Here is a 115,343-nt window from a genome sequence, read left to right as displayed (position 1 = left end):
TCGGATCAGGCCGACGTGTCCGGCGTCGCGGGTGCCCAGGTGGACGGAGGCGAGGAGCGATTCGGCGGCGGCGAGTGCCTGCCCGGTCGAGCGGACGTCGCGAGCCCGGCCGTGGGCGCGGGCCTCGGCGGGTACGGCAGAGGCCGGGATGCAGGGAACGGCATCGTGTTTGCCCTGCTCGTGAGAGCCTTCGGCCTGGATTCGGACGGCATCGGCAGGGCTGCATGAAGAAGGGCCGGTACCTGGCCTATGGGCGGTCATGCCCGTCGTATTCCAAGTGAAGGGCTGTCAGCAATGTGCTGCCGCTGCCCAGTACAACGCGGTCATGGCCGGCTACGAAATGGGCCAGGGCCACGCCGAACTCGCCCAGGCCTACGCCCGGGCAACCGCAGGCCGATGTCACCGGTTCCGGAGGTTTCCAGGACATCGCGTGCAGCGAGCGGGCCCTGGCGTGCCGCCGGTGTGCGCGAGCAGCGGACACCGCGGCGCATCCGCCGTAGGGGGCCCCAGCGGCGGACGGGTGCTGGAGATGGACAGACAGAGCGGGAACGTCGGCGACCTCGCTTTTTACCGGAAGCACGACGGCAACGGGTGAGCGGCCCACGGTCCGGGACGGGCCGCCCCGGCCCCGCGATGGACGCTTTCGAGGATCCGGTATGCCCCGGCAAGGGGTCGTCGGCCTCTGTGATACTCGTCCCGCGTGGCTGCAGCGCCGCGCCGTTCCCCGGCGACCAGTCCATGGCCGGGGGTCCCTGCAGATGACCGGAGCCGGACGATGAGCACCGACCCCGAGCGGGTACCGCCCCTCGATGCCAGGCCCCGCCACGAGGCGTACCCTGCCGCGGCGCTGGAGGCTTTGTGTGAAGCGGGGTGGACGCCCGGCCGAAGCGTCGGACCGGGCCCCACGCCGGACATGGTGGTGCAGTACGGGCCGCCGCCGCGCGCGGCGAGGGAGTTCCTGGCTGAGTACGGCGGACTGCATCTGGTGTTCGCCGATCCGCGGGACGGTTCCGGCGAGAGTCAGACCGACATCGACATCCGCGGCGGCGCGGATGTGCTGGGCTGGGTGGGCACCTGGAGCCGGGCGGCGGGGGAGCCCGTGTTCCCGGTGGGGGAGTTCGCGCATCGGAACTGTGTACTCCTGGTCGGCGACGGCGGCAGCCTGTACGGGGCCTGCGACGCGGTTCTGGGCCGGCTTGGGGCGGACGCGCTGACCGGGCTGGGCAGGCTCGTGCTGGACCGAAGCCCGCTGGAGCCCTGTCTGCCAGTCCCGCCGGAAGCCCTGTACCGCCCCGAGCGCCCGCCGACGCGAGCCCGTCGGCGTGGACGCCGCTGACGCATCCCCCCACCGGCGGTACGCGGCACCCTGCGCAGCGGTCACCAGACCACTGCCGCCGAAGCCGACGGCAAATCCACGGCCCCTCCTCTGGACGGCCGCGCCCAACGACGTGCAGGGACGTGTTCTCCGTCGGCGGTGGGGGCTGCGCCGGAGCTCGAGGCCTCATGGGATGCGACTGTCCCGGACTCCGGGAGGGATTCGGCGCAGGCCTCCACCAGCATGCCGATCCTGTCCAGGCCGAACGCCCACGACCACGCGATGTCCGGTCCCTCCCGCCGACATCGCGCGGCGGGCCGCCGAGGCCGACGTGCCTCGGCGTCCCGGCCGCGGTGGTCAGGAAGGTGCGTCGGAGCGCGCGGCCCTCCAGGACGTCCCAAGGCCCATCGAGCTCGCGGCCTGTCCGTACCGCCGACCTCGTTCGCGCAGTCGGCGATTGCGCGCCGCTCGCCGTCGGGTATCCTCTTCCGCTCGGCAAGGCCCTCCCGGGCGGCGACGAAGTGCCCGCCACGGGTTGCGGTGGGGTACACAGCGGCATGGAGGAGGGATATACACCAGGGGGAAGGACAGTCCCCCCAGATACCCACCCGTGCGGAGAGCAGATGCCTGAGATACCGCCGAGCACCGGTCCCTCGAGACCGCGCCCGTCCCGTCTCGTCCTCGCGTCCTGGTTTCTTCTCGTGGTCGGGCTGCTTGCGGTGAGCCGCTGGTTCCACAGCCGGGGCTTGCTGGGTAGCGAATTGGCCCTTTGGTGGCTCAGCCTGCTACTCGGGGTTTCGGTGGTTGTCACCATGTTCGGACGGGTCGGCATGCGGCGCGAGGGTACGGGTGGCGGGAACGCCGCACTGGCGCGTCTGCCGTCCGGGTCGAACGGATGGGTGTGGCTGGTGCTGATGGTGGTGCTGGTGCCGGTCGCGGTGGTGGCGGACCGCCCGTGGAACGCACCGTGGTGGCCGGGTCGTCACGAGGCCTCCCGGCTGCCCGATCCGTGCCTGGCCGGGACTGCTGCCGCCTCGCGTCTGACCCCGCATGCCCGCGGCGACGGCGACCAGCCCCTCAACGCCGGCTACGGGCTCGGATCTCGCTGCGTCTGGCGGGATGCCGAGAACGGCACGACGCTCTGGATCGAGTACGACCTCGCCGAATGGCGGGGGACCATGGGCGGGAGCGCGACCGACGCCGCGCGCGAACAGCAGGCCCTGAACCGGCGCTTCGCCGGGGGACAAGGATCACGCACCACAACGGTGGGCGGCCTGGGCGACGAGGCCAGCAGCGTTTCGGTGCCTGGCCGCGAGGCGGCTGTTCTGGTTCGCGTCGCCAACGTGACCGTCAGCGTCCGGTATCTGCTGGCGCCCGTCCCCGGCGGGGATCCGGACCGCGACGAGACCGCAGCCCGCTCCGCGGTCGAGCAGGCCGCTCGCGAGGCCGTCGTACCCGTACGTCTCGACTGACCACACGTACGGTGAGCCTGGAGTGCCGCCGCATGCCGTCCTTGCGCGGGGCGCGTTCCAGCACGGTGGGGCTCCTGGCGGGCGAATCGAGTGGTGCGGGATACGGGCCCGTGCTCGACGTCTGGCACGGGCTGGGCCGCTGACGCCGCCCTACCAGTGGGCGGGTCACCCACCCGCAACGCCCGGCGCGACCCAGGGCATCCCCGCAGGTGCCAGTCCAGATGCGAAGACCGGACTGCGGGTTGCCAACGACGTGGGGGCCGGCCGGAGCCCGGTAGCCACACCGGCCGCGCACTGCGCCACATGCGGGCACACGAACGGAGGCCCCGGGAGTCACGATGCCCCGGGGCCTTCACTTCGCTGACCTCCCGGCTCAACGACGGGCGCGTCACGCTGCCGGCAGCACGAGAGGGGACCCTCGCGCGTCGTGAGGCGGGCGTTCACCCGTCAACGTTCGCGGGCGTCGCCTGAGAGGAGGAAGCCGCTGTAGCCGTTTCGGGCCGAGGCGTCGCACGCGATCCGGTACCGGTCCAGCCCGCCGGTGTAGGCCAGGAACACCCGCGGCTTTCCGGGGACGTTGGATCCCCTGTACCAGGACTCCGCCGCCGGGTAGAGCGTCCGGTCCGCGAGCTCCGCGACGTGGGCGCTCCACGCCTCCTCCGCCTCCGGTGCGGCATCGATTTCCGTGAGGCCGTTCCGGACCAGATGGGCGATGCAGTCGGTGATCCACTCCACCTGCTGCTCCAGCGACACCGCGATGTTGCTGAGGACGGACGGGCTGAGCGGGCCGAGCACGGTGAAGAGGTTGGGGAAGCCCGCCGACACGAGCCCGAGGTGGCTGCGGGGGCCGTCCGCCCACTTCTCCCTCAGGCTCACGTCGGCCCTGCCCACGATGTCGATGGCGAGCTGGGAACCGGTCAGCGCGTCGAAGCCCGTGGCGAAGACGATCGTGTCGAGAACGTGTTCCCCCTCCGTGGTCCGGATTCCCCGGGGCGTGATCGTCTCGATCGGGGTCGCGCGGAGGTCCACCAGCGTCACGTGCGCCAGGTTGTAGGTCGCGTAGTAGCCGGTGTCCAGGCAGGGGCGCTTCGTCGCGAACGGGAACGTCCGGGGGGAGAGCGCCTCGGCCGTCTCCGGGTCGTCGACGGTCGAGCGGATCTTGGACCGGACGAACTCGGCCACCGTCGCGTTGGCCTTCTCGTCGGTCAGGATGTCGGTGTACGTGCGGAGCAGCCCGCTGAGCAGTCCCGACTCCCAGGCGGCCTCGTAGGCGGCCGTCCGCTCCGCCTCGTCGGCCGCGAGGGCGGAACCGGTCGGCGGTTCGAAGACGGTACCGCCCCGGGAGAGCCGCTGTGCCTGGCGGAACTGCGGGTACCGGGACTTGAGCTCGGCGGTCTCGGCGTCGAGCAGCGGCCGGTTGTGGGCGGGCAGCGCGTAGGCCGGGGTGCGCTGGAAGACGGTGAGTGCGGCCGCCTGCTCGGCGATCACGGGGACGGCCTGGACCCCGGAGCACCCGGTCCCGATGACGGCGACCCGCTTGCCGGTGAAGGAGACCTCCTCCCGCGGCCAGCGGGCGGTGTGCAGGACCTCGCCCGTGAAGCGGTCCTGCCCGGGAATCCCGGGGTCCTTGGGTGCCGACATGCAGCCCGAGGCCAGGATGAGGAAACGGGTGGTGACGGTGCGTCCGGTGTCCGTGGAGACGCGCCAGGTGTGGGCGGTGCCGTCGTACGCCGCGCCCGTGACGCGGGTGTGCAGGGTGACGTCCCCGCGCAGGCCGAAGCGGTCGGCGACGTGGTGGATGTAGCGGAGGATCTCCGGCTGGGACGCGTACCGCTCGCTCCACTCCCACTCCTGGTCCAGTTCGGGGGAGAAGGAGTACGAGTACGACATGCTCTCGATGTCACAGCGTGCGCCGGGATAGCGGTTCCAGTACCAGGTGCCGCCGATGTCCCCACCGGCCTCGAAGACCGCTACGCGTAAGCCGAGTTCACGCAGCCGGTACAGCTGGTAGAGACCCGAGAGCCCGGCGCCGACGACGACGGCGTCGACCCGGTCGGCTCCGGTGGTGGTGGTTCCCATCGGTTGCTCCATGTCTCCGCACGCGGCACGCGGCCCGTCCCGGGGGCGTCGGCGGTGGCGGGTGCGGTGGTGGGTGCGGTGGTGGTCGTGGTCGCCGCGCGTGGAGCCGGCGGGTGCACGGGGCGCGGCGGCACGGGAGCGACATCCTGGTGCATGTCCGGTCTCACGGGAAGTGGGGGTGGCTCGCCGGCCGCTTTCGTCCCGGGGGGCCCGCACCCGAACGGATGGCCGTTGGAAATCCGCCAACTACCCCGGTGGCATGCGGTGATTGGCCGTTATTGCACCGTGACGGGCCCCCGCGGGCGAGGTAATCTTCAGGCAAAGATGTGGTCGCTAGGTGGTCAAACGGATCACCGAGTGTCGCCCCGCCTCGTTCCGTCCCGCGTCGGCTCGTGGCATGGGCGGTGACACGCGAACACCGGCGTCAGGCCCCTGGGGCGCGCCGATCCACCCATCGACTGATGACCTGAACACACCGCGCCCGCATACCGCCGTGAGCGCAGGAGAAAGGCCACCATGAAGTCCCTGGTCGACAACGCACGGTCCTTCACAGCCCACGTGGCGGAACGTGCCCAGGAGTTCCACGCCCTCGAGGCCGGGCAGAGCCCCGAAGTCCTCTTCATCACCTGTTCCGACTCCCGAGTCGTGCCGTCCCTGATCACCGGCGCCCGTCCGGGTGAGCTGTTCGAGCTGCGGACGGCGGGCAACATCGTCCCCGCGTACAACGGCAGCCGTCCCTCTGCCGAAACGGCCACCATCGAGTACGCGGTACGGGTGCTGGGGGTCCGCGACGTCATCGTGTGCGGCCATTCGCACTGCGGGGCGGTCGACGCCCTGGTGAGCGGTGGCGACCTCTCCGGCCTGCCCGCCGTTCGGGGCTGGCTGGAGCACGCGGCCGGCCGGCCGGAGACGACGGCGCCCCTCTCTGCGGACCTCGCCGAGCCCGTCCAGCGCCACGCCGTCGCCCAGCTGGAGCGGCTGTACGAGCACCCCTGTGTGGCGGAACGGGTGCGGGCCGGGACCTTGGCGGTGCACGCCTGGTACTACGAGGTCCACACCGGGGCCGTGCAGGCGTACCAGCCGGCCGCCACCTCCTTCCGGCCGCTGTGACCCGCATCCGCCCTCCCCACGGGCCGCCTTCCCCCCTTCCCCTTCCGCTTCCGCCGTGCGAGGAAGTCCACTGATGCTCTCCACCCTCAAGAAGCCCGCCCATCTGCGACGAGACCTCCTGGCCTCGCTCGTCGTCTTCCTGGTCGCCCTGCCCCTGTGCGTCGGAGTCGCCGTGGCCTCCGGGGTACCCGCCGAACTCGGACTGGTCACCGGGATCGTCGGCGGTCTCGTCGTCGGCTGCCTGCCCGGCAGCAGCCTCCAGGTCAGCGGCCCGGCCGCGGGTCTGACCGTCCTGGTCTTCGAAGCCGTGCAGGAGTTCGGCCTCGGCGCCCTGGGGGCCGTCGTCCTCATCTCCGGACTGGCCCAACTCGTGATGGGGGCACTCCGGTTCGGCCGGTTCTTCCGTGCGATCACGGTGGCGGTCGTCCAGGGCATGCTCGCGGGGATCGGACTCGTCCTGATCTTCGGGCAGCTGTACACCATGGCCGGCGTCGAGCAGCCCCGCTCCGGACTCGGCAAGATCGCGGGGATTCCCCGGCTGGCCGCCGAGATCGCCTCGACCGGCGCAGCCTCGGCCTCCTTCGCCGTCGGTGCGGCCACCATCGCCGTCCTCGTCCTGTGGAAGAGGCTCCCGGCCAAGGCCCGGGCGGTGCCCGCCCCGCTGGCGGCGGTCGCCCTCGCCACCGCGGTCACCGCCGCGGCGGGCTGGTCGGTCCCCCGTGTCGACGTACAGGGGCTCCTGGCCGCCGTCCAGCCGCCGGGACTGTCGGACTTCGCCTCGCTGGGCAGCCTCGCGGCCGTCGGCACGATCATCGCCTTCGCCCTGATCGCCTCGGCCGAAAGCCTCTTCAGCGCCGCCGCCGTCGACCGGATGCACGACGGGCCGCGGACCGACTTCGACAAGGAGCTGATGGCGCAGGGTGCGGGCAACGCCATCTGCGGGGTGCTCGGCGCCCTGCCCCTCACCGCCGTCATCGTGCGCAGCGCGGCCAACGTCCAGGCCGGAGCCAGGACCAAGCTCTCCCGCGTCCTGCACGGGCTGTGGCTCGTGCTCTTCGCCGCCCTCCTGCCGGCCGCGATCGGCGTCATCCCCCTGGCCGCCCTCGCCGGCGTCCTCGTCCACGCGGGCTGCAAGCTCATCCCCGTCAAGGACCTGCTCCCCCTGTGGCGCTCCCACCGCGGCGAGGCCCTCGTCCTGGCCGCCACCGCGATCGCCATCATCGTCACGAACATGTTCGAGGGCGTCCTGCTCGGCATCGCCCTGGCCGTGGCCAAGAGCGCCTGGGAGACCTCCCACGTCCACCTCGACGTGCACGAGACGACGGACGGCCGGTTCCTCGTCACCCTCAGCGGTTCCGCCACCTTCCTGCGGCTGCCCCGGATGCTCGGGACCCTCGAAGCCCTTCCCTGCGGCCACCCCGTGGAGCTCGACCTCTCCGGGCTTCGCCACCTGGACCACGCCTGCCGCACCTCCCTGGAGGGCTGGGCGCAGCAGCGCGGGGCCACCATCGGGGTTCCGGTGGAGCCCTGAGCGCCGCTGCGGCCCTCCGGGCGCGCTGCGGCGGCCGGGCCGGTTTCGGCCCTCCTCCCGCGATTACCCGCCATCCCTTGGTTTTTCATTGACCCTCCCTTGGTGTTCTCTTTACCTTTGTGGGGCGGTGGAAAACACCGATGCCGTGCTGTTCCCCTCACTGGAGGTATCGCCGTGGAGAAGCTCATCCGCACCATGACGCAGGACGACGTCTGGCGCCGCTGGGTCGAGGCCAACTCGGTGCAGGCCGCGAAGGACGGCTGCATCAGCGCCTCGCCCAAGGAGGGCTGCATCAGCCTCGCCGGCAAGACCGGCTGCATCTCCTGACGCACCGGTCCGGCCCGACCGCCCGGGGTGCGGGGCCTTCGGGGGCGCGGCGCGGACGGGACCACGTTCCCGTCCGCCGGCCCCGGAGGCGCCGCCCCGGGCGGACCCATCCCCCAGCCCCGCTACGGAAAGTGGCCATGGACGGCACAACCACCCCGACCGGCATCCCCCAGTCGGACGGCCTGCGGGTCGCCGACGTCCTCGACTGCATCCGGGACATCCCCGTCTACCGCCCCGCGCTCGACCGGGACGCGTTCCCCATCCTGGAGAAGCCCGAGATAGCACGGGGTTTTCCGGACAACTGGATGACCCCGCGCCTGGCCGCCGCGCTGGCCGCCGGCGAAGCCGAGTACGTCTGGTCGACCGGCACCCACCACGCCCGGATGCAGCTCATCCGGCCCCCGTACTTCCTGCTGCGCTCCTACTACCGGCTGTGGAGCGAGCACCCGGACCTGGCGAAGACCTGGGCGGCCGGCTGCCGGCGGGTCTCGCTGACGACCGTGCTCGCCACCGAGCACGTGGCGCGCGTCAACGCCCGCCGCGACGGCACCGAACCGGCCGCCGCCCCGACGCCGGAGGACCGCCGACTCGACGAGCGCACGCTGTACCTCAACTTGCGCCTGGACCCGGGGCGGTGGGACCGGGCCGACATCGAGCGCATGCTGGCCGAGATCCGCGAGGTCTCCGCCGCGCACCCCGACGGCGCCTACCACCTGGACTGCTCCGGCTACCACCTCGCCCACCTGGTCCGCCGGGCCGAGGAGTTCGGCCTGTGGGGCTCCGAGGCGTTCCCGCAGCCCGCCAGCATCGTCACCGCGTACGAGTACACCCCGGCCAACGTCCGCCGCTACCTCACCCGGCGGTTCGGCGTCCCGGTGATCGACCTCTTCGGCAGCACCGAGCTGGGGTACCTCTACTACGGCGACCGGGACGGCCGCTACCACCCGTACCTGGACCGCATGGGCATCGAGCTCGTCCCCGTGGCCCCCGGCAGCGGCATCCACAGCCTGATCGTCACCAGCATCCGCAACCCGTACATGCCTCTGGTGCGCTACCGCTCGGGCGACTGCGTGCGCACCTCGGACGGCAGCCCCGACCCGGCGAAGGTCGTCGCGTTCTGCGGGCGTGAGAAGGAGCTGCTGGAGACCCCGCACGGGCCCGTCGCCCAGGCCGACCTCGACGACCGTGTGGCCGCCGCCGCGCCGGAGGTGTTCCTCTACCGCCTGGAAACACACGCCGGCCCCGGCTCGGCGGCGCGGCTGCGCTACACCACCTTCGACGGCCGCCCGCCCGCCGAAGGCCGGGACGCCGCGCTCGCCGCCGCGGTCACCGCCCTCACCGGGCGGCCCTGCACCACCGAGCACACCGCCCACCTGCCGATCGGCGCGTCAGGCAAGTACGCCTGGCTCGCCGTCGCGGACGACCGGGAACCGCCGGCCGCGGACCTCCGAGGAGGAGGCGCATGAGTCCCTGTACGACGCCCGACGCGCTGCGCGCCCTGCTCGGCGAGCCGCTCCACGAGGAAGCGGTCCGCCACGCGCAGCGCCGCACCGGCGTACCGCGCCCGTACGCCGAACGCCAGGTGCTGGAATGCATGCGCTACCTCTACCTGGTCTCCGCGCACCCGGACCGCCTGGGCGGGCTCTTCCTCCCGGTCGAGCAGGACATCGACGAGATCTGGCACTTCCTCATCCTGCAGACCCGCGAGTACCGGGCGCTGTGCGAGGAACGCCTCCCGGGGGGCTTCTTCGTCCACCACCGCAGCATCGGGTACGAGGACTACCAGGCCGACCCCGGCCGGGAGCGGGCCGTCGAGGAGGCGTTGCGCTGGATTCCGTTGTACTGCGAGGAATTCGGCCCGATGGACGAGGGGATCCTGCCGCACTGGACGATCGTCCGCTTCCTGCACGAGGCCCTGCACCTGTCCCTCGCGGAGATCTCGCACCTCGAACCATTCCAGGAACCGGCCGCGACCGGTGCGGGCGGCAACTGACGCACCCCGAGGCCCGTCGACCCGTGCGGCCGTCCACGACGTCCTCGACCCGGCCGGTCGAGGACGTCCGGGCGCGGCCGGCACGGCGGCCCGTGCGGGTCAGCCGAGTCGGCGGCCGAAGAAGTCCAGCATGCGTTCCGCCGCGACGCTCCAGTAGGGCCAGTTGTGGCCGCCCGGTCGCACGACCGTCTCGGTGTCCGCCCCGCGGGCCGCGAAGGCGGTGCTCAGGTCCTCGGTCCCCGGCAGGTGGTTGGCGTCCTCGGTCCCGCAGCCGAGGTGGTAGCGGGCGCTGCGGATGCGGTCGGGGGCGGTGCGGCGGATGATGTCGGCCAGGTCGTACTCCCGGAAGCGGTCCGTCAGGCGGGCCGGCCCCTCCAGGCCACGGCCGAAGGCATGGCCGAAGAAGCGGTTCCACTCCTTCATCGGGATCGCGCGGTAACCCTCGTCGGTGAAGTGCGCCGTGCTCAGTCCGGCGGCGGCGCCGAACAGGCCCGGGTAGCGCAGGGCGTACATCAGTGCGCCGTAGCCGCCCATGGAGAGCCCGGCGATGGCCCTCCTCTCCAGCCGGCCGCCCAGTCCGTGGGCCTTTTCGACGGCTGGGACGAACTCCTGGATGAACATGTCCTCGTAGCGCAGGGTGCCGCCGCCGGATCCGGCGGCGTCCATGTCGTTGATGTAGAACGTCTCGTCCTGGCCGCCGCCCGGCCGGCCGGGGTCGCGCCGGGCGTCGGGCATCGCGAGGGCGCACGCCGGGATCCGGCCCGCCGCGACGGCCCGCTCCAGGGTCGGCACGATGCCGCCCTTGACGGCCCAGTCGGTATGGCTTCCGCTCGTGCCGTGCAGGAGGAAGAGGACCGGGATCCCGGCGTCCGGCCCGCCCTCCCGGGGTGTGGAGCCCGCCCGGGCGGGCAGGTAGAGGCTGTACGGAACGTCCCGCCCGAGCAGCCTGCTGCGCACGGTCAGGTCCGTGCGGAGCGAGCCGGCTCCGGAGGCGGACGGACCCGGTGTCGCGGGGGAGGCCGGCGGGCCCGGTGCCCCGGGGCCGCCCCGCAGCAGGAAGGCCGCGGAGACGACGGCCGCGACCGATCCGCCGACTCCGGCCGTGAGCAGGGAACGGCGCGCGGGACGTTTCACCATGGCTCCCTCGGCGTCGACACCGGACGTTCGTCTCGACCGGGCGGGCGGCGGCGTTCCCCGCCGGTCCCGCCCGCTCGTTCCGACGCGCACGGGCGCCCACTGGCCCGCACCCATGACACCCCCGGCATCCGCGTCGGGGCGAGCAGCCACGCCGCCGGGGCGGCGGAACGGGGGACCCCTGCCCTGCTCGGTCGGCCGCACCGTCAGACGTGCTGCAAGCCCGTACGGGCCACGTTCACGCCATGCCGTCGCGCCGCAGGTCGTGCAGCACCTCGCGGGCGGCTCGTGCACCGGAGGCCAGCGCACCCTGGGTGGAACCGGTGGCGCGGTGGTCACCGCACACGTAACGGCCCGGCGCCACCCGCGTGGTGCGGGTCAGCGGCTGCGGCGGAGCCATGGCGGGCAGCGCGTCCTCGATGGTGCGGACGGTGAGGAGGTCCCAGCCGTCCGTGCCCGTGCCGTACGCCTCCGCGAGTGCCGATCGGAGCTCGTGCTCACGGCCCGGCCCGTCCCGGCCGGTGACCGAGGTGGCGACGAGGGCGTGGCCGGGTGGGGCGTAGCCGGGCACGACGTCGCTCAGGACACAGGTGTTGAGGAAGCGGCGGCGGGTGTCCACGAGCAGGGTCGGCTCGCCGAGGGGGGACCGCGGAGCGGTGTGGTAGTAGGTCGTCACCCTGCGGTAGGGAGGCAGGACCACCTCGGGGAGCAGGGTCGGGACGGCCCCGGGGCCGGTGGCGACCACGACGGCGAGCGCCGGGATCTCCCGTCCCTCGGCGGTCAGCACACCGTCGGCCGTGAGCCCGGCCACCGGGGTCTCGAGCAGCACGGCACCCGCCGGCAGGCCGGCGGCGAGGGCCCGTGGCACCGCCCCGATGCCCTCGGCCGGCAGGCAGATGGTTCCGCGCAGCATGCTCCGCCACACCATGTGGAACACCCGGGCGGAAGTCTCCAGTTCGTCCTCCAGGAAGACCCCCGCCACGAAGGGGCGGAAGAAGCTCTCGACGAACGCTTCGGAGATCCCGGCGTCGGCGAACGCGGTGCGGACGGTGGTGTCCGGCCGCCGTTTGAGCCGCGCCGGAGGCAGCAGCACGTCACGAGCGGACAGCAGGGCGAGGGCGGCCAGGTCGCGGCGGCCGGCGAGGCGACCCGAGAGCAACTCGGGCAGCGTGCGCGGACGGCGGACGGGATCGACGAAGCCGAGCCTGCCGGTCGGAGTGTGCACGATGAACCCCGGCGTGAAGGGCCGAAGCCGGAGTCCCTTCAGGTCGAACCTGCGCCGGACCTGGGGGTAGGCGGAGTTGAACACCTGGAACCCGCGGTCCACGACGAAGCCCGCGACCCGGTCCGAACGCATCCGTCCCCCGACCGCGTCGCCGGCCTCCAGCACCCGCACGCGCACGCCGGCCGCCAGCAGGTCCCGGGCGCACGCCAACCCGGAGACTCCGGCACCGACGACCAGCACGTCCGCCGCGTCGAGGCCCGAGGACATACGACCACCTCACTCACGTGTCGCTTCGATGCAGCCCGCGCCGCTCGTTCACTCTGTGCCGCGCCTGCCCCCGACACGTACGCGACACCGCCGGCAGCCTCGACGGCCGCCCATCCGGGTGTGTCCAGGTGCGCCTGCGGGCGGCCTGGTGGGCGCTGCCGCGTCTCCGCGCCCGTCGGGGCACGCCACGACGGCGGCCGGGACCGTGTGCACGGACGCGGTCGTGGCACTGGACGGGTGCCGGCCATGACGGAGGGCCGTCCCCGTTCACGCTGCGCAGCGGGTGCGGACGCGTGGCCGGAGCGGCGACTTCGTGCGGGCACGGGCAGGTGGGGGAAACCGGCGCCCTTGTCGCAGCGGTACGGGCTCCCGGGGCCGGGAGGGACGGTCGGCTGCATCCCGGCCGATCAGGTCCGGTCGATCAGGGCGTGGGCCGGCGCGGTACGGGCGTAGAGGACTTCCTTGCCCAGGCGGTGCGCGGTGAGGAGTCCGGCGTCGCGCATCGCGGTGAGGTGCTGGGAGACCGCGCCGGAGGTGAGGCCGGTGCGGGCGGCCAGTGCGGTGGTCGTCGCCGGCTGGTCGAGCAGGGACAGCAGGAGGGCGCGGGAGCGGCCGAGCACCTTCGCCAGCGCCGCGTCGGGCGGCGCCGGCTCCCTGCTTTCCCACAGGGTCGCGATGCCTCGGACGGGGTAGCGCAGGAGGGGCTGCCATCCGGGGGCGGTCAGCGAGAACACGCGCGGATGCGCGAACACCGACGGTATGAGCAGCATCCCCTGCCCCTCCAGGTGTGCGTCCGCGGTGCGTTGGCGGCGTCGGCGGACGTGCAGGGTGTCGTTCTGCCAGGTGATGCCGGGATCCAGGTCTTCGAAGAGGCCGCGGGCACCGGCGGTGGCCATGAGCCGGGCCCGGTGCAGGACGTCTCCGTCGAGCAGGGCCCGGATGCGGGGCCAGTAGGGGGCGATGGCCGTTTCCCAGTAGGTGAGGACGAGCCCGGCCAGTTCGTCGAGGCGGGCGGCAGGGTCGGGATACTGCAGGCCGAAGGCGTCCAGACCGGCCTGGACGCGGTCGTGGGGCTGGGCGCGCAGGGCCGCCAGTTCCAGTTCCAGGTCGGGCGCGTGACTCACCGGGGGCGGGCAGACGAACGCGGCGATGAGCTGCGGCGTGATCAGTTCGGTCAGCGGGCGCAGGTCCAGTCCGGTGAGCCGGGGGCGTACGGCCCGTACCCAGGGATGGTGCCGCGGGTGCTCGGCCGGGAAGGAGAGCACCCGCAGGCTCGCGATCGCCTCCCACAGGGGAGAGAGGGCGAACCGCGTGTGCGCGAGGTCCGCAGCGGAGTACTCCAGTCTCAGCTCCATTCAGCCAAGGCTAAATCGTTCACGGCGGGCACGGGGCCGGCGCGAGAGTCCGGGGCATGCTCCTCTCCACCGACCGGGACTTCCGCCGGATCTTCGCCGCAGACGCCACGAGCAAGTTCGGGACCCAGGTCAGCGCGCTCGCGCTGCCGTTCCTGGCCCAGTCCGCCCTGCACGCCGACCCGGCGCACGTCGGTCTGCTGGCCATGCTCACCACCCTCTCCTTCCTCCTCGTCGGCCTGCCCGCAGGCGCCTGGATCGACCGGCTCCGCAAACGCCCCGTCATGATCGGCGCCGATCTGATCCGTGCGGTCCTGCTCGCCTCGGTCCCGCTGGCCTGGGCCTGCGGGGCGCTGACCCTCGCCCACCTGTACGCGGTGGTCGGGCTGATGGGCGTCGCCACGGTCCTCTTCGACGTGGCCCACCTCAGCTACGTGCCCCACGTCGTCGGCCGGGACCGGCTGCTCGCGGCGAACACGGCCCTCGTCAGCCTCAACTCCGTCGCCGACGTCTCGGGCCGCGGCCTCGGAGGCCTGATCGTCCAGGCGGCCGGAGCACCGCAGGCCCTCCTGCTCGACGTGACCAGCTACCTGGCCTCGGCCCTGCTGACCGCACGCGTCGGCGGCCCCGAACCCATCCTCCGCAAGCCCGAACGGGCGTCGCTGTTGCGGGACGTCGGCGAGGGCCTGCGGTTCGTGTTCCGCCATCCCCGGCTGCGACCGATCGCGCTCGAAGGCGCGCTCACGAACCTCGGAATCCAACTGGCCGTCGTGTCCCTGCTGATCACCCTCGCCGACAGCCCCGGTACGGCCGGCCTGTTCCTCGCCGCCGGCGGCCTCGGCACGCTCGCGGGCTCGCTGGCCGCTCCGCGCCTGCGCCGCTCCCTCGGCACGGTCCGCTCCCTGTGGCTGCCGGGCCCGTTCCTCGCACCGTTCGCCCTCGCCATCGGCCTGGACGACCTCCGGATCGCAGGCGCAGCCTGGGCGATCACCCTCGCCAAGACCGGCCTGGACAACGTGCTGCGCGTCTCCTTCCGTCAACGGGCCACCCCACCGGAGCTCCTCGGCCGCATGAACGCCACCTTCCGCTTCCTGCTCGCCAGCGCCCTTGCCGTCGGTGCCGCCCTCGCCGGCCTGATCGCGCAGACGGCCGGCCCCCGCGCCGCCCTGTGGGCGGCCGCGGGAATCCTCTCGGTCCGCTGGGTCCTCACGCTGCCCCTCAAAGGTGCCGCCGCTGATGCGGCTCCCACCCCACGAGCTACCCCGGACGCCGATCCTCGACCGGATCCGACATCGCCGCGCTGACGCCCGGAAGCCTGTGGCCGCGTACCGGACCATCAGCGCCCTCGCGCACACGAACGAAAGCCCGGGGAGGCAGACGGCCCGGAGCCCGCACTTCGCTGGGGGAGGCCCGTACGCCGAGCTTCACGACGGCCACGCCGCTGTGAGGGCCGCTCCCCTCAGCAGCCGCCGGAGGAAGCGGGAGCGGCGCCGATGGTGAGGGTGGCCGGGGCCGCGCAGCAGCCGCCGCCGGTGTCCTCCGTGGCTGCGGGCTCGTCGAAGAGGCCCGCCCCGCCGCACACGCCGGTCTCGGGAAGGGTGAGTTCGACGCGCTCGGCGGCCTCGTGGTCGCCGGCGAGGTGGGCGGCGATGGAGCGGACCTGCTCGTAGCCGGTCATCGCCAGGAAGGTCGGGGCGCGCCCGTAGGACTTCATGCCGACGAGGTAGGCGCCCTTCTCCGGGTGGGAGAGCTCGTTCACGCCGTGCGGGTACACGGTGCCGCAGGAGTGCTGGTTCGGGTCGATCAGCGGCGCCAGCGCGGCCGGCGCCTGCAGGCGCTCGTCCAGGCCGAGACGGAGTTCGCCGAGGAAGGACAGGTCGGGGCGGAAGCCGGTGAGGACGATGACCTCGTCGACCGGGTCCAGGCGGCGGCCGTCCTCCCCGACGAGGATCACACGGCCGTCGGCGGACCTCTCCATGGTGTCGGTACGGAAGCCGGTGACCGCGTCCGCGTACCCGCCGTCGACCGCGGCCTTCGCCGTCAGGCCGAGGGCGCCACGGGCGGGCAGCTGGTCGGACTCGCCGCCGCCGAAGGTCGAGCCGGAGATCCCGCGGCGCAGGACCCACACCGCGTGCGTGCCCGAACCGTCCTCGGACCTGGCGAGGTCGGCGAGGTGGGCGAGGGCGGTGAAGGCGGAGGCGCCGGAGCCGATGACCGCGGTGCGCCTGCCCGCGTACCGGGCACGGACGACGGGGTCCTTCAGATCGGGTACCCGGTAGGTGAGGCGGTCCGCGGCGGCCTTCTCGCCGAGGGCGGCCAGTCCGCTGCCGCCGGCGGGGCTGGGGGTGGACCATGTGCCGGAGGCGTCGATGACCGCGAGGGCCGGGACCCGCTGCTCGCGGCCGTCGGGGTTCTCGTAGTGGACGACGAAGGGCTGGGCCTCGCGGTCGGCGTCGACCGTGCGGTCGCGGCCGGTGCGCGAGACCCCGGTGACGGTGGCGTTGTAGCGGACGCGGTCGCCGAGGACGTCGGCCAGGGGCTGGAGGTAGAGCTCCGCCCAGTCGCCGCCGGAGGGGTAGGCGGAACCGTCCGGCTTCACCCAGCCGGTGGGGGCGAGGAGCTTTTCGGCGGCGGGGTCGGTGACCTCGGACCAGGTGGAGAAGAGGCGTACGTGCGACCAGTCGCGTACGGCGGTCGCGGCGGCCGGTCCGGCCTCCAGGACCAGGGGCTCGAGGTCCCGCTCGATGAGGCGGGCGGCTGCGGCGAGTCCGATCGGGCCGGCGCCGATCACGACGACGGGCAGGGCTTCGGTGGATGCGTTCACGGTGTGCTCCCCCATTGATTCGATATCTGTCGATGTCCTGGCCCTTCAAGGCTGGACCTTGAATCGACGTTCGTCAACATAGACATGCGTCGAATTTCATCGGATGATGGCGGCATGACTACGAAGGTGTTGCCGCTGCTGGAACCGGAGGCCGTGGCGGCGTGCTGCCCGCCCTTGACGGAGCGCGCCCTGACGGCCGAGGAGGCCGAGCGGACCGCCGTCATGTTCAAGGCGCTCGGTGACCCGGTGCGCCTGCGCCTGTTCTCCGCCATCGCCTCCCACGAGGGCGGCGAGGCCTGTGTCTGCGACATCTCCGACGTCGGCGTCTCCCAGCCGACGGTCTCCCACCACCTGAAGAAGCTGAAGGACGCCGGCCTGCTCTCCTCCGAGCGGCGCGGCACCTGGGTCTACTACCGGGTCGAGCCGGCCGTGCTCGCGGCGATGGGGCAGCTGCTGACCAAGGCGGCGGGCGCGTGAGCTCCGCCCCTGTGCTGGTCCCGCTGACCGGCGCACACGCGTCCGAGGCCCTGGCGATCTACCAGGCCGGGATCGACGAGGGCAACGCCACGTTCGAGACCACCGCCCCCACCTGGGAGGAGTTCGACGCCGCGAAGCTGCCCGAGCACCGCTTCGCCGCCGTCGACACCGACGGGAAGCTGCTGGGCTGGATCGCGGCCACCCGCGTCTCCGACCGGTGCGCGTACGCGGGAGTCGTCGAGCACTCCGTCTACGTCCACCCCGACGCCCGTGGTCGCGGTGTCGCCTCCGCGCTGTTGAAGGCGCTGGTGGAGTCGACCGAGGCGGCGGGGATCTGGACGATCCAGTCAGGGATCTTCCCCGAGAACGCCGCGAGCCTCGCGGTCCACGCGCGGGCCGGCTTCCGGGTGATCGGCACCCGTGAGCGCATCGGCCGCCACCTCGGGGTGTGGCGCGACGTCGTCATGCTGGAACGCCGCAGCCCACAGATCGACTAGAGCACGGCCCCCACCCGCGAGGGCAGGGTCTTCTCCCACGGCACGGCACCCCGGCTGGGGGCGCCGAGCCGAACGGACGGGCATGCCCGATGCCGGTGAGGCCGTACCGTCGACCGGCCGCAGGGCTGGCACCCGCGCCCGCCCTGCGGCAGGTCAGGGGCTGAGGAGGGCGGAGATTTCGCGGGCGGCGTCGCGGGCGGGGCGGCCCACGCCGATGAGCGTGGCCGAAGCCGGGCCGGTCCAGTCGCCGTAGCCGAGCAGGTGCAGGCGCGGCTCGTCCACGGCACGGGTCCCGACGGTGGCGATGTGCCCGCGGGTGCCGCGCAGGCGCAGGGCGGAGAAGGGGGCGAGTGCGGGACGGAACCCGGTGCACCAGATCACCGCGTCCGCCTCGGCCGTCGTGCCGTCGGCCCATGCGACACCGGTGGGGGTGAGTCTGCTGAACATCGGCTTCGGGTTCAGGAGTCCGGCGTCGCGGGCGGTGCGTACGGGCGGGACGGCGACGATGTCGCCGAGGGAGGCGACACCGCCGGTGTCGGCGCGTCCGGCGTCCAGGGCGCGGCGGCGGGCGGTCGCCACGTCGAACAGGGCGCGGCCGTCGATGTCGTCGGCGAGGTAGCGGGGCGGGCGCTGGGTGACCCAGACCAGGTCGATTCCGGCGTGGGCGAGGTCGGCGGCGATCTGCGCGCCCGAGTTCCCGCCTCCCACCACGACCACCCGCTGTCCGGAGAACTCGGCGGGAGCCTGGTACTGGACGGTGTGGAGCCGGCGGCCGGTGTACTCGCGGCGGCCGGGAACCGCCGGGAGGAAAGGGCGGTTCCAGGTTCCGGTGGCGCTCACGACCGCGCGGGCCTGCCAGTCGCCGCCGTCCGTCTCGACCCGCAGGAAGGCGCCGTCCCGGTGGACCGCGGAGACCCGTGCCCCGCGCTGCACGGGCAGTTCGTACCGCTTCTCGTAGTCGGTGAGGTAGTCGACGACATGCTGCGCGTCGGGGTAGGTCTGGCCGGGCTGGACGGGCATGCGGCGCCCGGGCAGGGAGGAGTGCTCCGCAGGGGAGAACAGGCGCAGGGAGTCCCACGTGTGCTGCCAGGCCCCGCCGGGTGCCGTCCGGGCGTCGAGGATGACGTGATCGATGCCCAGACGGCGCAGGTGGTAGCCGGCGGCGAGCCCGGACTGCCCGCCGCCGACCACCACCACGTCCGTGCGCCGCGTCATGCCGAAGGCACCCCGGCGCCGGTCCTGCCACGCATGAAGATGAGCGCCACCAGGGCCAGACCCACGGCGGCGCCGACCAGCTGCATGCCGATGAACGCCGGCACCGAGCCCGGGGCGATGCCCGCGAAGGTATCGGTGAACGCGCGGCCGATCGTCACCGCCGGGTTGGCGAAGGACGTGGAGGAGGTGAACCAGTAGGCGGCGCCGATGTACGAGGCGACGGCGACGGGCGCGAACCGCAGCCGGTCCGACTTCGCCAGTCCGAAGACCAGCAGGATCAGCCCGGCGGTCGCGACGACCTCGCCGAGCAGGAGGTTGCCCGCGGAGCGGTCGTGCGTGGACCACTTCACCAGCGGCTCCCCGAACATCGCGTCCGCCAGGATCGCACCGGCGATCGCGCCGGCGGTTTGGGACGGGACGTAGACGGCGAGCTCCCGCCCACTCACGCCGGCGCCGCCGCGGCGGGCGGTCCACCACTCCGCGAGGCTGACGGCCGGGTTGAAGTGGGCGCCGGAGACGGGGCCGAGGAGGGCGATCAGGACGCCGAGGCCGAAGACGGTGGCGGTCGAGTTCGCCAGCAGCTGCAGCGCGATGTCGTCGGTGAGCTCCGTGGCCTGGATGCCCGAGCCGACCACGATCGCGACGAGGGCGGCAGAGCCGACGAGCTCGGCCGCGGCCCGGGCGATCAGCGGGGTACGGGGCGGGGTGGCGCCGGGCGCGGGCCGAGACGACGCGTCGGGGGCTGTGGCGTCGCTCGTGGCGGGCTCGGTGGCGGTCACGGGCTGGATCTCCTCGGCAGGTGCGGCAAGGACGCAGGGGGTCAGGGGCAGGAACGCTTGAAGTTCGCCTCGGCGGTCAGGCGCGCGCTCTGTGCGAGGGCGGCGAACTGGCCGGCGAGCTGCTCGATGGCGTCGGGGCGCAGGCGGTAGTAGGTGAACCGCCCGCAGGGCTCGGTGTCCACCAGCCCGGCCTCGCGCAGCACTCGCAGGTGGTTGGAGAGGTTGGTCTGCTTGGCTCCGGTCTCTTCCACGAGGTGGGTGGTGCACAGGGTCTCGCGGGCGAGGAGGGTGACGATCCGGAGCCGGAGGGGGTCTGCCAGCACCCGGATCAGATCAGTGTCGGCTGACGTCATCATGGACTGATACTCTCACATCATCCTACGCTGATATCAGCCAAGGCTGATTCATTCGGAGCCGTCGAGGGCGGACGCCGGGCGAGGCTCTCCGCGGCCGCCCGGCACCGCACGCGCGGCTTCACCCCTGCCGCTCCTGCCACGAGGAAGAACCGATGCCCGCACCGCTCGCCTCCGTGCTGTTCGTCTGCATCCACAACGCCGGCCGCTCGCAGATGGCCGCCGGATTCCTGCGCCACCTCGCCGGCGACCGCGTCGAGGTCCGCTCCGCCGGCTCCGTGCCCGGCGACCGGATCAACCCCTCCGCCGTCGCCGCGATGGCCGAGCTGGGAATCGACATCTCCGACCAGAAGCCCAAGGTCCTCACCCCCGAGGCCGCCCAGGCATCCGACTACATCATCACCATGGGCTGCGGCGACGCCTGCCCGTACTTCCCCGGCAAGACCTACCTCGACTGGCAGCTCGAGGACCCGGCCGGCCAGGGCGTCGAGGCCGTCCGCCCCATCCGCGACGAGATCAAGACCCTCGTCGAGGGCCTCATCGCCGGGATCGACGCGAAGCGGACGGCGTAGCCGCCCGCAGCGGTTCAAGCGGCGCCCGTCCTGTCGTTGATCCGGAAGGTGATGACGTCGACCTCGTCGGTTCCCGCCAGACCCGGGTAGTGGCCCTTGAGGCCTTCCCGGAGTTGGGCTGCGGTCGTCAGCCCCTCGGCCTGGGCGTCCTGGTCGGTGAGGTCGCCGACCAGGCAGTGCCTGATGCCGGTCACCTCTGCCGGCAGGACGACTTCGGGGTCGCTCGCGAACACCAGCCGTGCCGGCCCGAGCCGGGCCGGGTCCCGGAAGCGGGTGGTCCTGGTCTTGGCGCCGGAGCGGACGGCTTCGAGGTAGCGGGGGTTGAACCGGATGATGGGGGGACCGGCCGTCTCGGGGTCCTGGTAGAGCGACGGGTCGAGACCGTTCATGCCTTCGGGAGTCCATCGCTGAGTCAGCGGCATCAGGTCGGCGGCGAGAACGGACCTGGGCCCCGCGGGCGTGGGCACGATGACGCGCATGGCGGGGTAGTAGTCCGCGAAGACCTGCCGGTCACGCCCGCACGGGCCGATGACCCCGCGCCCGTGGTTTCCCACGGCGACGATGCAGCGCATCTGGCGGGCGCCCTGGGCTCGTGCGGCTCCCAGAGCCACGAGTTCGGCGCAGGGGCCGCCGGTGAAGTGGTAGAGGTTCACGCCGGCGAACATCCGGTAGTCCGCGGCCATGACCGCGGCGCCCATCGTGTGGATCCCGTCTTCGCCGGGCCCTGCGTCGGTATGCGCGTCTATGGTGCGGCGTGCCAGCTCCACGAGCTCACGCTCGTCATCATCGAGGGCTCGCGCAGATGACGGTACGTACACGTTGTCAGCCTTCTCTTCATTCAGCAGTCGCCGAAGAGCATTCCACGCCACGCAGGTGGGCTCCACGGGATTTCGGCTGCCTTGACCGGCCCCTGCGGCGGTCCCGCGCGCAGGGCTTGAGCGCCCCGACTGAGGCCGCTCGTGGCCAGGGGCGACGATCCGGCCGCGGCTCTGCCGTGGTCGTGGTGGCCCATGGAGGCCGACGGTGGAGCCGGCGGCGGTGTTGTGGGCGCACGCAGCAGCGCGGGACGTGAGGTCCGGCAACTGCAGACCTCGATCCGCCGCCCGGCCGGTGTGCGGCTGCGCTCGGGTCCGTCGGGCCGGTTCCGAGCATCGAAGTTGCCCGTCCGGGCCGGGCGGCGCTCCGTCACACGTGCCCGGCCGGGCTGCCCCGGGCGGATCCGGAACCAGAACTACGCCGGCATCCCCCCAGCAGCCGGCCGCCCGAGTGCGCGCGGGCGCGGGCCGCGCAGGCTCAGCACGACCTGCCCGCCCGCGACGCCCGACCGGGGAAACACCATGGGGTCCACCGCACCCACCCCCCACCCCACCCCGCCGCAGCCGTCACCGCCCGCAGTCGATCGGCGGCCGCGGCGTCTTCCTCATCGACCTCCCCGCCCACCACTGGGACACCACCCCACCCCACACCGGCAAGACCATCTGGGCCGGCCTGCTCCTCGCCTCCCGGCCGGACGCCTGGCCGCCGCTGGCCTTGGCGTCGATGACACACCGACTGCTGTGGGAGGGCGGAATGAGAGATTAAATCCGTTCTGTCGTCGCCTGAACGTGTGGCCTTGCCGCCTCCGGCAGTTCGCGGGGCTGGCGGCGTGCTGAGGTGACTGCGTGAGTGACCGCAAGCCCTACAAGAGCGACTTATCCGACGAACGCTGGGCGCTGATCGAGCCGGTGATCACCTCGGACTCGCCGTGGACGTGCTGGGCCTGGTGATCGCCGTGGTCGTGCTCGCCGCCTCCGTCCACGACAACGCCTTCCGCACCGCTCTGCTCGCCAAGGTCGCAGCAGGAGGCGGCGGCACCGTGACGAAGGCTCTGGTGGACCAGGGGTTCAAGAGCGGCCGGCCGCAGGACTGCCGGACCATCCGGACTACCAGCACATCATGGCGGTCTTCGCCGAGGCCGATGCCCCACTGCGTGCGCGGGTGGTGCATCAGCTCGTGCACCGCTCTTTGAGTAGGTCCTGGAACCACTTGGACTGGAGCTGCAGGGGTGGAGCCATGTCGCCGAAGGACTTGCCGAACGCTTTCGGCGACCGCGCCAACTCCACGAGCACCTGCTCCGCCGTGTCGTCGCCGGCAAGGTCGGGCGCCAGGGCCGCGCAGACCCGAACGCCTCCATGCGGATCACTGAGCCAGGGTCGCGTGTCCCCGCCGAGGCTGCCAATGGCAATCAAGATCGTCGCCAGATCGTGCGAGGACTCGGAGGCTCGGGCCATCGTCAGCAACTGCTTCAGCAGCTCCGGACGCTGAGCGGCGGCTGCGGGATGCCGCGCCAGTGACCCGACAGCCGCGGCGGCGCATGTCCGGCGCCGGACGCGTTCCGACGCGAGGTACGGCAGCGTCCGCCGCAGGAGCACGGGAACCAGGTCGAAGCAGGCAAGCGCCGCCTGGTCGAGGACAAGGTCACCCGGCGCCTTGCCGTCCTGCCACATCTGGGCCCTGCCGTCCGCATCGGCCGACACGTACTCGGCAGTCCAGCCACGCAGCTCCGACACGCGGTCCTGGACCCGGGCACGAATCTCCCCTGCCCGGTCCCCGAGGTCGGCGGCGACGCCCACCTCGTACAGATAGGCGAGCATGGCATCGGGCAGCGAGGGATCGTCGGGCCCCAGCAGCGGATTGTCCAGGAGTTCGACGACAAGCATCGCGGTGGGCGCCGTCGCAGGCCAGGCCTTGCCCTCGCGGCGAAGCGTTGCCGACCACAGGTGCGTGTACCCGTCGACGAGAGCCTCTGCATCGTCGCCGAGGAGAGCCGCCACATGCCCTGGGGTATCGCTGGCGCGTCCCCGGGCATGGAACAAGCCGGACCAGTCCACGTCATGCGCACGGTCATCCACAACGGGGATCGTGTCACAACACTTCGACAGGCTCACTGCCCGGGCACCGTCCGGATCGGCAGGCTGGCTCGCTCGGCCTGGCCCCGGACCCCCGACACGAACACCCGACCTGCCGATCTCGGTCAACCCGTGGGCATGAAGCGAACATCAACTCGCATATCACCCTCTGAAACCCACGTGCCTCGACGGGCACCGGTCGGGTACCGTGCGGGCCATGTCGAGTCCTGAGTCAGACACGGTGGGGGCTTTCGGTCACGCCGTCAGCCCCCTGCACCACTGAGTTCGTAGCCCTGCCGTCCCGCCGCCCGCTGCGGCCGGACGAGTGCGCCCCTGGGGGCTGACCGCGGTGACGAGATGACCTTCTCGTGCTTCTCCTCACCCCGGAGCCACTCGATGCCTCTCCCGCTGTATCTGCTCGCCGTGGCGGTCTTCGCCATGGGCACCTCGGAATTCATGCTCGCCGGCCTCCTGCCGGACATCGCCTCGGACCTCGACGTGACGGTTGGGACAGCAGGCATGCTCACCTCGGCGTTCGCGATCGGAATGATCGTCGGTGCCCCGCTCATGGCCGGGCTCGCCCGCAACCGGCCCGGACGGTCCAGCCTCCTCGGGTTCGTCCTCGTCTTCCTGGCAGCCCACGTCGTGGGCGCTGCCACCTCGCACTTCCCGGTCCTGGTGGTGACGCGCGTGGCCGCAGCACTCGCCTACGCGGGGTTCCTCGCCGTAGCACTGACGACCGCCACCACGCTGGTCTCACCCGACAAGAAGGGGCGCGCGCTCGCCGTACTGCTGTCGGGCACCACGGCGGCCACGGTCGCCGGCGTCCCGGGGGGATCGGTGCTCGGCACGCTGCTCGGCTGGCGGGCCACCTTCTGGGCCGTCGCCGCACTCTGCCTGCCCGCAGCCATCGGCATCGTCAAAGGGATCCCAGCGCGACGTGAGCAGCCGGCCGCTGCCGACGGGCCGGCCTTGCGATCGGAACTCGCGCAGCTCAAAAGGCCGCGGCTGCTCCTGATCATGCTGCTGGCCGCCACGGTGAACGCGGCGACCTTCGCCGGCTTCACCTTCCTCGCCCCGGTCGTGACGGGCACTGCCGGACTGGGCGAGCTGTGGATCTCCGTCGCGCTGGTGCTCTTCGGCGCCGGTTCCTTCGCCGGGGTCACCGTCGCCGGCCGGTTGTCCGACCGGCACCCCGGCCCGGTCGTTGCGGTCGCCGGTCCGCTGCTGCTCATGGGCTGGCCGGCCCTGGCCGTCCTGGCCGACAGGCCGGCTGCACTGCTCGCCCTCGTGTTCGTCCAGGGCGCGCTGTCGTTCGCGCTGGGCAGCACGCTGATCACGCGGGTCCTCTACGAGGCTGCGGCAGCGCCCACCATGGCCGGCTCCTACGCGACCGCCGCGCTCAACGTCGGCGCCGCCGTCGGACCCCTCATCGCCGCGGCGGCCCTCGGCACGGCAGCCGGGGACCTCGGGCCGCTCTGGGCGAGCGCGCTCCTCGTCCTGGTCGCGCTACTCGCCGCGTTCCCCTTGCGCGGGATGATCGCAGCCGGTCGCAGCAGCGAGGTGCTCCGGTGACGCACACGAACGCCGCCTCGACCATCGAGGGACGTCGAAGGATCGTCGAAGGCTGCCGCAGCACCCGACCGATCGCCCATGTCGCCGCCGAGGCCGGCATCTCGGGCGTTTGCCAGTCCAAGTGGAAGGACCTCAGGGGAATGGATGAACTGGTGGAGCGTGTCGACGATCGCGATCGTGTGCTGGGGACGGTGGTCAGCCGCCGGCAGGCCATCCGGGAGGGTTGGCTGCACCGAGTCGCGGTGACGGTGTGCCGTGATGAGCGTGGACGGATCCTCGTCCACCGGCGGTCGGAGCAGGCATCGCGCTTCCCCGGGCTCCATGAGGTCGAGGTCGGTGGCGCCGCACACGTCGGCGAGTCCTATGAACAGGCCGCCGCGAGGGAGCTGGCCGAAGAGCTGGGCATTCGTGCGCTGCCGCGCCTGCTGTTCACGTTCGTCAACCGCAGCGGCCTGAGCCCTCACTGGCTCGGCGTGCACGAAGCCGTGGTGCCGGATGCCGTGGTCCCCGATCCCGACGAGGTCGCCTGGCACGGCTGGCTGACCGAGCCGGAGCTGCGGTCAGCCCTGCAGGAGTGGCGTTTCACTCCCGACAGCCACGAAGCCTTCAGCCGGTACCTGGCGTTCCGGGCCGCGCGGTCCTGAGGGTGCCGCAGTAAGGCTGGTGGTCAGTTGTGCGGAGCCAGTGGAGGACGCCCAGTCGCTCCCGGGCCCAGACGGCGCGACTCGCCCTCCTCGGCGAGCTGGGACGCCGTCGTCTACGAGGGCGAGCAGCCGTACGGGGGTCCTCCGCTGTATCGCGCTGTCCGGTCAGTGGCGGGGCGCCAGGGGGGACATGCCTTCGGGCCGGAATCAGAAGGCGGGCAGCCGCGGTACGCAGGGAGCTGCTGGGGCTGAGGGGTCCAGGGCCCGTTCGACCAGTCCGATCGCACGGGGGCTGTACGACATGCTCAGATGGGCGGAGAGGTCGGCGAAGCAGCCCTCCTGCAAGGGGATGTTCTGCACCGTTGCTCCGGGTCCCGCTGTCATGAACGTGCTCTGCCAGGGGGTGGTGATCTCGTCGTACTTCGTGGCGATCACGGTGTAGTCGACCCCGGGAACGGTGTCGCCGTCGGCGTTGAGCTCCTTGATGAAGTCGGATTTCTCGTACTGCTGGACGCCTGCCACCCCGAGGGTCTTCTCCCCGAGCCCCAGCATGTGGAGCTTGTCGGCGAGCGTCTCGATGCCGCTCATGGTGGTGCCGTGGTTCGTCGCGCCGAGTTGGACGACCTTCCTGACCTTGTTCTTCGACGGGTCGGTCGGGTTGGCGCCTCCGTCGGCCTTGAGATACCAGCGGCTCAGGGTTCCGCCCTGGGAGTGGCCGACCAGGTCCACCTGCCCGGAGCCGCTGGCAGCGAGCACCTTGTCCACGAAGGCGGCCAGCTCCTTCGAGGACTTCCTGATGTCTCCGTAACCCTTGACGGTGGGGGCGAGGGCCACCCCGGCGTCGTCGGTGTCACCGAAGTCGAGGGCGTAGACGCAGTAGCCCTGGGCCTTCAACTCGGGGGACATCCGGGCCCAGTTGTTGTAGCGGTTCTCGTAGGTCCCGTGGACCAGGACGACCGGCCGCGGGTGGGCGGCGCCGGGACGGCAGTTCCAGTCGTTGGCACCCGGCGGATCGATGTCCAGGTGGAGGATGGAATGGACCATGGCGGGAAAGAAGTCGTCCTGCTCGGGTCCGGTCTCCGCCGCCGCGGACGTGGCGGTGGCCAAGACCGTCGCCACGGCGGCGGCGCAGACGGCGCTGACGTATCTGGGTGTGTGCAAGACGGCTCGCCTCACGAGTCCCCCTGGGAGAAGCATCTCGTCGATTGGATAGTGGCAGTCTCCAACAGGAGGGATGGGTTGGACAGTGGCAGGAGCGAGATGGCCGAATCGGACTCCTCGCAAGAACGGGAGCGCCAGAACCGGGTACTGCACGGCGGTGCTCCCGATCAGCTCGTCCGGGTCGAGCGCGGCCGACAAAAGTCCGGCCTCGCCGTCGTACCCGCGCCCCGGCGAGGTGACGTGCACCATCCGCACGCGCCGGTTCGCGGCTTCACGGGCTGCGGCCCGGGTGAAGTCCAGGTAGTGGTCCCTGGCGGGGCCGGCGTCCCCGAAGCCGGCCGGGGGCACGAGCCGGAACAGGCGGTCGGCGCCCTGTCCATGACTTCCTCGCAGCGGGTGCACTCGGCGGTGTTGCCGCCGGTGAGGACGAAGCCGGGCCTTGTAGAGCTGTTTGTCGAAGGCGGATGGTCAGCCTCCGTTGCTGCCGCGGCGGGATCGGTGGGCCCGCTGGTCACGGTGTTCGGGGATGGTGTGCCCGATTCCTGCCCTGCCCCCCTTTGCGGGCGCCCCGTCCATGCGGCTTGTGTCCGGTGACCAGGCCTCCGATTCTTGGCGCGTACATGCTCTTGCGACGCGTTCCTGCCCCTGAGTGGGTGCGGGCGCGATCGGATGCGGGGGCCCGGCTCACCCGTGCGGGTCCCCTGCCTTCACGGAGGAGGGCACCATGCTCAAGAAGCCCGGGAAGCGCCTCGCAGGAGCAACCGCTTCACTCGCGGTCGCCATCGGCGTCGGTATGACCGGCGCCACCACTGCCCATGCCGACGGCGGCATCGCCTACAGCTGGCAGGTCGGACACGACTGCATCATCGGCTCGCACTGGACGGGCGGCTGCCTCGTCCTGGTGGGTCGACAACGCCTGCTGAGGGCTGTCCCGTAAATGATCTCCGAGTCGTCTCTGCATGGTTGATCGTGGTGAAGTCCGTAGATATCCGGCGAGGGCGAGATTGTGCATCCGGGCGATGCCGAGCATGACGTGGTGGACGCCGTCGCCTGTGAGGCGGCAGTCCCGGAGGGTCTTCGAGGTCTTCATGTGGGCGAAGACGTGCTCGACGCGGGCGCGGACCTGCTTGTGGGACTGTTGTGGTCTTCTTTCCAGTCCGCGAGTTCGGTCTGGCCGCGCTCGCGGCGGTGCGGGACGACGAGTCCGGTTCCCGGATAGCCGCCGTCGCGCGAACATCGGCCCGAGGTGGTCGATGATGCGGTCCACCGCCGGCTTGGACACCCCGAACAGCAGGGCGAGCTGCCGCATCGTAAGGTTCGTGCGCCAGTACGCCGCGACCAGCAGGGCCCGGTCCTCCAGCGGAGACTCCACCGCCGGCCATGGTGAATCGCGTCCGCACCCTCGCGTCGCAGCACCCTCACCAGCTTGCCGAACTGCCGAAGGCCGAGCCCGGTGCACGGAGCCATCCAGGACGACTCGGACGCCGTGATCACTGCTGCCGTGCGGAGATCATCCCGCACGGCGGGAACGCCTACATGGACTGCAGCTCGCGAACTCGGGCACGGAAGATGCGCCAGCGCCGCTCGTTGCCGTGCACCAGCGTTGCCGACTCCGTCATCAGATCAGCTGCCCGGTCCAGCAGCTCGGAAGCCGAATACAGGTAGGCGGGGGCCGTCCGCTCGCCCCCCAGATCGACCCGCAGCGCCGCCGGAGCGAAGTCGACGCAGGCCAGCAGGTCAAGAGCGCGCCGCAACAGCCGCGCGACCAGGGTCTGGAGGCCCGCCGACTGCCAGTCGTTGGCGATGATCCGGTGCCGCTCCCCGAGCAGGTCGACCAGCGCGGGATAGGCAGCCAGGCCCCCCGCGATCTCCCACGCTTGCTCCATCGCACCGGCCAGCCAGGCACCCGTCTGCTCGACGTCATCCGCCAGGAGCCCGACCTCACGTTTCAGCCGCTGCAGTTCGACCGGCTCGCCCTCCCCTTCCATGAAGAGGATCCCCGACGCCGCGGCAAGCCCGGGGGCATTAAGGTCCTCCGTGCCGGCGAACGCGGCCGCCGACGTCTGCTCACCCACGACCACCACGCTCCACCGGTCGGCCAGCGTCTTCAGCGCCCGAGACCGCGCCTGCAGCTCGCCGGCCTGCCGCAACGGAGCCTGCGAGTAGTACTCCTCATGCTCGCGATGGAACCGCGCGAGATTGTCGATCAACTGCAACAGCGACTCAGGAGGGCTGAGCTGCGCCTCGTCCTCGGCCATGTCAGCAGTGTGCACCAGGTCCCACGCGCGCAGACGTCCAGCCACGCGCCCGTACGCGTCGGAGGCGAGCCCCGCGGCCCTCACGGATCTTTACGGGACGGCTTGGCGTTTCAGGCACCGGAAGGCCGCCAAGCTCACCGGCCCCGAGGAGTGAGGGCGTGAACCCCGCTCCGCTTCAGCCGACTGTGCCCGGGCCCGGCCCGCACGGCACGAGAAGCCCCGTCCGGAACCGGTCGCGCACCGGCCGCAGGCGCGCAGCCGATGAACCTCCCCAGCCGTGTCGGGTGCGGGAGCAGGGCCGAGTCAGCCCCTGACGATGCAGAAGGGATGACCGGCTGGATCGGTGAGGACCCGCCACCTGTCCTCGTGCGGCTGGTGATCTGCCTTACCCGCGCCCAGCTCCAGCAGCCGGGCCTCCGCCTCGTCCAAGTCCACGACGTCGAAGCAGAGGTGAAGCTGCTGAGGAACGTCCTGATCAGGCCAGCTCGGCGCCCGGTAGTCGTCGACCCGTTGGAAGCCGATGAGGAGTCCGTCCTCACGGTGGACAGCGGCAAAGTCGGCGTCCGACTTCGGGTGGGGTTCAAGACCGGTGGCCTGCTGATAGAACGCTGCCAGAGCCGGCGGATCAGGGCAATCGAGTGTTATCGCACTCAACTTCATCTGCAAGGGAATGACACCTCCAAGCCGATCGACAGACCTTCCTGATCACACCCCAAGAGGCGCCGCCTGTCCCCGATGATCGAGCCCTTCACCGGCTGGGAGCCGCAAGAGATGGTGGGTGGATCAGTCGAGACAGAACTCGTTGCCCTCGATGTCCTGCATGGGGATGCACGCGTCGATACCGTCATACAGCGTCTGCACGTGTACCGCGCCCAGCGGGACCAGTCGCGCACATTCGGCTTCAAGTGCGGCGAGGCGTTCTTCCCCCACGAGTCCGGTACCGACCCGCACATCGAGGTGCAGACGGTTCTTGGCGGCCTTCCCTTCGGGGACGCGTTGGAAGTACAGCCGCGGGCCCACCCCTGAAGGGTCGCTACAGGCGAACCAGGCATCCCGCTGCTCAGGGGGCTGTGAGCGCTTGAAGTCGTCCCAAGTGGCGAACCCCTCGGGCGGCGCCGGTATGACGTAACCCAGCACCTCGCACCAGAATCGAGCGAGACGCTCAGGTTCTGCACAGTCGAAGGTGACTTGGAACTGCTTGATCGCTGGCATCGGCGCACCGTACCAGTGAGGAGACTGCCGCTCCACCGACTTCCCCAGCCGAAGCCCACCAGTGGTCCGAGCGCCCGCCGGGGTCACCGCCTTGGCCGCGGACGGACGAGGCGGCCGGTCCGTCTCCGGCCGGTCAGGCCGGCTCGGGAAGCCGGGCCCGGCCGGGGTGCGGGCCGGGGTGGCCTGCGAGCAGAAGATCGAGGGCCATCGCGGGATCGCGCTCGCGGGGGAGCGGTTGCCGGGCGGCTCGGTCCTCGACGGTCCGCTGGTGTCCTTCGGTCACTTCGGACTAGCGGGTCCCTCCGTCGCCCGCGCACATGTATGCGGTGCTTGCCCGCAGGTCCCGGCGAGCGCTCCCAGGCCGGGGGCGGGAGGGATGGGGCATGTGGTCAGTGCGGGACGGTGTGCGCGGTGGCAGGGACGGGTGCGAGCCGGTAGGCGTTCTCGTGGGTGACCACCCGGCCGGCGGTCGGCGGCGCGAAGTGCGTGCCGAGGACCAGGGTGCCGGTGCCCGCGAGGGAGTCGAGCAGCCTGCGGCGCGTGGCCTCGGACTGCGCCGGATCGATGTCGACACAGGCGCCGATGGCGGGGTGGGCGAACTGGACCGGGTGGTGGACGCAGTCGCCGGTGATCAGGGCCGTTTCACCCTGGCTGGTCAGCTCGACCGCGACGTGGCCCGGGGTGTGACCGGGCGTGGGCAGCAGACGCAGCCCCGGAGCGATCTCGACTCCCTCGACCGGGACGTCGACGAGGTCGAGGAGTTCCGCCTCCTCGACCGGGACCACGGAGTCTCGGAACATCTGCCTGCGGGCCGGCTCCATGTCGTACGTGGCCCAGAACTCGTGCTCGGCGCGGGAGGTGAGGTAGCGCGCGTTGGGGAAGGTGGGGACCCACGCGCCGTCGACCTCGTGCGTGTTCCATCCGACGTGGTCGGCGTGCAGGTGGGTGAGGATCACCAGATCGACGGAGTCCGGGTGGAATCCGGCGGTGGTGAGGTGGTCGAGGAAGTCGGTCCGCAGGTCGTGCCAGGCCGGGTTGGCCCGCTGTTTGCCGTTGCCGATGCCGGTGTCGACGAGGACGCGCAGCCCACCGACGGTGAAGGCGAAGCTGTGGCTGTCGATGTGCAGGATGCCCTCGTGGTCGGCGAAGTCCGGGTGCAGCCAGTCCTGGTGCCTGACCACCTCCGGGGTGGCGTCCGGAAGCAGCCACGGTCCGGTCGCCGGCGGCAGGGGGATCTCGTCGATGCGGTGGACGGTGACGGCACCCACGGTCCAGGAGGGGAGGGCCGTGGTCCGGTCGGTCGGTGAAGCGTTCATGTTCCGTAGTTCCTCTGGGTCTTCAGTGCTCGGCGGGGGTGGCGGTCGTCTGGGAGGCGGGTGCCCTACCTCCGGGCGCTGTGAGCGCCGCTGTCGGGACAGCGGGCAGGGCGGTGTCGCGGCGTAGGCGGGGAGGGCGGCCCGCAGGCCCGAGTGCTGGGCGGCGGCGCCCGTGGCGGCCCTTGCGGGATGCGGGCGGCGGGTGGCGATGAATGCCGGATCTGACGTGGCGTCGGACCTGGACCCCCTCCCTCCAAACGCAATCAGTTTGCTTTAAGTGATCCTAGGGCCTACCGTCGCTTAAAGCAAACCTTTAGCTTTTGATGTGGCGGTGGTCCTGGGCCGGGCGCCCGGGACCACCCATCGCTCCCGTCCGTTCCCGTCCGATCAGGAGAGAACGCTCATGTCCGCTGCTGTCGAACTCACGCCCTCGGAGGCGGCCCGCTGGGCCGACCGTGCCGGGCTCCCGCTGGCGGCCGACCGGCTCGCCGCGGTCGCCGCCACCGCCCACCACATCCAGTCCGTCGTCTCCGTCCTGCGGGAACTGGACTTCGGGGACACCCTGCCCGCCGCCGCCTACCGCGCCGAAGAGGAGAAGAACGATGCGGCCGTATGAACTGTCCATCGCCGCAGCCGCCGAAGCGATCCGTGCGCGAGAGCTGTCCCCCGTCGAGCTGGTGGACTCCGTTCTCGACCGCCTCGAACAGGTGGAGCCGCACCTTCAGGCATACGTCTCCGTCGGCGCCGACGAAGCCCGCCGGGCGGCGCGCGAGGCCGAACGGGACATCGCGGCCGGCCGTCTGCGAGGCCCGTTGCACGGCGTCCCCATGGGGCTGAAGGACCTCATCGACGTCGCCGGCGCGGCCACCACCGCCAGCTCACGGGTCCGTACGGGCCACCGGGCCGAGGCCGACGGCACGGTCGCCGCCCGCCTCGCCGCCGCCGGCGCGGTCCTGCTCGGCAAGACGCACACCCATGAGTTCGCCTACGGTCTGACCACCCCGCAGACCCGCAACGCCTGGGACCGGAACCGGGTCGCCGGCGGCTCCAGCGGCGGTTCCGCCGTCGCCGTCGCCGCAGGAGCGGCGACCTTCGCCCTCGGCACCGACACCGGCGGATCGATCCGGGTGCCCTCCGCGCTCAACGGGGTCGTCGGCCTCAAGCCGACCTACGGCCTCGTCCCCCGTCACGGCGTGACCTCCCTGTCCTGGTCGCTGGACCACGTAGGCCCGATCACCCGCACCGCGGAGGACGCCGCCCTGGTCCTGTCCGCTCTGGCCGGCCACGATCCCCGCGACCCCGCCTCCCTGGCCGCGCCCCGCCCCCACTACCGGCCGGGCGGCGCCACGGAGCTGACGGGCCTGCGCATCGGCGTGCCGCGCAACTACTACTTCGACCACGTCCAGCCTGAGGTGGAGGCCGCCGTCCGCCTCGCCACGGCCGAACTCGAGAGCCTCGGAGCGCAGCTCGTCGAGGTCGAAATCCCGATGACGCGCTACGTCCGGGCCACCCAGTGGGGCCTGATGGTGCCCGAGGCCACCGCCTACCACGAGCGCACCCTGCGCGCCGTCCCCGAGCTCTACCGGGACGACGTACGGATCCTGCTCGAAGCCGGCGAGCTGATGCCGGCCGGGGACTACCTGCGCGCCCAGCGCTCGCGCACCCTCATGCAGCAAGCCTGGGGCCGCATGCTGCGGGAGGTCGACGTGATAGCCGCCCCGACCGTCCCGGCCACCGCGGTGACGGCGCGCGAGGAAACGATCACCTGGCCGGACGGCACCGTCGAGGGGGTGTCCGACGCCTACGTACGCCTCTCCGCCCCCGCCAACATCACCGGGGTGCCCTCGCTGTCGGTCCCGGTCGGCCTCGACACGGCGGGCCTGCCCATCGGCATGCAACTGCTCGGCCGTCCCCTTGGGGAGCAGGTGCTCCTGCGCGTCGGCCACGCCTACGAGCGGACCCGACCCGCACGCCACCTGGCGACGGCCCGGACGACCGCTTGAAGCATCATATTTGCTTTAAGATGGCTGCATGAGCCGAAAGACCATGGTGCGCCCCGGAGGGCGCAGCGCCAGGGTGCAGGCATCGGTACACGCCGCGGTGCGCGAACTCGAGGCCGAGGTGGGCCGCGAAGCCCTCACGGTACCCCTGGTGGCCGCTCGGGCCGGGGTCACGCCGTCCACGATCTACCGCCGCTGGGGCGACCTGCAAGAGCTGATGTCGGATGTGGCGGTCGAGCGGCTGCGGCCCGAGACGGCACCGGAGGACAGGGGCACCCTCAGGTCCGACCTCGAGGCGTGGGCCGAGCAGTTCCTGGAGGAGATGGCCGCACCCACGGGCCGCGCCTACATCCGCGACGCCCTGCTCGGCGACCCGGACGGCGCCAACGCCGGCCAGTGTTCGGCCTACGCGGCCGAGCAGATCGAGGTCATCCTCGGTCGCGCGGCCGACCGCGACGAAGCCGCACCCGACGCCGAAACGATCCTCGACCGCGTCGTCGCCCCCACGATGTACCGCATCCTCTTCCGCCCCGAGGGACTCGACGCCACGTACGTCCGCCACCTGCTGGCCGACCTCCTCGCGCCGAACGACCACTGACCGGGCTCCCCCCTCAGGTCGCGATCGTGACCCGTCCGGTCAGACGGGTCGCGATGCGCTGCGGTGCCTGCCTGTCCTCGAAGAGGACCGGGGAGCGTGGCGAGACGTGGACCTCCGGCGGGGCCGAGTGCGAGTCCGGCGCCGGGAAGCGGCGGTAGCCGAGCGGGCGGTGCCCGGTGGCCAGGACGAATCCGCCCGGCAGCAGCCCGGCCGGGCGGGGAGGGACTCATCCGCCCACCGGGCCCGCCGCAGCCCCGGCCGGGACGCGCAGGTGGACGTAGGGGACCGTGGCGCCCTCCAGGGTGTAGCGGTCGCACTCCGCGTAGCCGCGGGAGAGCGCGAAGCGCAGACCGTCCTCGTTCGAGGCCAGGACGATGGTCTCGATCGTGTCGGGGGCCGGAACGAGGGCGTGCGCGAGGGCGTGGGCGTAGAGCGCGGGGCGTCCGGAGGGATGATCAGGTTGTGGACGTGGCGCCAGTCCCGGAGGGAGGCTTCGTCCGTCACCCGTTCGATGCGCAGGCGGGCGGTGTCGGCGGTCATGGGGTCAGGGAATCCCGCCGATCTTGAAGGCGTCACCCCGCTTTCACCCGAGGCGTTCGCCCAAGCGACCAGAGCACGGCGATCCGGCCGGCCGGCGGGTCCGTGGGGAGGGGTGCGGGGCGTGGGTATCGTCGTGGCCCGTGCACCCGTGCACCCGTGCACCCGTGCACCCGTGCACCCGTGCACCCGTGCACCCGTGCATCCGTCGATCCGTGTGCCAACGGTGACAGCGGGAGTCGCCCTTTTCAGAGGACTTCGACCGCGACGAGACAGGTGTCGTCCTCCAGGCTGCCGTCGGCGCATCCGGCGACCACCGCGTCGAGGGTCTGGCGGGCGTCGCGGCCTGCGCAGCCGGCGAGGAGCCCGCGCAGGGCGTCGATGCCGTCCTCCAGGTCCTCGCCGCGCCGCTCGACCAGTCCGTCGGTGTAGAGCAGCAGGAGGTCTCCCCGTTCCAGCGCCACCTCGTCCACCTCGTACGCCTCTCCGGGCAGCAGCCCCAGGAGCGGCCCCCGGTGCCCGGTGCCGAGGGCGGTGGCCGCGCCGCCGCGCAGCAGGAGCGGTGCCGGGTGTCCGGCGCAGGCCCAGACCAGCCGGCGTTCCCCGTCGAGGTGGCCGATGACCGACGTGGCCGTTTCCGCGGAGATGTCCGCGCACACGAGTTCGTTGAGCCAGGTCGTGAGCTGCCCGGCGTCGCTGCCGGGGGTGTGGGCCAGCCCGGCCAGGGCGTGCCGCTGCTGCGCCATCCGCGCGACCGCGGAGAGGCCGTGGCCGCAGGCGTCGCCGATCGCCAGCAGGATGCGCCCGTCGGGCAGTGCGCGGCACTTGTACCAGTCGCCGCCGACGGCGGCGTCCGCCTCGACGGGCAGGTACGCGGCGGCGACGGCGTATCCGAGCCGGGCGATCTCCGAGGAGTGCCTCGGCAGCAGTGCCTCGCGCAGTGCGGAGGCGACACGGTGTTCGGCGGCGGCCTCCTCGCGCAGCCGCTCGGTCTGGCGGCGGGTGGCGGCGAGCCGCTGCCTGCCGCGGACAACCGCCGTCAGGTCCCGGGCGATCAGGTGCAGGGCCCACGGCAGGCCGTCCGTGGAGATCACCGGCCTGCCGATGACGTGGAGGGTGCGGACGTCGCCGTTGACGCTGAACCGGATGTCGGAACCGGGCGGCTCCTCCCCGTCGAACAGGGCACGCAGCAGCCGTCCCCAGCGCGGCACGTCTTCGAGGAGCACCGTGTCGCACAGGCCGAGCAGGCCCATGGGCCGGCCGGGCGGGGCCCGGAAGATGGCGCCGAGCCCCTCGGACCAGGTGGTCTCGCCGGAGAGGAGGTCGAAGCGGGCCCAGCCCATGGAGGCGATGTACTGGGCCTCCAGTGACATGAGTTCCGCCGGGTCGTGGGCCGGGCGCCAGGTCGTGAGCACCTGGCCGGAGCAGGACGCCGCGTCGTAGAGCAGCTTGGCGCGGTGCAGGCCGTCCGGTCGGCGCTCGGTGTAGTCGACGGGGAACGCGCGCAGGGCGCGGCCGGTGTGCAGGACCTCCGTGAGGGAGTCCAGGAGACCGGTGCCGTCGACACCGGGGCGGACCTCGCGCAGCCGTCTGCCCACCTGGTGGTCGGGGGCGTCGAGCCACTCGGCGGAGCGGATGTGGTTGCCAGCCCTGATGACGAAGTCCTCGGTCCGGCCGTCCTCGCCGGTGACCGGCGACAGCAGCGCCGCCGAGACCGGGATGGCGGGGAGGGCGGCGCAGACGCACGCCCAGGGGTCGTGCCCCGCGGCCTCGCCCGCGTCCGCGCAGGAGTGGCTGCGGTCGGGGCTGCCGCCGCAGGGGCACGCGGCGCCGGACCCGGTGGGCCCGGCCGACGCGTCGGGGCGCGGCCGGACGCCCGCGGAGCGGCCAGCGGCGGCACGCAGCAGGGCCACTTCGTGGATGACGAGCCGCTTGAGGGTCTCCGGGTCCCGGGGAACGGCCGGACTCATGATCGTCTCCCTCCGCAGCGGGACGGCACACGCGACCGGCGCCTGCCCGCCCGGCAGCGGTTCACTCGCGGGGAGGCGGCCGGCGTCGCCGTCGGCGCCGGCGCGGGGCATGTTCGGCCAGGACGGCGGTGGCGCGTTCCAGGAGGACGCAGGGGGCGGCGTGCTCCTCGGCGTCGACGGCGCCGGTGAGGACGCGTTCGAGGACGACGACCTCCCCGCTGACCTGCCGCGTGGACTGGCACCCCGTGCGGGGCGGGGGCGTACGGTGGAAGCATCCCGGTCGGCCGTCCGGCATCTGCCGGGGGCCTGCCCGGCTCCGCTGTCCGCCGAGGCGAGCACCTCGGCCGATCCCTGCCGCGCCCTCGTGCGGCCGGTGGGGCGGGACGCGGGACGGCGGCGAGGAGGCGGTGGTGAGCAGTACGGATCCGTCCCCTGCCGGGGAACTCCCGCTGCCTGCGCCCGATCTGAAGACCGACACCGTCGTCGTGGGCGAGGCCGTGGTCTGCGTGCTGGCCGGCGACCTGCACCAGGGGACCGGGCCCATCGGCGCCCGGGCCCTGGCCGAGGCTCTTCACCGCCGGCCGGCCCTGTTGGCGGTCGACCTGAACGCGATCGAGCTGTTCAGCGCCGACGGGCTCAACGCCCTGCTGACCGTGCGCGAGGCCGCCCGCGACCAGGGCGTGCCGCTGGTGGTGCTCTCCCCGAGCCGGGCGGTCCGACGGGTGCTGGAGGTGGCCGGCGCGGACGGGCTCTTCACCGTCTACGGCACGGTGCAGGAAGCCCTCGCACAGCACGAGCGGTAACGGGCCGGGCCCGCACGAGTATGGGGGGGCGGGGCCGGGGCAGGCGCCATGCGACACACGCCTGCGACGGCTCAATCAGGGAACGTCATGGGGTCCACCCCGTCCGGAGTTCCACACCACCGGGAGCTCGCCTTCGAACCCGGTGACGGCGGGGCGTGCCGCGCCGGCCTGGCCTGCATCCGCCAGGCCCTCACCGACTGGCAGCTGACCGCCGTCGCCGGGGACACGCTGCTGGTCGCGTCGGAACTCCTGTCCAACGCCGTCAAGCACGCCGGCGGCCCCGTGCAGATGAGCGTCGACCACACCGCAGGCCTGCTGCGCATCGCGGTCACCGACCACAGCCCCGTTCCGCCGCGCCAGGGCCGGCACCGGCCGGAGTCGATCGGCGGCCACGGCATCTTCCTGGTCGACCACCTCGCCCACCGCTGGGGCACCCTCCCCCACGGCACGGGCAAGACGGTCTGGGCCGACCTCCCCCTGCCACCCCGGCAGGGGGCCTGACCGACGTCCACCCTGAGGGGCGGTCCTGTGCGTGCGCAGGCGTCCGCAGGACGGCGCGGGGCTGCCGAGGGCGGTAACGGATAGCCGACCGGCTACGGCCTCCTGACCTGCCGCTTTCCAAGGCCCGGTCACCCCCGCCGCAGACCTGGTGCGCGGTTTCGCCCAGGCCTGCTCGCCGCCGCGCCCCCGGCATGGCCCGGCCTCTGTCGGACACCGCTGTTACGTTGACGTGAGGATCTTGCTTCGACCTCTGGAGGGCGTATGTACGACGAACGGCTCGCCGAGTTCTCCCGCGCGCGGCTCGACGGCCGTCCGATACCCGACGACCTGCGCTTTCTGCTGCTGGCGCAGTGGGAAGGCCGCACCGAACTCACCCGCCTGCTCGACCTCGACTTCTTCGAGGCAGGAGAGGTACACCCGCTCCTGGACACCAGCTATCTGAGCGAAGAGGAACGCGCGGACCCGGAGATGCAGGCCATCAACGCCGCAGCCGCGGAGATGGCCACATACGTCAAGCTCGTGGCGAAGGGCGGAAAGGGGTGGATCGGCTACTGGCTGCACCCCGGCGAACCCGCAGACCGCGCCTGGCACCTCATAGAGCTGGACACCGAGTTCACTTTCTGGAGCCTGGTCGGCCTCACCCTGACCGAGGGCGCCGCTGCCGAGCGGGCAAGCTACCAGGATGAGCCCGACGAGCGAACTGCGTTCAGACAACTAGCCGCCGAACTTGCCGGGTTTGGCCTACCGCTGAGCACCCAGGACTACGACGCCCTTGACGACACCGAGTACAGGGTGGGCCCGGAGAAACTCATGGAGGAGCTGATCGAGGCCGAACGCGAGAAGCGCGGTCTTCGCTGAGCGGGGCGACGCCAGCGCTCCGGGTGCCACACGGGAAGTGGTTGCTCTGTTGGCTGCCGCCGGTCATGAGATATCTCGTTTGTCGGTCAAGCGGGTGGTGCGAAGACACGCCCTGCTGCGGCCGATCTCGTTGATGCACCGCTCCACGGTGTTGCGTTCCTTGTACAGCTCGGATCTGGACGCGCCGCCGGCCGGCGGCGTTCCGGCAGGCAGACGATCACGCGCACGCTCATTTCCCTGCCCTGCGGCTCCGCCTTCATTCCAGCGCTCCCAGGGCACTGTCCGGCCGGCAGTGGGTGCAGGCAGGTATCCCCTCGGCCAGCACTGGTGGCCGGAGCGCAGCGGAAGTCGCTGTCCCGACCGCTGCTGGTGCACGCACCGGGGGCCGGCCCGTACCGATGCCACGCTCGACCAGCCTCCACTTGCGAGCGCTCGCTCGGGTCTCACCCACCCGCCCGGCATCAGCAAAAGGAAAACTTTCAAGGAGGGTACTTCCTCGCCGACTGCTACAAAAATCTGCGCATATAGCACCTCGACCCGTTCTGGGTGAAGGCCGACTGGGCGCGAAGCCGGGGTCCCCAGGCTCGACACCGCGTCCAGCGGTGACGGTTCAGCGCCTCCACGCCCGGCGGTCGTCATGGCTGCCCTGACCGAAGGCCCTTGGCGGCAGTCGGCCAAGGACCACCTCGCCGGGGGCTGCGGCGGAGCCGACGCCCCAGAGCCGATCGCGGTGCCGCGGCACGGCCCCCACTGCGCGGCGCCGGACCTGGTGGGGCTGGCTGCGTGGGAGAACAGTACGGCGGAGGCGGCGGAGTCGCGCACACCGCCGCCCAGAGTGGGACCCGCGCTCCTCGTGTTAATCCGCTGGCGTGATCCGCCAGGTGCCGTGGCGTACGTCGAGCGTCGCGGTGAGGTCGGCCTGTTGCGGGAAAGAGATGCCCAGACGCCATGGGCCCGGCAGGGCGGCCAGCCCGATGGTGACCAGATCCTCAGTGACGTTGCCCAGGGCTCCGATCCAGTGGGGTGCGGTGGCGATCAGCCGCTCGGGGAGCCAGGGCCCGGGCTCGGGAACGCGTGAGATCGACTCCTCGGTGAGTTCGGCGAGGGCTGAGCCTGCCAGCAGGCTCAGCAGCCGCGCCAGGACCGCGGCCGGCAGGGAGGGGTCTCGGGTCTCCAGCAACACGTAGCAGTCGTCGTGGCCCGAGAACCAGACCCGGGAGTCTTCCAGGCGGTTCAGGAGGGGCTCATCGACGCCGGTCGTGCCGAGCACGAGGGCGAGCTCGTCGAGCTGCTCCGGGGTCACGTCGGCGGGCAGGTCGATCAGAGTGAGCTCGTACGGCGACCAGGTGCCGTCGAGGAGACGGGGCAGGAGGTCGCGGTCCATCACCAGGAACTCCTCCGAGAGTCCGTTCGTGCCGGACGCCCAGGATCCGAGGGAGTGGACCGTGCACGGCACGCCGAGCTCGGCCGCGATCAGCCCGGGCCGCAGCGAATACCAGTCCTCGTCCAGGAAGGAGTTGGTCTCCAGCGACACCAATGCGACCGCGTCGTTCGCCACGGCCACGAGCAGGTCGACCAGCTCGCCCGCCTGGGCCGCACCGGCGCTGACCCGCCACAGCCCCTCGGCCTCGTGGACGCTGAAGCTCAAGGGGAACGGCTGACGCTCAATGCCGACACTGTTCACGCTGAACGCGCCCTGCTGTCCGACCTCGATCACTGCCCCACCCCGAGAACCCGCCGGACGCCCCGGTCCAGCCCGCATCGATCAATCATCGCCGATCAGCGGGGCGGGCCTGCCACGGCCGACCACCTCTTCGAAGGGGGCGTGGTCCGGGGATCACATCCGGGTGTAGGTCACGTCCGGCACGGAGTGGGCGCGATGACGTCGATGACTGGTGGTACCACGACGAAGTACGACCGGAATCCGGCGTATCGCGGGCCGGCGGCGCCCAACACCGGCGTACCTCCACGCCCGCCGCGACCTGAGCGCTGTAGTTGGCCCGCCCGGCCAGATCCATGCCCGGCACTGGGCGGATCCGGTCTTTGGTGACGGGGGGGAGGGCCGGTCGTCGTTCGAGGCGGTGCAGCGCCGGGCCGCCGCCCGCGGCCGCAGCGCCCCCGCCCTGGTCGCCCGCTGGCCGGCTACTTCATGGTCGATCTGGCCGATCCTGGATGCGGCGTCGGCCCAACCGACACGCAGGCCGTCCCGCGCCGGTGGCGGCGGCCCTTCCCGCCCCGGTCGGCGGCGCGGTCGGCGCTGGGCCGCGCCCGGGCGTGACGCCCGCGGACGCGCCCCGGTTCGGTGCGGGCCTGGCAGCGGCCGCGTGCTGAACCGGTCGCCCGCTCCTGGCGGGGGACCTGCAGCGGGCACGGGACGCGGTGAGGGCGGCCGGCCTGAAGCCGGCCGCCCTCATGCCGTGCCTGAAGGCGGCCGGGTGGTCACGGGTCAGGCGGGATCCGGAAGGGAGAGTGCCGGGGGCTCGGGCAGAAGCGGATTCCGCCGCCGGTAGCGGTCGAACTGCCGGGCCGTGAAGGCCGAAAGGGCGGCGGCGACTGCGGGGACCGCCCACCACGGGATGCCCAGCATGTACGAGGCGACCGCGACGGCCAGGCAGATCACCGCCATGGCGATGAGCAGCGGCCGTCCCAGTCCGCGCCAGCCGTGGGGCTCGTACAGACGGGGTCGGCCGGTCAGCCGTACGGCTGCGAACCACAGACCCAGGGCGGCGGTCAGACCTCCGTACGTGCCGATGCCGGCGGTGATCTGGGCCTCGTCGCGGGGCTCTTCGGCGGTGCTCTGGCGGATGTCTCCCCGGGCGAGGGTCATGACCTGGCCCCGCCAGACGGTGCCGGTCACCTTGTTTCCGGGGCCGAGCCGCTCCAGCAGCGGACCCGGATCGCCGAAGGACAGCTTCCCGTTCCAGAACGGCGCGCCCGCCACGGTCGCCGTGAAGCGTTTGGCCCGTTCCCCGTTGAGCTTCACCTCCTCGACGGTGAAGGGGACCGTGCGCACGCAGCGCTCCCACTCCCGCGCCGTGCTGTCGGCCGGGCAGGGCGCGGCCGCCGCGTAGTCCCGGAGGCGCCCCGTGTCGTGCGGCACCTGTACCGCGAGCACGAACCAGCAGAACAGCCCCGGTATCAGGGACGCCACGAGCAGAATTGCGCCCGTGCCCCGCCCCCCGGGTGCGGGCGCCGTGCCCGCCACCCTCATCGCTTCCCCCACCGCGTTCCTCCCCCTGGCCGTTCGTATGGCCCCATTCAGCCACAGGGGGAGGTGTTTTGACCGAGGCGGGTACAGGACCCGGACAGGTTCCTCCCGCCGGGCGGCCTGGTCCGCGACGCGGTCCTCGCCTGCGCGGCCTGGCCGGACATGGCCGCCAAGATGGCCCTCCTCGACCAGCGGGATGTCGATGTCGCGGGCTTTCCGACGGCCGCGCACGGGCGGGGCGTCGGCGTCGACCGGCCGGTCGCCGTCCTCTTGGCCCAGAGCGCCACACCCCCGCCGCCGGGGTTCCGGCCGCCCGGCCCGCACCGAACCGCTCCGCCCCGGCCCGGCCCGGAAGGCGGGCAAAGCCTGGTACTCCAGCAGGATTTCGATGTCCGACCTGCGGGTTTCGCTGGGCGGCTGGAGTGTGGCGGGCTGCGGAGGAGTCGGGGGCGGTCTTGGGCGGGCCGCCCGTCGTCGGCACGGTCGAGGCCCTGGGCGCGGAGGACGACGCCGCACCGCTCCTGTTCCACCGCGGACGCTTCGGCCGCCTCAGTCCCTGACGGGCTCCTCGCGGGGCTGGTCGTCGGGCTCCAGAATGTACAGGTCCCAGGCGTCGGGGTCGCCGACGAGCACGTACAGCTTCGGGTGCTCGGGGGTCCCGAACACCTCCCAGGGGCCCGGGCTCCCCTCGCAGGCGTCGACGGAGACCCGCACGTTCTGGGTCCACGACCCGTCGCCCGGGTGGTGGACCCAGGTGCCGGCACCGGTGCACGGCTGCCCCGCGTCGTGACGGCCGTCGCCGAAGCCGAAGGTCTTGACCCCGTCGGCCGTGACCTTGCCGTCCGCCGTGAAGGTGATCCTGCCGCCGTTGCCGTCGGACCACGTCCCGGCGAGCCGTTCCGCGGTCAGCAGCGGAGGCTCGTATCCGATCCCGGCGTACAGGGCGGCACCGGCGAGCGCGCCGGTGACGACGACGCCGAGCGTCCCGTACAGCGCCACCCGGCCGAACATCGCGATGCCGGACACCCGCGGGCGGTCCGGCAGCACCAGCCTGCGGACGACCAGCGCCGGGACGCCGAGCGCCGCGGCGCCCGTGAACCACCCGATGAGGCCCGACGAGACGTTCTCCGGGAACCCGGCGGGCACCATCGACGCCGCGACGAGCCCCGGCAGGGTGCCGCCGGCGGCCGCCAGGAGCGGGATCCACCACCAGACGTCACGCCCCGAGACCGTGCGGCCGAGCCGTCCGGCGACGGCCACGAGCGGCATCACCACGGCGACCGACAGCAGGACGGCGCCGACCGCCCCGGCCGCCACTCCGATCAATCCCATGACGAACAGGAAGAAGATGTTGAACAGGTTGTAGCCGAGTGCCGGGACCTCCTGGGTCTCCATCCACACGCAGAACACGATCGACCCGATCACGGCCTCGAAGAACAGCACCGAGACCGAAGCCGTGAGCGCCGAGCCGAACCGGTCCCGCACCCGCACCCGCACCCGGGTCTGCACCCGGGCCGCAACCTGTGCCTGCCACGGGGCCCCTGCCCACACCTGGTCCCGCATTTCTGAACGCATTCGAATCCCCTCCGCCGCGCATCATCCTCCATGCGGGGCGGAGCCGCACCCCTGGGGTCGCCTCATACTCCAGCAGGAGCAGGATTTTGACGTCTGACCTGCGGGTTTCGCTGGGCGGCTGGAGCGTGGCGGGCCGGCGAGCAGGAGAGCCCGGGCCTGGACGACCTCTTCGTGACCCCCGGCCATCGGTTCGGCCGGGGTCGTGGAGTTCACAGGGGCGGAGGTTCGGCGGCTCCTGGCAGCTTGTCGTCCCGGGCCCCCACAGCTTCGAGGCCACCGAGGACGACATCACGCGTACGGGGTCGGGACGGTGCGTCAGGCCATGGCGAGCCGGTCCACCAACAGCTGCACCCTCGGCTCGGCGTCCTCGGGCAGCAGGCGGCCGGCTCGGGTCAGGGTCACCAGGCCGTGCAGAGCCGCCCAGAACACCTCGGTGAACAGTCCCGGGTGGACGCCGTCGCCCGCGACCTCGGCGAGGCACTCGAGCAGGGCGGCGAAGGCGTCCTTCAGTGGCTCGGGGGTGTCCTCCCGCGCGTACGCCAGGCCGCCGTCGAGCTGGAACAAGGCGTCGTAGACCGCCGGGTTGTGCTCGGCGAAGTCGAGGTAGGCGCGGGAGAGGGCGGCGACCCGCTCGCGCGGGCCGTTCGCTGCGGAGGCCGCGGTACGCACCGCCGCGGCCAGTTCGGCGGCGCCTTCCAGGGCGACGGCGCCGATGATCTCGCGCTTGCCGCGGAAGTGGCTGTAGAGGACGGGCTGGCTGTATTCGATGCGCTCGGCGAGCCGACGGGTGGTGACGGCGTCCCAGCCCTGCTGCTCGGCGAGTTCACGGGCCGTCGCCACGATGAGGCGCTCGCGCTCCGCCCGTTCGCGCTGCTTGCGTTCCTGTACCGACATGATTCGATCCTAGCACTGCTAGACAATCGAGCGGCAGCAGTACTAGCGTTGCCTCAACAGCTAGCAGCGCTAGATTCCTGGAGGGGTCATCATGCTCAACGCACTTGAGGTGTTCACCACCGTGGTCGTCGGCCTGATGGTGGGGGTGGAGTTCTCCGTCGTCTTCGTCATGAACCGGATCCTGGACGCGCTTCCCGAGGACAGCGGCCAGCTCGGCCACGCCCACGGCGGCCGGATGCTCGGTGCCCTGATGCCGTTCTGGTACGTGGGCTCGCTCGTCCTCAGCGCGATCTGGGCCGTCGCCGGATGGCACCACGACGGATCCGGACTCGTCGTCACCGCCGCCGGGCTGCTGATCGTCAGCGTGGTCATGTCGATGCTGCTGCTCGTCCCGATCAACAACCGGAACAAGACCTGGACCCCCGAGAACCGGCCCGCCGACTGGAAGCAGCAGCTGCGCCGCTGGGAGCGCTACCACTACATCCGCGTCGCCGTCATCGTCGCCGCGTTCACCCTGCTGGTCGCCGCCCTCGCCTGACACCACCGCTGCGCCGGCCCCACACGCCTCGGCGTGCCGGCCCACCACGGCTGCGTGGCCACCGTGCTCGGTGTCCACTGCCTGACCGCGACACTGATGGTGGTCAACGGCCTGCTGATCACGCGCGAGACCCGCAACGTCGCGGCCGCTCCGGAAACGCCGGCCTTGCAGTCCGCCTCAGGGTCGTCCCGTGGATGACCTCGAGATGGTCCCGGCGGTCCTGGGCGGCCTGGCCCTGGTGGCGATGTTCGACCTCTACCCCCTCGCATGGGCCGGCGTCCTGCCCGAGTCGGAGTACGGCAACGGATGGTGGATGGCCCTGGCCCGGCTGTGCATCAGCCCGGCGATGCTGTGGGGGCCGATCGTGCTGGCCCTGGCCTGGGCCTACCACCGGCGGCGGCGACCTGCCTGAGCCGGCTCTCGGCAAGGGGGGCGGGATGCAGTCCACGGCTCATGTCACGTGAACAGGGGACCGGAAACAGGCGACTTCACCGGAATCGACGCTGTTCCTAGGCTGAACGGGCAAGCAAGCGGAGCATGCGTCGCGGCCCGGTCACCGGTGCGGCGCCGAGGGAGATGTCTTGGCCAGTCACGATCCGATCGAACGCCCTGCGGAACCGTCGTTCAGCGCGTTCCGCGCCTCCGGAGCGCAGCAGCGGATGTACTTCCTCCAGCAGCTGGAGGAAGGCAGGCCGACTTACCACATGCCCGTCTTCTACGGCCTGGAAGGCCCGGTGGACGAAGACGCGCTCCGCGCCTGCGCCCAGGGTCTGGTCGACCGGCACGAGGCGCTGCGCACCCGCTTCGTCCTGCGGGACGGCGAGCTGTGGCAGCACATCGACACCGAGGCCGCGCTCGTCTGGTCCTCCGCCGCGGCGCGCGGAGCCGGGGACGTCGAGGAGTGGATGGCCGCCGAACACCGCCGGCCCTTCGACCTGGAGTCCGGACCGCTCTTCCGGGCGGCCCTGCTGCACACCGGCGAGGGCGCGGTCCTCGCGCTCGCCATGCACCACATCGTCGCCGACGGCTGGTCCGTCGGGATCCTCGCCCGCGAGCTCCTCGCCGCGTACGCCCACCACGGCGACGGGCACGGCGGCCCCGAAGGCACCGACGGCCCCGGCACCGACCGCAGGCACCCCGCCGGGGTCGGGACCCCGCAGGCCCCCGAGTACCAGTACGCCGACTTCTCCGACTGGCAGGAGGAATGGCTCCGCGGCGCCGCCGCCCGGCGCCAGCTCGCCTACTGGGAGGCGCAGCTGGACGGCGAACTGCCCGACGCGCCCCTGCCCCGCGACGGCCGGCCCGCCGCGGGAGCGGCCCGCGGCGCGGCGGCGCTGCACTCCTTCGAGGTTCCGGCCCCGGTGCTCGCCCGGATGGAGCGCCTGTGCCGTGACACCCACAGCACCCCGTACACGCTGATGCTGGCGGCCTTCCAGGTCGTGCTGGGCCGCTACACGGGCACCGACGACGTACTCGTCGGGACGCCGGTGGCGGGCCGCAACCGCAAGGAGTTCCTGGACACCGTCGGCCTGTTCGTCAACACGCTGGTGATCCGCGCCGACCTGTCCGACGATCCTGCCTTCCGGGTCCACCTGGAGCGGGTACGGGACACCGTGCTCGACGCCCAGGACCACCAGGACCTGCCCTTCGAACGCGTCGTCGACCGGATCGCCGCCGGGCGCACCGGCGAGGAGGCCTCCCCCTTCCGGGTCATGTTCGGCCTGCACGACGAGGACGGCATGACCGACGGCCTGCCCGGCCCGAAGGCCACGCTGCTCGAAGGGCCGGCCGGGACCGCCAAGTTCGACCTGACCTTCGACGTGGTACGCACCGGCGGCGCGCTGAGCTGCCGGCTGGAGTACCGGGCGGACCTGTTCGACGCCGCCACCGTCCGACAGTTCGGGCGGCACTTCGCCCGCCTCCTGGACGCCGCCACCGAGAACCCCGAACTGCCGATCGGCGCACTGCCGATGCTGTCGGCCGACGAGCGGACCGGCATCGGCTCGCCGCTTCCGGACCGCGCCGCCCTCCCGCACCCCCCGGGCGAGCCGGCCTGCGTCCACGAGGTCTTTGCCGGACACGCCGCCCGCACTCCCGACGCGGTCGCCCTCGTCCACGAGGGCGTCTCCCTCACCTACAGCGAGCTCGACGTCCGCGCCAACCGGCTCGCGCACCGGCTGCGCGCCCTCGGCGTTGGCCCCGACACCCTCGTCGGACTGTGCCTGCCCCGTTCCGCCGACCTCGTCGTCGCCCTGCTCGGCATCCTGAAGGCCGGCGGCGCCTACCTGCCGCTCGACCCCGACAACCCGCCCGAGCGGCTGCGCCACATCGTCCAGGACGCCCGCCTGGAGCACGTCGTGGGCACCACCGGCACCCGGGCCCTGTGGGACGCCCCCGGCCTGCACTCCGTCGACCTGCTCGCCGACGCCCCGCTCCTGGCCGCCGAACCGGACACCGCCCCCTACACCGGCGTGACCCCGGACCACCTGGCCTACGCCATCTACACGTCCGGGTCCACCGGCCTGCCCAAGGGGACCCTGGTGCCCCATGCCAACGTCACCCGGCTGTTCTCCGCCACCGACCACTGGTTCGGCTTCGGCCCCGACGACGTGTGGACCCTCTTCCACTCCATCGCCTTCGACTTCTCCGTCTGGGAGCTGTGGGGAGCCCTCGCCCACGGCGGCCGCCTCGTCGTGGTCCCGTACGGGACCAGCCGCTCGCCCGAGGAGTTCCACCGGCTGCTGCGCGCCGAACGGGTCACCGTCCTCAACCAGACCCCCTCCGCCTTCTACCAGTTGGCCCGGGCCGACGAGGAACACCACCGCGCGGCCGGACCGGCCGACTCCGGGCTCGGCCTGCGCCACGTCGTCTTCGGCGGGGAAGCCCTCGACGTCGGCGCCCTCGCCGGGTGGTTCGCCCGGCACGGCGACACCGCGCCCCGCCTGGTCAACATGTACGGCATCACCGAGACGACCGTGCACGTCACCTACCGGCCGCTGACCGCCCGCGACGCCGAGGAGGGCCGCGGCAGCGTCATCGGCGTGCCCATCCCCGATCTGCGCCTGCACCTGCTCGACGCGCGCGGCCGGACCGTCCCGCGCGGCGCCGTCGGGGAGCTGTACGTCGCCGGAGCGGGCCTGGCCCGCGGCTACCTGCGACGGCCCGAACTCACCGCCGAGCGCTTCCCCACCGCACTCGCCGACGGCGTCGCCGACGCACCCGCCGGGCTCTCGGCCGGTGAGCGGCTCTACCGCACCGGAGACCTGGCGCGGGCCCTGCCCGACGGGGACCTGGAGTACCTCGGCCGCATCGACCACCAGGTCAAACTGCGCGGCTTCCGGATCGAACTCGGCGAGGTCGAGGCCGCCCTGGCCGCCCACCCCCTCGTCGACGCCGCGGTCGCCCTCGTCGCGCCGGATCCCGCGGGGAACGACGTCCTGGTCGGCTACCTGGCCGTGACCGGGGCCGACGACGGGGCGGGCCCCACCGTCGAGGAGATGCGCGAGCACCTCGCGCGGCGGCTGCCCGGCTACATGATTCCCGGCGCGTTCGTCACCCTGCCCGCCTTCCCGCTGACCGCCAACGGCAAGACCGACCGGCGCCGGCTGCCCGCCCCCGGCTCGGCCGGCCGCACCCCCACCACCGCCTACGAGGCACCCCGAGGGCCGGTCGAGACCGTGCTCACCGAGGTCTTCGCCCAGGTCCTCGGGCACGAACGGGTCGGCGCCCTGGACAACTGGTTCGCCCTCGGCGGGGACTCCATCCGCTCCCTCCAGGTGCTCGCCCGGGTCCGCGAACGAGGCCTCGACCTCACCGTCGCCGACCTCATGAGCCGTCAGACGCCCCGCGCCCTCGCCCCGTACGTCACCCCGCGGGACCGGGCCGCGGCCGCAGCCGTCGCCCCGTACGAGCCGTTCGCCCTCCTGGCCCCCGCGGACCGCGCCGCCCTGCCCGAGGGACTGGAGGACGCCTACCCGATGACCCGGCTCCAGGCCGGCATGCTCTACCACAGCGACCTGCCGTCGGCGGGCGGACGCGTCTACCACAACGTGGCCTCGTACCTGATCGAAGCGCCCTTCTCCGAGGACGCCTGGCGGACGACCGTCGAGGTCCTCGCGGCCCGGCACGAGATGCTGCGCACCTCCTTCGACCTGCACGGATTCACCGAGCCCCTCCAACTCGTCCACCGCGGCGCCCGCCCGGAGCTCACCTTCGAGGACCTGCACGGCCTCGACGCCGAGGCTCAGCGCACCGCCGTCGCCGCCCGCTACGCCGCCGAGCGCGACCGGCCCTTCGACTGGGACCGGCCCCCGCTGATCCGGTTCCACGTCCAACGGCTCTCCGACACCCGGCTCCAGCTCTTCGTCGCCGAGCACCACGCCGTCCTCGACGGCTGGAGCGAACGCTCGCTCCTCACCGAACTCGCCTCCTGCTACACCGAGGCGCTCGCCGCCCGGACCCCCGCGGACGGCCCCTCCCCGCAGGCCGGCCCCCGCTCCCGGTTCGCCTCCTTCGTCGCACTCGAACGGGCCGCGCTGGCCGACCCCGCGCAGCGGGCCTTCTGGACCGGCAAGGCCGCCGACGCCCCCGCGACCGAGCTGGCCCGCCCGGCGGCGACCGGCGGACCCGCCCGGATGTCCTGGTACCTCGCGCCCCTGCCCGAGGACCTGCACGCCCGGCTCACCAGCCTGGCCGCCGCATGCGGCGTACCGCTGCGCACCGTCCTGCTCGCCGCCCACCTGAGGACCATGGCCCTGCTGAGCGGCGGCGACGCGGTCACCACCGGAGTGGTCCACAACGGCCGCGCCGAGGAGACCGACGGCGACAAGGTCGTCGGCGTCTTCCTGAACACCCTGCCGCTGAGCGTCGCGGTCACCGGGCTCAGCTGGCGCGGCCTCGTCGGCCACGTCGCCGCCGTGGAGGCGGAACTGCACGCGCACCGCCGCTTCCCGCTCGCCGAGATCCAGCGCCTGGCCGGGGGCGGCCCGCTCTTCGAGACCTTCTTCAACTACACCCACTTCCACGTGGAGCGGGACGGGCCGGACGACGGCGCGTTCACCGTGCTGGAGGAGATCGGAGAGGCCGGCACCGATGTCGCCTTCGGCGCGGAGTTCTCCCGCAGCCCCGACGGCGCCCTGCTCGAACTCGGCCTGCGCTTCGACGCGGCCCGGTTCTCCGAGGAGCAGATGGCGAGCGCGCACGCGTCCTACAGGGCCGCCCTGCGCGACCTCGCCGAGTCCCCGGACCGTGACTGCACGGTCGCCGACCTGCTGCCGGAGGTCGAACACCGCCGTTACGCCGAGTGGAACCGCACCGCCGTCGCGTACCCGCGGCCGCACGTCCTGACCCGGCTGATCGACGAGCAGCGGGAACTGACGCCCGACGCCCCCGCCGTCCGCTTCGAGGGCGCCGAGCTGACCTACCGCACCCTCGACACCGAGGCCGAGCGGCTGTGCGCGGCACTGCGGGAACGGGGCGCCGGCCCCGGCACGTTCGTGGGCCTGCTGCTGGAACGCTCCCTGGCCCTGCCCGTCGTACTCCTCGCCGTCCTCAAGTCCGGCGCCGCCTACGTCCCGCTGGACCCGGAGCACCCGGCGCCGCGCGTACGGTCGTTGCTCACCGAGTCCGGCATCGGCCTGGTGGTCACCGAGGGCGCGTGGGCGGAGCGGCTGGAGGGCTCCGGGGTCACCGTGCTGCGGCCGGAGGAGGCCGCGACGGGCACCGCGGGTCCCGCCCGGGCGCCCGAGCCGTCCGACCCGGCGTACATGATCTTCACCTCGGGGTCCACCGGCAAGCCCAAGGGGGTCGTGGTCTCGCACCGCGCCATCGCCAACAGGCTGCTGTGGATGCAGGACGCATACGGGCTGACCCCGGGGGAGCGGGTGCTGCACAAGACGCCGTACACCTTCGACGTCTCCGTGTGGGAGCTGTTCTGGCCGCTGATGACCGGCGCCACCCTGGTCCTCGCCCGCCCCGGCGGCCAGCGCGACCCCGGCTACCTCGGCGCACTGGTCCGGGCCGACGGCGTCAGCACGGTGCACTTCGTCCCGTCGATGCTCAGCGTCTTCCTCGACGACCCCGCGGCCGTGGCCGGCGCGGCCGGCCTGACCCGGGTGGTCTGCAGCGGCGAGGCCCTGCCGTACGAGGTACAGCGCAGGTTCTTCGAGCGGCTGCCCGGCGTCGAGCTGCACAACCTCTACGGGCCCACCGAGGCGGCCGTCGACGTCACCCACTGGCAGTGCCGGCCGGACGGCGGCGACACCGTGCCCATCGGCCGCCCCATCGCCAACATGCGCACCCACGTCCTGGACCGCCGCCTGGCCGAGGTCCCCCTCGGCGTCACCGGTGAGCTCTTCCTCGAAGGCGTCGGCCTCGCCGACGGCTACCACGGACGACCCGAGCTGACGGCCGAGCGGTTCATCGAGCACGCCGGCCCGGACGGCACCACCCGGCGCCTCTACCGGACCGGCGATCTGGCCCGGCACCGCCTCGACGGAGCCCTGGAGTACGCGGGCCGCACCGACCACCAGCTCAAGATCCGCGGATTCCGCGTCGAGCCCGGGGAGATCGAAGCCGTCCTCGCCGAGCACCCCGGCGTGCGCGACTGCGCGGTCCTGCCCCGCGGCGAACGCCTCGTCGGCTACTTCGTGCCGGGATCGGCCGGCCCGGACGCCACCCGCGCCCCCGACCCGGGCGAACTGGCGGCCCACGCCCGCGAACAGCTTCCCGAGTACATGGTGCCCTCCGCCTGGGTGTGCCTGACGGCCCTCCCGCTGACCGCCAACGGCAAGCTGGACCGCGCCGCCCTGCCCGATCCGGACCCCGCCGACCTGCGCGGTGGTGCCGAGCCGGTCCCGCCCCGCGACGCCCTCGAATCCCGCCTCGCCGGGATCTGGGAGCACCTCCTGGCCGCCGGGCCGGTCGGCGTCCACGACGACTTCTTCGCGTCCGGCGGGCACTCCATCGACGCCCTGCGCCTGATCGGCCGGATCAACCGGGCCTTCGGTGAACGCCTCGGCGTCTCGGCCGTCCTGGAGCACCCGACCGTCGCCCGGCAGGCCGCGCTGCTGCGCGGCCGCCACGTCGGGGCGGTCCCGGACACGGTGGTCCGCCTGCGGACCGAGGGCACCCTCGACCCGCTCTTCCTCGTCCACCCGGTCGGCGGCAACGTCTTCTGCTACCGCACCCTGGCCGCCGAACTGGGCGCCGAACGGCCCGTGTTCGGGCTGACGGCGCCCGGCCTGACCGACCCCGACGCCACGCCCGACGCCACCGTCGAGGAGCTGGCCGCCGCCCACCTGGAGGCCCTGCGCCGGATCCGCCCGACCGGCCCCCACCACCTGGCCGGCTGGTCCTTCGGCGGGCTCCTCGCCTACGAGATGGCGGTCCAGCTGCGGGCCGCCGGAGAGGAGGTGGCGACCCTCGCACTGCTGGACACCGGCTACCCGGAACCCGGCCGCGTCCCCGACGACGAGAACGAGCTGCTGGAGTGGTTCCACGAGGACCTGGCCCGCTCCGCGGGGTTCGACCCCACCGACGAGGGCCTGTCCGTGCTGCGGAGCGCCCTGCGGAGCGTCGCCGACACCCCCGCCCGGCTCGCCGTCCTCGCCGAGCAGGTGGAACGCGAGGGCTTCGCCCCCGGCCTGGACCGGCGAGACCTCGCCCGGCACTACGCGGTCTTCCGCACCGGGATCCGCGCCGCCGCCGCCTACCGGCCCCCGGCCGCGCCCTGCCCCCTCCTGTTCCTCCAGAGCACGACCGGGGCCCGGGAGCACGCCGCCGACCGATGGGCGGGCCGGGCCGGGGCGGGCCTCACCCGCCACGACGCCGCCACCGACCACTACGGGCTGATGCGGCCGCCGCACAGCACCGCGACCGCCGCCCTGCTGCGCACCGCCCTCGCCGAGGCCGACCGCCCCTGAACGGCCACCCGGCCCGCCCCGGGTGCCCGTAAGGGTGTCCTTGCCGGTCAGGGCGGGTGCGCCCTGACCGGCGAGACACCCCCGGCCCTTCCCCCCCGTCCCAGCCCTTCGCGCGCCGTGCGCCGACGAGGCGTGCCCCGGCATGCCCCCGCGCCCCGCACCAGAACAGGAAACGGAACACACCACGTGACGAGTGACACCCCGGGGCCCGCCCCCGAGCTGAGCGGCCGGATCCGCGGCGGTCCCGCCGAACTCCTCCACGACGAAGTGCTCGCCCCGCAGTTCGGGTTCGAATCCCGCCACCTGCTGCGCCACTACGTCGCCATCGAGAAGACCCTGGCCGCCGAGTACGTCCGCATGGACCTGATCACCGCCGAGGAGGCCCACCGGATCGCCGCCCTGCTGGACGCCGTCGGGTCCGACACCCTCAGCGCGCAGCCCGGCGCCAACATGTCGGACATCGCCTTCGCCCTCGAACGGCACGTCGAGGCGGGCCTGCCCGCCCCGGTCACGCACTGGCACGCCGACCGCAGCCGCAACGACCTCCAGGCCTGCGCCCAGGTGATGTACGGCCGCGACCAGCTCGCCCGCTTCGCGAGCGCGCTCCTGGAGCTCGGCGCGGTCGTCCACGAGTCGGCCGAGAAGACCTGCGACCTGCCCATGCCGGGGTACACCCACTTCCAGGCCGCCCAGATCATCACCCCCGGCTTCCACCTCGCCGCGCTCTCCGAGCACCTGCTGCACACCCACGCGCGGCTGCTGAACGCGTACGACGGCATCGACGCCTGCCCGCTCGGCGCGGGCGCCATGGCCGGACAGGAACTGCCGTGGGACCGCGACCGGATGGCCCGGCTGCTCGGCTTCTCCCGGCCGCAGCCCCACGCCCTGACCGCCGTGGCCTCGCGCCGCTGGAGCGCCGAACTGACGGCGGAGCTGAGCCTGCTGGGCACCGCCCTGAGCCGCTTCACCACCGACCTGCTCACCTGGGGCGGCAGCGAGTACGGGTTCATCGAACTGCCCGACGAGCTGTCCGGGATCTCCTCCGCCATGCCGCAGAAGAAGAACTACCCGGTCCTGGAGCGCATCCGCGGGCGCACCGCCCACCTGGCGGCCTTCCACTTCGACGTGCTCCTGGGCCAGCGCAACACTCCGTTCTGCAACCTCGTCGAGGTGTCCAAGGAGGCCGGCACCCACCTGCTGAACGCCTTCGACTCGGCCCACGGCACCGTCCGCCTCCTCACCGAGGTACTGCGCCGGCTGACCTTCCGCGCCGACCGCATGCGCCAGGTGTGCGAGCGCGAGTTCCTCGGCGGCTTCAGCCTCGCCAACGCCCTCTGCCTCACCGAAGGGGTGCCCTGGCGCACCGCTCAGGTCGTCGCCGGGAAGTACGTCGTGCTCGCCGCGACGGCGGGCGCCGCCCCCGCCCCGGGCGAACCCGCCCTGCTGGCCGAGGCGGCCGCCGGACACGGCATCGCCCTCGCCGACCCCGCCCGGCTCCTCGACGAGGCCTTCGACGTCGACCGGGGCCTGGAGCGCATGGTGTCCGCCGGGTCGGCCCGCCCCGAAGCCGTCCGCGCGGTCCTGCGCGGCCAGCAGGAGACGTACGGACAGCTGCGCGCCGACTGGCAGGCACGCGCCGCCGCGCTCCGCGCGGGCGCCGAGGAGGGCGACCGCGCCCTGTACGGAGCGTCCGACGACACGATCCACGAGGAGGACGGCGATGGCACCCGCACCCGCGTACAGCACGCCCACTGACACCCTCGCGGGGGCGACCGCCGCCCCCGTCGGCCCCGGCTTCGGCAGCGCCTTCGGCACCTTCGGCGAGCTGCTCCAGGGCGCCCTGCCCCACCCGCAGGGGGAGTTCCTGGTCACCTTCCCCCTCGCCCGCTGGGCCACCGCCGTGTTCCACCCCGAGCCCGGCCGCCGCGAGGTCCGGGTGAGCCCGGCGCACAAGGCCAAGTCCCGCCGAGTCGCCGAGGCCGTCCTGGCCGCCCTCGACACGGCGGACGGCGGCCTGCTGGAGGTCGCCGGGGACCTGCCCGAGGGCAAGGGCCTCGCCAGTTCCTCCGCCGACCTGGTTGCCACCGTACGGGCCGTCGGGGCAGCCCACGGGCGCGCCTTCACCCCGGCCGAGACGGAGGACTTCCTGCGCGGCATCGAACCGGCCGACGGGGTCATGTACGACGAGATCGTCGCCTTCCACCACCGGGAGGTGCGCCTCGGCCGCCGCCTCGGGGTGCTGCCGCCCCTCACCGTCGTCGCCCACGACGAGGGCGGCCAGGTCGACACCGTCGCGCACAACCGGGGCGCCCGGGCCATCGGCGCCGCCGACCGGGAGGAGTACGCACGCCTGCTGGACCGGCTCACCTACGCGGTTGCCCGCGGCGACCTCGCCGAGGTCGGCGCCGTCGCCACGCGCAGCGCCGAGATGAACGCCCACCGCCGCCGGCGCGCCGGATTCGCGGAACTGCACGCCCTGTGCCGCGAGGTCGACGGGCTGGGCCTGGTCCTCGCGCACAGCGGCACCATGCTCGGCGTCCTCCTGGAGGCGGACGACCCCGCCCTCGCCGGCAAGACCGAGCACATCCGGGCCGGCTGCGCCGCTCTCGACGGCGAGGTGTCCGTACACCGCTCCCTCGGCGCCGACGACAGCTGGAGCCCGCAGGCCCCACCCGCCCACCCCACCGAGCTGGAGATCTGAGCATGCTGTTCGACACCGTCACGGACGCGATCGGCGGGACCCCGCTGGTCCGGCTGCGTCTGGGCGAGGCCCGGGGCGTGGAGGTCTACGCCAAGCTGGAACTGCAGAACCTGTTCGCGATGAAGGACCGCGTCGCCCGCAACATCCTGCTGGAGGCCCGGCGTCTGGGCACCCTGAAGCCGGGCGACCCCGTCATCGAGAGCTCCTCGGGGACCATGGCCCTCGGCGTCGCCCTCGTCGGCCGCGCGCTGGGCCACGAGGTGCACATCGTCACCGACCCGCGGATCGACCCCGTCACCCTCGCCAAACTCCGCGCCCTGGGCTGCCGGGTGCACGTCGTCGAGGCCATGACCAGCCACGGCTGGCAGAGCGCCCGCCTGGAGCGGCTCGCGGAGCTGCAGGGCGAACTGCCCGGCGCCTTCTGGCCGCAGCAGTACTCCAACCCCGACAATCCCGGGGCCTACCGCACCCTCGCCGGTGAGCTCCTGGCGGACCTCGGCCGGTTCGACACCCTCGTCGGAGCCGTCGGCAGCGGCGGCTCCCTGTGCGGCACCGCCCGGGCGCTGCGCGAGCGGCTGCCCGCCCTGCACGTCGTCGGCGTCGACTGCGTGGGCAGCGCCCTCTTCGGCCAGCCCGACGTACCGCAGCGGCTGCAGAGCGGGCTGGGCAACAGCCTGCTGCCCAAGAACCTCGACCGCACCCTCGTCGACGAGGTGCACTGGCTCAACGACCACGAGGCCTTCGCCGCGACCTGGGACCTGGCCCGCGAGCAGCAGATCTTCGGCGGCAACACCTCGGGCTCCGTCTACCGGGTCCTCACCGGCCTCGCCGACCGCGCCGAGCCCGGGACACGGATCGTCGGGATCCTCCCCGACCGCGGCGACCGCTACGCCGACACCGTCTACGACGACCGGCACTGGGAGGCGAACCGGCTGCGCGAGGTGCCCACCGCCACCGCGCCGGCCGCCCTCGGACCCGACGGGACCGCCCGCACCTGGTCCACCGTCGCCTACCGCGCGCCCGCCGGGATCGGCCGCCACCTGCTGTTCGTGGAGTCCAACACCACCGGCACCGGCATGCTCGCGCTGGAGCGGGCGCGCGAACTGGGCACCGTACCCGTCCTGCTGACCGGCGACCCCGACCGCTACCGGGGCCTCGCGGAGACCGGCGCAGAGGTGGTGTGCTGCGACACCAACTCCGACGCCGCCCTGCGTGCCGCCGTACAGGAGCGGTTCCGCCGCGAGGAGATCGCCGGGGTCACCACCACCAGCGACTTCTACGTACCGGCCGCCGCCCGGATCGCCCGGTGGCTCGGCCTGCCCGGCAACGCGCCCGAGGCGGTGGCCGTCTGCCGCGACAAGTCCGCCCTGCGCGAGAGGCTGCGGGCCGCGGGCGTCCGCCAGCCCCGGTACTCCCTCGTCCGCGAGCCGGCCGCAGCCGCGGCCGCCGTCGCCCGCACCGGACTGCCCTGCGTGGTCAAGCCGGCCGACGACTCGGGCTCCACCAACGTCCTGCTCTGCGCCGACGAGGCCGAGGTCCGCGCCCAGATCGAGCGGATCCTCGCGATCGACACCAACGTGCGGGGCATGCCCACCGCCCGCACCGTCCTCGTCGAGGAGTACCTGGACGGGCCGGAGTACAGCGTCGAGATGTTCGGCGTGGACGGGCAGACCGTGTGCGTGGGCATCACCGCCAAGTCCGTGACCGACGGAGCGCACTTCGTCGAGCACCGCCACCTCTTCCCCGCCCCGCTGCCCGCCGCGACCGCCCGGTCGATCACCGACACGGTGAGGGCGGCCCTGGAGGCGGCCGGGATCCGGCTGGGCGCCACCCACACCGAGGTCAAGCTGACCGCCGAGGGGCCCGCTCTCGTCGAGATCAACCCGCGCCCGGCCGGCGGCATGATCCCCGAACTGATCCGGCTCGCCACCGGCGTCGACCTCCTCGACGCGCAGCTGCGCGCCGCCCTCGGCCTGTCCGCGCACCTGAAGGCCGAGGAGGCGGGCCGTGCCGGGATCCAGTTCCTCCTCGCCGACACCGACGGCATCCTCACGGCCGTCCACGGCGCCGAGGCCGCGGCGGCCGTGGAGGGAGTCGAGTCGGTGCTGGTCACCGCCGCCCCCGGCACGCGCGTACGCAGGCCCCGCAGCGCCTCCGACCGGCTCGGGCACGTGATCGCCCGCCACGCGGAGCCCGCCGGCGTGCACGCCGCCCTCGACGCGGCGCGCGCCGTGGTCCGCCTCGACATCGAGGCCGCGCCCCGCTCCTGATCCTCCGCCCCACCCGTCCCTACGACGCGCCGTACGACCCGTACGGCCGCACCCGACCCGAAAGGTGAACCGCCATGAGCAACCCCTTCGAGAACGACAACGCCTCCTACGTCGTGGTCCGCAACGACGAGCTCCAGCACTCCCTGTGGCCCGCGGCCAACCCCGTCCCGGCCGGCTGGACCGTGGTGCACGGGCCCGACGGCCGGCAGGCCTGCCTGGACCACGTCGAGCGGGTCTGGACCGACATGCGCCCCGCCTCCCTGGTGGCCGCCCTCGCCGGGAACGCACCCCGTGGCTGAGCCCGTCGACCGCACCGGGCACCCGGCCGGACCCGATCCCGTAGGGACCCTGCGCACCCTCTTCGCCGAGGTCCTCGGCCGTGCCGAGGTCGACGCGGGCCACAGCTTCACCGGGCTGGGTGGCGACAGCATCCAGGCGATCCAGGTCGTCAGCCGCGCCCGCGCGGCCGGCCTGGTCGTCAGTACCCGCGACGTGCTCCGCGCGGAGAGCGTGAGCGCGCTCGCCGCCACCGCCCGCGCCCAGGGCCGGGCGGGCGAGGACGCCGGAGCGAGCGCGCCCCCGCGCCGTCTGGGCCCGCTGGCACCCACCCCCATCATGGGCTGGCTCGCCGAACTCGGCGGTCCCGTCGACACGTACAACCAGTCGCTCGTCCTGCGCACCCCGCCGGGCTTCGGGCCGGCCGCCGCCGAACGCACCGTCCAGGCCCTCCTGGACACCCACGAGATGCTCCGCCTGAGGCTGCCCGACGGGATCGGGGCGATCGGCGCCACCGGCGCCGAACCCGTCGTACCACCCGCGGGCTCCGTCGCCGCGGCGGACCTGCTGGAGCACGTGGACGCCCGCGGGACCGGCGAGGCCGAACTCCCCGCCCTGACCCGGGAGAGGATGCGGGCCGCGCGGCGCCTGCTCTCGCCCCGCGACGGCCACATGCTGCGCGCCGTACTCCTGGACCGGGGAGCCGGACAGCAGGGACGTCTCGCGCTCGTCATCCACCACCTCGTGGTCGACGGCGTCTCCTGGCGGATCCTCCAGGACGACCTGCGCACCTGCTGGACGGCGCTCGACGAAGGCCGCGAACCCGCCCTGGAACCGGCGGCGACCCCCTTCGCGCACTGGGCCGACCTGCTGCGCGCGGAGGCCACATCGGGCCGCCGGACCACCGAGGCCGACCGCTGGGCGGCCGCCCTGCGCGAAGCCCCCCAGCCCCTGGCCGGGGTCCGCGCGCCCGGTGGGCTCGACCCGGAGAGCCCGGGGAACACCCTCACCCTGACCCTCGGGCCGGACGTGACGGGCCCCCTGCTCACCACCGCTCCCGGCCTCGTCAACGGCACCGTCAACGACGTGCTGCTGACCGCCCTGGCCCTCGCCGTGCTCGGCCGGCGCGGTGCCGGCGGCGCCGACGGTGCGGACGGGGAGGGCGCCGTCCTCATCGACGTCGAGGGCCACGGCCGGGAGGACGTCGCCGACGGAACCGACCTGTCCCGCACCGTCGGCTGGTTCACCACCGTGTTCCCCGTCCGCCTCGCCCTCGGCCGCCCGGACCTCGACGACGCCCGCCTGGGCGGACCCGCGGTCGGCGCCGCCCTGCGGCTGGTCAAGGAGGAACTGCGCGCCGTACCCGACAAGGGAATCGGCTTCGGGCTGCTGCGCCACCTCAACTCCCGCACCGGGCCCGGTCTCGCGGCGCGCGGCATCCCCCAGATCGGCTTCAACTACCTCGGCCGGTTCCCGATGGGCGGCGACGCCCCCTGGGACGCAGCGCCCGGCCACGACTTCGCCCTCGACGACGCCGACGAAGGCCTCCCGATGGCCCACGCGGTGGAGGTCAACGCGGCCGCCCACGAGGGCCCGGACGGCCTCACCCTCAGCGCCACCTGGACCTGGGCGGGCAACGCCTTCTCCGGGCAGTGGGTCCACGACCTGGCGCAGGAGTGGTTCACCATGCTGCGCGCCGTCGTCACCCACGCCGCCCGCCCCGGCGCCGGCGGGCTGACCCCCTCCGACGTCTCCCTCGCCCAGGTCAGCCAGGCCGACCTCGACACCTTCGAATCCCAGCTCGGAGCCCTGCTGTGATCCCTCTGTCCCACGCCCAGCAGCGTCTGTGGTTCCACGCCCGGGACGGCGCCGACGGCGCGCTCTACCACATCCCCGTCGGACTGCGGCTGCGCGGCGCCCTCGACCGCCCGGCACTGCGTGCCGCGCTCGCGGACGTGAGCGGCCGCCACGAGGCGCTGCGCACCGTCTTCCCCGACGAGGCGGGCCGCCCCCACCAGCGGGTCCTGGACCCCGCGGACGCCGCCCCGGTGCTCACGGTCACCGACTGCCCGCCCGCCGAACGCGCCCGGCGGGCCGAGGAAGCCTCGTCACGGCCCTTCGACCTCCGCGTCGACCCACCGCTGCGCGCCGACCTGTTCACCGACGGCGCCGAGGACCACTACCTGCTCCTGGTCCTGCACCACATCGCGGGCGACGGCCACTCCGTGAACATCCTCGTCCGCGACCTCGCCGCCGCCTACACCGCCCGGTGCGCCGGCCGGTCGCCCGAGTGGCCCGAACTGCCCGTCCAGTACCCGGACTATGCCCTGTGGCAGCGCGAACTCCTCGGCCCGGCCCAGGACCCCGCCTCCCTGCACGGCCGGCTGCTCACCCACTGGGCGACCGTCCTCGACGGCCTGCCCGAGGAGCTGGCCCTGCCCGCCGACCGGCCGCGCCCGGCCGTGGCCGGCCACCGGGGCGCACTGGTGGAGGCACGGACCGACGCCGCCACCCATGCCGGACTGGCCGCGCTGGCCCGGGGCGCCCGGGCCACCCCGTTCATGGCCGTCCAGGCCGCCTTCGCGGCCCTGCTCACCCGCCTCGGCGCCGGCACCGACCTGCCGCTGGGCTGCCCCGTCGACGGCCGGGACGACGAAGCCCTCACCGACCTCGTGGGCCTCTTCGTCAACACCCTGATCGTGCGCGCCGACACCTCGGGCGACCCCACCTTCACGGACGTACTGGGCCGGGTGCGCGCCGCCGCCCTGGAGACGTACGCCCACCGGGAACTGCCCTTCGAATCGCTGGTCGAACGCCTCAACCCGCCCCGCTCGCCCGCCCGCCACCCGCTCTTCCAGGTCGCCGTCTCCGCGCAGCGCGACGAGCCGCGGCCGCCCGCCTTCGCGGGCCTGCGGGCCGAGGCGGAGGCGGTGCGCACCGACACCGCCAAGTTCGACCTCACCCTGGAGGTGGAGGAGCTCCACGACCCGGCCACCGGGCGGCCCCTGGGCCTGCTCCTCGGACTGGAGTACGCGAGCGACCTGTTCGACGAGGCCACGGCCCGGCGCCTGCTGGACCGTCTCGTCCACCTCATCGGCGCCGTCGTCCGCGAGCCCGGCGTCCCGCTCTCCGCACTCGACGTCCTGCTGCCCGGGGAGCGCGCCGACCTGCTGGAGCACTGGCAGGGCGAGCCCGTCGCCCCCGACGCCCGAACCGTCCACGGTGCCTTCGAGGAGCGGGCCGCCGCCCACCCCGGCCGCCCCGCCGTGCTCTGTGCCGGCCGGGAGACGACGTACGGCGAACTCGACGCCCGGGCCGACCGGATCGCCGGACGGCTGCGCGCCCTCGGCGTCCGGCCGGGCGAGTCGGTCGCCGTACTGATGGACCGCTCCGCCGACCTCGTCGCCGCCTGCCTGGGCATCCTCAAGGCGGGCGCCGCCTACCTGCCGTTGGACGCGCGGGCCCCGCGCGCCCGTACCGAGGCCGTGCTCAGCGCGGCCCGGGCCGCCGTCCTCGTCACCGACGTCCCGGACGGGGAACCCCTACCGGCGGGTCCGCGCCACGTACTGCGCCCGGACGGACGGTCCGCCGCGGAGGCGGGGACGGCCGGGACCGCCGGGCCGAGCGGGCACCCCGACGCGCTCGCCTACCTGATGTACACCTCCGGCTCCACCGGCACCCCCAAGGGCGTGGCCGTCTCCCACCGCGAGGTGGTCGCCCTCGCCGCCGACCGGCGCTGGCGCGGCGGCGCGCACGAGCGGGTGCTGTTCCGCTCCCCGCACGCCTTCGACGCCTCCACCTACGAACTGTGGGTGCCGCTCCTGAACGGCGGCCTGGTCGTCGTCGCGCCGCCCGGCGAACTCGACGTCGACGCGCTGGCCCGGCTGATGTCCGAGGAGAAGGTCACCGGGACCTTCCTCACCGCCACCCTCTTCAACGTCCTCGCCGACCGCTGCCTGCCCGCGCTCGCCGCGCTGCACGAGGTGATGACCGGAGGCGAGGCCGCCTCGCCGTCCATGGTCCGCCGGGTCCGCGAGGCCTGCCCCGGCACCACCGTCACCAACGCCTACGGCCCCACCGAGACCACCACCTTCGCGGCGACCTTCGCCGTCGGCCCGGGCCGGGAGGCCCCCACCGGACAGGTCCCGATCGGCCGCCCCCTCGACGGCACACGGCTGCACGTCCTGGACGAGCGGCTCGGCCTCGTGGCGCCCGGCGTCGTCGGCGAGCTCTACATCGCGGGCGCCGGACTCGCACAGGGCTACCTCGGCCGGGCCGGGCTGACCGCCGAACGGTTCGTCGCCTGCCCGTACGGCCCCCCGGGCAGCCGGATGTACCGCACCGGCGACCTGGCCCGCTGGAGCGCAGACGGCCAGGTCGAGTACCTCGGCCGCGCCGACCGGCAGGTCAAGATCCGCGGGCTGCGCATCGAACCCGCCGAGATCGAGCACGTCCTGGCCGGCCACCCGGCGGTGGGCCAGGCCGCCGTCACCGTCGTGGACACGGCCGCCGGTCCCGCGCTCGCGGGCTACGCCGTCCCCGCCGAGGGCGCCCCCGCTCCCGACCCGCGCGAACTGCGCGAGCACCTGCGGGCCCGGCTGCCCGACTACATGGTGCCCGCCACCCTCACCCTGCTCGACGCCTTCCCCGTCACCGGCAACGGCAAGACCGACCTGGCCGCCCTGCCCGTGCCGGGCCCGGCGACGGCCGGCACCGCGGGAGCCCACCAGGAGCCGCGCACCGACGAAGAGCGCGCCCTGTGCGCCATCTGGGAACAGCTCCTGGGCGTGCCGCACATCGGCGTCCACGACAGCTTCTTCGACCTCGGCGGTCACTCCCTGCTCGCCACCCGGCTGCTCGCCGAGGTCCGGGACCGGTTCGGCGGCGCTATCACGATCCGCCGGTTCTTCGCCGGCCCCACCGTCGCCGAACTTGCCGCCGCCCTGCCCGCCGCGGCGGCCGCCGGCGCCGGCACCGAGGACCCGCCGGTCGTCCGCCGGGCCCGCCGCACCCAGACCGCCTGACCACCGGAGGAACGCCACCGTGAACCACCCGCCGTCCACCCCCGCCGCGCCCGCCGCCACCCCGGCCGCCCGCTCCCTGGTCGAGGACGTCCTGCCCCTGTCCCCGCTCCAGGACGGCATCCTCTTCCACGCCCTCTTCGACGAGGAGGAACGCGACGTCTACGTCGCCCAGCTGCTCCTCGACCTCGACGGCCCCCTCGACGCGGCCCGTCTGCGCGCCGCCGCCGACACCGTCCTGGAGAGGCACGCGAGCCTGCGCGCCGGCTTCCTGCGCCGCACCACCGGCGAACCCGCCCAGGTCGTCCAGCGCGGCGTCCGGGCCCCCTGGCGGGAGACGGACCTGTCCGGGCTCGGCGAGACCGAGCGCACCGCCGCCGTCGACGCCCTCCTCGCCGAGGACCGGGCCACCCGTTTCGACCTCGCCCGGCCGCCGCTGCTGCGCTTCACCCTCGTCCGCACCGGCCCGCTGTCCCACCGACTGCTGCTGACCTACCACCACATCGTGATGGACGGCTGGTCCTGGCCGGTCCTGGTCCGCGAACTCCTCGCCCTGCACCACGCCGACGACGCCCCGCTGGGACCCGTCACCCCCTACTCCGCCTTCCTGAGCCGGCTCCACGGCCGCGACACGGCCGCCGCCCAGGACGCCTGGACCCGCGCCCTGGACGGCCTGCCCGGCGGAACCCGTACCGCGCCCGTGTCCCCGCCGCCCGGCTCGGTGCTGCCCGACCGCGTGGAGACGTACCTCTCCGAGTCCCTCACCGAACGGCTCGGCGCCCTCGCCCGCGGCCACCGGATCACCTCCGGAACCCTGCTCCAGGGCGCGTGGGCACTCCTGCTCGGCCGCCAGATCCGCTCCGAGGACGTGGTCTTCGGCGCCATCGTCAGCGGCCGCGACCCCGGACTGCCCGGCGTCGCCGACATCGTGGGCCTGTGCATCAACACCGTGCCGGTCCGCGTGCGCATCGACCCGACCGAGACCCTCGCCGCACTGTTCGAGCGGCTGCAGGACGAGCAGGCGCGCCTGATCGACCACCACCACCTGGGGCTGGTCGAGATCCAGCGGCTCGCGGGAGCGGGCGAGCTCTTCGACTCCTGCGTCGCCTTCCAGAACTACCCGGTCGACGCGGCCGGCCTCGCCGCACTCGGCGCGGGCGGGCTCCAGGTCACCGGAGTGGACCCGTACGACGCCGCCCATTACCCCCTCTCGTTGACCGCCATCCCCGGCGACCGGCTGCGGCTGCAGATCGACTACCGGCCGGACGTCTTCGAACGCGACACCGCCCAGGCCCTGATCGAACGCCTCGCCCGGCTCCTGGAAGCCGTCGCCGAGGACCCCTCGTGCCCGGTGGGCACCGTGGACCTGCTCTCGCCCGCCGAACGCCACCGCGTCCTGGCCGAATGGAACGACACGGCCCGCGACGAGGAGTACGCGGAGGTCGTCGAGCGCGTCCGGCAGCAGGCCGGGCGCCGCCCCGACGCCGTCGCCGCCACCGACGACACCGGCCGCGAACTGGGCTACGCCGAGCTCGTGGCCCGCGCCGACGCCCTCTCCCTGGCCCTGCTCGCCGACGGGGTGCGCCCCGGCGACCTGGTCGCCGTACTCAGCGAGCCCACCGCCCGCGTCCCCGTCGCGATGCTCGGCATCCTCGGCTCCGGTGCGGCCTACGTCCCCCTCGACCCCGAGGGCCCCGTCACCCGTACCGCCGGCCTCCTGGCGAGCGGCGGGATCGCCCGCCTGCTGGCCGCCCCCGAACAGCGGGCGCGCGCCGAGGAGATCGCCGCCGCGGTCCCCGGCGGGCTGCCCGTCCTGGTGATCGACGACGCGGCCGCCGCGGTCCCGGGCGAGCGCCCGGCGCCGGCCGGCGGGCCCGACGCCCTCGCCTACGTCTGCTTCACCTCGGGCTCCACCGGCAAGCCCAAGGGCGCCATGGTCCACCGCCGGGGCATGAACAACCACCTCCTGGCCAAGGTCGAGGACCTCGGTCTCGGCGACGGCGACCGCGTGGTGATGAACGCCCCGCTCACCTTCGACATCTCCGTGTGGCAGGTGCTCGCCCCGCTGATCACCGGCGGACGGGTCCACCTGGTCACCCGGGACACCGCCCGCGACCCGGCCGCCCTCTTCGACGACGCCGCCCGCCGCGGGATCACCGTCCTGGAGACCGTGCCCTCCTTCGTCCGCGCCGCCGTCGACCTGTGGGACACCGGCGTGCTGCCGCCGGCCCTGCCGGAGCTGCGCTGGTTCATCGTCAACGGCGAGGTGCTGCCGCCCGAACTGTGCACCCGCTGGTACGCGCGCCACCCGCAGGCCGCGATCGTCAACGCCTACGGCCTCACCGAGTGCTCCGACGACAACACGCACGCCTTCATCGGCCCCGACGTGCACGCCCAGCTGGAACACGGCCGGCTGCCCGTCGGACGCCCGCTGCGCAACAACACCCTCTACCTGCTGGACTCCGCGCTCGCCCCCGTGCCGCCCGGTGTGCCCGGCGAACTCTTCATCGGCGGCACCGGCGTGGGCCCCGGATACCTGCGCGACCCGCGCCGCTCCAGCGAGCGCTACGTCCCCGACCCGTTCTCCGCCGTGCCCGGCAGCCGCATGTACCGCACCGGCGACCTCGCCCGGATGCGGGCCGACGGCCAGCTCGACTTCCTCGGCCGCCAGGACCACCAGGTCAAGGTCCGCGGCAACCGCATCGAACTGGGCGAGGTGGAGACCGCGCTGCGCGCCGTGCCCGGCGTCGGCGAGGCCGTCGTCGCCGTCGACCGGGACCACGCGGGCCAGCAGCGGCTCATCTGCTACTTCACCGGAACGCCCACCGCCGAGGAGGTCCGTACGGAACTGGGCCGCAGCCTCCCCAACTACATGGTCCCGTCGCTGTTCCTGCACCTGCCGCGGTTCCCGCTCACCGTCAACGGCAAGCTGGACCGCAAGGCGCTCCCCGACCCGGCCACCGTGCACCGCCCCGCCGGACGGCTGCCCGCCACCCCCACCGAGAAGACGGTCTGCGAGGTCTTCGCCTCCGTCCTCGGCCTCCAGGAGGCCGGGATGGACGACGACTTCTTCGCCCACGGCGGCCACTCGCTCCTCGCCACCCGGTTGGCCGGCCGCATCGGCACCGAACTCGGCGTACGGCTGGGCATCCGCGATCTCTTCGAGACGCCCACCCCCTCGGGCATCGCCGCCCGCATCGCCGAGGCCGCCACCGCCCCCGCCCGCCCCGCGCTGCGCCCCCGCTCCCGTGAACGGGCGTAACCGGCCCGACCAGGCATGACCAGCTCCGACCGCGCCGCGAAGAGCCCGACCGCACCCCCAGGAGACACCATCACCATGAGCCCGACCGAGACCACCCCCGTACCCCTGCGCATCGCGCACCGGGTGGGGCTCACACCCGGGGCCACCGCGGTCCGCGCGCCCGAGGGCGAGCTGACGTACCGCCAGTTCGACCGGCGGGCGCGCGCGGTGGCCGAGGAGCTGCGCGCGGCCGGCGCCGGGCCGGAGGACACCGTGCTCCTGGGGGTGCGCCGCGGCGTCCACTGGGCGGTGGGGCTGCTGGGCATCTGGTACGCCGGCGCCGCCCCCCTCCTGGTGGACCTCGACGCCCCCGACGAGCGGCTGCGCACCCTGCTGCGGGCCGCCGGCACCCGGCACGCGGTCGCCCCGGACACCCACGCCGCCGCGATGCTGCAACGCCGCACCGGGAGCGAGCTGTTCTGGGCGTCCACCACGACCGCGGCTCCCACGTCGGCGGCCCCGCCCGCCGACATCGCACCGGGGTCCCTCGCCTACGTGCTCTTCACCTCCGGATCCACCGGGCAGCCCAAGCCCGTGGCGGTCGGCCACGCCGGACTCGCCGCACAGGTCGCCACCCTGGCCGAGCGCTACGGCCTGACCGACCAGGACGCGGTCCTGCAGTTCGCGGCACCCGCCTTCGACGTCAGCCTGGAGGAGGCGCTGCCCACCTGGTGCACGGGCGGCGCGGCCGTCTTCGTCAAGGACAACGTCCTCTCGCCCGCCGAACTGGAGCCGTTCCTGGCCGCGGAGCGGATCAGCGTCGTCAACCTGCCGACCCCGTACTGGTCGCAGTGGGCCAAGGACCTGGAGCGGGCCCCCCGGCCGCTGCCGTCCGCACTGCGCCGCGTGGTGATCGGCAGTGACGCGGGCCGCACCGCGGACCTCACGCGCTGGACGGCGGCCGGCCACCCCCCGGTCGTCAGCTGCTACGGCCTCACCGAGTCCACGATCACCGCCACCTCCTACGAGCCGGCCCCGGCCGAACTCGCCGGCTTCACCGGCGACGAGCTGATCCCGCTCGGCGAACCCCTGGCCGGCGTACGGGCATACGTCCTCGACGAGGAACTGCGCGAGACGCCCCCCGGCGCCGCGGGCGAGCTGTACCTGGCGGGTTCCTGCCTGGCGCGCGGCTACCACGGCCGGCCGGGCCTGACCTGCGAGCGGTTCGTCGCCGACCCCTTCGCGGACGCCCCGGGCGAGCGCATGTACCGCACGGGCGACCGGGTCACCCGGGCCCCCGGCAGCGGCTCGCTCGTCTTCCTCGGGCGCGCCGACGACCAGGTCAAGATCCGCGGCCACCGCGTCGAACTCAAGGAGGTGGAGGCGGCCGTGGCCGCCCACCCCGAGGTCGTCGACGTGGTCGTGCGCGCCGTGGCGGCGGCCGACGGACCGCAGCTCGCCGCCTGGGCCGCCGTCACGGCCGGCAGCCCCCTCACCCCGGACGGCCTGCGCCGTCATCTTCTGGCCAAGACGCCCGGGTACCTCGTACCGGCCGTGGTGACCTTGATGGAGCGGCTGCCCCGTACCCCCGGCGGCAAGCTCGACCCCAGGGCGCTCCCGGCGCCCGCCCTCCGATGAACCCGCCCCCTGCGGACCCCGTCCGCGACCAGACAAGGAACGCACCCGTGTCCGTCACCACCGACGAGTCCACCGAGACCGGTCAGGCCGTGGAGCGCCGGCGCCGCAGGGACTTCCGTCTCTTCATGTCCTCGCACATCTGCAACGAGCTGGGCGGCAGCATCACGTACGTGGCCCTGCCGCTGATGGCGGTGCTCACCCTCGACGCCTCGGCGATGCAGGCGGGTCTGCTGTCCGCCGCGGAACACGCGGCGTTCCTGCTGCTGGGCCTGCCCGCCGGGGCCTGGGTGGACCGGATGCGCAAGCGCCGGGTGATGATGGCCGCCGACCTCGCGCGCGCCCTCCTGCTGACCGCGCTGCCGGTGGCCTACCTGCTGGACCTGCACTCGATGCCACTGCTGTACGCGGTCGCCCTGCTGTTGGGCTGCGCCCGGCTGTTCGGCGACGTCGCCGATCAGAGCTATCTGCCGACCCTCATCGGCAAGGACACCCTGATCGCGGGCAACTCGAAGTTGGAGACCGTGCGTTCGGGGGCCGAGTTCGCCGGCCCCGGCGTCGCCGGCTTCCTGGTGCAGCTGCTGGGCGCGGCCGGGACGCTGGCCGGCCAGGCCGTCACCTCACTGGTCTCCGTGGTCCTGCTGGGCCGGATCGAGGCCCGGGAGGAGAAGCCGGCACCGGCCCCGCGCCGGCACCTGCTGCGTGACATCCGCGAGGGGCTGGGCTATGTCCTGAGCCACCGGATCCTGCGGCTCATCGCCCTGAACACGGCCGCCGTGAACCTGTTCCTCAGCGCGGTGATGGCCATCGAGGTGCTCTTCCTGACCCGGACGGTGGGACTGCCGCCCGCGGCCATCGGCTGGGTGCTGACGACGGCCACGATCGGCTCGGTGCTGGCCGCCACCGCCGCGGACCGGGTGACCCGGGCCGTCGGCGCGGCCCGGCTCACGTGGCTGTCCCTGCTGGTGACGATGCCCTTCGGGCTGCTGCTCCCGCTGGCCGACAAGGACTGGCGGATCGGCCTGTTCGTGCTCGGATCGCTCGTCCAGTCGGCCGGCGTCACCCTGTACAACATCTGCCAGGTCACCTACCGGCAGACGGTCTGCCCGCCGCACCTGCTCGGTCGGATGACCGCCACCATGCGCTTCCTGGTGTGGGGCGTACTGCCCCTGAGCGGCCTGCTGGCGGGACTCCTCGGTGAACTCCTGGGCGTGCGGGACGCACTGTGGGTGTGCGCCGCGGCCCTGTCGGCGGCCCCGCTGGTCCTGCTCTGCTCCCCGCTGCGGCGGATGCGCACCTTCGAGGACGGTGTCCCGGTGGCCGGGGCCGGTGCCGCGCGGTCGGATCAGTAGCCCATCCGGAAGGCGATGTGGGTGAGCTGGGTCCGGTTCACCGCGCCGGTCTTGCTGCGCAGCCGGCGCAGGTAGGTGTCGACGGTGTGCGGGCTCAGCCCCATCCGGCACGCGATCATCCGGTAGGTGTCCCCCTGCGCGAGGTAGGCGAGGACCTCCTGCTCGCGGGGGGTCAGGGCGGGCAGCTCCGGCGTGCGGGCGGTGAGCGTGGTGTGCAGCATGTGGGACTCCGGATTCCGGATCGAAGGGGAGGGGGGAGCGGCGGGGCTCGGCACACCGGGCGGCGGTGCGATCACTTTGGGGGTGATCGCACCGTTTCGGACGTCCGGGGCCCGAAGTGGCCGGACAGCCGCTGCTGTTCATGGGGTCCAGCCTTTCGGCCTGCTTATCCTGGCGCCAGGGGGCGGGCACCTCACCAAAGTGCCTGGCAGTAAAGCGACCAGGGGCGAAAAGGGCAAAGTGGGGCAATGTTCATATCTGACGAGGTGCCGGATCCGAACGACGCCGATGTTGACATCGATATCTACGGCTGGGTGCTCGAACACCGCACGGTGGACGTGGACGCTGTGGCCGCCGGCACGGGGCGCGAGGCGGACGAGGTCCGGCGCAGCCTGTCCCGCCTGCGCGCCTCACGCCTGCTGCACGTGAGTCCGGTCGACCCGACGGTCGCCTTCGCGGTGGCCCCGGACACGGCCGCCGAGCAACTCGTCGCGCCTCTGGAGGCGCAGATCCGCGACCGGCAGCGGACGATCAGCGGGATCCGCGAGGACCTGGGCCGCTTCCTGCCGCACTATCTGGGCCGCCGCTCCACGGGGGAGTCGCTGGAGGTCCTGGAGAGCCTGGAGGACGTGCGCGGGGCACTCAACCGGGCCTCCCTCAACTGCACGACCGAGATGCTCAGCTCGCAGCCCGGCGGCGGCAGCAGGGTGCCGGAGGCGATGCAGGAGGCGCTGCGGCGGGACGAGACGATGCTCCAGCGGGGGATCTCGATCCGGACGCTCTACCACCACACGGCCCGCTTCAACGGGCCGAGCCAGGCCTATGTCGCGGCCACGTCCCCGCTGGGGGCGCAGTACCGCACCGCGCACGAACTGTTCGGCCGGCTCATCGCCTTCGACCGGCAACTGGCTTTCATCCCGGTCTCCGACGGCAGTTGGGGCGCCGTGGTGATCCGCGAGCCGTCGACCGTCGCCTACCTGTGCGACATCTTCGAACAGACCTGGGACCTGGCCTCCCCGTTCTCGGCCGCCGCGGGGCAGGGGCTCGAGGAGGTCGCCCGGGAGATCCACGAGACGATCATCCGGCTGCTCGCGGCGGGGCTGAAGGACGAGGCCATCGCCCGTCGCCTGGGCATGTCGCTGCGCACCGCCCGGCGCCACATCGCCGACATCATGCAGGAACTGGGTGCGGGCAGCCGCTTCCAGGCCGGTGTGGCCGCCGCCGCGCGCGGTCTGCTGGACCTGGAGGGCGAGGTGGACGGCGACCCGGTACCGCCTTCCTGACCTGGTGTCACGCGTTTTCGTGTCTGTCGTGGTCGGCGGGCGTGTCGCATGCTGCTGGGATGGGAGCTGTGGAGCCGTCGAACAAGAGGGGCAGCACGTGATGGACATGCCGGATGAAGCCTGGGAACGGGAGGCCCCGCACCTGCGGGAGATCGTCCTGTTCCTCTCGGTCCACCTGGACCGGATGCCGGGTGTGCTGTGGCCCGAATACGACAACCCGGCGTTCGGCGACGTCGACGACACCGACGGCATCGACGACGGTGACGACGCCCTCGACGCCGAAGAAGTCGACGAGGTCGAGGACGCCGACGACGCCGACGACGCCGGGGCGGGCCCGGCGGGCGACGGTGTGTGCCCGGCGCAGGTGGAACGGTTCACCGCCGCCCTGGCCTCGCTGACGGGCCTGTCCGTGCGGCTGGACCGGGTGGAGACGGCCGGGGCCGCCCCGGGGAGCGGTGCGGACGCGGCCTGGACCGGGCAGCCCGGGGGTCGGGAGCACCTGCTGATCCACCAGATCGCAGGCGCCGTCACCTGGCAGCTGAGCGGGACGGGCCGGAGCGGCCGGCCGGAGTCCTTCCGGTGTCGGCTGCTGCCCGGCGAGCTGCTGTACGTACCGGCCGGCTGGTCGCGTCGCCGTGTCGGCGCACCGCAGGCCCGGTACGCGGTCGTCTGCCTCGGCAGCAAGGGCGATTGACGGCGTGAGAGGTGAGAAGGGGGGAGGGAGGACCGCGATGCGGTCCTCCCTCCCCCCTTCTCGACGGCCCCTACGGGCCGGTGCGGTCAGCCGCCCCAGGAGCTGTCGGCCGTGTCACGGCCCCGGCCGCCCGGCGTGGTGCCGACCGTGACCACCCGGCCGTCGTGCAGGGTGATGTGACGCGGCGTCTGGGTGGTGGTGCTGCCCTCGGCCCCGGTGGTCGTCGTCACGGTGGTCGTGGCCGTGTCGCCGTCGGCGGCCTGCGCGGCGCCGGCGGCGGGCAGCAGCAGCGCGGTCGCGGCTACGGACAGGGCGAAGACGTAACGCTTGAGCATGGGATCCCCAGGAGTGCGAGCGGTCTGGTCCGGGCGCGGAACGCTTCGTGGGCCGTCCGCGCCGGTCGGTGCAGGACCAACCTTGCCGTGCAGGAGGCTCCTCGGTGATCGATCAGGCTGCTCATCAAGCTGCCTGGCGCGATGGTGAGGGGCCGCAAAAGCGGATTCATGCGGGCTATTCGGTCATGATGCCCGCGCCTACAGGGGCCGGAGGCTCCTGCTCCTGCCGGGCGGGCGGCTCCGCGCGCTCCGCCGGACCCCGGCCGTCGAGCTCACGCCACACCGGGAAGACCAACGGGGCCAGGGTGACCGCGAGGTACAGCGCCCCCGTCCCCAGCAGCGCCGGCACCAGCCCCGCCGCGTCCAGGGCCAGCCCCGCACCGAGCATGCCCAGCGGCGTCGCCGCCAGCGCGGCGGCGACCAGCAGACCGAACACCCGCCCCCGTACCGCCTCGGGCACCCGCTCGTAGGCGACCGACATCATCAGCGGGCCCACGATCCCCGACCCGATGCCGGACAGGGCCAGCACGGCCAGCAGTACCGCCGCCCGGGGCTCTGCGGCCAGCGCGGTACACCGCACCGCCCCGACCAGGACGAAGGCCCCGACGAAGACCGCGCGCCGCGGCATCCGGTGCCCCGCCCAGCCGTACAGGGCCGCCCCGAGCAGCGCGCCGGCCCCCATGGCGGTCACCATCGCACCGAACAGGGCGCTGCTGCGCAGCACCTGCGTCCCGTACGCCGGGTAGAGCACCCCGTTCAGCGCCCCGTCCAGGGCATTGGTCAGCATCAGGACCCCCACCATCGCGCCCAGGAGCCGGTCCCTGCGCAACTGCCCCACTCCGAAGCGCAGTTCCTGCGTGTAGGAACCGCGTGGCGGCCCGTCGCCGGCCGGACGCGGACGGGCCGTCGCCGGTACCAGGGTCGCCACGACGAGGGCGCACGCCGCCAGCGCCGCCAGGTCGGCGAACAGGGTGCGTACGGGGCCGACGGTCGAGATGAGCAGGCCGGCCAGCGGCGCGCCCGCCATCATGCCGATCCGGCGGGCCCCCTCGACCGCTCCGGTGGCCCGCTCCGCCGTGACGCCCGCGCGTTCCATCGCGCCGGGCAGGAGCAGTTGCTTGGAGGTGTCGGACGGGCCGCGGGCCGCCCCGACCAGGAAGACCAGGACGATCAGGACGGGCAGCGGCAGGGCGCCCCAGGCGTGCAGGAGCGGGATCAGGCCGATCGCCGCGGCCGTCAGCAGATCCGCTCCGACGCTGGTCGCACGGACGGGCATTCGGTCGACCACCGGACCCGCGAGCACGGCGGAACACAGCAGCCCCAGCACCTCGGCGGTGGCGACGAGCCCCGTCCGGGTGCCGCTGCCGGTGCTGTGCAGGACGAACCAGGGCACGGCGACCAGGGTCGCCGCCATGCCCAGCGAGGAGATCCCGGAGGCCGCCACCAGGGCGCCCAGCGGGGTGCGGCGGCGCGATGACGCGGAGCCGCCGGGGTACGAGCTGGTCATACGGGGTTCCTTCCGGCACCGCCGCGCCGCCCGGCAGCCCGCGGTGGGGTCTGCCGGGCGGCGTGGTGCCCGGGGATCGTCGGGTCAGCCGGCCATGCTCACGCGGAGGCTGAGCGGGCGCATGTCCGTCCACACCCGCTCGATGTGCGCGAGGCACTCCTCCTTGGTGCCGCGTACGCCCTGGTCGTGCCAGCCGAGCGGGACGGGCCGGCCGGCCTCCCAGAGGGAGTACTGCTCCTCGTCGTTGGCCACGACCAGGTACTGCTGCGGGGACGCGTCGTTCATGGTGTTCTCCTCGATGGATCGGGAATGCGGAAGGGTCGGCGGTGGAGCGGGGTGGAGCGGGGGTGGAGCGGGTCAGGAGGGCAGGGCCGCGGCCAGCAGCCCGGCCAGCACGGCGCAGTGCGGGGGGTCCACCAGGTCGTGGTGGTTGCCCGGGACCGCCGCTCGCAGGACGTCGCCCGCGGTGCGCGCACGCCAGGCCGCCGGGTCCACCAGCGGGGTCCCGAGCTCCGGGTGCCGCTCGTCGACGGTGAAGAGGTGCAGGCCGACGGCGAGGACGGCGTCGGTGCGGTAGGCGGCGGAGGCCGCCCCGTTCGCCTCGGCGACCCGCAACACCCTGCGCAGGGCCTCCGTGGGGGCGGTACGGGGGAGGGTGCCCTCCGCGCGGCCCCGGCGCACCAGGACGTCGAGCAGTTCCTCCTCGTCCAGCTCGCGCGCCGAGTCGGCGTCGATCCCGGCGGCGAGGCCGTACCGCAGCAGGTCCGGATCGCCCGGCCCGGCAGCCGCAGCGGACCGGTTCCCGGGGGCCGCCCCCGGCGCGGCCGCGTCGATCAGGCCGAGGAAGGCGACCTCCTCGCCGGCGGCCTCCAGCCGTGCGGCCATCTCGTAGGCCACCGTCCCGCCGAACGACCAGCCGGCCAACAGGTACGGGCCGTGCGGCTGCTCCTCGCGCAGGGCGGCCAGGTAGCGCCCGGCCATCTCGGGCACCGCCTCCAGCGGCCTCTCGTCGGTGTTGTAGCCCACCGACTCCAGACCGAGGATCCGCCGGTCGCCCCCGGGACGGGCGGACAGGTCCCGCACCAGGTCCCGGTAGCAGACGACGTCGCCGCCCCGCGGGTGGACGAGGACCAGCGGCGGCCTGGACGGATCACCGTCGGCCAGCGGGACCAGCAGCCTGGCGGCGGCCGCCCCCGCGTCCGGCAGCGCCTCGCACAGCAGCTCCACGGTGCGCCGACGGAACACCAGGTTCAGCGGCAGCTCCACCCCGAACTCCCGGCGCACGGCCGCCATCAGGGCGAACGCCTTGAGCGAGTGGCCGCCGAGCGCGAAGAAGTCGTCACGCACCCCGATCGGGGCCGTGCCCAGGGTCTGCTCCCACAGCCGCGCCATCCGCAGCTCGCTCGTGTCGCGCGGGGCGATCCGGCCCGCGCCGTCACCGCGCGCCGCGTCCGCCGACGGCGCGGGCAGCGCCTTGCGGTCGAGCTTGCCGTTCGGGGTGAGCGGGAGCCGCTCCAGCGCGGTGAGGACCGCCGGGACCATGTACTCGGGGAGGTCCTGGCGCAGGAAGTCGCCGAGCTCGCGCACGTCGCCCTCCTCGTCCCGCCAGGTCACGTAGCCGGCCAGGACGGCGTCCACCCCCGTGCCGTGGACGGCCACGGCCGCCGCCAGCACCCGCGGGTGGCGGGCGAGCGCGGACTCGATCTCGCCCAGCTCCATGCGGTGGCCGCGCACCTTCACCTGGCCGTCGGCCCGGCCCCGGTACTCCAGCGTGCCGTCCGCGAGCCGGCGTACCAGGTCACCGGTGCGGTACAGGCGTTCGCCCACCCCGTACGGATCGGGCACGAACCGGTCCGCCGTCAGCCCCGGCCGCCCGTGGTAGCCGCGGGCCACCCCGTCGCCGCCGATGTAGAGCTCGCCGAACACACCCACCGGCACCGGGCGCAGCCCCGCGTCCAGTACGTGCAGCCGCGTGTTGGCGAGCGCCGTGCCGATCGGCACCGGCCCGTCGCCGACGGGCCCGGACAGCCGGTGGGCCGTCGACCAGACGGTGGTCTCCGTCGGCCCGTACACGTTCCGGACGGTGCCCAGCGCCGTACGCATCCGCTCGGCCAGGGCCGACGGCAGCGCCTCGCCGCCGCACAGCGCCCGCACGTGCGGCGCCCGCCACCCGGACTCCATCAGCTGGTGCCAGGTGGCCGGAGTGGCCTGGACGACCGTGACCGGCGCCGAGTCGAGCTCCTTCGCGAGCAGGGTGCCGTCCCGCGCGGTCTCGCGGTCGACGACCCGTACGGTCGCTCCGCACACGAGCGGGACCAGCAGCTCCAGCACGGCGATGTCGAAGGAGGCGGTGGTGACGGCCGCGACCGTGTCGCCTGCCGTCAGCTCCAGCCTGCGGACCATGTCCCGGGTGAAGTTGGCCAGCGCCCGGTGCGGGACGGTGACCCCCTTCGGGCGTCCCGTCGAGCCCGAGGTGTAGAGGGCGTACGCCAGCTGCTCCGGCTCCAGCCGCACGGGTGCGGGGTCGGCCGGCGCGCTCCCGTCCGCGGCCAGGGCGTCGAGGTCCACCACGGCGACCCCGTCCGGGACCGGCGCGGCTCCGGACAGCCCCGACACCACCAGTACCCGGGCGCCGCTGTCCGCGAGCATGTAGCCGATGCGGTCGGCCGGATAGCCGGGGTCCACGGGCACGTACAGGCCGCCGGCGCGCAGCACGCCCAGCAGCGCCGCGGGGAGCAGCACGGAGCGCTCCGCGCAGACCGCCACCGCGGCCTCCGGACCGACACCGAGCCGGGTCAGCTCCCGGGCCAGCCGCCCCGAGACCTCCCACAGCCCCGCGTACGTCAGGCTCCGGTCGCCGTCGTCCACGGCGACCGCCCGCGGCGTACGGGAGGCCTGCTCGCCGACGAGCACGGGCAGCGGCCGGCCGGCGGCCGGCTCGGCGGACCCGGCACCCGCGCGCAGGATCCGGTGCTCCTCGGCCGGACCCATCAGGGGCAGGGCGCCCAGCGGGGTCGTGGGATCGGCCACCGCGGCCGTGAGCAGTTCGGTCAGCGCCGAGGTCATGCGCTCGACGGTCGCCCGGTCGAAGAGGTCGGTGGCGAACACGGCCTTACCGCGCAGCGCGCCCCCCTCCTCGACGAAGTACAGCGAGAGGTCGAACTTCGAGGCACCGCTGGCCAGCGAGAGCGGTTCGACGTCCAGGCCGGCCGGCGGGGGCGGCGCGGCGGCCTCCTCGTCGAGCACCAGCATCACCTGGAACAGCGGGTTGCGGCTCAGGTCGCGCTCAGGCCGCACCTCCTCCACGAGGCGCTCGAACGGCACCTCCTGGTGGGCGTAGGCCCCCAGCGCCGTCTCCCGGGCCCGGTCCAGCAGCTCGCCGAAGGCCGGGTCGCCGGACAGGTCGGTGCGCAGCACCAGGTTGTTGACGAAGAAGCCGATGAGCGGCTCCAGTTCGGTGCGGTCGCGGCCGGCGATGGGGGAGCCCACGGCCACGTCCTCGCCGCCCGACCAGCGGGCCAGCAGGGCCTGGAAGCCCGCCAGCAGCACCATGAACAGCGTGGCGTCGTGCCGGCGCCCCAGGTCGCGCAGCTGCCGCAGCAGCGGCTCGGGCAGCTCGAAGGAGAACTGCCCGCCGCGCCCGGACGGGGTGGCCGGCCGGGGCCGGTCGGTGGGCAGGTCCAGCGGGGCCAGGCCGCCGAGGCGCCCGCGCCAGTACCCCAGGGTGTCCGCGAGGGCGTCGTCGCCGAGGCGGTCGCGCTGCCAGGAGGCGAACTCGCGGTAGGAGACGGCGAGTTCGGGCAGCGGCTCGGCCCCTTCGACGGTGCGGGCCCGGTAGGCGGCGAAGAACTCCCGCCAGAACACCCCCACCGACCAGCCGTCGAAGGCGATGTGGTGGGCCACGATCACCAGCAGGTGCTCCCGCGCCGCGATCCGCACCAGCCGGGCCCGCAGCGGGCCCGCGGCCGTCAGGTCGAAGGGGAGCGCGGCGTCGTGCGCGGCCAGCTCCCGCGCCCGCTCCTCGGCCGCCGGCGCACCGAGCTCCGAGAGGTCGGTGAACCCGGGGGCGAACAGGGAGGCCGGACCGGGCACGACGCGGGCCGCGAAGGCCCCCCCGTCGCCGCCTTCCCCGGTCTCCTCGATCCGCGAGCGCAGCACCTCGTGCCGGGCGACGACGTCCGTCAGCGCGCCCAGGGCGGCGGCGGTGTCGAGCTCCCCGGTCAGCCGCAGCGCACCGGGCATGTTGTAGTCGGGCCGGCCCGGCTGGAGCCGGTCCAGCAGCCACAGCCGCTGCTGGCCGAAGGACAGCGGGCCGGGCCCCTCGGGCAGCGCGGGGATCGCGGCTCCCGTCGCGTCCGCCGCGACCGGTGAGGCCAGCGCCCGGGCCAGGTCCTCGGCCACCGGGTGCCGGAAGATCAGCTGCATCGGGATGTCCAGGTCCAGCAGGGCGCGCAGCCGGGAGATGACCCGGGTGGCGCGCAGGGAGTGCCCGCCGCGCTCGAAGAAGTGGTCACGGACACCGATCGGGCCCTCGCCGAGCACCTCCTCCCAGACCTCGACGACCGTCCGCTCCAGCGGGGTGCGCGGGGCCACGTGCTCCCGGTGCCCGCCGGCCGGGCCGGCCTGCGGCGCGGGCAGCGCGCGGCGGTCGGTCTTCCCGTTCGGGGTCAGCGGCAGCGCCTCCAGCACCACCAGCGCGGACGGCACCATCGCCGCCGGCAGGGCCGCGCGGACGAAGTCCAGCACGGCGGCCGGATCACCGCCGCCCTCCCGCCACACCACGTACCCGGCGAGCAGCCGGTCGGCGCCCTCGCCGTGCGCGGCGGCCACGGCCCGGGCCACGTCGGGATGACGCAGCAACGCGGCCTCCACCTCGCCCAGCTCGATGCGGTGGCCCCGGACCTTGACCTGGTTGTCCCGGCGGCCGTGGAACTCCAGCACCCCGTCGGACCGCAGTCGCGCCAGGTCGCCGGTACGGTACATGCGCGCGCCGGGCGGCCCGTACGGGTCCGGCGGATAGGCCTCGGCGGTGCGTGCCGGATCGCCCAGGTAGCCGCGGGCCACCCCGCGGCCGGCGATGAACAGCTCACCGATCGCGCCCCGGGGGAGCGGTTCTAGGTGCTCGCCGAGCACGAGGACCCGGGCGCCGGGCAGCGGCCGCCCGATGGGGATGCGGCCCGCCTCGATGTCGGCGTCCGTCACCACGTGGTACGTGGTGGTGTTCGTGCACTCCGTCGGACCGTACTGGTTGACCAGGCGCAGCCGCCCGGGCACGCCCAGGGTGTGGGCGGCGCGCGCCAGTCCGGGCGTCAGCGCCTCGCCGGTGGTCATCACCAGCCGCAGCGCGGCCGCGGGTTCGGCGACGGCGGCGACCAGCGGTTCCAGCATCGACGGGACGATCGACAGCAGCGCCGTCACACCCTCGCCGTGCAGCAGCCGGGCCAGCGCCTCCGGGTCCCCGGCCTCGTCCTGCGAGGCCAGCACGATCCGCCCGCCGGTGGTCAGCGGGGCGAACAGGTCGCGTACCGAGGGGTCGAAGGTCAGCGCGGTACGGGCGAGCACCGCGTCCTGGGGACCGAGGCCGAAGGTGGCGGTCAGCGCCTCCAGGTAGCCGGTGACGGCGCCGTGCGTGACGGCCACGCCCTTGGGGCGGCCGGTGGACCCGGAGGTGTACAGCAGATAGGCCAGGTGCGCGGGGGAGGACGGGACGGGCGGCTCAGTGGCGGGCAGCGAGTCCACCACGTGCTGCTCGGCGTCCAGGTCCAGGACCGGTACGTCCCCGGTCAGGTCCGCGGGCGGCCCGCCGGGCAGGCCCGCCGTCAGCACCAGGTGGGCGCCGCTGTCGGCAAGGACCGTCCGCACCCGTTCGGCCGGGTGTCCCGCGTCGAGCGGCACGTAGGCGCCGCCGGCCTTCAGCACCGCGAGGACGCACACCAGCATCCGCGGGTCCCGGCCGGCCAGTACAGCCACCCGGGTCTCGGGGCCGGTGCCGAGCTCCCGCAGGCGGTGGGCCAGCCGGTTGGCGGCCGCGTCGAGCTCCGCGTAACCGATGGTGCGGCCCTCGCAGGTCACGGCCGGGGCGTCCGGCCGCAGCCGGGCCTGCTCCGCCACCAGGGAGTGCAGGGTCCGCGCCGTCGGCGCGTCCGTCCGCGGCGCGGACTCCTCGCCGAGCAGGGCGGCGTGCTCCTGCGGGGACAGCACGTCCAGCCGGGACAGCGGCGCGTCGGGGGTCTCGGCCGCACCGGCCAGCAGCCGCAGGTAGTGCGCGCCGAACCGCTCGACGGTGGCCCGGTCGAAGAGGTCCGTCGCGTACTGCACGGTGCCGGTCAGTCCGCCGGGGTGCTCGGTCATCGCGAGACTGAGGTCGAACTTGGCCGTCCCGTTGGAGGTGTCGAGGCTCTCGACCTCCACACCGTCCAGCGGCAGGGCGGCGAGCTGCTCGGGATGCAGCTGGAACAGCACGTCGAACAGCGGGTTGCGGCTGAGGTCGCGTTCCGGCCGCAGCTCCTCCACCAGCCGGTCGAAGGGAACGTCCTGGTGCTCGTAGGCGGCCAGCGCGGTCCGGCGCACCCGCCCCAGCAGTTCACCGAAGGCCGGGTCGCCGGACAGGTCGGTGCGCAGCACGAGGGTGTTCACGAAGAACCCGACGAGCGGCTCCAGCTCGGCGCGGTCGCGGCCCGCGATGGGCGAGCCCACCGCGATGTCGACCTGGCCCGTGTAGCGGGCCAGCAGCGCCTGGAAACCGGCCAGCAGCACCATGAACAGGGTGGCGCCGCGCTCCCGGGCCAGCGCGCGGAGCCGCTGGGCCAGCTCGGCCGGGACCTCGAAGACGAGGGCGTCGCCCGCGCCGGAGCGCACCTGCGGCCGCGGCCGGTCGGTGGGCAGCTCCAGGGCCGGGAGCCCGCCGAGGGCCGCCCGCCAGTGCATGATGCCGGCGTCGGCCTCCCCGCCGGCCAGCCGGCGCTGCTGCCAGTACGCGAAGTCCGCGTACTGCAGCGGCAGTTCCGGCAGCTCAGGACGCTCGCCGCGGCGCAGGGCCGCGTAGGCCCCGGACAGCTCCCGCCACACCACCGGCATCGACCAGCCGTCGCCGACGGTGTGGTGCAGGACCAGGACGAGGAGGTGCTCGTCGTCGGCGACCCGCACCACGCGGGCCCGCAGCAGGGGCGCCGAGCCCAGGTCGAAGGGCGCGGCGGCGTCGGCGTGGGCCAGGCCGAGCGCCCTCGAACGGGCCTCCCCGCGGGGCAGGTCCCCCAGGTCGGTGCGGACGGGGACGAAGACCTCCGGTGCCTCCACGACCTGTACGGGGCCCGACGGGCCCTCGGTGATCCGCGAGCGCAGCACCTCGTGCCGGGTCACCACCGCGCACAGCGCGGCGGCCAGCGCGTCGGCGTCCAGCGCGCCCCGCAGCCGGGCCGCGACGGGAATGTTGTAGTCGGGCCGGCCGGGCTGGAGCTGGTCCAGGAACCACAGCCGCTGCTGCGCGAACGACAGCGGCGCGCTCTCCCCGGCCGGCCGGGCGCCGATCGCGGTGACGGCGGCCGCCGCCGGCGCGGCGGCGGGGCCGTCGCCGCACAGGGCGTCCAGCGCCGACGCGAACCGCTCCAGCGTGGGGTGCTCGAACAGCAGCCGCAGCGGCACCCCCGTGCCCAGGCGGGCGCCGAGCCGGGACACGGCGCGCGTGGCCCGCAGCGAGTGGCCGCCGAGGGCGAAGAAGTCGTCGTGGCGGCCGATCCGCCCGGTGCCCAGCACCTCGCCCCACACGGCCGCGGCGAGCTCCTCGGTCGCGGTCGCCGGCGCCGCGAACTCGGCCCGGAGCACCCCCTCGTCGGGGGGTGCGGGCAGCGCGCGCCGGTCCAGCTTGCCGTTCGGTGTCACCGGCAGCGCGTCGAGCGGCACGATCGCCGAGGGCAGCATGTACGCGGGCAGCCGCTCGGCGAGCGCCCGGAGCAGCTCCGCCGGGTCCGCCACCCGGCCCTCCGCGGGCACCACGTAGGCGACCAGGCGCTGCTCGCCGGGGGTGTCCTCGCGGACCACCACCGCGGCGTGCCCGACCCGCGGGCCGCGCACCAGTTCGGCCTCGATCTCGCCCGGCTCGATCCGGTGGCCGCGGATCTTGACCTGCTGGTCGCCGCGGCCGAGGTAGTCGACGGTGCCGTCGGGGCGCCGCCGGGCCAGGTCGCCCGTGCGGTACATCCGGGCGCCCGGAGCGCCGTACGGGTCGGGGGTGAACTGCCGTGCGGTCAGGCCGGGGCGGCCGAGGTAGCCGCGGGCCACGCCGGTACCGCCGACGCACAGTTCGCCGACGGCCCCCTGCGGCACCGGGCGGCCGCGCCCGTCCAGGACGTACAGGCGGGTGTCGTCCAGGGCGGTGCCGATGGGGACCCGGCCGTCCACGACGGCGCCGGCGCGGGGGTCCAGCCGGTGGCTCGTGGCGAAGGTGGTGGTCTCGGTGGGCCCGTAGGCGTTGACGAGGACGGTGTCCGGAGCCTGCTCCAGGGCCCGGGCGAAGGAGTGCGGGGAGGCGGCCTCGCCGCCGGTCCACACCTCCCGCACCCGCGTCAGCAGCTCCACGCACTCCTCGACCACCAGGTTGAACAGGGCGGCCGTGAGGAACATCGAGGTGATCCCGTGCTCCTCCACCAGCCGGGCCAGGGCGGCGGTGTCCACCCGGCCGGGCGGCGCCATGACCACCAGCCCGCCGGACAGCAGGGGCGCCCACAGTTCGTACGTCGAGGCGTCGAACGACAGCGGGGAGTGGGCCAGCACCCGCCGGTGCGCGGCGCCGAAGGCGGTGTCACGGGCGAGCGCCGCGACGTTGGCGTGGGTGATGCCGATGCCCTTCGGCTCGCCCGTGGAACCGGAGGTGTACATCACGTAGGCCAGCTGGTCCGGCGAGCACGGCGGGTACGGGACCGGTGCGGCGGCCGGCGCCCCGTCCGCCGGGGCCGTCGCGTCGAGCACCGGAACGGGCGAGGTACGGACCGCCTCGTGGTCTGCCGTCGCGGGATCGGCGAGCAGCAGGCGGGCGCCGGTCCGCTCCAGCATCCAGTGCAGCCGGGCGACGGGGAACCCCTCGCCGAGCGGGACGTAGAGTCCGCCGGCCTTCAGGACGGCCAGGATCGCCACGGGGAGGTGGACCGAGCGCTCCATCAGCAGGGCGACCGGGGTTTCGCGCTCCACCCCGGCGGCGGCCAGCCGGGCCGCCAGCAGGTCGGACCGGGAGTCGAGTTCGGCGAAGCTCAGGCGGTCGGCGCCGCAGACCACGGCCTCGCCGCCGGGGGTGCGCCGGACCTGCTCGGCGAACAGCTCCACCAGGGAGGCCGGGGCCAGGTCCGGGCGGGCCGTGCCGTGCCCCTCGGCCGCGAGCCGGGCCGCGGTCGGGGCGGAGGGCAGCAGCTCGGCCACGGGACGGTCGGGCTCCTCGGCGGCGGAGGCCAGCAGCTCCAGGTAGTGGCCGAGGACGAGTTCGGCCGTGGCCCGGTCGAACAGGTCGGTGTCGAAGACCAGCGAGCCGGAGCAGGTCTCGGCGCCCTCGGAGACGAAGACGCTCAGGTCGAAGAGGGAACCGCCGAAGTCGGTCCGCACGGCCCGCGCGTCCAGGCCCGGCAGCCGCAGCCCGGCCGTCTCGTCCTGGGCCGACGCGAACATCACCTGCACGAGCGGGTTGCGGTCGCCGACCCGCTCGGGGCTCAGGTGCTCCACCAGCCGGTCGAAGGGCACCTCCTGGTGGTCGTACGCGTCCACCGTCGCCCGGCGGACCCGGCCGAGCAGCTCACGGAAGCCGACCTCGCCCGACAGGTCGGCGCGCAGCACCACGGTGTTGACGAAGAACCCGACGAGGGGCTCCAGCTCCACCCGGTCGCGCCCGGCCACCGGGGTGCCGACGGCGATGTCCGTGCTGCCCGCGTAGCGGGCCAGGGTGGCCTGGAAGCCGGCCAGGAGCGTCATGAAGAGCGTGGCGCCGGCGCCCTCGGCGATCCCGCGCAGCCGGGTGGTGAGGTGGGCGTCGAGGGTGAACTCCAGGCTCGCGCCGTCGCCGCTGCGACGGGTGGGACGGGGCCGGTCCGCGGGGAGTTCGAGAGCCTCCAGCCCGGCCAGGGACTTCTCCCACCAGCGCAGCTGACCGTCCATCGCGCCGCTCGCGAACCGGTCGCGCTGGGTACGGGCGTACGCCTGGTAGTCCAGGGGCAGCGGCGCCTGCGCCAGGGGCCGCTGCGCGAGCAGGGCCGCGTAGCCCTCGGACACCTCCCGCCACAGCAGGCCCATGGACCAGCCGTCGGTGGCGATGTGGTGGACCACCAGCACCAGCAGGTGGTCCTCGGCGCCGAGCCGGATCAGCAGGGCGCGCAGCAGCGGGCCGGCCGCGAGGTCGAAGGGTCTGCGGACCTCCTCCCGGGCCAGGCCGTGGGCCCGCTCCTCCAGTTCGGCGAGGGGGGCGTCGCCCAGGTCCAGCACCGGCAGCGGGACGGCCGCCGGGGCGGGCAGGACCACCGGGTGCGGGGCGCCGTCGCGCTCCTCGAAGACGGTGCGCAGCGGTGCGTGACGGGCCACGACCGCCGTCAGGGCGTGGCGCAGCGGCTCCGGGTGGAGGCGGCCGCGCAGCCGTACGACCTCGGGGATCGCGTAGCCGGGGGTGCCGTCCGCCATCCGGTCCACCAGCCACATCCGCTCCTGGGCGAACGAGGCGACGGGCTCGGCGTCCGGCCCGTCGGCGGCCGGAGCGGGGACCGGTGCCGGCGCGGCGGCCGGACCGGCCGCCGTGTCGTCCAGCGCGGCGCGCACCCGGCGGCGCAGCAGCTCACGGGCGGCGGCCAGCCGGCTGTCCGTGCCGGCGGCCGGCAGGCTCTCCTGGGTGGTCACGAGGTCTCTCCCTGAAGTACGAGTGAAGGAACGGCGGCGTCGGTGGCGGGGAACGGGGCCGGGTCGGCCTCCAGTTCGGCCAGCAGCACCGTTTCGACGGCGATGGCGAGGGCGGCGACGGTCCGCTGCTCGAAGAGGGTGTGCAGGGGCAGGTCCAGTCCGAGGGACTGGCGCAGCCGGGCCGCCACCCGGGTGGCGCTCAGCGAGTGCCCCCCGAGGGCGAAGAAGTCGTCGTGGCGGCCGATCCGCGGCGCGTCCAGTACGGAGGCCCACACCATGGCGACCAGTTCCTCGGTCTCCCCGGCGGGCGGCTCGTACCCGGTGGCGGCCACCGCGGCGGGCGCCGGGAGCGCCCTGCGGTCGAGCTTGCCGTTCGGCGTGACGGGCAGCCCGTCCACGACGACTAGCACCGGCACCATGTACTCGGGCAGGGAGCGGGCCAGTTCGGCGCGCATCCGCTCGGTGTCCGGCGCCGGGTCCGCCCCGGCCTCCGGGACGACGTACCCGACGAGCCTGCGCTCGCCCGGGACGTCCTCGCGGACGACGACCGCGGCCCGGCCGACGCCGTCCAGGTGGCCCAGCGCCGTCTCGATCTCGCCGAGTTCGATGCGGAAGCCGTGGATCTTCACCTGGTCGTCGGTGCGGCCCAGGTACTCCACCGAGCCGTCGGCCCGGTGGCGGGCCAGGTCCCCGGTGCGGTACATGCGCGAGCCCGGCGGACCGAAGGGGTCGAGCGGAAAGCGCTCCGCGGTCAGCGCCGGGCGCCGCAGGTATCCACGGGCCAGGCCCGCGCCCGCCAGGAACAGCTCGCCGGCGACCCCCACCGGGACCGGTCGGCCCCGCCGGTCGAGCACGTACAGCGAGGTGTTCCAGATGGGCCGGCCGATCGGCACGGGCCCGGCGTCCTCGCGGAGGCAGTCCCAGTGCGTGACGTCCACGGCCGCCTCCGTGGGCCCGTACAGGTTGTGCAGGGGCACGTCGAGCACATCGAGGAACCGGTTCTTCAGCTCCTCGGGCAGGGCTTCGCCGCTGCACACGACCCGCCGCAGCGACCGGCAGCGGCCCGCCCCGGGATCCTCGACGAACGCCGCCAGCATGGACGGGACGAAGTGGACGGTGGTGACCGACTCCTCCTGGATCACCCGGCTGAGGTAGGCGGGGTCCTTGTGCCCGCCGGGCTCGGCGACCACCAGGGTCGCGCCGCTGGTCAGCGGCCAGAAGAACTCCCACACCGACACGTCGAAGCCGAACGGGGTCTTCTGCAGCACCCGGTCGTCCGCACCCAGCCGGTACCGGTCCTGCATCCACAGCAGCCGGTTGACGATGGCCGAGTGCTCCACGACGACGGCCTTCGGCCGCCCCGTCGACCCGGACGTGTAGATCACGTACGCGGGGTGCGAGGGCAGCGGCGCCGGCCCCGCCGCACCGGGGTCCCCGTCGTGGACGGCCCCCGGATCCAGCCGGGGCAGGTCCGCCGGGAGCGGCAGCGCCGCCGCCACCCCGTCGTCCGCGAGCAGCAGCACCGGCTCGGCGTCGGACAGCAGGTACGCGATCCGGTCCGCCGGCAGCGAGGGGTCCACCGGAAGGTAGGCGGCCCCCGCCTTCAGCACGGCCAGCAGCGAGACCACCATCTCGGTGGAGCGGTGCAGGGCGACCGCGACGATCTCCTCCGGACCGGCGCCCCGGGCGCGCAGGACCCGGGCCAACCGCTCGGCCCGGGCGTCGAGTTCGCCGTACGTCAGGCGCTCGCCGCGGAAGACGGTGGCCGGGGCCCTCGGCGTCCGGGCCACCTGCTGCTCGAACAGCTCCACCAGCGTGGTGTCGGGGACCGGCACGGCGGTGCCGTTCCACTCGCCCATCAGCCGGTGCTGCTCCGCGGACAGCAGGTCCACCTCCCCGACCGCGGTGTCGGGGGCGTCGGCGACGGTCGTGAGCAGCCGCTCCAGCGCCTCGCCCAGGCTGCGCGCCGTCCGCGCGTCGAGGACGTCCGCGCGGTGGTCGAGGTGGAGCCGCAGCCTCTCCCCGGGCAGCACGATGAGGTTGACGGTGTAGTGGGTGGCGTCCGAGCCCTCCACCCCGGCCAGCCGGGGACCGCCGGCCAGCTCCCGCATCGACTCCAGGTCGAGCGGGTAGTTCTCGACGACGACCGTGGTGTCGAAGAGGGCGCCCAGCCCGGCCGCCCGCTGGATGCCGGCGAGTCCGGCGTGCTGGTGGTCCATCAGCTCCGCCTGCTCGTCCTGGAACCGGCCGAGCGCGGCCAGCAGCGGCTCGTCCTCGCGGATCCGGAACCGCACGGGCAGGGTGTTGATCAGCAGGCCGACCATGTCCTCGATGCCCGCGACGTCCGCGGTCCGCCCGGAGACGGTCCCGCCGAACACCACGTCGTCCCGCCCGGTCACCCGGCCCAGCAACATCGCCCAGACGCCCTGGACCACGCTGTTGAGGGTCACGCCCGCGGTACGGGCCCGCGCGGTGAGCCGGGCCGTCAGCTCGGCCGACAGCTCCACCGGGACCCGCTCGGGCAGCGCGTCGATCCGGTTCGGATCGGCCGCGCCCAGCAGGGTCGGCTCTTCCAGCCCGGCCAGCGCGGTGCTCCACGCGGTCTCGGCGGCGCCGTCGTCCTGGCGCGCCAGCCAGTCCAGGTGCGCGCGGTACGGGACCGCTTCCGCGACCGCGCCGGAGCCGGCGCCCGGGGTCTGTTCGGCGTATCCGGTGAGCAGCTCGCGCAGCAGTACCGCCGAGGACCAGCCGTCCCAGACGATGTGGTGGTTCGTCATGACGAGGCGGTGCTCGGCCGTCCCGAACCGGACCAGGGTGAAGCGCACCAGAGGCGGCCGCTCCAGGTCGAAGCGCCGGGCCCGGTCGGCCGCGAGCAGCCGCTGCCACTCCCGCTCCCGGTCGGCGGAGCCGAGTCCGCCCAGGTCCACGGCCTCCCACGGCACCTCGACGGACTCGACGACGATCTGCGCCGGCCCGTCCAGACCCCGGTCGGTGAAGGCGGAGCGCAGCGCGGTGTGGCGGCGCAGCAGCCGGTCGCAGGACGCCCGCAGGGTGCCCGCGTCCAAGGAGCCGTCCAGGGTGAGGACGATCTGGCCGGTGTAGGCGTCCATCGCCCCCGTGTCGAAGGCGGAGTGGAAGAAGAGCCCCTCCTGGAGCGGCGAGAGCGGCAGCACGTCGCAGAGCCCGGCGTAGCGCGCGGCCAGGGCGTCGGTCTCCGGCTGCGTCAGCCGGACCAGCGGCAGGTCACGGGGGGTGAGGCGGCGCGGTCGGGGAGCGCCCGTCCAGCCGGCCAGCAGGCGCAGGGCCTCGCCCCACGCCGCCACCAGGGCGTCCGCCTCGGCCTCGGTCAGCAGGTCCGCGGGATGGGTGACGACCGCGGTGAAGGCGGGACCGTCGGCACCGTCCACGGCCATGGCGTCGATCTGCAGGGCGTGCTCGACGGGCATCGCCGGATCCACCTCGGCCCGCAGGCCGCCCGCCTCGGGGGCGGGGCTCCACGGCGCCTCGCCGCCGCCGGCGAACCTGCCCAGGTAGTTGAACAGGATCCGGGGGCGCGGCAGCCCGGACAGCTGTGCGGCGGTTCGCGGATCGAGCCTGCTCAGCAGCCCGAAGCCCGTGCCGTGGTCCGGTACGGAGGCGACCGTCGAGTGGATCCGCGCGACCAGTTCGGCGAGCGCGTCGCCGCCCCGGGCCGCCGCGTCCAGGTCGAGGCCGGCCAGGTCGAACCGGACCGGGTACTGGGTGGTGAACCAGCCCACGGTGCGCGCCAGGTCGTGCCGGCCGGTGCGGTCGACGCGGCCGTGGCCCTCCAGGTCGACCAGCAGCGACGCGGGGGCGCTGCCGGGGGAGCGCAGCCGGTGCGCCGCGAGGACCAGTCCCGCGAGCAGCACCTCGGCCGGGCCGGTGCGCAGGGCGCCGGGCACCCCGGCCAGCAGCGGGCCGGCGACCTCGGCGGGCAGGCCGAGCGTCAGCGTGCGCGTGGCGCCGGCGGTGTCCCGCACCGGGTCGGGGATCCGCTGCCAGGGCTCCTGCGGGTCCGGGGCGCCCCCGGGGGCGTCCAGCGTCGAGCGCCAGAAGGGGAGCTCGGCCTGCACCTCCGGGGAAGCGGCCTGGAGTTCGAGATGGTGGGCCCACGCGCGGAACGGGACCTCCCCCTCCGCGGCCGGGAGCGGACGCCCGGCGACGGCGGCCTCCCAGGCCGCGGCCAGGTCGGCGGCCAGGATCCGCCACGACACCCCGTCCACCGCCAGGTGGTGCACGCACAGCAGCAGCCGGTCCGGCGCCGCCCCACCGGTGTCGAAGCGCACGGCCCGGAGCATGACCGAGGCCGCGGGGTCCAGCTGTCCGGCCGCCTCCCGGGCCGCCTCCGCCATGACGGCGGCGCGGGCGGACGCGTCCGACCCGGCCACGTCGACGGTGCGGTACAGCCGGGACACGTCGACCGAACCGGGCTCGCCCACCGTGCACAGCCGGCCCTCCGGGCCGGCGGTCACACCGAGGCGCAGCGCCCCGTGCCGGTCCACGACCGACTCCAGGACCCGTACGAGCGTCGCGTCGTCCGCGCCCTCGGGCAGGGTCAGCACCATGGACTGGCTGAACCGGCCGATGGGACCCGGCCCGTCGAGGAGCCAGCGCATGACCGGTGTCGCGGGGAGCGGACCGCACTCCGCGACGGCCGGAGCGGCGGTGGCCGCGGAGGGCCCGTGGCCGGGCTCGCCGACGGCCGCGGCGAGGGCGGCCGGGGTCTTGTGCGCGAACACCTCGCGCAGGGTGAAGGAGAAGCCCCGGGCCCGGGCCCGGCTGGTCAGGCCGAGGGCGGTGATGCTGTCGCCGCCGAGCTCGAAGAAGTTGTCGTCCGGGGTCGCGGTGACGCCGAGGGCCTCGGAGAACAGGGCCGCGAGGGTCTGCTCGGTGGCGCCGTACACCCGCTCCGGGTGCTCCCGACGGGCCGCGGCCTCGGGTACGTGCAGCCGCGCGCGGTCGACCTTCCCGCCCGTGGTGAGGGGCAGCCGGTCCACCGCCACGAAGGTGCGGGGCACCATGTAGGCGGGCAGGACCCGGCCCAACTCCGCTGCCAGCGCATCCGGTTCGGGCACCGGGCCGCCGTCGGCCGGCGGTGCCACGAAGGCGACGAGCCGGCGGGCTCCGCCCGCGGGGGCGTGCACGACGACCGCGGCCTGCCCCACCGAGTGCTGCCGGCCGAGCACCGCCTCGATCTCGCCCAGTTCGATCCGGTGGCCATTGATCTTGACCTGGCGGTCCACCCGCCCCACGAACTCCAGTTCGCCCCGTGCCGTCCAGCGCACGAGGTCGCCCGTCCGGTACATCCGCGCACCGGGTACACCGGAGAAGGGGTCCGGCACGAAACGGTCGGCGGTCATGGCCGCGCGGCCCGCGTACCCCTGGGCGAGACCCGCACCGGCCACGCAGAGCTCGCCGGTCGCTCCCGGCGGCAGCAGCCGCAGCCCCCGGTCGACGACGTACGCACGGTGGTTGGCCATCGGGCGCCCGATCGGCGGGATCCGGCCGTGCGAGGGCGCGACCACCCGGTGCATGGTCACGGACACGGCCGCCTCGGTGGGCCCGTACGCGTTCCAGACCTCGCGGCCGTCCGTCGCCCAGCGGTCCACGGCGTCCCCGGACGGGGCCTCACCGCCCGTGGACAGGAACCGCAGCGCCGGCAGTCCGGCGGGATCCAGCAGCGGCAGGAGCGCCGGAGGCAGGTCGGCGACCGTCACCGCCTGCTCGGCGAGCAGCGCCTGGAGCCGGTCGACGTCGACCCGCTCGGTGTCGGTGGCGAGGACCAGGGTGGAACCGCTGAGCAGAGAACCGAACACATCCAGGACCGACACGTCGAACGACAGCGAGGCGAACCCGAGGAACCGTTCCGTGCGCCCGGACCCACCGCGACCGCCGGAGTCCCCGTCCCCGTCCCCGGGGCCTTCGCCCGCGCCGCACAGCGCGAGGTGGCCGCGCACGAAGTCGACGGCCGCCGCGTGCGGGACGACGACGCCCTTCGGCTCGCCCGTACTGCCCGACGTGTACAGCAGGTACGCGGCGGACGCGGCCGGCACCGGTACGGACCTCCGGGCGACGGCGGACCCGTCGGCCGGCGCGCTCGCGTCGACCACCCTCGGCAGGTCGTGCGGCAGCCGGTCGCGACCGCCCGGCCCGGCGACGACCGAGCGCAGCCCGGCGTCGCGCACGATGTACGCGATGCGCTCGGGCGGCAGGCCGGGGTCGAGCGGCACGTAACAGCCGCCCGCCTTCAGGACGCCGAGCAGGGCCGCGACCATCGACGGGGAGCGCTCCACGCAGACGCCGACCGGGGTGCCCGGTTCGACGGCCGACCGCAGCCGGTCCGCGATGTCCTCGGCCCAGGCGTCGAGCTCCCGGAAGGTGACCTCCTGGCCGGCGCAGACGACGGCGGCCCGCTCGGGGCTGCGCGCCGCCACCTGCTCGAAGAGCGCGTGCAGCGACGCGTCCCCTGCCACGGGGCCGACGCCGCCCTCGGCGAAGGCGGCGAGCCGCTCCTCGTCCTCGGCGGTCAGGAAGGGCAGCGAGCCGACCGGAGCCTCGTCGTCGGCCGAGGCGAGGGCGACCAGGAACCGGGTGAACCGCACCCGCAGCGCGTCGAGTTCCGCGCGATCGAGGTCGGCGGCGTCGCCCTCGGCCTGCACGGTCAGCGGGCTGTCGCCGCCGCGGTCGTAGACGTTGAAGGAGACGTGCTCCACCGGGCCGACCGAGAGGTTGTGCGCGGAGGCGGGAGCGCCGGCGAAGGACAGCTCGTAGTCGAAGGACATGAGGTTGACGGCGGCGTCCCACAGCCGGGGTCCGGTCCCGGTGAACTCCTCGATGCGGTACCGCTGGTGGCGCAGGGCCTCCTTGATGCCGGCCGAGGTGCCGCGCAGCAGCTCGCCGACCGTCGTGTCCGCGCTGACCGCCAGCCGCAGCGGCAGCACCTTGGAGAACATGCCGGGCGTCCGGCGGGCGTCCGGGGTGGTGCGGCCGGTGACCGGCAGGCCCAGGACCACGTCCTCGGTGCCGCCCGCGCGGTGCAGGTGGGCGGCGGCCGCGGCCATCACCAGCGCCGACCAGCGCGTGCCGTGCCGGCGCGCCGCCTCGCGCAGGGTGCGGGCGTCGGCGGGGTCGAGGTCGCCGCTCACCCGCACCGTCGTGCCCGAGGCGGGCGCCGGGACGCTGCCGGTGAAGGAGACGGGCTCGGGGGCCCCGTCCAGGTGGGCCCGCCAGAACTCCCGGTCCTCCGCGCACCGCCCGGAGCCCGCGTACTCCTCCTCCTCGGCCACGATCCGCTCCCACGGCGCGCTCTCGGCGGCCGGCACGGGCTCGCCCGCGACCAGCGCCGAGTACGCCTGCGCGGTCCGCCGCGCGAGGATCGAGCCGGTGACCCCGTCCGCGACGAGGTGGTGGTAGCCCTGCATCCAGCGGTAGGCCGCCGGCCCGGTCCGCACCAGGAGGTACCGGCACACGTCCCCGGAGGCCAGGTCCGTCGGCCGGGCCAGCTCGGCGCGCATCAGCCGCTCGGACTCGGCGTCCGGGTCCGGGTGGTCGCTGACGTCGACCGTCTCCATCCGCAGCGGCGGCGGCCCGGCGGGTATCTGGTGCACCACCCCGTCCACCTCGGCGAAGCGGACGCACAGCGTCTCGGTTCCGGCCACCGTCGTGCGCAGCGCCTCGGCGAACAGCTCCGGATCCACCGCCCCACGGATCTCCAGGTACTCGGCGACGGTGTAGTCGAGGCGGGTGGGGTCGAGCTGCTGTGCGAACCAGACGCCGTTCTGCGGCGGGGTCAGGGGCAGCGGCCGGCGGTCGTGAGTGGCCATGCGGTGGTCAGTCTCCTCAGTCGGATCGGTCGATCAACGACGACGTGAGGCCACTGTCCGCGACGGCCGGACGGTCTCGAAAGTCCCACAAATACGCCTCTTGACGCCGCCCGGCGAGCCCGGAGAAATCCCCGGTACCGCGATCCCGTGACAGCCGGAAGCGGTCGGCCGTTCATCTGTCCGCGTGGTCGGGCGAAGTGACTGATGCCCCCGGACCCCACCGTCCGCGTGCGGGGAAGCCCGTGCCTCCCGGGCTGGTCGGGTACGCCTCCAGCGCAGCGCGGTCGAGTGCGGGATCACAACCGTCACGAGGCCGGCCCGGGACACCCGAGGGTGGTCCGGGCCGGCCTCGTCGTGCGGGAAGGCGATCAGGCGGGCCAGCCGCCGAAGGGGGCGCCGGCGCCGTAGTAGGTACCCAGCTCCTCCCGGTAGCCGGCGTCGCCGAGGTGCTTGTCCCGGTGGAACTCGGGGGCGTTCTTGATCTGCTCCTTGGAGCGGTCGACGAAGACCTCCTTCTCGTCCCGGTCGACCCTGACGACGGTGCTCGCCGGCAGCAGGACCTCCTTGCCGAAGATCCATACGCCCGTGTCGACCACCAGGTAGGCGTCACCGACCTCGTCGGAGTGCTTGTCGACCTTGCCGATGCTGCCGTCGGTCGCCTCGACCTTGTAACCGGTCAGATCGGTACCTGCCAGGTGGCCCGACGTCGACTTGTAACTCCACACATGTTCAGTCACGCGAAAACAACTCCTCGGTCGATGGAGGCGGCGGGAGAATACTTCCCGCCGATCTTTCTTGTTCCGTACGTCGTGCCCGGCGGATGCGCTGCGTTCCGCCCGGACGCTCGCATGCCCGGATTTCACCGCTGCACGCACCCGGATGGAAACTGGAAATGGGGCCCGGCCGACTACCAGCGGTACCAGCGGCCGCTACCACCCTTGGGCCGGGCGACGAAGCCGATCAGCCAAAGGATCAGGACTGCGACAGCCACCCACCAGAGAATCTTCACCGCGAAACCCGCGCCGAAGAGGAGAAGGGCCAGCAGAAGAACGAGAAGCAGGGGAACCATGGTTATCAACCTCCGAAGCACCATGTGCCCGACGTCACCCAGGGCATGCATCCGATTCTTCTTCGATTTCTCGTCCCGGCGTTCTTACGCCACTTGGCCCCACCCTCCACTCGGTGAACCGTCCAGCGGGCAGAACCTCCTTCATGGAAAACAACCACGAGATGGATTCGGCGCACCAGGTTCCGGACGGTGTCGACGAGAAGACGGTGCGCGCTTCGGGCGCGCTGTCGAAGGCGCTGGAAACCACGGAGCGGGCCCGCGGTCATCTCTACGGGTTCCACCAGCTGACTGCGCCGGGCCCCGGAGGACGCGAGGACCGCGCAACGGGTCCGCCCGACCACCGGCCCCCTCCGCGCCGGAACCCGCCGGGGCGACCGGTGCGGCCCTGTCCGATCACCTCAGACGGAGCTCGAAGCCGCTTCGAGGGAGCGTGGGCATGCGGGACAGCGGAATCCCGAGGTCCTGGTCGGGGACGTCGTAGTCGAGCCGTGCCAGTTCCGTCGAGATGGCCGCGAGTGCGGTGACGGTGATGTCCTCTCCGGGGCAGCGATGGCCGCGCGCCGGGTCCCCGCCGCCTTGCGGGACGAGGTTGTCCAGCTGGTCCCGCGCCCCCTCCGGGCGCCCGAACCGGCACGGGTCGAACCGGTACGGATCCTCCCACAGGGCCGGATCGTGGTTCTGGCCGTACAGGTCGAGCAGTACCAGGGCGTCCTTGGGCACGCGGTCCCCGCGCCAGGTCAGGTCCTGCGCAGCGAGGCCCGCCACGAAGGGGGCGAAGGGGTAGAAGCGCCGCACTTCGTGGGCGAACGCCTCGGCGTACGAGCCTCCGGTGTCGGCCCGCAAGGAGTCGCGGTGGTGTGGCCACCGGTGCAGTGCGTGGGCGGCGAAGGCGGCGAACCAGGCGATGGCGACCGTGGGGCGGATGATGTTCAGCAGCTCCACCGCCGCGGTACGGGGGTCCAGGAGCGCTCCGTCCAGGTCGCGGTGCCGGGCCACCGTCTCCAGTGCCGGACCGTCGGCATCCGCCTCCGGGGTGCGTCGTACCTCGGTGACGAGGCCGGCGAGGGCCTGTTCCTGACGGCGCCGTGCCCGGCGGGCGCGCAGGTGGCGGGGGCCGGGGGTGGCGAACCCGTCGACCATGGACGTGCAGTCGCGGGCCAGGTCGGCGGCCGCCGCGTCGGAAAGTGGGAGGCCCGCCCAGTCACGGACGGCGAGGGCGAGGACCTTGGCGGCTTCGTCGAAGAGCACCACGCGGTCCTGCCGCCGATCGGCCATCGCCTCCCGCCACCGCCGGGTGACGTACTCGCCCAGGGCGGCGACTCCGGTGCCGTCCTCGAGGAGGGAGACGAACATCGCCTTGCGCACCCGGTGCACGTCTCCGTCGAGGGTGTGGACGGCGCCCTGACCGAAGAGGGTGTCCAGGACGGGGTCGGGCAGGGCCGCGGTGCGTACGACGTGCTTCTCGTCGTAGAAGAAGGCGACCGCGTCCGGGCCGCGCAGGGCGATGGCGGGCCGTCCGAGGAGGCGGGTCCGGACCGTGCTGTCCGGGCTGCGGCGCATCCGGTCGGGCAGCCATGCGTAACCGTGCACGAGGAGTGCGAGCGTGCTGTCGTTCCAGGGCGCAGCGCCGGTCTTCTTGGAGGAGGACATGGAGCGCGCGTACCCGGCACGGACCCGGGCACGCCTGGTTCGGCCCGGTGTCACTCGTGCGTGGTGCGCGCTCCCCGCACACCGCCAGGGCGCCCCGGGCTGCTCACGGGCGCCGCGGTCACTGCGTACGGCTCCTCCGCGTTCCACCTGCGCCTCCAGGACCTCTGCGCTCCACCCGGCACCAGCAGCGGGTGGGCAGCCACCAGCCCGTTGGGGCCGGGGCGGATCACCACGGCGTCAGGTACGGAGCGCTTCGTCGGGCTGTCGTTCCCACGACCCCGGCCGGGCGGGCCGGCATGCCCCGGTGCCGCAGCTGCAGGGCCGTTTCGACGACACGGTTGTGCAGCACCGCGCGCCAGGACCCGGGCAAGCAGAAGGGGAAGGGCCGGCCCCGGCCCGGGAGCGCGTCCCGTGATCAGTGGCCGAGGGCGTTCTTGAGCTGCTGCTTGGTCATGGTGGAGCGGCCGTCGATGCCGCGCTTCCTCGCCTCCTGGTAGAGGTCGTCCTTGGTGCGTTCGGAGGAGCTGCCGCCGCGGGACTTCTCGCCGCCGCGTTGTGGGGCGGACTTGCCCTGGGTGGAGCTGCTGCTCGCCGTCTTGCTCTCCCCGGAGCGGGCGCGTTCCTTGTTCACCGTTCGGGAGGCCATCTCCTTCGCGCGGCCTTCCGACATGCCGCGCTTCTCGCCCGACTCCTTGATGTGTGCGTACTGGCGCTCGCGCTTGGGGCTGGAACCTCGGGGCATGACGGAACCCTTCGTCGACGGTGTGATGTCACGGTCATGGTGCGCGTACCCCGACCAAGCCGCATCTCACGCAATTCCGGCCGAAAGATCTCGTCGCGAGGTCATGCTGCGCCGTTCGTCGTGGCACAGGGGGAGATCTCCGCGGACTCTGCCGAGCTCGCACCGTGCCCGCCGGGCCGTGGGTCGCGGCACGGGTGCCGGTCGCACCGCGTATCGGAGGGAGACCTCGTGCAGACGTTCCTTCCGTTTCCGTCGTTCGACGCCTCGGCGGCCGTACTGGACGTACGGAGGCTCGGCAAGCAGCGCGTCGAGGCCGTGCAGGTGCTGCGTGGTCTGGTCGTTGCGGGTTGTGGCTGGCGCAGGCACCCGGCGGTGCGGATGTGGGCGGGGTACGAGGAGGCACTCGTCCGGTACGGACTGGAGATCTGCGGGGCGTGGACCGCGCAGGGGCGCGCCGATACCTGTGCGGTCACCCTGGTCCAGGACTTCGGGGCGTGGCAGCCGGGGGCGCCCCGCGGACGCAGGAGCAGTTGGCCGGCGACGGGGACCTGCCGCCGTGGCTGGGCGCACCGGACTTCCGTCGCAGCCATCAGTCCGAGGACGACACGAACGTCCCGCCGGCCCGTGATGATGTCCGTTTTCGCGGGAGGTGCAGGGGCAGGCGCGAGTCATGGACCAGTCGAAGGCACCGGTACTCGAGGCGTTGGCCGCCTGTCACGAAAGCGGTCGGACGCCGTTCCCCGGCCTGGGCCATGGACGCCGGCGACGACGTGTGCGTCGCCTCCGTGCACACGATGGGCGCCGGACTGGAACGGAGCTGACCGACCTGGCCAGGCCTGCGGAGGAGCTCCGGACCGGACGGCACGCGGAGGTCCCGCCGCCTTCGAGGGTGCGGTCGGAGCAGATGGCGCCGCCCCATGACGCCTCCTTCGGCCGGACGGAGCAGGTGTCCTGGCAGGAAGCGGACGGCCGGATCGCGGCCGAAACGCTGACCCCGTACCCGCCCGGCATCCCGGCGGCCCTGCCGGGCGAGCGTCTCACCAAGGATGTTCTGCGCTGCCTGCGGACGGGAGTGGGGGCCGGGACGGTCGTGCCGGACGCGGTCGACACGGAGGTCACGAGCGTCCGCGTGCTCTGCGAAGCGTGACGACGGCGCGGACGGCCTCGACGGGCGTCCGATGCGTCCGAGACGTTCCAGAAGAAGGAGGACGGCGCCGTCAAGCCTCTCTCCACGCCCAGATCCGACTGCTCGCTGCCGCCCTCGGTGGGAGCGGGCAACCGCTCTGCCGACGGGGCAGAAGCGTCAGCAGCCCACCTCTTGGAGACCACGATGACCACGAAGCACAGCCCTGCCACCGGGGAACCGGTCGAGAAGGGCGTACCGGGCAAGCCGGGACCGGTGTCCCCGGCCGTGGACGAGCCGACACAGCCCTCGGTTCCCCTCCCGCCGAAGGCGGACCAGGAAGGCCCGGAGACCGTGAGCCCCACCGGGCAGGCCACCGGGGCGGAGCGGGCGCGCATGGCGCAGGGTGGCGCTCACCTCACCACCGCTCAGGGGGCACGGCTCTACGACACCGACCATTCGCTGAAGGCCGGACCGCGGGGGCCGGTCCTTCTCCAGGACCACCATCTGCGCGAGAAGATCACCCATTTCGACCACGAGCGGATCCCGGAGCGAGTGGTGCATGCGCGCGGCGCCGCCGCTCACGGTGTCTTCCTGGGCTACGGAACCGCAGGCGAAGTGACGCGTGCCGCCTTCCTGGCGAAGGACGTGGAGACACCCGTGTTCGTCAGGTTCTCCACCGTCCTCGGCTCGCGCGGCTCGGCCGACACGGTGCGCGACACCCGCGGGTTCGCCACGAAGTTCTACACCGAGGAAGGCACCTTCGACCTGGTCGGGAACAACATCCCGGTGTTCTTCATCCAGGACGCCGTCAAGTTCCCCGACGTCATTCACGCCGGCAAGCCGCATCCGGACCGGGAGATCCCGCAGGCGCAGAGCGCCCACGACACGTTCTGGGACTTCGTCTCGCTCCACACCGAAGCCACGCACCACACCCTGTGGAACATGTCCGACCGTGGGATCCCGAGGTCCTACCGGATGATGGAAGGTTTCGGCGTCCACACGTTCCGCCTGGTCGACACGGCCGGCGAGAGCGTACTGGTGAAGTTCCACTGGAAGCCGAAGCTGGGCGTCCATTCCCTGGTCTGGGAGGAAGCGCAGCTGATCAGCGGGACGGACCCCGACTTCCACCGCCGTGACCTCTTCGATGCCATCGAATCCGGCGCGTTCCCGCAGTGGGAGCTCGGCATCCAGGTCTTCCCCGACACCCCGGACCAGACCTTCGAGGGCATCGACCTCCTCGACCCGACGAAGATTGTCCCGGAGGAACTGGCGCCGGTCCAGCCCATCGGGCTCATGACGCTGAACGCGAACACCGAGAACTACTTCGCCGAGACCGAGCAAGTCGCCTTCCATCCGGGTCACTTGGTCCCCGGCATCGACGTCACCGACGACCCGCTGCTCGCCGGCCGGCTCTTCTCGTACCTCGATACGCAGATCAGCCGGCTCGGCGGACCGAACTTCGGGCAGATCCCGATCAACCGGCCGCACGCGTGCGTCAACGACATGCTCCGCGACGGCATGCACCAGACCGCCGTCCATACCGGGGTCGCCCCTTACCACCCCAACAGCCTCGACGGCGGCTGCCCCTTCTTCGCCGGAGCCGACATGAGCGCCTTCATCGAAACCCCCGTGAAGGTTCCGGCGGCGAGCAGGGTCCGTGAGGCGCCCGCCTCGTTCTCGGACCACTTCTCCCAGCCACGTCTGTTCTGGCTCAGCATGACGCCGCCCGAACGCGAGCACATCATCGCCGCGTACACCTTCGAACTGAACAAGTGCTACGAACAGGCCATCAAGGAACGCACCCTCCAGGTCCTGGCGAACATCGACCCACAGCTGTGCGAACAAGTCGCCGCGGGTCTCGGACTCCCGCCCGCCGCCGCCACCGTGCCGCTCGTCGCCGCAGACCCCAGCCCCGCACTCTCCCAGATGGGGGGCACATGGCCGACCGACGGCCGCGTCATCGGCATCATCGCCGACGCCGAGTCCGACCTGGACGGCGTGCGGACCGCGCGGCAGGCCGTCCTCGACGCGGGCATGCTGCCCCTCGTCGTCGCCCCGGTAGGCGGCGCCCTCGACGGCGACGGCGACGGCGATCCGATCAGCATCCAGCGGACCTACGCCACCGCGCGCTCCACCGAATTCGACGCCGTCCTGCTCGCCGGTGCGCCCCGGTCCGGTGCGGACGCGTACGGCGCACGCGACGCCAAGTCCGACACTGCCCGGCCCCCGCAAGCCGTCGACCCGCGCATGCTCCTGCTCCTCACGGAGGCGTACCGGCACGGCAAGGCCATCGGCGGCTGGAACGGCGCGGAGGAGTTCCTCCAGAGCGCCGGCATCTCCGCCGACGACCCGGGTATCGCCCTGGCGGAGGACGGTACGGCCGTCGTAGGGGCCGTTGCCGCAGCCCTGGCCGGGCACCGGGCCTGGGACAGGTTCCCGTCGGCCGTCTGAGGGGCCAGAGGCGGGAAACGACGAGAACGGGCTCACCGCGAGGTCACCGCGGCGGGCCCGTTCCCGCCCGCCGAGGCACTCGCCAGGGAGGAACCACGGGGCCGCACCTTCCCCGCGGCTGCACGCCTGCACGAGCCTGGAGCCTGCTCCGGTGTTTCACGCCACACGGCGAACGCCGAACCCGAGCCGGTCGCGGGCGCATGAAAAGGGGCTGGTGAAGCATGCGCGGGACATGGAATGCGTGGTGTACGACCAGAGCTCGGGCCGGTCGGAGCAAGTGGAGTGCGCGCTGCCGGACGACGCATGTCAGTCCGTCGTCAAGCGGCTGAGGGGCCTGGGGCAAGGCGACTTCGCCTGGGTCCGGCTGGCAGACCCCTCGGAAGGCGAACTGGTGGAGCTGGCCGAGGAACTGGGCCTGCACCCGCTGGCGGTCGAGGACGCGCTCCACGGGCGGCAGCGGCCGAAGCGCGAGCGCTTCGGCGACGTCCTGGCCGTCTCGCTGAAGACCCTCCGGTATGTGGAAGAGGAGACGGCGGTGGAGACCGGCGACGTCATGATCTTCGTTGGGCCTCGCAGCGTACTCACCGTGAGCCACGGAGCCGTCGATCCCTGCGCCGAGGCTGCCGGCCGGCTGGACACCGATCCGGACATGCTGAGCCATGGGCCCGCGGCCGTGCTGCACGCCGTGCTGGACGTCGCCGTCGATGCGTACGGCGACGCCGCCCTCAGGGTGCGCGCCAGGCTCAATCGGCTCGAAGACGAGGTGTTTTCCACTTCCCGCGTCGACCACACCGAGAGCATCTACTCCCTCAAGCGCGAGGTCCGCGAGTTCCGTGATGCCGTGCAGCCGCTCGTTCCGGTGGTTCAAGGCCTCCTGTCCGGCGAACCGGGTGAGAAGGACCGGCAGCCGAAGATCGCCCCGTACATCCGTGACGTCGCCGATCACCTGCACCGTGCGGACATCGAGGTGCGGACCCTGGACGAACTGCTGGATTCGGTCCTCGGAGCACAGCAGGCCCGCGTGGGCACGTGGCAGAACGACGACATGCGGCGCATCTCCGCGTGGGCGGCGATCTTCGCGGTCCCCACGATGATCGCCGGCGTGTACGGGATGAACTTCGAGCACATGCCGGAGCTCGGCTGGACCTACGGCTACCCGCTGGCCGTCGCGCTCATGGCGGTCGCGGCAGGTGGCCTCTACCGTGCCTTCCGCCGCAACGGCTGGCTGTAGAAGCCTGTACCCGGGACCACCTCCGTCCCGAGGGTTCCCTGTCCTGGTGTCGCCGCTGACCGGTGTGACGGCCGGCCACCACCGGGACGTGGGCCATCCAGGCCGCCCCTGCGGGCATGGCCCGGGTTCTCTTGTGTCGTAGCCGACATGAGTGGCGCCGCGATGGACAGTTGCAGGGTATGACACGCACACCGAGGCCAGGACCAGGCGGGGACGACGATCGCGGAGACACCGGCCACGAGAACTCGGCGGGCCCGGACCTGCAGGTGGTGGAGCGGGAACCCGACCGGCCCACGGAGCTGCCCGAGCGGTCGTGGAAGGCCGTGATGCGCGGCACCGTGAAGGAGTTCAAGGAGGACGAGCTCGCCGATCGGGCCGCAGCGCTGACCTACTATGGAGTCCTCGCTCTCTTCCCCGCCCTACTGGTGCTGGTGTCCCTGCTGGGCCTCTTGGGGGAGTCCGCGACGAAGCAGGTCCTCCACAGCCTGCAGAAACTGGCACCCGGCTCGGCGCGGGGCGTGATCACCGACGCGGTGCAGCAGCTCCAGGGCCACTCCGGCGTCGGATCGCTCCTGGCGGTCGTCGGCCTGCTCATCGCCGTGTGGTCGGCGTCCGGCTACATCGCTGCGTTCATCCGCGCCGCGAACGCCGTCTACGACATGCCCGAAGGCCGTCCCGTGTGGAAGGTCCTCCCGTTGCGCCTCGGTCTCACCGTCACGCTGATGGTCCTCGCCTGCGCCGGCGCACTGATCGTCGTCTTCTCCGGCGCTCTCGCCCGACAGGCGGGCACCAGCTTGGGGATCGGGGACACCGCACTGACCGTATGGTCGATCGTGAAGTGGCCGGTGCTGGTCCTCCTCGTCACGGTCATGATCGCGATTCTCTACTGGGCCGCCCCGAACGCGAAGGGCCGCGGCTTCACATGGGTGACGCCGGGCAGCCTCCTGGCGCTCGCGATCTGGATGGCGGCCTCGGCAGGCTTCGCGTTCTACGTCGCGAACTTCGCCTCCTACAACAAGACCTACGGCACTCTCGCAGGCCTGATCATCTTCCTCGTGTGGCTGTGGATCACCAACCTCGCGATCCTCCTCGGGCTGGAGTTCGATGCGGAGATGGCCCGGCAGCGCGCGATCGCCGGCGGACTGCCCGAGGACGAGGAGCCCTACGTCGAGCCCCGCGACACCCGTGCGTGGAGCGACGGCGACCGCCGCGGGACGGAGCACTGACTGTGTGTTTCGCACCCGTTGGTCGCCGCGCGGGTGCCGCCCCGGTTGCGGGGTATGCGCGCCGTGACGACGACAAGACCACCCTCGGACCCGGAACGGCACCGACTCGGTCAAGCTCAGCGCCGATGCCCCCGTTCAGGACATCCCCGGCGCCGAGTAGGGCAGCTGACTGACGTGTCGTCGTTCCGGCCGATCGACGAAAGGCAAGGTGTCCCCATCATGAGCACGGTAGGTCGGCAGCCTCACGCCGCCGACGACTCGGTGGGCGTCCTGGTTTCACGAGCCTCGCAGCAGATATCCGAGCTGGTCCGCCAGGAGATGCAACTGGCCCGGGAGGAGATGACCCAGAAGGGCAAACGCTACGGGAAGGGCGGCGGCCTCTTCGGCGTCACAGGAGTCGTCGGCCTTCTGGCACTCCAGGCCCTGACGGCAACCTGTATCGCCGCTCTCGCGCTGGTTCTGCCGGTGTGGGCGGCCGCCCTCGTCATCACCGGGGCCCTGGGGATCGTGGCGGCCGGGACCGCCCTGGCCGGAAAGGGGCAGTTCGACCGGGCCGGTACCCCGACTCCCGAACAGACCATGGACAGCGTCAAGGCCGACCTGGCAGAAATCAAGGAGAAGGCACACCGATGAACGACGACGCCCGAACCAACATCGGCACCCCCGCCCCTGCGTCCGCCGGCCCCGGCCCTGCCGAACTGCGCGAACAGGTCGAGCGCACCCGCGACGAACTCGGCCAGACCGTCGAGGCCCTCGCCGTCAAAGCCGACATCAAGGCCCAGGCCAAGGAGAGGACGGCCGCCGCCAAGAACCAGGCCGCGCAGAAGGCGGCGCTGCTCACCGAACAGATCCGTGAGAAGGCGGGGCAGGCCGCCCGGGCGGTTCAGGACAAGACCCCGGACCCGCTCCTGGAGAAGGCCGGCCAGGCAGCGACGGCTGCACGCGCCAACCGCACCACGCTCCTGGTGGTCGGGGCCGCCGTAGCCGCCTTCGTGCTGGTCCGCCGCAGCCGGGGACAGCGCCGATGAAGGCGTCCAAGATCGCCTACAAACCCGTCGGGCTGGCCCTGGGCGCCCTCGGCGGCGTGATCGCAGGCGCCGCCTTCAAACAGGCGTGGAAGATCATCGAGGGGGAGGGTGATGCTCCTGACGCCACCGACGAGGACCGGACCTGGAGGCAGATCCTGCTCGCCGCAGCGATCCAGGGGGCGGTCTTCGCCGTGGTCAAGGCCGCGGTCGACCGGTCGGGGGCTGTGGCGATACGGCGTCTGACGGGCACCTGGCCGGGCTGACCAGCGGGCAGCGCCGGCCACCTTCCCCGGGCCGGCCGGCGCTGCCCGCCCGACCCTCCATGACCGACCACAGCCGACCTGCGCGAGGATCCTGCGGCCTTGCCGATGGAGCCGGACACGAGGGGACGGAGGAGGCCGCCGTCGACCGTTCCGTGTGGAGTCGGCGGGCTCGCGGTGATCGAGGCGGCCGTAGCCGGGCCAGGGGCGCCCGGTGTCAGTGGTGCGTTCGCAGGCAGTCGCGGGTTTCCAGCGCGATCTGGGGAACCTCTCCCGTGGGTACGACCAGGACGGGCACTGCCGCCCCCGGCTGGCTGACCATCGCGGGCCGGCCGGGTTCGGGCGTGGTGAGGCCGTCGCCCGTCCCGAGCACGCTCAGGCCGGCTGCCACGGCCTCGCGTACCTCCGGCTGGTCTTCGCCGATCTCGCCGGTGAAGACCAGACCGTCGATGCGGTCCAGGGAAGCCGCCATGGCGGCGATGCCCCTGCGGACGCCGAGGGTGAAGGTGTCCAGGGCGAGTGCCGCGGCAGCGTCGCCGGTCGCCCGTGCCCGGACCAGGTCGCGGGTGTCGCCGGAGGTGCCGGAGATGCCGAGGAGCCCGGATTCGCGTGCGAGGACGTGGGCCAGGCGGGCGGGGTCCAGTCCTGCCTCGGTCTGGAGCCACAGGAGCATGCCGGGGTCGACGGTGCCGCTCCGGGTGCTCATGGGCAGGCCCTCCGACGGGGTCATGCCCATGGTGGTGTCGACGCTCCTGCCGGCCCGGACCGCGCATGCCGAGCAGCCGCCGCCGAGGTGGGTGATGAGCAGCTGGAGGTCCTCGGGGGAGCGGTCCAGGAGTTCTGCGGCGCGGCGCAGGGCGTAGGCGTAGGAGAGGCCGTGGAAGCCGTAGCGGCGCAGGCCGTGGCGCCGGGTCAGCTTCTGGGGGAGGGCGTACGTGCGGGCGGGTTCGGGCAGTCGGTGGTGGAAGGCGGTGTCGGGGCAGGCGACGTGCGGGAGGCGGGGCAGGACCCGTCGGGCCGCATCAAGGGCTGCCAGGGCGGGCGGCATGTGGAGCGGAGCGAGGCCGGCGGCGGCTTCCAGACGAGCGCGCACGACGGTGTCCACGACGGCGGGGCGCGGGACGTCCGGGCCGCCGTGGACCACGCGGTGCCCGCACGCCTCGACCGCCGGGGCCCCGCTGAGGAAGTCCTCGATCATCTGGCCTGCGCCCGGGCCCGGTGGTGCGTCGAAGTCCTGTGTGGTGAGCACCTGGTCGTGCACGTCGACGACGGCGAGGTGGAAGCTGGAGGAGCTGGCGTCGGCGACGAGGACGTTGCCGGTCATCCCGTCCACCGCCATTCGGTGGTCTCGCTGGTGGACTGTCGAGGGACAGCCGTGGAAGTCGAGGACGACCGGCGTCTCCTCGCGGAACAGGGAACGGAATTGCTCGTCCGGCATCCGTTGGGCTGGAGGTCCGGCGGGGCGAGTGAGCACAGGTCGACGATGTTCCCGGTCTCGTCGAGGAGGTTGTCGATGAAGCCGGGACCCCGGTGGCTGCAGCCGTTGTTCAGCGGCCGGGTGAGCGGGACGTCGTCCTGCAGGAAGATCAGAGCCGCCGCGACGTCGTCGGCCGCCCGCAGGCAGGAGCTGCGGTCCTCCTGAGCTGAGAGGGTCACGATGCCTCCGGATGATCGCGGGTGCGCTCCACAACACGCCTGCCCGGGCCGGCACCGCTCAACCGGCAGATGCCGGGACGGTGCGGCGGAGGGCCCGTGCGCCGGACATCGCACCTGGCAAACGGATCAGTGTGCCGTTCGTCCCGTGACCGGCCGCCGCGAGATGGGGGGGCGGGGTGACGCCGACGTTTGGGGGTAGCGGCACTGTGAGACCGCACCACGGCCGCGGCCGTCCTGCTCCGCCATCCCTACTTGGACTTGGCGACGAGAAATCCGCCCAAGAGACGGTCCGCGAACCACCATCCGGGAGAAGCCGATGACCCGCGCGGAGACGACGGAGCGCCTGATGGAGGCGTATGGAGAAACTCATGCCGCGGAAGCGGGCATCCGGCTGCGGAACACCCCCGCGCCGCTGTACCGACTGCTCACCCTGTGCGTGCTGTTCTCGGTCCGCATCAAGGCCGACATCGCGGTGGCCGCGGCCCGCGAGCTGTTCGAGGCCGGTATGCGGACACCGCAGGCCATGAAGGCCGCGTCGTGGCAGGACCTGGTGGACGCGCTGGGCCGCGGCCGTTACCGCCGCTACGACGAGAGCACGGCGAGCGCGCTGGGGGCCGGGGCCGAGTTCGTCCTCGACCGGTACCGAGGAGACCTGCGCCGCCTGCGCGAGGAGGCGGACGGAGACCCGGGGCGGGTGCGCGAACTGCTGCAGGAAGTCCCGCGGATCGGGCCGGTCGGGGCGGACATCTTCTGCCGGGAGGCACAGGGCCTGTGGCCCGAGCTCCGCCCGTCGTTCGACCGCCGTGCCCGCCACGCCGCCGGTCGGCTGGGGCTCCCCGAGACGCCCGAGGGGCTGGCAGAGCTCGTCAACGCCGAGGAGCTGCCGCAGCTGGCAGCTGCCCTGGTCCGGTTCGAGCTGTCCGGGGAAACCGCCGCTGACCTGGGCAAAGCGGGCTGACCACACGTGGCTCCGTACCCCGGTCAGTATTCCGGTGGCTGCTGAGCCCACGCAGCGGGGCTCTTCGACACTTATCCCCGGCCCCTGGCCGGGCCTGTGCCCCGCGGTCACTCACACAGGCACGGAGCGGCGCAGACGGTCCGCTGCCGCTCGGAGCGAGCGGGCGCGCGGAGGAGGGCTCCAGGGGCTGTCCCCGAGGAGCTGGTCGGCATCGGCGAGGGTCCAGCGGCGCGCGTTGAGGTCGGGATCGCTGAGACCGTCCCATCGCGGATGAGGGGGAGCGGGTAGGCGCCGTGCAGCCCCGCCGAAGCGGCTGCCCGGCTTCGCCCCGCCCACCCGCACCGGTCTCGAACAGCCGGGTGGGGGAGCAGCCACACAGGCGGCCCACACCCATCAGCGCCTCCCACGCCCTCGAAATGCGCACGCGTCTGTGTCGAACGAGCCGGGCGCGAACTGCTTGGAGGGGCCGGCGGAGGGCAGGCGCTCGGATAGCAGGCCGCCGGGCCCGACTGCGCGGCCGAACGAATCCGGGGAGACCCCGTGACTACCGCACGCGAGATCATGACGCCTGCCCGTGATCGACGGCCACACCCTCGTCGGCGTCGTCGCCCAGGCCGAGGTCGCCCGCGCCCTGCCCGACCCGCAGGTCGGCGAACTCCTCGAAGCACTCTCCAGCTGACACTCGGCAGCCCGGCGTCGCCCCGCGACGCCGTGTGACCGGAGGAGGCGTGATGAAGGCCGTGACCTGGCAGGGCCGCCGCAACATCGAGGTGGCGACCGTTGCGGACCCGCGGATCGTCGATCCGACCGATGCCGTGATCAAGGTGACCACGACCGGGTTGTGCGGGTCCGATCTGCACCTGTACGAGGTGCTGGGGCCGTTCCTCGACGCGGGGGACATCCTGGGACATGAGCCGATGGGGGTGGTCGCCGAGGTGGGGCCCGAGGTGCGCGGCCTGGGGGTCGGCGACCGGGTCGTCGTCCCGTTCAACGTGTCCTGCGGTACCTGCTTCATGTGCGAGCGCGGCCTGCACTCGCAGTGCGAGACGACCCAGGTCCACGAACACGGCAGCGGCGCGAGCCTCTTCGGGTACACCAAGCTCTACGGCCAGGTGCCCGGCGGCCAGGCCGAATACCTGCGCGTCCCCTTCGCCGACACCCTCCCCATCCCCGTCCCCGAGGGGCCGGCGGACGAACGGTTCGTGTACCTGTCGGACGTCCTGCCGACCGCCTGGCAGGCCGTCGTCTACGCGGACGTCCCGCCCGGCGGCAGCGTCGCCGTCCTGGGGCTCGGGCCCATCGGCGACATGTGCACCCGCATCGCCGCCCACCGCGGGGCCGCAAAGGTCATCGGCATCGACCTGGTGCCCGCACGCCTCGCCCGCGCCGCCGGGCACGGCGTGCAGGTCTACGACCTGTCGCAGTACGGGGACCAGCTCGTCGACGCGGTCCGCGGCGCAACGGGAGGCCGAGGCCCGGACGCCGTGATCGACGCGGTCGGCATGGAGGCCCACGGCAGCGCCGGCGCACGGGCCGCGCAGACCGCGGCCGGCCTGCTCCCGGACGCCCTGGGCGCCGCGCTGATGAAGAAGGCCGGCGTGGACTGCCTGAGCGCCCTGAACCTGGCGATCGAGCTCGTACGCCGTGGCGGCACCCTCTCCCTGTCCGGCGTCTACGGCGGAGCCGCCGACCCACTGCCGCTGCTCACGATGTTCGACAAGCAGATCCAGCTGCGCATGGGACAGGCCAACGTCCGCCGGTGGGTCGATGACCTGCTGCCCCTGCTGACCGACGCAGACCCCCTCGGCGTCGAGGGCTTCGCCACCCACCACCTGCCCCTGGACGACGCCCCGCAGGCGTACGCAGACTTCCAGAAGAAGCAGGACAACATGGTCAAGGTCCTCTTTCATCCCTGACGACCGACAGGTCAGCCGGTTCTGCTGGTCAGCAGCCGCTTCAGGGGCCAAGTCGTGATCAACCGGTCGGCTCCCAGGCCGATCCGTGCCGCGCGTGCGTAGCCCGTGCTCTGCCAGCGCAGCTGCTCGGGGGCGTGGGCGTCGGTGTCCACGGCGAAGCGGCAGCCCGAGGCGGCGGCCTGCACGAGGAGGTCGTGTAGCCGTAGTGGAACGGCAGGAAGACGACGCCCTGGCGGATGCCGGTGACACGGACCCGGGCCCGGACACTGCCGCGCCGGGTCGCCACTTCGGCGAAGTCGCCTTCGCCGATGCCGGCTGCCGCCGCGTCGGCTTCGGACATCTCGATCCACATGTCCGGTGCGGCCGAACGCAGTTCGGGAACGCGGCCGGTGCGGGTACGGGTGTGGAACTGGTAGAGGGTGCGCCCGGTGATCAGCCACAGCGGATAGCCGGCGTCCGGGGACTCGGCAGGCGGGGCGTAGGCCGCAGGGCGCAGGAGCGCTTTGCCGTCCGGGTTCAGGGACCGGTACGCCTCCTCGTCGAGGGAGCTTCCCGTGAGGAGGTCGCGGCCGTAGCTCTCGCAGTCCTCGGGGCGGCTGCGGAAGTCTCCGTGGGTGTAGAGGCGCTCGGTGCCGTCGGGATGGTCGGTCGTGCAGGGCCACTGGATGCCACCGCGGTCATGCAGCAGGGCGTAGGTCAGTCCGCTGTAGTCACAGGGTCGGCCGCTGCTGCACTCCTTCCACGCCTCGAAGACTTCCTCGGGGGTGCCCCAGGGCAGAAGCGGTGCGTCCGACGCGTCGCGGAGGTCCATGCGGCGGGCGAAGTCGAGGAAGACGTCGAGGTCGGGGCGTGCCTCTCCGGGTGGGTCGACCGCCTTGAGGGAGAGGTGCACGGTGCGGTCGGCGTTGGTGAACGTGCCGGTCTTTTCACCCCAGCCGGCAGCGGGCAGCACCACGTCGGCGAACTCCGTCGTCTCGGTCGGGAAGAGGTCCTGGACGACGAGGAACAGCCGGTCCTGGCCGAGCACGGCCCGGATGCGCTGCAGTTCCGGGAGGGAGACGGCGGGGTTGGTGCCGGAGACCCACAGCATGCGCAGGGAGCCTTCTTCGGCGAGGTGGATCATCTGCATGAGGTGGGTGGGCGGCCCGTCGTGGGGGATGCGGTCCGTGGCGACGTTCCAGACCTTGGCGAGTTCCTCGACGTGGCGGGGGTTGGCCCAGTTCCGGAAGCCCGGCAGGTCGCCGTCGGCGCCGCACTCGCGGGTGTTCTGCGCGGTGGGCTGGCCGTTCATCTGCAGGACGCCGCAGCCCGGCCGTCCGAGCATGCCGCGGATCAGGTGCAGGTTGTTGACCTGGACGGCTGCCGCGGTGGCCTGGTGGGACTGGTAGAAGCCCTGCAGGACCGTGGACAGCAGCCGGCCGGCCTGGCCGAGCAGGCGGGCCGCGGTACGGATCTGTTCCGCGGGCACGCCGGTGGCCGCGGCGGCGGCTTCGGCGGGGAAGAGCGCCACCTGCTGTTCGAGCCGGTCGAAGCCCGCGACGTGCGCGTCGATGTAGGACCGGTCGATCCAGCCGTTCGCGATCACTTCGTGCAGGAGTCCGTTCATGAGCGCGAGGTTGGTTCCGGGCTTCGGCTGGAGATGAAGGGTGGCCGCATCGGACACCGGTCCCGGACGAGGATCCACGCACAGCAGGACAGGCGGCTCGGGCCCCGCGAGGCGGTCCAGGACCCGGCTCCACAGCACGCCCTGGGTCTCCGCCATGTTGTGCCCGAACAGCGCGATGGTGTCGGCATGGTCGATGTCGGCGTACGAGCCGGGCTGGCCGTCGCAGCCGAAGGACTCCTTGAGCGCCTCGCCGGCCGTGGCCGTGCACAGCCGGGTGTTCCCGTCCAGGTGCTTGGTACCCAGCCCGCCGCGGGCGAGGACGGCCAGCGCGTAGTACTCCTCCAGGAACAGCTGGCCGCTGGTGTAGAAGCCGATCGAGGAGGCACCGGGGCCGTCGAGGAGCGCACGTGTGCGCTCCACGACGAGGTCCATGGCGGTGTCCCAGTCGGCTTCGCGGAGGCTGCCGCCCTCCCGGACCAGCGGACCGGTCAGCCGGTCGGGCGAGCCGATGGCCTGCCAGCCGTACAGGTCCTTGGGGTCGAGGCGGCCGCGGTTGACGCGGTCGCGGGCCATCCCCCGGACACCGACCAGCCGGCCGTCCCGCACCGCCAGCTCCATCGCATCGCCGTTCGAATGGAGGTTCGAAGCCGTCTGGACCCACCGGTCGACGTCATCGCCGCCGCGGTCGCCGGCAAGGTACCGGTCCACGCGAGCGGGCCAGGGGTCCCCGCGCCCGTACGGGGTGCGGCGCCCCCACGGATCAGCGATACGCCCAGCCGGAACGGGTTCTGTCGTCATGCGCAGCGCCTGCCCCCGCCTGAGGTTGCCATGCCGGGGGCGACTCGAGCCGGAGGTGGCCGGGGACGCCGGGAGCCCCACCACGCCCGCGGTGCGCCGTGAGGCGGCTGTACAGCCGGGGGGGAGGGTGCGCGTCAAGAGTGGTACCGCCGCGCCCGGGCGCCGAGGCGTCGTTGAAGGTGGTTGACCTCGAGATGAGGGGGCAGGGGCAGCACCGGGGGATGCCAGGACAGGAGGATGCCCATGACCCCGAAGTCGCACCCCGAGCACGGAGAAGGGCCCAGCCGACACGAAGGGACCGAGCAGCACGGATGGTCGGTCGACGTCGACTCCACGCACACGCAGGACAACCCCAGCGCCCGACGCTCCTTCGACACGCCGGAAAAAACCCAGGGCAACCCGCGCAAGAGCCGGCCCTCGCACAAGGCCGACGAGGGAACGCCGGTCGAGTCCACTTCGCGAAGCGGCGAGGACCTGGCCGGCAAGGGCCGGAAGGGCCACCACGACCTGGGGCCCCGAGGGCGCTCACAGCGTCCCAGCGGCGGCAAGGACGCTTCCGCGTTCACCGGCGTTGACACGCAGGACGGATCGAAACCACTGAGGAAGGGCTGACCCGCCCCGCCACCGCATCTTGGTGCGCCCGAGGTCCTCAAACTCCTCCCCTGGTGCTTCCCGACGCCCCAGGGGACTCGGCGGAGATGTTGAGGGGCCGTGTCCGGCGCGGTGGGCGTAGGCGCGACCACCGTAGGCAGCAGCCGGTCCTCCACTCCTGCGGTACGCCCGGTGGGGTCGGGGCCGTGCCCGTCGTCGGCCTTCAAGTCCCGTTTGTGGTCGTGAAGTCGACGTCGTGGCACGGGGTGGAGGCCGGCGGGCGGCCGGATCCGTTCCTGCGGAGAGTTCCCCCTATGATCAACATCAACAGATTTTGATGTTGATCATAGGGGGAAGTCACTGTGCGCAACCGCATGGCCAAAATCGCCGCCGTCGCCGCAGCTCCGCTGCTCGCCGTCACGCTCGGTGCCGGAACCGCCCACGCCGGATACGGCGCGGGAGAGATCCGGTTCAACGGCGGTTTCTGCCTCGACGTCTCCGGCGGCAACTTCGTTTCCGGTCAGAAGGTCCAGATCTGGGGCTGCAACGGCACCTCCGCTCAGCAGTGGTGGATGTTGAAGCAGGACGCCACCCACTTCAAGATCCAGGCGGCCCAGACCTACGACCCCCAGGGCCGCCTCCTGTGCGTGAACAACTGGGAGGGCGGCGACACCACTGGCAACCACATGCGCCTCTACCCCTGCGACAGCGGCTCCGCAGGCGACACCCAGTTCAACTTCGTCTACGCGGGCAACGGCCGGCAGCTTCAGCCGCGCGTCGCCTCCACCAACTGCATCAACTCGTGGGGCGGCCTCTACCAGGGCGCTGAGGCGCGCCTGTACCCCTGCTCCCACAGCGTCGAAGAGGACATCGTCTCCTACCCGTCGATCACCTGACCCCGCCACACCCACCCCCTCTCGGGCTGCCAGAGCCCCCTGTGCGCCCAACGGCGGGAAGCTGTTGGTCGATTCGGGGTCGTTTCCGCTACGTCGCCCCGTCGAGCCGCTGCTCGGCGGGGGCGATGTCGATCGCGGCGGCCGGAGTTGCGGGCGGCGGGCCGGCTGACGGCAGGCCGTGCGCGGGTCGCCGTCCAGACCGGGTGGCCAGACGCACGGCCCACGCCACGGCCCACCAGCGCGCCGCCCCGCCGCCGGCGCCCGACCAGTGCTGGACCGGCCGGCCACCTCCCGCGCACAGCCGGTGCGACAGGGGCGGGGGTGGAGCCCCGGTATGGCCGGCTCGTCGTGCGGCCGTGCGGGGGCTGTCACTTTCGGCGGCGCGGCGTGCTGTCGTCGGAGGAGGACGAGGCTTCGAGGATGGTCTCGATCTCCGGAGTGGTCCGCCGCGTGCGGCCCGACTTCACGCGCTGTTCGTGCTGGGCCCCGCCGGGAGCCCCCTGTGCGAAGTCCCTGATGGCCTCTATCGCCTCGTGCTCCGGGTCGGCCTGCCGCCGCAGCGTGCTGCGGAGTATCTTCGTCGAACCCTCGGCGCGGAGTTCCTCGGCGTTCGCGATTCCCATGATCATCGCCGCTGCCCGGCGCTGTTCGTCGCTCATCCCGGCGAGCACCTCCTCGCTCGGCTGCCGCCCCTTCAACGCCTCGGCCAGCGGCAGGAAGTGCTCGGCGTCGAGGGTCGGGATCAGCCCGACGTACTGGCCCTCCTCCTCGCGGACGTAGCGGCCGTCGATACTCGGCGTTCCCGGGTACTGGGCCTGGTTGGTGGTGACGTAAGGAGCCCCGCCGCGCCCGGGCCGCTCGTTGACCGGGCCGAACGGGGTCTCCTGCGTGGTGAACTCGGTCACCGGCCGGGCGTCGCCGCGCTTGATGGAGCGCTCCCCCATCCGCTGCCGCTTCCTCTCGGCGTAGGCCCGCTGCTCGTCGGTGTACCGCTGCCGCTTCCCTTCGGCCTGGTCCCCGTCCTTGTCGGTGACCCGCTGCACGTAGGCGGTGGCGGCGGCGTTCCCCGCCAGGTGCCCGACGGCCTGCACGGAGGACCGCGTGACCTGGCGGCTCCCGGGGAGGAACGCCGCATCGGTGTGCGGGGCGGCCGGGGACCGGGGCGGTAGCGCCTTCCCGTCCCGCTCGCCCTGCTCCTTCTTCCGGTCGAAACCCATGACGCCGCAGCTTCCTGTAAGGGCACCTGCGGCCGGGCGTGACGCCCGGCCCCGGACCGTTCGGCCAGTCCCCGCCGACGGTAGGCGTCGCGGGCGGGGTACGTACATGTCCGCGAGGGCAGTCCTCCACCGCAGAGGGGCAGACCTGCTCCGGCGGTGGTCGGGGCGACCGCGCCCCCGGTGCACGGCGCGGCCGGGGTGGCCTGCGAGGGCTGAAGGCCGGGAAAGGATCAAAGCCTGACCAGGGGTGCGGCTCCCCGGATGGGGCATACGCTGGTGGCAACCAGCCTGGTCTGGTGGGAGACCCCGTGCCGCCATCCGGTCACCTCGTGTGGTTGACGGAGGGTTCGGGTGGTCTTGCCCGGCTGTGCGCGGCCCGGTGCCGTGCGCTTGACGGCCTCCTCCGCCCCGATCCGGGGAGCCGACCGTAATGGGCTCGATCCCCGAACGGCGGACCAGACCATGCCTGCCGCCTTTGACGTCGCCGTGACCGCCCCCAGTCCTGGCAGGGCTGTGGTGGCGGTGTCCGGCGAGCTCGATGTGGACACCGGACCCCAACTCACCGAGGCCACCGACGCCCTCACCCTGCCCGGCCTGGACCTCACCCTGGACCTGTCGGCGGTGACCTTCATGGATTCCTGCGGCCTGAACACCCTCCTGCGGCTGCGCCGGCGCGCCTGCGCGGAGGGCGCGATGCTGCGGCTGTGCGGTGCCCCGCAGCAGGCCCTGCGGGTCCTGGACCTCACCGGCACTACGGGTCTGTTCGTTCTGCTGCCGTCGCAGACCGGCGTGGCGGCGGGGCAGGCTGCCGGGCCTGTGCCGGCTTTGCCGGTGGCGAGGGGTGGGGCCTGCAACCCGTCGTGAGACTTCTCACCGTCCGCGACATCGCCTCCGGCGTCGGCGCCGTTCCCGGCGAAGCGGAGCGGGGACGGTCGGCCTCGTGGGTGCTGCCCGGTCGGGTACTGGATTGCGACGGGTGGGGTGCGCGCCGACGCTTTGGCTGCGGAGGGATGGGCCCGGCCGCAGACGCATGCGGCCGAGGCCCGGCAGTCTTCTGCCGGGCCTCGGTTCACGCGGCGAGAAGCGCGGACTGGCCGCCGTCTCCGCGCAGGTGTGTCACGGGGGCGGCGGCGCAGGCCGGACCGCCTCGGGGGTGGTCAGGGGATGATGAGGGAGAACTGCTTGTTCTCCGGTTCGTCCCGGGAGTTGGTGGTGACGACCAGGAGCGTGTCGGCGCGGTTGCCGCACTCACTGGTCGCCCCCGGGTGGACGTAGATCTGGCCGGGGTAGCCCCCGGTGGTCAGCGTCGCGATCGGGATGATCTCGTTGACGTTCAGTCCCACCGGGTCGAGCCTCACGCAGAACCGGCCGGCGTAGGGACTGGTCACCGAGCTGATGCCCTTGGAACGCACGATGCTCGTGTCGGCGTTGACGATCGCTGCTGCCTGCGTGTGCCCGGCGTTCGCCCCTCCGGGCGCCGCAGCCGCCGCCACGGCCACACCGCCCGCCGTCGCCGCCAGACACAGCCCGGCACCGGCCAAGGCGACGACGCGGGCTCGCCTGCTCTGGAACATGCGGCTCTTGAACGACATGCTGGCTCCCTCCACATGAAGGCCACCGCCCCCCTGGGCGGCGGCGTGTCCCACGCTAGGGACATCGGTGCATCCACCACCGATTTCTGAGGGCCAAACCACCGGTTCAGAGGGCACGGGAAGCTCTGTGATGATCCCGGCGCTCCCCCCACGCGCCCCTGTGGTCGTGCCGTCGATGTCCGTCCGTGACCGAACGATGACGTAGTGGCGAAGGGTCTGTAACTCGATGCGGGATACAAAGAGTTCCGACCGTTTGTATGCGCTACCTGCCTGGGGATCACCATGAAGCTGTCCCGCACCGCCGTGCTCGCCGCTCTCGGCCTCGCCGCGGCTCTGTCGCTTACCGCTTGCAACAACGGTGAGGATGCCGCGCAGGCCCCAGCAGCCAAGGACCCCTCGTCTTCGTCGTCCTCGTCGTCGGGCGGCGGGCCGTCCTCGGGCCACGGTTCGGGCTCCGGTGGTGCGCAGGGGGGAAACGCGAAGCCTGGCTCGGGGAAGGGATCCTCGTCGTCTCCCAGTGCGGTGAACGGCGGGGCGGAGAGCGGTGGCAAGACCCCGTTCTGCAAGACGCAGGACCTGGCCATGGAGGCTACGAACGCCGCGCCTGACCAGAGTTCCGGCAGGATCAACATCACGATGGTCAACCGAGGGTCGGGCACCTGCTCGGCGACGGGCTTCGCGGGCGTCGACATCAAGGACGCCGACCACACGTCGAACCCCATCGAGCGGGGACAGGCCCAGCCGCGCGTCACCACTCTCAAGCCCGGCGACGCCGCTGTCTTCGATCTCGCCTACACCATCGACGGCAGCGGCACGGGCCTCGCGCACCCGACCGACATCATGGTGACGCCGCCGAACGAGACCCATGCGGTGAGCCTGAAGTGGCCTGCGGGCGCGGGCGGGATCAAGGGCGCCTACACCGACGTCCAGGTCTACCCCACGCACACGACCAACTGAGCGCATCGCCGCGGTCTCGTCCTGCCGGCCGTCCTCCCTCCCCGCGGAGGCCTCCTCCGCGGGGAGGGAACGGACCGTGCCGGGTTCGCTGTTCGCTCTGGCGGAAGGGCCACGCGTCCTGCACGGACTTCTCCAGCACGGCCGTCAGGCCG

84 protein-coding genes and 5 pseudogenes are annotated in these 115,343 nt (G+C 73.2%); 52 read left to right on the top strand and 37 right to left on the bottom strand.

Translation table 11 applies throughout. The features are described 5' to 3' along the window. The first annotated feature begins 775 nt into the window (after nucleotides 1–775). Nucleotides 776–1,336 (top strand): SUKH-3 domain-containing protein, encoded by a 561-nt coding sequence (locus tag AB0469_RS15055; RefSeq protein ID WP_366451808.1) that lies wholly within the window; start codon nucleotides 776–778, stop codon nucleotides 1,334–1,336. 680 nt (nucleotides 1,337–2,016) lie between these two features. Further along, nucleotides 2,017–2,787, top strand: a complete 771-nt coding sequence (locus AB0469_RS15050) for a hypothetical protein (RefSeq protein ID WP_366451807.1) — start codon at nucleotides 2,017–2,019, stop codon at nucleotides 2,785–2,787. A 447-nt stretch (nucleotides 2,788–3,234) separates the two neighbouring features. Here the strand turns inward: AB0469_RS15050 and AB0469_RS15045 are convergent, their stop codons facing one another. Continuing rightward, nucleotides 3,235–4,866 carry an NAD(P)/FAD-dependent oxidoreductase gene (locus tag AB0469_RS15045; protein ID WP_366451806.1) on the bottom strand — a complete coding sequence of 544 codons (1,632 nt, stop codon included), beginning with the start codon at nucleotides 4,864–4,866 and terminating at the stop codon, nucleotides 3,235–3,237. Between the two features lie 516 nt (nucleotides 4,867–5,382). Here AB0469_RS15045 and AB0469_RS15040 point away from each other — a divergent pair. From AB0469_RS15040 to AB0469_RS15020, 5 genes are all read left to right on the top strand, one after another. Continuing rightward, nucleotides 5,383–5,976, top strand: coding sequence for a carbonic anhydrase (locus AB0469_RS15040; RefSeq protein ID WP_366451805.1), 594 nt, complete (start codon nucleotides 5,383–5,385; stop codon nucleotides 5,974–5,976). Nucleotides 5,977–6,049: 73 nt separating this feature from the next. Next, nucleotides 6,050–7,507 carry a SulP family inorganic anion transporter gene (locus AB0469_RS15035; protein WP_366451803.1) on the top strand — a complete coding sequence of 486 codons (1,458 nt, stop codon included), beginning with the start codon at nucleotides 6,050–6,052 and terminating at the stop codon, nucleotides 7,505–7,507. Nucleotides 7,508–7,681: 174 nt separating this feature from the next. Then, the gene (locus AB0469_RS15030) at nucleotides 7,682–7,834 is read left to right on the top strand and encodes a hypothetical protein (protein ID WP_366451802.1); all 153 of its coding nucleotides are present in this window, start codon (nucleotides 7,682–7,684) and stop codon (nucleotides 7,832–7,834) included. Nucleotides 7,835–7,971: 137 nt separating this feature from the next. Next, on the top strand, nucleotides 7,972–9,300 hold the full coding sequence (locus AB0469_RS15025) for a hypothetical protein (protein WP_366451801.1): 1,329 nt from the start codon (nucleotides 7,972–7,974) through the stop codon (nucleotides 9,298–9,300). Continuing rightward, nucleotides 9,297–9,827 carry a hypothetical protein gene (locus AB0469_RS15020; protein WP_366451800.1) on the top strand — a complete coding sequence of 177 codons (531 nt, stop codon included), beginning with the start codon at nucleotides 9,297–9,299 and terminating at the stop codon, nucleotides 9,825–9,827. The genes AB0469_RS15025 and AB0469_RS15020 overlap by 4 nt, the downstream gene beginning before the upstream one ends. A gap of 99 nt (nucleotides 9,828–9,926) precedes the next feature. Here AB0469_RS15020 and AB0469_RS15015 read toward each other — a convergent pair whose 3' ends face one another. The 3 genes from AB0469_RS15015 to AB0469_RS15005 all read right to left on the bottom strand — a co-directional run bounded on the left by AB0469_RS15015 (nucleotide 9,927) and on the right by AB0469_RS15005 (nucleotide 13,808). Continuing rightward, nucleotides 9,927–10,964, bottom strand: a complete 1,038-nt coding sequence (locus AB0469_RS15015; protein ID WP_366451799.1) for an alpha/beta hydrolase-fold protein — start codon at nucleotides 10,962–10,964, stop codon at nucleotides 9,927–9,929. A gap of 235 nt (nucleotides 10,965–11,199) precedes the next feature. Continuing rightward, entirely contained in the window at nucleotides 11,200–12,453 is a 1,254-nt protein-coding gene (locus tag AB0469_RS15010; RefSeq protein WP_366451798.1) for an NAD(P)/FAD-dependent oxidoreductase, read from the bottom strand. 407 nt (nucleotides 12,454–12,860) lie between these two features. Continuing rightward, complete coding sequence (locus AB0469_RS15005; protein WP_366451797.1) at nucleotides 12,861–13,808, bottom strand: DUF5937 family protein; 948 nt, start codon at nucleotides 13,806–13,808, stop codon at nucleotides 12,861–12,863. Between the two features lie 56 nt (nucleotides 13,809–13,864). Between AB0469_RS15005 and AB0469_RS15000 the strand changes: the two genes are divergently transcribed. Continuing rightward, a complete protein-coding gene (locus tag AB0469_RS15000; RefSeq protein ID WP_366451796.1) occupies nucleotides 13,865–15,109 on the top strand; it encodes an MFS transporter in 1,245 nt (414 codons plus the stop codon). Nucleotides 15,110–15,264: 155 nt separating this feature from the next. On the opposite strand, the gene AB0469_RS14995 is transcribed toward AB0469_RS15000, so the two are convergent. Continuing rightward, the gene (locus AB0469_RS14995; RefSeq protein ID WP_366451795.1) at nucleotides 15,265–16,629 is read right to left on the bottom strand and encodes an NAD(P)-binding domain-containing protein; all 1,365 of its coding nucleotides are present in this window, start codon (nucleotides 16,627–16,629) and stop codon (nucleotides 15,265–15,267) included. Between the two features lie 114 nt (nucleotides 16,630–16,743). Here AB0469_RS14995 and AB0469_RS14990 point away from each other — a divergent pair, with 114 nt between their 5' ends. Further along, on the top strand, nucleotides 16,744–17,106 hold the full coding sequence (locus AB0469_RS14990; RefSeq protein ID WP_366451794.1) for a metalloregulator ArsR/SmtB family transcription factor: 363 nt from the start codon (nucleotides 16,744–16,746) through the stop codon (nucleotides 17,104–17,106). Continuing rightward, complete coding sequence (locus tag AB0469_RS14985; RefSeq protein WP_366451793.1) at nucleotides 17,103–17,603, top strand: N-acetyltransferase family protein; 501 nt, start codon at nucleotides 17,103–17,105, stop codon at nucleotides 17,601–17,603. The genes AB0469_RS14990 and AB0469_RS14985 overlap by 4 nt, the downstream gene beginning before the upstream one ends. A gap of 153 nt (nucleotides 17,604–17,756) precedes the next feature. Here the strand turns inward: AB0469_RS14985 and AB0469_RS14980 are convergent, their stop codons facing one another. The 3 genes from AB0469_RS14980 to AB0469_RS14970 are packed head-to-tail and all read right to left on the bottom strand — an operon-like array spanning nucleotide 17,757 to nucleotide 19,953. Continuing rightward, the gene (locus AB0469_RS14980; RefSeq protein ID WP_366451792.1) at nucleotides 17,757–18,818 is read right to left on the bottom strand and encodes an ArsO family NAD(P)H-dependent flavin-containing monooxygenase; all 1,062 of its coding nucleotides are present in this window, start codon (nucleotides 18,816–18,818) and stop codon (nucleotides 17,757–17,759) included. Beyond that, entirely contained in the window at nucleotides 18,815–19,597 is a 783-nt protein-coding gene (locus AB0469_RS14975; protein WP_366451791.1) for an aquaporin, read from the bottom strand. Before AB0469_RS14975 ends, AB0469_RS14980 begins: the two co-directional genes overlap by 4 nt. A 41-nt stretch (nucleotides 19,598–19,638) precedes the next feature. Beyond that, nucleotides 19,639–19,953 carry a metalloregulator ArsR/SmtB family transcription factor gene (locus tag AB0469_RS14970; RefSeq protein WP_366451790.1) on the bottom strand — a complete coding sequence of 105 codons (315 nt, stop codon included), beginning with the start codon at nucleotides 19,951–19,953 and terminating at the stop codon, nucleotides 19,639–19,641. 152 nt (nucleotides 19,954–20,105) lie between these two features. Between AB0469_RS14970 and AB0469_RS14965 the strand changes: the two genes are divergently transcribed. Next, nucleotides 20,106–20,522, top strand: coding sequence for an arsenate reductase ArsC (locus AB0469_RS14965; RefSeq protein ID WP_366451789.1), 417 nt, complete (start codon nucleotides 20,106–20,108; stop codon nucleotides 20,520–20,522). 14 nt (nucleotides 20,523–20,536) lie between these two features. Here AB0469_RS14965 and AB0469_RS14960 read toward each other — a convergent pair whose 3' ends face one another. Next, entirely contained in the window at nucleotides 20,537–21,289 is a 753-nt protein-coding gene (locus tag AB0469_RS14960) for an ASCH domain-containing protein (RefSeq protein WP_366451788.1), read from the bottom strand. 968 nt (nucleotides 21,290–22,257) lie between these two features. Here AB0469_RS14960 and AB0469_RS14955 point away from each other — a divergent pair. Continuing rightward, nucleotides 22,258–22,410 (top strand): annotated as a pseudogene (locus AB0469_RS14955) (IS5/IS1182 family transposase); the annotation flags it as partial. A 97-nt stretch (nucleotides 22,411–22,507) separates the two neighbouring features. Here AB0469_RS14955 and AB0469_RS14950 read toward each other — a convergent pair. Continuing rightward, the gene (locus AB0469_RS14950) at nucleotides 22,508–23,449 is read right to left on the bottom strand and encodes a hypothetical protein (RefSeq protein ID WP_366451787.1); all 942 of its coding nucleotides are present in this window, start codon (nucleotides 23,447–23,449) and stop codon (nucleotides 22,508–22,510) included. Nucleotides 23,450–23,806: 357 nt separating this feature from the next. On the opposite strand from AB0469_RS14950, the gene AB0469_RS14945 reads away from it, so the two are divergent. The 3 genes and pseudogenes from AB0469_RS14945 to AB0469_RS14935 all read left to right on the top strand — a co-directional run bounded on the left by AB0469_RS14945 (nucleotide 23,807) and on the right by AB0469_RS14935 (nucleotide 25,629). Continuing rightward, a complete protein-coding gene (locus AB0469_RS14945) occupies nucleotides 23,807–24,985 on the top strand; it encodes a Cmx/CmrA family chloramphenicol efflux MFS transporter (RefSeq protein ID WP_366451786.1) in 1,179 nt (392 codons plus the stop codon). Continuing rightward, nucleotides 24,982–25,110 (top strand): annotated as a pseudogene (locus AB0469_RS14940) (IS481 family transposase); the annotation flags it as partial. The gene AB0469_RS14945 and the pseudogene AB0469_RS14940, both read left to right, overlap by 4 nt. 15 nt (nucleotides 25,111–25,125) lie before the next feature. After that, nucleotides 25,126–25,629, top strand: coding sequence for an NUDIX domain-containing protein (locus AB0469_RS14935; RefSeq protein ID WP_366451896.1), 504 nt, complete (start codon nucleotides 25,126–25,128; stop codon nucleotides 25,627–25,629). Nucleotides 25,630–25,836: 207 nt separating this feature from the next. On the opposite strand, the gene AB0469_RS14930 is transcribed toward AB0469_RS14935, so the two are convergent. After that, on the bottom strand, nucleotides 25,837–26,790 hold the full coding sequence (locus tag AB0469_RS14930; RefSeq protein WP_366451784.1) for an alpha/beta fold hydrolase: 954 nt from the start codon (nucleotides 26,788–26,790) through the stop codon (nucleotides 25,837–25,839). Nucleotides 26,791–27,514: 724 nt separating this feature from the next. On the opposite strand from AB0469_RS14930, the gene AB0469_RS14925 reads away from it, so the two are divergent. Continuing rightward, complete coding sequence (locus tag AB0469_RS14925; RefSeq protein ID WP_366451903.1) at nucleotides 27,515–27,727, top strand: hypothetical protein; 213 nt, start codon at nucleotides 27,515–27,517, stop codon at nucleotides 27,725–27,727. Between the two features lie 51 nt (nucleotides 27,728–27,778). Here AB0469_RS14925 and AB0469_RS14920 read toward each other — a convergent pair. The 5 genes and pseudogenes from AB0469_RS14920 to AB0469_RS14900 form a co-directional block, all read right to left on the bottom strand. Then, a pseudogene (locus tag AB0469_RS14920) lies at nucleotides 27,779–28,257 on the bottom strand (transposase family protein); the annotation flags it as partial. A gap of 65 nt (nucleotides 28,258–28,322) precedes the next feature. Beyond that, nucleotides 28,323–29,048 carry a hypothetical protein gene (locus tag AB0469_RS14915; protein WP_366451783.1) on the bottom strand — a complete coding sequence of 242 codons (726 nt, stop codon included), beginning with the start codon at nucleotides 29,046–29,048 and terminating at the stop codon, nucleotides 28,323–28,325. A gap of 303 nt (nucleotides 29,049–29,351) precedes the next feature. Continuing rightward, the gene (locus AB0469_RS14910; protein ID WP_366451895.1) at nucleotides 29,352–29,720 is read right to left on the bottom strand and encodes a VOC family protein; all 369 of its coding nucleotides are present in this window, start codon (nucleotides 29,718–29,720) and stop codon (nucleotides 29,352–29,354) included. 111 nt (nucleotides 29,721–29,831) lie between these two features. Beyond that, a complete protein-coding gene (locus AB0469_RS14905) occupies nucleotides 29,832–30,260 on the bottom strand; it encodes a VOC family protein (protein WP_366451782.1) in 429 nt (142 codons plus the stop codon). A gap of 389 nt (nucleotides 30,261–30,649) precedes the next feature. Further along, complete coding sequence (locus AB0469_RS14900; RefSeq protein ID WP_366451781.1) at nucleotides 30,650–31,576, bottom strand: MBL fold metallo-hydrolase; 927 nt, start codon at nucleotides 31,574–31,576, stop codon at nucleotides 30,650–30,652. A gap of 403 nt (nucleotides 31,577–31,979) precedes the next feature. Between AB0469_RS14900 and AB0469_RS14895 the strand changes: the two genes are divergently transcribed. Genes AB0469_RS14895 through AB0469_RS14885 form a run of 3 tightly spaced genes read left to right on the top strand, consistent with a single transcriptional unit; the run spans nucleotide 31,980 to nucleotide 34,174 of the window. Continuing rightward, nucleotides 31,980–32,192, top strand: a complete 213-nt coding sequence (locus AB0469_RS14895) for a hypothetical protein (protein ID WP_366451780.1) — start codon at nucleotides 31,980–31,982, stop codon at nucleotides 32,190–32,192. Then, on the top strand, nucleotides 32,179–33,579 hold the full coding sequence (locus AB0469_RS14890; RefSeq protein ID WP_366451778.1) for an amidase family protein: 1,401 nt from the start codon (nucleotides 32,179–32,181) through the stop codon (nucleotides 33,577–33,579). The genes AB0469_RS14895 and AB0469_RS14890 overlap by 14 nt, the downstream gene beginning before the upstream one ends. A 28-nt stretch (nucleotides 33,580–33,607) precedes the next feature. Beyond that, complete coding sequence (locus tag AB0469_RS14885; protein WP_366451777.1) at nucleotides 33,608–34,174, top strand: TetR/AcrR family transcriptional regulator; 567 nt, start codon at nucleotides 33,608–33,610, stop codon at nucleotides 34,172–34,174. Between the two features lie 785 nt (nucleotides 34,175–34,959). Here AB0469_RS14885 and AB0469_RS14880 read toward each other — a convergent pair. Together AB0469_RS14880 and AB0469_RS14875 are read right to left on the bottom strand one after the other, a co-directional pair. Next, nucleotides 34,960–36,681, bottom strand: coding sequence for a PP2C family protein-serine/threonine phosphatase (locus tag AB0469_RS14880; RefSeq protein ID WP_366451776.1), 1,722 nt, complete (start codon nucleotides 36,679–36,681; stop codon nucleotides 34,960–34,962). Nucleotides 36,682–36,742: 61 nt separating this feature from the next. Next, a complete protein-coding gene (locus AB0469_RS14875) occupies nucleotides 36,743–36,976 on the bottom strand; it encodes a hypothetical protein (protein WP_366451775.1) in 234 nt (77 codons plus the stop codon). Nucleotides 36,977–37,091: 115 nt separating this feature from the next. On the opposite strand from AB0469_RS14875, the gene AB0469_RS14870 reads away from it, so the two are divergent. The 3 genes from AB0469_RS14870 (at nucleotide 37,092) to AB0469_RS14860 (ending at nucleotide 38,843) form a co-directional block, all read left to right on the top strand. After that, entirely contained in the window at nucleotides 37,092–37,484 is a 393-nt protein-coding gene (locus AB0469_RS14870) for an STAS domain-containing protein (RefSeq protein WP_366451774.1), read from the top strand. 87 nt (nucleotides 37,485–37,571) lie between these two features. Continuing rightward, nucleotides 37,572–37,985, top strand: a complete 414-nt coding sequence (locus AB0469_RS14865) for an ATP-binding protein (protein WP_366451773.1) — start codon at nucleotides 37,572–37,574, stop codon at nucleotides 37,983–37,985. A 261-nt stretch (nucleotides 37,986–38,246) separates the two neighbouring features. Then, complete coding sequence (locus AB0469_RS14860) at nucleotides 38,247–38,843, top strand: hypothetical protein (protein WP_366451772.1); 597 nt, start codon at nucleotides 38,247–38,249, stop codon at nucleotides 38,841–38,843. An 856-nt stretch (nucleotides 38,844–39,699) separates the two neighbouring features. Here the strand turns inward: AB0469_RS14860 and AB0469_RS14855 are convergent. From AB0469_RS14855 to AB0469_RS14840, 4 genes are all read right to left on the bottom strand, one after another. After that, nucleotides 39,700–40,560 (bottom strand): hypothetical protein, encoded by an 861-nt coding sequence (locus AB0469_RS14855; RefSeq protein WP_366451771.1) that lies wholly within the window; start codon nucleotides 40,558–40,560, stop codon nucleotides 39,700–39,702. 729 nt (nucleotides 40,561–41,289) lie between these two features. Next, nucleotides 41,290–41,994, bottom strand: coding sequence for a hypothetical protein (locus AB0469_RS14850; RefSeq protein WP_366451770.1), 705 nt, complete (start codon nucleotides 41,992–41,994; stop codon nucleotides 41,290–41,292). Between the two features lie 606 nt (nucleotides 41,995–42,600). Then, nucleotides 42,601–43,626: a hypothetical protein gene (locus AB0469_RS14845; RefSeq protein WP_366451769.1), complete on the bottom strand. Its 1,026-nt coding sequence runs from the start codon at nucleotides 43,624–43,626 to the stop codon at nucleotides 42,601–42,603. Between the two features lie 315 nt (nucleotides 43,627–43,941). Then, entirely contained in the window at nucleotides 43,942–44,520 is a 579-nt protein-coding gene (locus AB0469_RS14840; RefSeq protein WP_366451768.1) for a TetR/AcrR family transcriptional regulator, read from the bottom strand. A gap of 91 nt (nucleotides 44,521–44,611) precedes the next feature. On the opposite strand from AB0469_RS14840, the gene AB0469_RS14835 reads away from it, so the two are divergent. The 13 genes from AB0469_RS14835 to AB0469_RS14775 all read left to right on the top strand — a co-directional run bounded on the left by AB0469_RS14835 (nucleotide 44,612) and on the right by AB0469_RS14775 (nucleotide 69,476). Further along, on the top strand, nucleotides 44,612–45,058 hold the full coding sequence (locus AB0469_RS14835; protein WP_366451766.1) for a DUF1772 domain-containing protein: 447 nt from the start codon (nucleotides 44,612–44,614) through the stop codon (nucleotides 45,056–45,058). A 54-nt stretch (nucleotides 45,059–45,112) separates the two neighbouring features. Continuing rightward, nucleotides 45,113–45,256: a hypothetical protein gene (locus AB0469_RS14830; RefSeq protein WP_366451765.1), complete on the top strand. Its 144-nt coding sequence runs from the start codon at nucleotides 45,113–45,115 to the stop codon at nucleotides 45,254–45,256. Beyond that, entirely contained in the window at nucleotides 45,249–45,470 is a 222-nt protein-coding gene (locus tag AB0469_RS14825; RefSeq protein WP_366451764.1) for a hypothetical protein, read from the top strand. The genes AB0469_RS14830 and AB0469_RS14825 overlap by 8 nt, the downstream gene beginning before the upstream one ends. A 169-nt stretch (nucleotides 45,471–45,639) precedes the next feature. Beyond that, nucleotides 45,640–52,980: an amino acid adenylation domain-containing protein gene (locus AB0469_RS14820; protein WP_366451763.1), complete on the top strand. Its 7,341-nt coding sequence runs from the start codon at nucleotides 45,640–45,642 to the stop codon at nucleotides 52,978–52,980. Nucleotides 52,981–53,166: 186 nt separating this feature from the next. Continuing rightward, the gene (locus AB0469_RS14815) at nucleotides 53,167–54,735 is read left to right on the top strand and encodes a lyase family protein (RefSeq protein ID WP_366451761.1); all 1,569 of its coding nucleotides are present in this window, start codon (nucleotides 53,167–53,169) and stop codon (nucleotides 54,733–54,735) included. After that, entirely contained in the window at nucleotides 54,701–55,681 is a 981-nt protein-coding gene (locus AB0469_RS14810) for a kinase (RefSeq protein WP_366451760.1), read from the top strand. The genes AB0469_RS14815 and AB0469_RS14810 overlap by 35 nt, the downstream gene beginning before the upstream one ends. 2 nt (nucleotides 55,682–55,683) lie before the next feature. Beyond that, the gene (locus AB0469_RS14805; RefSeq protein ID WP_366451759.1) at nucleotides 55,684–57,951 is read left to right on the top strand and encodes a pyridoxal-phosphate dependent enzyme; all 2,268 of its coding nucleotides are present in this window, start codon (nucleotides 55,684–55,686) and stop codon (nucleotides 57,949–57,951) included. 74 nt (nucleotides 57,952–58,025) lie between these two features. After that, nucleotides 58,026–58,250, top strand: a complete 225-nt coding sequence (locus AB0469_RS14800) for an MbtH family protein (RefSeq protein WP_366451758.1) — start codon at nucleotides 58,026–58,028, stop codon at nucleotides 58,248–58,250. Further along, on the top strand, nucleotides 58,243–60,045 hold the full coding sequence (locus AB0469_RS14795; RefSeq protein ID WP_366451757.1) for a condensation domain-containing protein: 1,803 nt from the start codon (nucleotides 58,243–58,245) through the stop codon (nucleotides 60,043–60,045). The genes AB0469_RS14800 and AB0469_RS14795 overlap by 8 nt, the downstream gene beginning before the upstream one ends. Beyond that, the gene (locus AB0469_RS14790; RefSeq protein WP_366451755.1) at nucleotides 60,042–63,251 is read left to right on the top strand and encodes an amino acid adenylation domain-containing protein; all 3,210 of its coding nucleotides are present in this window, start codon (nucleotides 60,042–60,044) and stop codon (nucleotides 63,249–63,251) included. The genes AB0469_RS14795 and AB0469_RS14790 overlap by 4 nt, the downstream gene beginning before the upstream one ends. Before the next feature lie 19 nt (nucleotides 63,252–63,270). Beyond that, nucleotides 63,271–66,510 carry an amino acid adenylation domain-containing protein gene (locus AB0469_RS14785; protein ID WP_366451754.1) on the top strand — a complete coding sequence of 1,080 codons (3,240 nt, stop codon included), beginning with the start codon at nucleotides 63,271–63,273 and terminating at the stop codon, nucleotides 66,508–66,510. Nucleotides 66,511–66,585: 75 nt separating this feature from the next. Continuing rightward, nucleotides 66,586–68,127: an amino acid adenylation domain-containing protein gene (locus AB0469_RS14780; RefSeq protein WP_366451753.1), complete on the top strand. Its 1,542-nt coding sequence runs from the start codon at nucleotides 66,586–66,588 to the stop codon at nucleotides 68,125–68,127. A 47-nt stretch (nucleotides 68,128–68,174) separates the two neighbouring features. After that, nucleotides 68,175–69,476 carry an MFS transporter gene (locus AB0469_RS14775; RefSeq protein ID WP_366451752.1) on the top strand — a complete coding sequence of 434 codons (1,302 nt, stop codon included), beginning with the start codon at nucleotides 68,175–68,177 and terminating at the stop codon, nucleotides 69,474–69,476. Here the strand turns inward: AB0469_RS14775 and AB0469_RS14770 are convergent. Further along, a complete protein-coding gene (locus tag AB0469_RS14770; RefSeq protein ID WP_366451751.1) occupies nucleotides 69,470–69,697 on the bottom strand; it encodes a helix-turn-helix transcriptional regulator in 228 nt (75 codons plus the stop codon). The genes AB0469_RS14775 and AB0469_RS14770 overlap by 7 nt on opposite strands. 246 nt (nucleotides 69,698–69,943) lie before the next feature. On the opposite strand from AB0469_RS14770, the gene AB0469_RS14765 reads away from it, so the two are divergent. Both AB0469_RS14765 and AB0469_RS14760 read left to right on the top strand, forming a co-directional pair. Further along, a complete protein-coding gene (locus tag AB0469_RS14765; RefSeq protein WP_366451750.1) occupies nucleotides 69,944–70,978 on the top strand; it encodes a helix-turn-helix transcriptional regulator in 1,035 nt (344 codons plus the stop codon). A 100-nt stretch (nucleotides 70,979–71,078) separates the two neighbouring features. Further along, a complete protein-coding gene (locus tag AB0469_RS14760) occupies nucleotides 71,079–71,672 on the top strand; it encodes a hypothetical protein (RefSeq protein ID WP_366451749.1) in 594 nt (197 codons plus the stop codon). Nucleotides 71,673–71,758: 86 nt separating this feature from the next. Here AB0469_RS14760 and AB0469_RS14755 read toward each other — a convergent pair whose 3' ends face one another. The 9 genes from AB0469_RS14755 to AB0469_RS14715 all read right to left on the bottom strand — a co-directional run bounded on the left by AB0469_RS14755 (nucleotide 71,759) and on the right by AB0469_RS14715 (nucleotide 95,682). After that, nucleotides 71,759–72,007 carry a hypothetical protein gene (locus tag AB0469_RS14755; RefSeq protein WP_366451748.1) on the bottom strand — a complete coding sequence of 83 codons (249 nt, stop codon included), beginning with the start codon at nucleotides 72,005–72,007 and terminating at the stop codon, nucleotides 71,759–71,761. Between the two features lie 175 nt (nucleotides 72,008–72,182). Continuing rightward, nucleotides 72,183–73,514 (bottom strand): MFS transporter, encoded by a 1,332-nt coding sequence (locus AB0469_RS14750; protein WP_366451747.1) that lies wholly within the window; start codon nucleotides 73,512–73,514, stop codon nucleotides 72,183–72,185. Between the two features lie 84 nt (nucleotides 73,515–73,598). After that, nucleotides 73,599–73,799, bottom strand: a complete 201-nt coding sequence (locus AB0469_RS14745) for an MbtH family NRPS accessory protein (protein WP_359179787.1) — start codon at nucleotides 73,797–73,799, stop codon at nucleotides 73,599–73,601. A gap of 72 nt (nucleotides 73,800–73,871) precedes the next feature. Then, a complete protein-coding gene (locus AB0469_RS14740; protein ID WP_366451746.1) occupies nucleotides 73,872–84,377 on the bottom strand; it encodes an amino acid adenylation domain-containing protein in 10,506 nt (3,501 codons plus the stop codon). Further along, on the bottom strand, nucleotides 84,374–92,221 hold the full coding sequence (locus AB0469_RS14735; RefSeq protein ID WP_366451745.1) for an amino acid adenylation domain-containing protein: 7,848 nt from the start codon (nucleotides 92,219–92,221) through the stop codon (nucleotides 84,374–84,376). Before AB0469_RS14735 ends, AB0469_RS14740 begins: the two co-directional genes overlap by 4 nt. Nucleotides 92,222–92,589: 368 nt before the next feature. Then, on the bottom strand, nucleotides 92,590–92,958 hold the full coding sequence (locus tag AB0469_RS14730) for a PRC-barrel domain-containing protein (RefSeq protein WP_366451744.1): 369 nt from the start codon (nucleotides 92,956–92,958) through the stop codon (nucleotides 92,590–92,592). A gap of 170 nt (nucleotides 92,959–93,128) precedes the next feature. Beyond that, nucleotides 93,129–93,314 carry a hydrophobic protein gene (locus AB0469_RS14725; protein ID WP_366451894.1) on the bottom strand — a complete coding sequence of 62 codons (186 nt, stop codon included), beginning with the start codon at nucleotides 93,312–93,314 and terminating at the stop codon, nucleotides 93,129–93,131. Nucleotides 93,315–93,683: 369 nt separating this feature from the next. Continuing rightward, on the bottom strand, nucleotides 93,684–94,940 hold the full coding sequence (locus tag AB0469_RS14720) for a cytochrome P450 (RefSeq protein WP_366451743.1): 1,257 nt from the start codon (nucleotides 94,938–94,940) through the stop codon (nucleotides 93,684–93,686). 415 nt (nucleotides 94,941–95,355) lie between these two features. Next, entirely contained in the window at nucleotides 95,356–95,682 is a 327-nt protein-coding gene (locus AB0469_RS14715) for a plasmid stabilization protein (protein WP_366451742.1), read from the bottom strand. A gap of 228 nt (nucleotides 95,683–95,910) precedes the next feature. Here AB0469_RS14715 and AB0469_RS14710 point away from each other — a divergent pair. From AB0469_RS14710 to AB0469_RS14675, 8 genes and pseudogenes are all read left to right on the top strand, one after another. Next, a pseudogene (locus AB0469_RS14710) lies at nucleotides 95,911–96,278 on the top strand (MSMEG_6728 family protein); the annotation flags it as partial. A gap of 308 nt (nucleotides 96,279–96,586) precedes the next feature. Beyond that, nucleotides 96,587–96,829, top strand: a complete 243-nt coding sequence (locus AB0469_RS14705; protein WP_366451740.1) for a hypothetical protein — start codon at nucleotides 96,587–96,589, stop codon at nucleotides 96,827–96,829. A gap of 183 nt (nucleotides 96,830–97,012) precedes the next feature. Then, nucleotides 97,013–99,259 (top strand): catalase, encoded by a 2,247-nt coding sequence (locus AB0469_RS14700; protein WP_366451739.1) that lies wholly within the window; start codon nucleotides 97,013–97,015, stop codon nucleotides 99,257–99,259. 244 nt (nucleotides 99,260–99,503) lie between these two features. Beyond that, on the top strand, nucleotides 99,504–100,490 hold the full coding sequence (locus AB0469_RS14695) for a magnesium and cobalt transport protein CorA (RefSeq protein ID WP_366451738.1): 987 nt from the start codon (nucleotides 99,504–99,506) through the stop codon (nucleotides 100,488–100,490). Between the two features lie 179 nt (nucleotides 100,491–100,669). Continuing rightward, the gene (locus tag AB0469_RS14690) at nucleotides 100,670–101,716 is read left to right on the top strand and encodes a YihY/virulence factor BrkB family protein (protein WP_366451737.1); all 1,047 of its coding nucleotides are present in this window, start codon (nucleotides 100,670–100,672) and stop codon (nucleotides 101,714–101,716) included. Between the two features lie 219 nt (nucleotides 101,717–101,935). Continuing rightward, nucleotides 101,936–102,349: a phage holin family protein gene (locus AB0469_RS14685; RefSeq protein ID WP_366451736.1), complete on the top strand. Its 414-nt coding sequence runs from the start codon at nucleotides 101,936–101,938 to the stop codon at nucleotides 102,347–102,349. After that, nucleotides 102,346–102,744 carry a DUF3618 domain-containing protein gene (locus AB0469_RS14680; protein WP_366451735.1) on the top strand — a complete coding sequence of 133 codons (399 nt, stop codon included), beginning with the start codon at nucleotides 102,346–102,348 and terminating at the stop codon, nucleotides 102,742–102,744. Before AB0469_RS14685 ends, AB0469_RS14680 begins: the two co-directional genes overlap by 4 nt. Beyond that, the gene (locus AB0469_RS14675) at nucleotides 102,741–103,007 is read left to right on the top strand and encodes a DUF4235 domain-containing protein (protein WP_366451734.1); all 267 of its coding nucleotides are present in this window, start codon (nucleotides 102,741–102,743) and stop codon (nucleotides 103,005–103,007) included. Before AB0469_RS14680 ends, AB0469_RS14675 begins: the two co-directional genes overlap by 4 nt. Before the next feature lie 214 nt (nucleotides 103,008–103,221). On the opposite strand, the gene AB0469_RS14670 is transcribed toward AB0469_RS14675, so the two are convergent. Both AB0469_RS14670 and AB0469_RS14665 read right to left on the bottom strand, forming a co-directional pair. Then, nucleotides 103,222–104,328 carry an acetate/propionate family kinase gene (locus AB0469_RS14670; protein WP_366451733.1) on the bottom strand — a complete coding sequence of 369 codons (1,107 nt, stop codon included), beginning with the start codon at nucleotides 104,326–104,328 and terminating at the stop codon, nucleotides 103,222–103,224. Next, a complete protein-coding gene (locus AB0469_RS14665; protein WP_366451732.1) occupies nucleotides 104,325–104,660 on the bottom strand; it encodes a hypothetical protein in 336 nt (111 codons plus the stop codon). Before AB0469_RS14665 ends, AB0469_RS14670 begins: the two co-directional genes overlap by 4 nt. Nucleotides 104,661–104,976: 316 nt before the next feature. Between AB0469_RS14665 and AB0469_RS14660 the strand changes: the two genes are divergently transcribed. The 3 genes and pseudogenes from AB0469_RS14660 to AB0469_RS14650 all read left to right on the top strand — a co-directional run bounded on the left by AB0469_RS14660 (nucleotide 104,977) and on the right by AB0469_RS14650 (nucleotide 107,534). Beyond that, on the top strand, nucleotides 104,977–105,618 hold the full coding sequence (locus tag AB0469_RS14660; RefSeq protein WP_366451731.1) for an endonuclease: 642 nt from the start codon (nucleotides 104,977–104,979) through the stop codon (nucleotides 105,616–105,618). A 565-nt stretch (nucleotides 105,619–106,183) separates the two neighbouring features. Continuing rightward, nucleotides 106,184–106,297: pseudogene (locus AB0469_RS14655) on the top strand (CBS domain-containing protein); the annotation flags it as partial. A 52-nt stretch (nucleotides 106,298–106,349) separates the two neighbouring features. Beyond that, on the top strand, nucleotides 106,350–107,534 hold the full coding sequence (locus AB0469_RS14650; RefSeq protein WP_366451730.1) for an alcohol dehydrogenase catalytic domain-containing protein: 1,185 nt from the start codon (nucleotides 106,350–106,352) through the stop codon (nucleotides 107,532–107,534). A gap of 58 nt (nucleotides 107,535–107,592) precedes the next feature. Here AB0469_RS14650 and AB0469_RS14645 read toward each other — a convergent pair whose 3' ends face one another. Beyond that, entirely contained in the window at nucleotides 107,593–109,938 is a 2,346-nt protein-coding gene (locus AB0469_RS14645; protein WP_366451729.1) for a nitrate reductase, read from the bottom strand. Nucleotides 109,939–110,181: 243 nt separating this feature from the next. Here AB0469_RS14645 and AB0469_RS14640 point away from each other — a divergent pair, with 243 nt between their 5' ends. Beyond that, nucleotides 110,182–110,550 carry a hypothetical protein gene (locus AB0469_RS14640; protein WP_366451727.1) on the top strand — a complete coding sequence of 123 codons (369 nt, stop codon included), beginning with the start codon at nucleotides 110,182–110,184 and terminating at the stop codon, nucleotides 110,548–110,550. A gap of 341 nt (nucleotides 110,551–110,891) precedes the next feature. After that, nucleotides 110,892–111,425, top strand: a complete 534-nt coding sequence (locus AB0469_RS14635; RefSeq protein WP_366451726.1) for a ricin-type beta-trefoil lectin domain protein — start codon at nucleotides 110,892–110,894, stop codon at nucleotides 111,423–111,425. Nucleotides 111,426–111,793: 368 nt separating this feature from the next. Here AB0469_RS14635 and AB0469_RS14630 read toward each other — a convergent pair whose 3' ends face one another. Next, nucleotides 111,794–112,642: a hypothetical protein gene (locus tag AB0469_RS14630; RefSeq protein WP_366451725.1), complete on the bottom strand. Its 849-nt coding sequence runs from the start codon at nucleotides 112,640–112,642 to the stop codon at nucleotides 111,794–111,796. Nucleotides 112,643–113,104: 462 nt separating this feature from the next. On the opposite strand from AB0469_RS14630, the gene AB0469_RS14625 reads away from it, so the two are divergent. Continuing rightward, the gene (locus AB0469_RS14625; RefSeq protein WP_366451724.1) at nucleotides 113,105–113,506 is read left to right on the top strand and encodes an STAS domain-containing protein; all 402 of its coding nucleotides are present in this window, start codon (nucleotides 113,105–113,107) and stop codon (nucleotides 113,504–113,506) included. Between the two features lie 293 nt (nucleotides 113,507–113,799). On the opposite strand, the gene AB0469_RS14620 is transcribed toward AB0469_RS14625, so the two are convergent. Next, nucleotides 113,800–114,234, bottom strand: a complete 435-nt coding sequence (locus AB0469_RS14620) for a hypothetical protein (protein ID WP_366451723.1) — start codon at nucleotides 114,232–114,234, stop codon at nucleotides 113,800–113,802. Between the two features lie 282 nt (nucleotides 114,235–114,516). On the opposite strand from AB0469_RS14620, the gene AB0469_RS14615 reads away from it, so the two are divergent. After that, complete coding sequence (locus tag AB0469_RS14615; RefSeq protein ID WP_366451722.1) at nucleotides 114,517–115,191, top strand: DUF4232 domain-containing protein; 675 nt, start codon at nucleotides 114,517–114,519, stop codon at nucleotides 115,189–115,191. Nucleotides 115,192–115,343 lie beyond the last annotated feature (152 nt).

The organism is Streptomyces sp. NPDC093801, assembly GCF_040701585.1.
GTDB lineage: Bacteria > Actinomycetota > Actinomycetes > Streptomycetales > Streptomycetaceae > Streptomyces.
Note: the sequence above shows the minus strand (reverse complement) of the source record. Positions and strands in the feature narration are given on the sequence as shown.

Excerpts from the sequence above, each read along its gene's own strand:
- AB0469_RS14700 (WP_366451739.1), top strand. The coding sequence starts at position 97,013 with ATGACCACGAAGCACAGCCCTGCCACCGGGGAACCGGTCGAGAAGGGC.
- AB0469_RS14965 (WP_366451789.1), top strand. The coding sequence starts at position 20,106 with ATGCCCGCACCGCTCGCCTCCGTGCTGTTCGTCTGCATCCACAACGCC.
- AB0469_RS14970 (WP_366451790.1), bottom strand. The coding sequence starts at position 19,953 with ATGATGACGTCAGCCGACACTGATCTGATCCGGGTGCTGGCAGACCCC.
- AB0469_RS14760 (WP_366451749.1), top strand. The coding sequence starts at position 71,079 with ATGGACATGCCGGATGAAGCCTGGGAACGGGAGGCCCCGCACCTGCGG.
- AB0469_RS14765 (WP_366451750.1), top strand. The coding sequence starts at position 69,944 with ATGTTCATATCTGACGAGGTGCCGGATCCGAACGACGCCGATGTTGAC.
- AB0469_RS14640 (WP_366451727.1), top strand. The coding sequence starts at position 110,182 with ATGACCCCGAAGTCGCACCCCGAGCACGGAGAAGGGCCCAGCCGACAC.
- AB0469_RS14905 (WP_366451782.1), bottom strand. The coding sequence starts at position 30,260 with ATGCCAGCGATCAAGCAGTTCCAAGTCACCTTCGACTGTGCAGAACCT.
- AB0469_RS15055 (WP_366451808.1), top strand. The coding sequence starts at position 776 with ATGAGCACCGACCCCGAGCGGGTACCGCCCCTCGATGCCAGGCCCCGC.
- AB0469_RS14735 (WP_366451745.1), bottom strand. The coding sequence starts at position 92,221 with ATGGCCACTCACGACCGCCGGCCGCTGCCCCTGACCCCGCCGCAGAAC.
- AB0469_RS14675 (WP_366451734.1), top strand. The coding sequence starts at position 102,741 with ATGAAGGCGTCCAAGATCGCCTACAAACCCGTCGGGCTGGCCCTGGGC.
- AB0469_RS15045 (WP_366451806.1), bottom strand. The coding sequence starts at position 4,866 with ATGGGAACCACCACCACCGGAGCCGACCGGGTCGACGCCGTCGTCGTC.
- AB0469_RS15025 (WP_366451801.1), top strand. The coding sequence starts at position 7,972 with ATGGACGGCACAACCACCCCGACCGGCATCCCCCAGTCGGACGGCCTG.
- AB0469_RS15010 (WP_366451798.1), bottom strand. The coding sequence starts at position 12,453 with ATGTCCTCGGGCCTCGACGCGGCGGACGTGCTGGTCGTCGGTGCCGGA.
- AB0469_RS14835 (WP_366451766.1), top strand. The coding sequence starts at position 44,612 with ATGCTCAACGCACTTGAGGTGTTCACCACCGTGGTCGTCGGCCTGATG.
- AB0469_RS14800 (WP_366451758.1), top strand. The coding sequence starts at position 58,026 with ATGAGCAACCCCTTCGAGAACGACAACGCCTCCTACGTCGTGGTCCGC.
- AB0469_RS14945 (WP_366451786.1), top strand. The coding sequence starts at position 23,807 with ATGCCTCTCCCGCTGTATCTGCTCGCCGTGGCGGTCTTCGCCATGGGC.
- AB0469_RS15000 (WP_366451796.1), top strand. The coding sequence starts at position 13,865 with ATGCTCCTCTCCACCGACCGGGACTTCCGCCGGATCTTCGCCGCAGAC.
- AB0469_RS14720 (WP_366451743.1), bottom strand. The coding sequence starts at position 94,940 with ATGTCCTCCTCCAAGAAGACCGGCGCTGCGCCCTGGAACGACAGCACG.
- AB0469_RS14745 (WP_359179787.1), bottom strand. The coding sequence starts at position 73,799 with ATGAACGACGCGTCCCCGCAGCAGTACCTGGTCGTGGCCAACGACGAG.
- AB0469_RS15035 (WP_366451803.1), top strand. The coding sequence starts at position 6,050 with ATGCTCTCCACCCTCAAGAAGCCCGCCCATCTGCGACGAGACCTCCTG.
- AB0469_RS14685 (WP_366451736.1), top strand. The coding sequence starts at position 101,936 with ATGAGCACGGTAGGTCGGCAGCCTCACGCCGCCGACGACTCGGTGGGC.
- AB0469_RS15015 (WP_366451799.1), bottom strand. The coding sequence starts at position 10,964 with ATGGTGAAACGTCCCGCGCGCCGTTCCCTGCTCACGGCCGGAGTCGGC.
- AB0469_RS14620 (WP_366451723.1), bottom strand. The coding sequence starts at position 114,234 with ATGTCGTTCAAGAGCCGCATGTTCCAGAGCAGGCGAGCCCGCGTCGTC.
- AB0469_RS14875 (WP_366451775.1), bottom strand. The coding sequence starts at position 36,976 with ATGCCGGACGGCCGACCGGGATGCTTCCACCGTACGCCCCCGCCCCGC.
- AB0469_RS15020 (WP_366451800.1), top strand. The coding sequence starts at position 9,297 with ATGAGTCCCTGTACGACGCCCGACGCGCTGCGCGCCCTGCTCGGCGAG.
- AB0469_RS14840 (WP_366451768.1), bottom strand. The coding sequence starts at position 44,520 with ATGTCGGTACAGGAACGCAAGCAGCGCGAACGGGCGGAGCGCGAGCGC.
- AB0469_RS14705 (WP_366451740.1), top strand. The coding sequence starts at position 96,587 with ATGGCGCCGCCCCATGACGCCTCCTTCGGCCGGACGGAGCAGGTGTCC.
- AB0469_RS14805 (WP_366451759.1), top strand. The coding sequence starts at position 55,684 with ATGCTGTTCGACACCGTCACGGACGCGATCGGCGGGACCCCGCTGGTC.
- AB0469_RS14615 (WP_366451722.1), top strand. The coding sequence starts at position 114,517 with ATGAAGCTGTCCCGCACCGCCGTGCTCGCCGCTCTCGGCCTCGCCGCG.
- AB0469_RS14860 (WP_366451772.1), top strand. The coding sequence starts at position 38,247 with ATGTACGACGAACGGCTCGCCGAGTTCTCCCGCGCGCGGCTCGACGGC.
- AB0469_RS14935 (WP_366451896.1), top strand. The coding sequence starts at position 25,126 with ATGGATGAACTGGTGGAGCGTGTCGACGATCGCGATCGTGTGCTGGGG.
- AB0469_RS14925 (WP_366451903.1), top strand. The coding sequence starts at position 27,515 with ATGCTCAAGAAGCCCGGGAAGCGCCTCGCAGGAGCAACCGCTTCACTC.
- AB0469_RS14880 (WP_366451776.1), bottom strand. The coding sequence starts at position 36,681 with ATGAGTCCGGCCGTTCCCCGGGACCCGGAGACCCTCAAGCGGCTCGTC.
- AB0469_RS14900 (WP_366451781.1), bottom strand. The coding sequence starts at position 31,576 with ATGAACGCTTCACCGACCGACCGGACCACGGCCCTCCCCTCCTGGACC.
- AB0469_RS14630 (WP_366451725.1), bottom strand. The coding sequence starts at position 112,642 with ATGGGTTTCGACCGGAAGAAGGAGCAGGGCGAGCGGGACGGGAAGGCG.
- AB0469_RS14810 (WP_366451760.1), top strand. The coding sequence starts at position 54,701 with ATGGCACCCGCACCCGCGTACAGCACGCCCACTGACACCCTCGCGGGG.
- AB0469_RS14915 (WP_366451783.1), bottom strand. The coding sequence starts at position 29,048 with ATGGCCGAGGACGAGGCGCAGCTCAGCCCTCCTGAGTCGCTGTTGCAG.
- AB0469_RS14690 (WP_366451737.1), top strand. The coding sequence starts at position 100,670 with ATGACACGCACACCGAGGCCAGGACCAGGCGGGGACGACGATCGCGGA.
- AB0469_RS14990 (WP_366451794.1), top strand. The coding sequence starts at position 16,744 with ATGACTACGAAGGTGTTGCCGCTGCTGGAACCGGAGGCCGTGGCGGCG.
- AB0469_RS14680 (WP_366451735.1), top strand. The coding sequence starts at position 102,346 with ATGAACGACGACGCCCGAACCAACATCGGCACCCCCGCCCCTGCGTCC.
- AB0469_RS14780 (WP_366451753.1), top strand. The coding sequence starts at position 66,586 with ATGAGCCCGACCGAGACCACCCCCGTACCCCTGCGCATCGCGCACCGG.
- AB0469_RS15040 (WP_366451805.1), top strand. The coding sequence starts at position 5,383 with ATGAAGTCCCTGGTCGACAACGCACGGTCCTTCACAGCCCACGTGGCG.
- AB0469_RS14715 (WP_366451742.1), bottom strand. The coding sequence starts at position 95,682 with ATGCCCCGAGGTTCCAGCCCCAAGCGCGAGCGCCAGTACGCACACATC.
- AB0469_RS15005 (WP_366451797.1), bottom strand. The coding sequence starts at position 13,808 with ATGGAGCTGAGACTGGAGTACTCCGCTGCGGACCTCGCGCACACGCGG.
- AB0469_RS14670 (WP_366451733.1), bottom strand. The coding sequence starts at position 104,328 with ATGACCGGCAACGTCCTCGTCGCCGACGCCAGCTCCTCCAGCTTCCAC.
- AB0469_RS14885 (WP_366451777.1), top strand. The coding sequence starts at position 33,608 with ATGAGCCGAAAGACCATGGTGCGCCCCGGAGGGCGCAGCGCCAGGGTG.
- AB0469_RS14890 (WP_366451778.1), top strand. The coding sequence starts at position 32,179 with ATGCGGCCGTATGAACTGTCCATCGCCGCAGCCGCCGAAGCGATCCGT.
- AB0469_RS14755 (WP_366451748.1), bottom strand. The coding sequence starts at position 72,007 with ATGCTCAAGCGTTACGTCTTCGCCCTGTCCGTAGCCGCGACCGCGCTG.
- AB0469_RS14865 (WP_366451773.1), top strand. The coding sequence starts at position 37,572 with ATGGGGTCCACCCCGTCCGGAGTTCCACACCACCGGGAGCTCGCCTTC.
- AB0469_RS14980 (WP_366451792.1), bottom strand. The coding sequence starts at position 18,818 with ATGACGCGGCGCACGGACGTGGTGGTGGTCGGCGGCGGGCAGTCCGGG.
- AB0469_RS14625 (WP_366451724.1), top strand. The coding sequence starts at position 113,105 with ATGCCTGCCGCCTTTGACGTCGCCGTGACCGCCCCCAGTCCTGGCAGG.
- AB0469_RS14650 (WP_366451730.1), top strand. The coding sequence starts at position 106,350 with ATGAAGGCCGTGACCTGGCAGGGCCGCCGCAACATCGAGGTGGCGACC.
- AB0469_RS14750 (WP_366451747.1), bottom strand. The coding sequence starts at position 73,514 with ATGACCAGCTCGTACCCCGGCGGCTCCGCGTCATCGCGCCGCCGCACC.
- AB0469_RS14725 (WP_366451894.1), bottom strand. The coding sequence starts at position 93,314 with ATGGTGCTTCGGAGGTTGATAACCATGGTTCCCCTGCTTCTCGTTCTT.
- AB0469_RS14660 (WP_366451731.1), top strand. The coding sequence starts at position 104,977 with ATGACCCGCGCGGAGACGACGGAGCGCCTGATGGAGGCGTATGGAGAA.
- AB0469_RS14645 (WP_366451729.1), bottom strand. The coding sequence starts at position 109,938 with ATGACGACAGAACCCGTTCCGGCTGGGCGTATCGCTGATCCGTGGGGG.
- AB0469_RS14845 (WP_366451769.1), bottom strand. The coding sequence starts at position 43,626 with ATGCGTTCAGAAATGCGGGACCAGGTGTGGGCAGGGGCCCCGTGGCAG.
- AB0469_RS14895 (WP_366451780.1), top strand. The coding sequence starts at position 31,980 with ATGTCCGCTGCTGTCGAACTCACGCCCTCGGAGGCGGCCCGCTGGGCC.
- AB0469_RS14770 (WP_366451751.1), bottom strand. The coding sequence starts at position 69,697 with ATGCTGCACACCACGCTCACCGCCCGCACGCCGGAGCTGCCCGCCCTG.